104 protein-coding genes (2 of these 104 cut by a window edge) are annotated in these 115,343 nt (G+C 41.0%); 61 read left to right on the top strand and 43 right to left on the bottom strand.

What is annotated here, in order from left to right; all coding sequences use genetic code 11:
• On the bottom strand, nucleotides 1-420 hold the 5' end (the start) of the coding sequence (locus tag I595_RS01730) for a retropepsin-like aspartic protease (protein ID WP_083467459.1). 663 nt of this gene lie to the left of the window's left edge; only the first 420 of its 1,083 coding nucleotides appear in the window; it begins with the start codon at nucleotides 418-420; its stop codon lies off the left edge, out of view.
• A 167-nt stretch (nucleotides 421-587) separates the two neighbouring features.
• Between I595_RS01730 and I595_RS01725 the strand changes: the two genes are divergently transcribed.
• Nucleotides 588-1,430: a 1,4-dihydroxy-2-naphthoyl-CoA synthase gene (locus I595_RS01725; protein WP_054557659.1), complete on the top strand. Its 843-nt coding sequence runs from the start codon at nucleotides 588-590 to the stop codon at nucleotides 1,428-1,430.
• Between the two features lie 612 nt (nucleotides 1,431-2,042).
• Here the strand turns inward: I595_RS01725 and I595_RS01720 are convergent.
• On the bottom strand, nucleotides 2,043-3,377 hold the full coding sequence (locus I595_RS01720) for a serine hydrolase domain-containing protein (protein WP_054557658.1): 1,335 nt from the start codon (nucleotides 3,375-3,377) through the stop codon (nucleotides 2,043-2,045).
• Nucleotides 3,378-3,431: 54 nt separating this feature from the next.
• Between I595_RS01720 and I595_RS01715 the strand changes: the two genes are divergently transcribed.
• Genes I595_RS01715 through I595_RS01700 form a run of 4 tightly spaced genes read left to right on the top strand, consistent with a single transcriptional unit; the run spans nucleotide 3,432 to nucleotide 6,879 of the window.
• The gene (locus I595_RS01715) at nucleotides 3,432-4,301 is read left to right on the top strand and encodes a pirin family protein (RefSeq protein ID WP_054558009.1); all 870 of its coding nucleotides are present in this window, start codon (nucleotides 3,432-3,434) and stop codon (nucleotides 4,299-4,301) included.
• Nucleotides 4,285-4,731, top strand: coding sequence for a 3D domain-containing protein (locus tag I595_RS01710; RefSeq protein WP_245628205.1), 447 nt, complete (start codon nucleotides 4,285-4,287; stop codon nucleotides 4,729-4,731). The genes I595_RS01715 and I595_RS01710 overlap by 17 nt, the downstream gene beginning before the upstream one ends.
• Before the next feature lie 10 nt (nucleotides 4,732-4,741).
• Entirely contained in the window at nucleotides 4,742-5,410 is a 669-nt protein-coding gene (locus tag I595_RS01705; protein ID WP_054557657.1) for a peptidoglycan recognition protein family protein, read from the top strand.
• Nucleotides 5,407-6,879 (top strand): M14 family metallopeptidase, encoded by a 1,473-nt coding sequence (locus I595_RS01700; RefSeq protein WP_054557656.1) that lies wholly within the window; start codon nucleotides 5,407-5,409, stop codon nucleotides 6,877-6,879. The genes I595_RS01705 and I595_RS01700 overlap by 4 nt, the downstream gene beginning before the upstream one ends.
• Here I595_RS01700 and I595_RS17285 read toward each other — a convergent pair.
• The 3 genes from I595_RS17285 to I595_RS01690 form a co-directional block, all read right to left on the bottom strand.
• Nucleotides 6,876-7,043, bottom strand: a complete 168-nt coding sequence (locus I595_RS17285) for a hypothetical protein (RefSeq protein ID WP_157449622.1) — start codon at nucleotides 7,041-7,043, stop codon at nucleotides 6,876-6,878. The two genes, I595_RS01700 and I595_RS17285, sit on opposite strands and share 4 nt — an antisense overlap.
• A gap of 587 nt (nucleotides 7,044-7,630) precedes the next feature.
• Nucleotides 7,631-8,563, bottom strand: coding sequence for a 3-keto-disaccharide hydrolase (locus tag I595_RS01695; RefSeq protein WP_054557655.1), 933 nt, complete (start codon nucleotides 8,561-8,563; stop codon nucleotides 7,631-7,633).
• Nucleotides 8,564-8,815: 252 nt separating this feature from the next.
• Nucleotides 8,816-9,904, bottom strand: a complete 1,089-nt coding sequence (locus I595_RS01690) for a vWA domain-containing protein (RefSeq protein ID WP_054557654.1) — start codon at nucleotides 9,902-9,904, stop codon at nucleotides 8,816-8,818.
• Between the two features lie 165 nt (nucleotides 9,905-10,069).
• Between I595_RS01690 and I595_RS01685 the strand changes: the two genes are divergently transcribed.
• The 11 genes from I595_RS01685 to I595_RS01635 are packed head-to-tail and all read left to right on the top strand — an operon-like array spanning nucleotide 10,070 to nucleotide 19,868.
• Nucleotides 10,070-10,528, top strand: coding sequence for a (2Fe-2S)-binding protein (locus I595_RS01685; protein ID WP_054557653.1), 459 nt, complete (start codon nucleotides 10,070-10,072; stop codon nucleotides 10,526-10,528).
• Between the two features lie 14 nt (nucleotides 10,529-10,542).
• Nucleotides 10,543-12,768 carry a xanthine dehydrogenase family protein molybdopterin-binding subunit gene (locus I595_RS01680; RefSeq protein ID WP_054557652.1) on the top strand — a complete coding sequence of 742 codons (2,226 nt, stop codon included), beginning with the start codon at nucleotides 10,543-10,545 and terminating at the stop codon, nucleotides 12,766-12,768.
• 5 nt (nucleotides 12,769-12,773) lie between these two features.
• The gene (locus I595_RS01675; protein WP_054557651.1) at nucleotides 12,774-13,028 is read left to right on the top strand and encodes a MoaD/ThiS family protein; all 255 of its coding nucleotides are present in this window, start codon (nucleotides 12,774-12,776) and stop codon (nucleotides 13,026-13,028) included.
• A gap of 14 nt (nucleotides 13,029-13,042) precedes the next feature.
• Nucleotides 13,043-14,026, top strand: a complete 984-nt coding sequence (gene moaA, locus I595_RS01670) for a GTP 3',8-cyclase MoaA (protein WP_083467458.1) — start codon at nucleotides 13,043-13,045, stop codon at nucleotides 14,024-14,026.
• 41 nt (nucleotides 14,027-14,067) lie between these two features.
• Nucleotides 14,068-14,649, top strand: a complete 582-nt coding sequence (gene mobA, locus I595_RS01665) for a molybdenum cofactor guanylyltransferase (RefSeq protein ID WP_083467457.1) — start codon at nucleotides 14,068-14,070, stop codon at nucleotides 14,647-14,649.
• Nucleotides 14,650-14,654: 5 nt separating this feature from the next.
• On the top strand, nucleotides 14,655-15,713 hold the full coding sequence (locus I595_RS01660) for a HesA/MoeB/ThiF family protein (protein ID WP_054557648.1): 1,059 nt from the start codon (nucleotides 14,655-14,657) through the stop codon (nucleotides 15,711-15,713).
• A gap of 2 nt (nucleotides 15,714-15,715) precedes the next feature.
• On the top strand, nucleotides 15,716-16,465 hold the full coding sequence (locus tag I595_RS01655; protein WP_245628204.1) for a sulfite exporter TauE/SafE family protein: 750 nt from the start codon (nucleotides 15,716-15,718) through the stop codon (nucleotides 16,463-16,465).
• A 10-nt stretch (nucleotides 16,466-16,475) separates the two neighbouring features.
• Nucleotides 16,476-17,678 (top strand): molybdopterin molybdotransferase MoeA, encoded by a 1,203-nt coding sequence (locus tag I595_RS01650; RefSeq protein ID WP_054557646.1) that lies wholly within the window; start codon nucleotides 16,476-16,478, stop codon nucleotides 17,676-17,678.
• Complete coding sequence (locus I595_RS01645; protein ID WP_054557645.1) at nucleotides 17,675-18,679, top strand: XdhC family protein; 1,005 nt, start codon at nucleotides 17,675-17,677, stop codon at nucleotides 18,677-18,679. The genes I595_RS01650 and I595_RS01645 overlap by 4 nt, the downstream gene beginning before the upstream one ends.
• Nucleotides 18,679-19,263 carry a nucleotidyltransferase family protein gene (locus tag I595_RS01640; RefSeq protein WP_157449621.1) on the top strand — a complete coding sequence of 195 codons (585 nt, stop codon included), beginning with the start codon at nucleotides 18,679-18,681 and terminating at the stop codon, nucleotides 19,261-19,263. The genes I595_RS01645 and I595_RS01640 overlap by 1 nt, the downstream gene beginning before the upstream one ends.
• An 8-nt stretch (nucleotides 19,264-19,271) precedes the next feature.
• Entirely contained in the window at nucleotides 19,272-19,868 is a 597-nt protein-coding gene (locus tag I595_RS01635; protein ID WP_054557643.1) for an LURP-one-related family protein, read from the top strand.
• Here I595_RS01635 and I595_RS17280 read toward each other — a convergent pair.
• Both I595_RS17280 and I595_RS01630 read right to left on the bottom strand, forming a co-directional pair.
• Entirely contained in the window at nucleotides 19,865-20,035 is a 171-nt protein-coding gene (locus I595_RS17280) for a hypothetical protein (RefSeq protein WP_157449620.1), read from the bottom strand. The two genes, I595_RS01635 and I595_RS17280, sit on opposite strands and share 4 nt — an antisense overlap.
• On the bottom strand, nucleotides 20,022-20,696 hold the full coding sequence (locus I595_RS01630) for a GntR family transcriptional regulator (RefSeq protein WP_054557642.1): 675 nt from the start codon (nucleotides 20,694-20,696) through the stop codon (nucleotides 20,022-20,024). The genes I595_RS17280 and I595_RS01630 overlap by 14 nt, the downstream gene beginning before the upstream one ends.
• Before the next feature lie 78 nt (nucleotides 20,697-20,774).
• Between I595_RS01630 and I595_RS01625 the strand changes: the two genes are divergently transcribed.
• From I595_RS01625 to I595_RS01615, 3 genes are all read left to right on the top strand, one after another.
• Nucleotides 20,775-22,364, top strand: a complete 1,590-nt coding sequence (locus I595_RS01625; RefSeq protein ID WP_245628203.1) for a trehalase family glycosidase — start codon at nucleotides 20,775-20,777, stop codon at nucleotides 22,362-22,364.
• Between the two features lie 88 nt (nucleotides 22,365-22,452).
• Nucleotides 22,453-23,226, top strand: a complete 774-nt coding sequence (locus I595_RS01620) for a hypothetical protein (RefSeq protein ID WP_054557640.1) — start codon at nucleotides 22,453-22,455, stop codon at nucleotides 23,224-23,226.
• A gap of 115 nt (nucleotides 23,227-23,341) precedes the next feature.
• Nucleotides 23,342-26,596, top strand: coding sequence for a WD40/YVTN/BNR-like repeat-containing protein (locus I595_RS01615; protein ID WP_054557639.1), 3,255 nt, complete (start codon nucleotides 23,342-23,344; stop codon nucleotides 26,594-26,596).
• On the opposite strand, the gene I595_RS01610 is transcribed toward I595_RS01615, so the two are convergent.
• On the bottom strand, nucleotides 26,593-27,837 hold the full coding sequence (locus tag I595_RS01610; RefSeq protein WP_054557638.1) for a mechanosensitive ion channel family protein: 1,245 nt from the start codon (nucleotides 27,835-27,837) through the stop codon (nucleotides 26,593-26,595). The genes I595_RS01615 and I595_RS01610 overlap by 4 nt on opposite strands.
• 76 nt (nucleotides 27,838-27,913) lie before the next feature.
• On the opposite strand from I595_RS01610, the gene I595_RS01605 reads away from it, so the two are divergent.
• The 16 genes from I595_RS01605 (at nucleotide 27,914) to I595_RS01530 (ending at nucleotide 47,306) form a co-directional block, all read left to right on the top strand.
• Nucleotides 27,914-28,834 carry an EamA family transporter gene (locus I595_RS01605; protein ID WP_054557637.1) on the top strand — a complete coding sequence of 307 codons (921 nt, stop codon included), beginning with the start codon at nucleotides 27,914-27,916 and terminating at the stop codon, nucleotides 28,832-28,834.
• A gap of 271 nt (nucleotides 28,835-29,105) precedes the next feature.
• A complete protein-coding gene (locus I595_RS01600) occupies nucleotides 29,106-29,654 on the top strand; it encodes a DUF4251 domain-containing protein (RefSeq protein WP_054557636.1) in 549 nt (182 codons plus the stop codon).
• Nucleotides 29,655-29,783: 129 nt separating this feature from the next.
• On the top strand, nucleotides 29,784-30,977 hold the full coding sequence (locus I595_RS01595) for a PQQ-dependent sugar dehydrogenase (protein ID WP_054557635.1): 1,194 nt from the start codon (nucleotides 29,784-29,786) through the stop codon (nucleotides 30,975-30,977).
• A gap of 150 nt (nucleotides 30,978-31,127) precedes the next feature.
• On the top strand, nucleotides 31,128-31,586 hold the full coding sequence (locus I595_RS01590; RefSeq protein WP_054557634.1) for a cold-shock protein: 459 nt from the start codon (nucleotides 31,128-31,130) through the stop codon (nucleotides 31,584-31,586).
• Nucleotides 31,587-31,787: 201 nt separating this feature from the next.
• Nucleotides 31,788-34,145 carry a TonB-dependent receptor gene (locus tag I595_RS01585; protein ID WP_054558007.1) on the top strand — a complete coding sequence of 786 codons (2,358 nt, stop codon included), beginning with the start codon at nucleotides 31,788-31,790 and terminating at the stop codon, nucleotides 34,143-34,145.
• Nucleotides 34,146-34,267: 122 nt separating this feature from the next.
• Nucleotides 34,268-36,142, top strand: a complete 1,875-nt coding sequence (locus I595_RS01580; RefSeq protein WP_054557633.1) for a hypothetical protein — start codon at nucleotides 34,268-34,270, stop codon at nucleotides 36,140-36,142.
• Nucleotides 36,132-36,974 (top strand): DUF2490 domain-containing protein, encoded by an 843-nt coding sequence (locus tag I595_RS01575; protein ID WP_083467456.1) that lies wholly within the window; start codon nucleotides 36,132-36,134, stop codon nucleotides 36,972-36,974. Before I595_RS01580 ends, I595_RS01575 begins: the two co-directional genes overlap by 11 nt.
• Before the next feature lie 33 nt (nucleotides 36,975-37,007).
• On the top strand, nucleotides 37,008-37,874 hold the full coding sequence (locus tag I595_RS01570) for an MORN repeat-containing protein (RefSeq protein ID WP_054557632.1): 867 nt from the start codon (nucleotides 37,008-37,010) through the stop codon (nucleotides 37,872-37,874).
• 372 nt (nucleotides 37,875-38,246) lie between these two features.
• Complete coding sequence (locus I595_RS01565; protein WP_054557631.1) at nucleotides 38,247-38,486, top strand: ribbon-helix-helix domain-containing protein; 240 nt, start codon at nucleotides 38,247-38,249, stop codon at nucleotides 38,484-38,486.
• Entirely contained in the window at nucleotides 38,479-38,766 is a 288-nt protein-coding gene (locus I595_RS01560) for a type II toxin-antitoxin system RelE/ParE family toxin (RefSeq protein WP_054557630.1), read from the top strand. Before I595_RS01565 ends, I595_RS01560 begins: the two co-directional genes overlap by 8 nt.
• A 744-nt stretch (nucleotides 38,767-39,510) precedes the next feature.
• Entirely contained in the window at nucleotides 39,511-40,020 is a 510-nt protein-coding gene (locus I595_RS01555; protein WP_054557629.1) for a hypothetical protein, read from the top strand.
• 73 nt (nucleotides 40,021-40,093) lie between these two features.
• Entirely contained in the window at nucleotides 40,094-43,117 is a 3,024-nt protein-coding gene (locus tag I595_RS01550; RefSeq protein ID WP_245628202.1) for a WD40/YVTN/BNR-like repeat-containing protein, read from the top strand.
• 10 nt (nucleotides 43,118-43,127) lie between these two features.
• The gene (locus I595_RS01545; RefSeq protein ID WP_054557628.1) at nucleotides 43,128-45,008 is read left to right on the top strand and encodes a CocE/NonD family hydrolase; all 1,881 of its coding nucleotides are present in this window, start codon (nucleotides 43,128-43,130) and stop codon (nucleotides 45,006-45,008) included.
• Between the two features lie 18 nt (nucleotides 45,009-45,026).
• Nucleotides 45,027-45,767 (top strand): class I SAM-dependent methyltransferase, encoded by a 741-nt coding sequence (locus I595_RS01540; RefSeq protein WP_054557627.1) that lies wholly within the window; start codon nucleotides 45,027-45,029, stop codon nucleotides 45,765-45,767.
• A 108-nt stretch (nucleotides 45,768-45,875) separates the two neighbouring features.
• Nucleotides 45,876-46,463 (top strand): fasciclin domain-containing protein, encoded by a 588-nt coding sequence (locus tag I595_RS01535; RefSeq protein ID WP_054557626.1) that lies wholly within the window; start codon nucleotides 45,876-45,878, stop codon nucleotides 46,461-46,463.
• Nucleotides 46,464-46,706: 243 nt separating this feature from the next.
• Entirely contained in the window at nucleotides 46,707-47,306 is a 600-nt protein-coding gene (locus tag I595_RS01530; RefSeq protein WP_054557625.1) for a DUF6642 family protein, read from the top strand.
• A gap of 172 nt (nucleotides 47,307-47,478) precedes the next feature.
• Here I595_RS01530 and I595_RS01525 read toward each other — a convergent pair whose 3' ends face one another.
• Nucleotides 47,479-47,838, bottom strand: a complete 360-nt coding sequence (locus tag I595_RS01525; protein WP_054557624.1) for a DUF779 domain-containing protein — start codon at nucleotides 47,836-47,838, stop codon at nucleotides 47,479-47,481.
• 1 nt (nucleotide 47,839) lies between these two features.
• Complete coding sequence (locus I595_RS01520) at nucleotides 47,840-49,363, bottom strand: aldehyde dehydrogenase family protein (RefSeq protein WP_054557623.1); 1,524 nt, start codon at nucleotides 49,361-49,363, stop codon at nucleotides 47,840-47,842.
• Between the two features lie 198 nt (nucleotides 49,364-49,561).
• Between I595_RS01520 and I595_RS01515 the strand changes: the two genes are divergently transcribed.
• The 6 genes from I595_RS01515 (at nucleotide 49,562) to I595_RS01490 (ending at nucleotide 57,782) form a co-directional block, all read left to right on the top strand.
• Nucleotides 49,562-50,467, top strand: a complete 906-nt coding sequence (locus tag I595_RS01515) for an AraC family transcriptional regulator (protein ID WP_054557622.1) — start codon at nucleotides 49,562-49,564, stop codon at nucleotides 50,465-50,467.
• 1,005 nt (nucleotides 50,468-51,472) lie between these two features.
• A complete protein-coding gene (locus I595_RS01510) occupies nucleotides 51,473-52,069 on the top strand; it encodes a hypothetical protein (protein ID WP_157449619.1) in 597 nt (198 codons plus the stop codon).
• Between the two features lie 449 nt (nucleotides 52,070-52,518).
• Complete coding sequence (locus tag I595_RS01505; RefSeq protein WP_054557620.1) at nucleotides 52,519-53,691, top strand: hypothetical protein; 1,173 nt, start codon at nucleotides 52,519-52,521, stop codon at nucleotides 53,689-53,691.
• Nucleotides 53,691-55,961, top strand: coding sequence for a hypothetical protein (locus tag I595_RS01500; RefSeq protein WP_054557619.1), 2,271 nt, complete (start codon nucleotides 53,691-53,693; stop codon nucleotides 55,959-55,961). The genes I595_RS01505 and I595_RS01500 overlap by 1 nt, the downstream gene beginning before the upstream one ends.
• 108 nt (nucleotides 55,962-56,069) lie before the next feature.
• Nucleotides 56,070-57,266, top strand: coding sequence for an ImmA/IrrE family metallo-endopeptidase (locus tag I595_RS01495; RefSeq protein ID WP_054557618.1), 1,197 nt, complete (start codon nucleotides 56,070-56,072; stop codon nucleotides 57,264-57,266).
• 12 nt (nucleotides 57,267-57,278) lie between these two features.
• Complete coding sequence (locus tag I595_RS01490; RefSeq protein ID WP_054557617.1) at nucleotides 57,279-57,782, top strand: hypothetical protein; 504 nt, start codon at nucleotides 57,279-57,281, stop codon at nucleotides 57,780-57,782.
• Between the two features lie 1,079 nt (nucleotides 57,783-58,861).
• On the opposite strand, the gene I595_RS01485 is transcribed toward I595_RS01490, so the two are convergent.
• The 8 genes from I595_RS01485 to I595_RS17275 form a co-directional block, all read right to left on the bottom strand.
• Nucleotides 58,862-60,184: a methyltransferase domain-containing protein gene (locus tag I595_RS01485; protein ID WP_054557616.1), complete on the bottom strand. Its 1,323-nt coding sequence runs from the start codon at nucleotides 60,182-60,184 to the stop codon at nucleotides 58,862-58,864.
• A gap of 8 nt (nucleotides 60,185-60,192) precedes the next feature.
• Entirely contained in the window at nucleotides 60,193-60,900 is a 708-nt protein-coding gene (locus I595_RS01480) for a methyltransferase domain-containing protein (RefSeq protein WP_054557615.1), read from the bottom strand.
• A complete protein-coding gene (locus I595_RS17810) occupies nucleotides 60,887-61,681 on the bottom strand; it encodes a CPBP family intramembrane glutamic endopeptidase (RefSeq protein ID WP_054557614.1) in 795 nt (264 codons plus the stop codon). The genes I595_RS01480 and I595_RS17810 overlap by 14 nt, the downstream gene beginning before the upstream one ends.
• A 75-nt stretch (nucleotides 61,682-61,756) precedes the next feature.
• Nucleotides 61,757-61,948, bottom strand: a complete 192-nt coding sequence (locus tag I595_RS01470) for a hypothetical protein (protein WP_054557613.1) — start codon at nucleotides 61,946-61,948, stop codon at nucleotides 61,757-61,759.
• A gap of 47 nt (nucleotides 61,949-61,995) precedes the next feature.
• Entirely contained in the window at nucleotides 61,996-63,141 is a 1,146-nt protein-coding gene (locus I595_RS01465; RefSeq protein ID WP_054557612.1) for a hypothetical protein, read from the bottom strand.
• A gap of 3 nt (nucleotides 63,142-63,144) precedes the next feature.
• Nucleotides 63,145-64,434: an HlyD family secretion protein gene (locus I595_RS01460; protein WP_054557611.1), complete on the bottom strand. Its 1,290-nt coding sequence runs from the start codon at nucleotides 64,432-64,434 to the stop codon at nucleotides 63,145-63,147.
• Entirely contained in the window at nucleotides 64,435-66,636 is a 2,202-nt protein-coding gene (locus I595_RS01455) for a peptidase domain-containing ABC transporter (protein ID WP_054558004.1), read from the bottom strand.
• Between the two features lie 79 nt (nucleotides 66,637-66,715).
• Complete coding sequence (locus I595_RS17275) at nucleotides 66,716-66,889, bottom strand: hypothetical protein (protein ID WP_157449618.1); 174 nt, start codon at nucleotides 66,887-66,889, stop codon at nucleotides 66,716-66,718.
• A gap of 56 nt (nucleotides 66,890-66,945) precedes the next feature.
• Between I595_RS17275 and I595_RS01450 the strand changes: the two genes are divergently transcribed.
• From I595_RS01450 to I595_RS01435, 4 genes are all read left to right on the top strand, one after another.
• Entirely contained in the window at nucleotides 66,946-68,172 is a 1,227-nt protein-coding gene (locus I595_RS01450) for an aldo/keto reductase (protein WP_083467454.1), read from the top strand.
• Nucleotides 68,173-68,246: 74 nt separating this feature from the next.
• On the top strand, nucleotides 68,247-68,678 hold the full coding sequence (locus tag I595_RS01445) for a hypothetical protein (RefSeq protein WP_157449617.1): 432 nt from the start codon (nucleotides 68,247-68,249) through the stop codon (nucleotides 68,676-68,678).
• Nucleotide 68,679: 1 nt separating this feature from the next.
• Nucleotides 68,680-69,492: a tetratricopeptide repeat protein gene (locus I595_RS01440; RefSeq protein WP_054557608.1), complete on the top strand. Its 813-nt coding sequence runs from the start codon at nucleotides 68,680-68,682 to the stop codon at nucleotides 69,490-69,492.
• The gene (locus tag I595_RS01435; protein ID WP_054557607.1) at nucleotides 69,485-70,201 is read left to right on the top strand and encodes a tetratricopeptide repeat protein; all 717 of its coding nucleotides are present in this window, start codon (nucleotides 69,485-69,487) and stop codon (nucleotides 70,199-70,201) included. The genes I595_RS01440 and I595_RS01435 overlap by 8 nt, the downstream gene beginning before the upstream one ends.
• A 1,167-nt stretch (nucleotides 70,202-71,368) precedes the next feature.
• Here the strand turns inward: I595_RS01435 and I595_RS01430 are convergent.
• Complete coding sequence (locus I595_RS01430; protein ID WP_054557606.1) at nucleotides 71,369-71,674, bottom strand: hypothetical protein; 306 nt, start codon at nucleotides 71,672-71,674, stop codon at nucleotides 71,369-71,371.
• A 354-nt stretch (nucleotides 71,675-72,028) separates the two neighbouring features.
• Here I595_RS01430 and hpf point away from each other — a divergent pair, with 354 nt between their 5' ends.
• Nucleotides 72,029-72,331: a ribosome hibernation-promoting factor, HPF/YfiA family gene (gene hpf / locus I595_RS01425; protein ID WP_054557605.1), complete on the top strand. Its 303-nt coding sequence runs from the start codon at nucleotides 72,029-72,031 to the stop codon at nucleotides 72,329-72,331.
• 118 nt (nucleotides 72,332-72,449) lie between these two features.
• Nucleotides 72,450-72,974, top strand: coding sequence for a YceI family protein (locus I595_RS01415; RefSeq protein ID WP_083467453.1), 525 nt, complete (start codon nucleotides 72,450-72,452; stop codon nucleotides 72,972-72,974).
• On the opposite strand, the gene I595_RS01410 is transcribed toward I595_RS01415, so the two are convergent.
• The 11 genes from I595_RS01410 to I595_RS01360 form a co-directional block, all read right to left on the bottom strand.
• Nucleotides 72,949-73,314, bottom strand: coding sequence for a hypothetical protein (locus tag I595_RS01410; RefSeq protein ID WP_054557602.1), 366 nt, complete (start codon nucleotides 73,312-73,314; stop codon nucleotides 72,949-72,951). The two genes, I595_RS01415 and I595_RS01410, sit on opposite strands and share 26 nt — an antisense overlap.
• Nucleotides 73,315-73,489: 175 nt before the next feature.
• Nucleotides 73,490-73,903 (bottom strand): hypothetical protein, encoded by a 414-nt coding sequence (locus I595_RS01405; RefSeq protein ID WP_245628201.1) that lies wholly within the window; start codon nucleotides 73,901-73,903, stop codon nucleotides 73,490-73,492.
• A gap of 87 nt (nucleotides 73,904-73,990) precedes the next feature.
• Entirely contained in the window at nucleotides 73,991-74,221 is a 231-nt protein-coding gene (locus tag I595_RS01400) for a hypothetical protein (protein WP_054557600.1), read from the bottom strand.
• A 4-nt stretch (nucleotides 74,222-74,225) separates the two neighbouring features.
• Nucleotides 74,226-74,477 carry an acyl carrier protein gene (locus I595_RS01395; protein ID WP_054557599.1) on the bottom strand — a complete coding sequence of 84 codons (252 nt, stop codon included), beginning with the start codon at nucleotides 74,475-74,477 and terminating at the stop codon, nucleotides 74,226-74,228.
• Nucleotides 74,478-74,479: 2 nt separating this feature from the next.
• Nucleotides 74,480-75,751 carry a beta-ketoacyl-[acyl-carrier-protein] synthase family protein gene (locus tag I595_RS01390; RefSeq protein WP_054557598.1) on the bottom strand — a complete coding sequence of 424 codons (1,272 nt, stop codon included), beginning with the start codon at nucleotides 75,749-75,751 and terminating at the stop codon, nucleotides 74,480-74,482.
• The gene (locus I595_RS01385) at nucleotides 75,744-76,187 is read right to left on the bottom strand and encodes a 3-hydroxyacyl-ACP dehydratase FabZ family protein (protein WP_054557597.1); all 444 of its coding nucleotides are present in this window, start codon (nucleotides 76,185-76,187) and stop codon (nucleotides 75,744-75,746) included. The genes I595_RS01390 and I595_RS01385 overlap by 8 nt, the downstream gene beginning before the upstream one ends.
• Nucleotides 76,187-76,981: an SDR family oxidoreductase gene (locus I595_RS01380; protein ID WP_157449616.1), complete on the bottom strand. Its 795-nt coding sequence runs from the start codon at nucleotides 76,979-76,981 to the stop codon at nucleotides 76,187-76,189. Before I595_RS01380 ends, I595_RS01385 begins: the two co-directional genes overlap by 1 nt.
• The gene (locus tag I595_RS01375) at nucleotides 76,981-78,036 is read right to left on the bottom strand and encodes a type III polyketide synthase (protein WP_054557595.1); all 1,056 of its coding nucleotides are present in this window, start codon (nucleotides 78,034-78,036) and stop codon (nucleotides 76,981-76,983) included. Before I595_RS01375 ends, I595_RS01380 begins: the two co-directional genes overlap by 1 nt.
• The gene (locus tag I595_RS01370) at nucleotides 78,033-78,749 is read right to left on the bottom strand and encodes a methyltransferase domain-containing protein (RefSeq protein ID WP_054557594.1); all 717 of its coding nucleotides are present in this window, start codon (nucleotides 78,747-78,749) and stop codon (nucleotides 78,033-78,035) included. The genes I595_RS01375 and I595_RS01370 overlap by 4 nt, the downstream gene beginning before the upstream one ends.
• Nucleotides 78,749-79,879, bottom strand: a complete 1,131-nt coding sequence (locus tag I595_RS01365; protein WP_054557593.1) for an NAD(P)/FAD-dependent oxidoreductase — start codon at nucleotides 79,877-79,879, stop codon at nucleotides 78,749-78,751. Before I595_RS01365 ends, I595_RS01370 begins: the two co-directional genes overlap by 1 nt.
• A gap of 36 nt (nucleotides 79,880-79,915) precedes the next feature.
• The gene (locus tag I595_RS01360; RefSeq protein ID WP_054557592.1) at nucleotides 79,916-81,892 is read right to left on the bottom strand and encodes an alpha-ketoacid dehydrogenase subunit alpha/beta; all 1,977 of its coding nucleotides are present in this window, start codon (nucleotides 81,890-81,892) and stop codon (nucleotides 79,916-79,918) included.
• Nucleotides 81,893-82,004: 112 nt separating this feature from the next.
• Between I595_RS01360 and I595_RS01355 the strand changes: the two genes are divergently transcribed.
• The 5 genes from I595_RS01355 to I595_RS01335 all read left to right on the top strand — a co-directional run bounded on the left by I595_RS01355 (nucleotide 82,005) and on the right by I595_RS01335 (nucleotide 86,092).
• Nucleotides 82,005-82,955, top strand: a complete 951-nt coding sequence (locus I595_RS01355; RefSeq protein ID WP_054558003.1) for an isopenicillin N synthase family dioxygenase — start codon at nucleotides 82,005-82,007, stop codon at nucleotides 82,953-82,955.
• Between the two features lie 2 nt (nucleotides 82,956-82,957).
• Complete coding sequence (locus tag I595_RS01350) at nucleotides 82,958-83,287, top strand: translation initiation factor (protein ID WP_054557591.1); 330 nt, start codon at nucleotides 82,958-82,960, stop codon at nucleotides 83,285-83,287.
• Nucleotides 83,288-83,428: 141 nt separating this feature from the next.
• Nucleotides 83,429-84,361 (top strand): DUF1835 domain-containing protein, encoded by a 933-nt coding sequence (locus I595_RS01345; protein ID WP_054557590.1) that lies wholly within the window; start codon nucleotides 83,429-83,431, stop codon nucleotides 84,359-84,361.
• Nucleotide 84,362: 1 nt separating this feature from the next.
• Nucleotides 84,363-85,232 carry a nucleoside phosphorylase gene (locus I595_RS01340; protein ID WP_054557589.1) on the top strand — a complete coding sequence of 290 codons (870 nt, stop codon included), beginning with the start codon at nucleotides 84,363-84,365 and terminating at the stop codon, nucleotides 85,230-85,232.
• 14 nt (nucleotides 85,233-85,246) lie between these two features.
• Nucleotides 85,247-86,092, top strand: coding sequence for a substrate-binding domain-containing protein (locus tag I595_RS01335; protein WP_054557588.1), 846 nt, complete (start codon nucleotides 85,247-85,249; stop codon nucleotides 86,090-86,092).
• Between the two features lie 35 nt (nucleotides 86,093-86,127).
• On the opposite strand, the gene I595_RS01330 is transcribed toward I595_RS01335, so the two are convergent.
• Together I595_RS01330 and I595_RS01325 are read right to left on the bottom strand one after the other, a co-directional pair.
• On the bottom strand, nucleotides 86,128-86,529 hold the full coding sequence (locus I595_RS01330; protein ID WP_172675897.1) for a response regulator: 402 nt from the start codon (nucleotides 86,527-86,529) through the stop codon (nucleotides 86,128-86,130).
• Nucleotides 86,530-86,600: 71 nt separating this feature from the next.
• A complete protein-coding gene (locus tag I595_RS01325; RefSeq protein WP_054557586.1) occupies nucleotides 86,601-87,266 on the bottom strand; it encodes a uracil-DNA glycosylase in 666 nt (221 codons plus the stop codon).
• Nucleotides 87,267-87,356: 90 nt separating this feature from the next.
• Here I595_RS01325 and I595_RS17695 point away from each other — a divergent pair, with 90 nt between their 5' ends.
• The 5 genes from I595_RS17695 to I595_RS01300 all read left to right on the top strand — a co-directional run bounded on the left by I595_RS17695 (nucleotide 87,357) and on the right by I595_RS01300 (nucleotide 96,392).
• The gene (locus tag I595_RS17695) at nucleotides 87,357-88,394 is read left to right on the top strand and encodes a dipeptide epimerase (RefSeq protein ID WP_054557585.1); all 1,038 of its coding nucleotides are present in this window, start codon (nucleotides 87,357-87,359) and stop codon (nucleotides 88,392-88,394) included.
• Nucleotides 88,395-88,666: 272 nt separating this feature from the next.
• Nucleotides 88,667-89,707 (top strand): N-acetyltransferase DgcN family protein, encoded by a 1,041-nt coding sequence (locus I595_RS01315; RefSeq protein ID WP_054557584.1) that lies wholly within the window; start codon nucleotides 88,667-88,669, stop codon nucleotides 89,705-89,707.
• Nucleotides 89,708-89,710: 3 nt separating this feature from the next.
• The gene (locus I595_RS01310; protein WP_054557583.1) at nucleotides 89,711-91,987 is read left to right on the top strand and encodes an aminotransferase class III-fold pyridoxal phosphate-dependent enzyme; all 2,277 of its coding nucleotides are present in this window, start codon (nucleotides 89,711-89,713) and stop codon (nucleotides 91,985-91,987) included.
• 93 nt (nucleotides 91,988-92,080) lie between these two features.
• Nucleotides 92,081-94,183, top strand: coding sequence for a T9SS type B sorting domain-containing protein (locus tag I595_RS01305; RefSeq protein WP_172675896.1), 2,103 nt, complete (start codon nucleotides 92,081-92,083; stop codon nucleotides 94,181-94,183).
• Nucleotides 94,184-94,220: 37 nt separating this feature from the next.
• Complete coding sequence (locus I595_RS01300; RefSeq protein WP_054557581.1) at nucleotides 94,221-96,392, top strand: endonuclease MutS2; 2,172 nt, start codon at nucleotides 94,221-94,223, stop codon at nucleotides 96,390-96,392.
• A gap of 238 nt (nucleotides 96,393-96,630) precedes the next feature.
• On the opposite strand, the gene I595_RS01295 is transcribed toward I595_RS01300, so the two are convergent.
• The 5 genes from I595_RS01295 to I595_RS01275 form a co-directional block, all read right to left on the bottom strand.
• Complete coding sequence (locus tag I595_RS01295) at nucleotides 96,631-97,008, bottom strand: hypothetical protein (RefSeq protein WP_054557580.1); 378 nt, start codon at nucleotides 97,006-97,008, stop codon at nucleotides 96,631-96,633.
• An 11-nt stretch (nucleotides 97,009-97,019) separates the two neighbouring features.
• The gene (locus I595_RS01290; RefSeq protein ID WP_054557579.1) at nucleotides 97,020-98,948 is read right to left on the bottom strand and encodes a hypothetical protein; all 1,929 of its coding nucleotides are present in this window, start codon (nucleotides 98,946-98,948) and stop codon (nucleotides 97,020-97,022) included.
• A gap of 1 nt (nucleotide 98,949) precedes the next feature.
• Nucleotides 98,950-99,603: a hypothetical protein gene (locus I595_RS01285; protein ID WP_054557578.1), complete on the bottom strand. Its 654-nt coding sequence runs from the start codon at nucleotides 99,601-99,603 to the stop codon at nucleotides 98,950-98,952.
• Nucleotides 99,600-100,088: a T9SS type A sorting domain-containing protein gene (locus I595_RS01280; protein ID WP_172675895.1), complete on the bottom strand. Its 489-nt coding sequence runs from the start codon at nucleotides 100,086-100,088 to the stop codon at nucleotides 99,600-99,602. Before I595_RS01280 ends, I595_RS01285 begins: the two co-directional genes overlap by 4 nt.
• A 130-nt stretch (nucleotides 100,089-100,218) precedes the next feature.
• Nucleotides 100,219-100,758, bottom strand: coding sequence for a hypothetical protein (locus tag I595_RS01275; RefSeq protein WP_054557576.1), 540 nt, complete (start codon nucleotides 100,756-100,758; stop codon nucleotides 100,219-100,221).
• 308 nt (nucleotides 100,759-101,066) lie between these two features.
• Here I595_RS01275 and I595_RS01270 point away from each other — a divergent pair, with 308 nt between their 5' ends.
• From I595_RS01270 to I595_RS01260, 3 genes are all read left to right on the top strand, one after another.
• Nucleotides 101,067-102,962, top strand: coding sequence for a tetratricopeptide repeat protein (locus tag I595_RS01270; protein WP_054557575.1), 1,896 nt, complete (start codon nucleotides 101,067-101,069; stop codon nucleotides 102,960-102,962).
• A gap of 39 nt (nucleotides 102,963-103,001) precedes the next feature.
• A complete protein-coding gene (locus tag I595_RS01265; protein ID WP_054557574.1) occupies nucleotides 103,002-103,409 on the top strand; it encodes a thiol-disulfide oxidoreductase DCC family protein in 408 nt (135 codons plus the stop codon).
• 107 nt (nucleotides 103,410-103,516) lie between these two features.
• Entirely contained in the window at nucleotides 103,517-105,616 is a 2,100-nt protein-coding gene (locus I595_RS01260; protein ID WP_054557573.1) for a mucoidy inhibitor MuiA family protein, read from the top strand.
• A gap of 836 nt (nucleotides 105,617-106,452) precedes the next feature.
• On the opposite strand, the gene I595_RS01255 is transcribed toward I595_RS01260, so the two are convergent.
• The 5 genes from I595_RS01255 to aroC form a co-directional block, all read right to left on the bottom strand.
• A complete protein-coding gene (locus I595_RS01255) occupies nucleotides 106,453-107,625 on the bottom strand; it encodes a flavohemoglobin expression-modulating QEGLA motif protein (RefSeq protein ID WP_054557572.1) in 1,173 nt (390 codons plus the stop codon).
• Nucleotides 107,622-108,446, bottom strand: a complete 825-nt coding sequence (locus I595_RS01250; RefSeq protein WP_054557571.1) for an N-formylglutamate amidohydrolase — start codon at nucleotides 108,444-108,446, stop codon at nucleotides 107,622-107,624. The genes I595_RS01255 and I595_RS01250 overlap by 4 nt, the downstream gene beginning before the upstream one ends.
• Complete coding sequence (gene gshB, locus I595_RS01245) at nucleotides 108,439-109,470, bottom strand: glutathione synthase (protein ID WP_083467452.1); 1,032 nt, start codon at nucleotides 109,468-109,470, stop codon at nucleotides 108,439-108,441. The genes I595_RS01250 and gshB overlap by 8 nt, the downstream gene beginning before the upstream one ends.
• A gap of 202 nt (nucleotides 109,471-109,672) precedes the next feature.
• On the bottom strand, nucleotides 109,673-110,998 hold the full coding sequence (locus I595_RS01240; RefSeq protein ID WP_054557569.1) for a dicarboxylate/amino acid:cation symporter: 1,326 nt from the start codon (nucleotides 110,996-110,998) through the stop codon (nucleotides 109,673-109,675).
• Nucleotides 110,999-111,206: 208 nt separating this feature from the next.
• Nucleotides 111,207-112,271, bottom strand: coding sequence for a chorismate synthase (aroC, locus tag I595_RS01235; protein WP_054557568.1), 1,065 nt, complete (start codon nucleotides 112,269-112,271; stop codon nucleotides 111,207-111,209).
• Between the two features lie 262 nt (nucleotides 112,272-112,533).
• On the opposite strand from aroC, the gene I595_RS01230 reads away from it, so the two are divergent.
• The gene (locus I595_RS01230) at nucleotides 112,534-113,430 is read left to right on the top strand and encodes a UDP-2,3-diacylglucosamine diphosphatase (protein ID WP_054557567.1); all 897 of its coding nucleotides are present in this window, start codon (nucleotides 112,534-112,536) and stop codon (nucleotides 113,428-113,430) included.
• Here I595_RS01230 and I595_RS01225 read toward each other — a convergent pair.
• Nucleotides 113,404-115,343, bottom strand: partial view of an FAD-binding and (Fe-S)-binding domain-containing protein gene (locus I595_RS01225; RefSeq protein ID WP_054558002.1) — the 3' portion only. 970 nt of this gene lie beyond the right edge of the window; only the last 1,940 of its 2,910 coding nucleotides appear in the window; its start codon lies off the right edge, out of view — the gene reads right to left on this strand; the stop codon is at nucleotides 113,404-113,406. The genes I595_RS01230 and I595_RS01225 overlap by 27 nt on opposite strands.

Genomic DNA, 115,343 nt, shown 5'->3' with positions numbered 1-115,343 from the left:
AGAAATTCCGTGTCCTCCTGTATCCAGCACAACCCGAAGAGAGTCTTTTCCGATTGTAGCTAAAAATAGGTTTCTCTCCAAGGGCAGAATTACTTTGTCTCCATTTGTAAAATGAATTTTGCTTTTTGGAAATTGATTGTAAAAACTATCGCCCCAAATTTCAAGTGTAGAATCAATAATTGTAGTTTCTCGATTTGCGTACTGGAATGCATTCGTTAGAAACTGATTTTTGGGTAGACTTATATCTTTTTTGGTCATAAGTTGATAAGCCTTGGCATAATCTCCATTGGAATAAGCAAAAAACCAATCTGACTTTTTTTCTTTTTGATTTGACAAAAAAAGGTTCTGTACAGTTCTTTGAGCTAAAACAGTTATCCCGATAAGGCATAATATCATACTCATTAATAATCGCTTAGTCATTTTCTATAATTTTTACCAGCCAACAGCTAAGGAGAGTTTTAATTCCTTTTAGCGGTCGATACCGAAGTTTAGTGAAAAAACAATCATTTTCAATAATAAAGTAGCGGTACTTATAAACAGTTTTTAACATCCCCACTTCTCAGTATCTTTGTTAAAACTGTAAACGAATGTCAGCACCCACTTGGAAAACCGCCCTAGAGTTTGAAGATATTACCTATAAAAAAAGCAATGGCGTGGCACGTATTGCCTTTAACCGCCCCAATGTCCGCAATGCCTTTAGGCCACATACTACCAGCGAACTTATCAAAGCCTTTTACGATGCCCAAGAAGATACTTCCATTGGTGTGGTTTTGCTTTCCGCAGAAGGTCCATCCACAAAAGACGGTGTTTGGTCGTTCTGTAGCGGGGGAGACCAAAAGGCTAGGGGTCACCAAGGCTATGTAGGCCAAGATGGACAGCACCGGTTAAATATTTTGGAGGTGCAACGGATGATCCGTTTTATGCCCAAAGTGGTCATTGCCGTAGTTCCGGGCTGGGCCGTTGGAGGTGGCCATAGCTTGCATGTGGTCTGTGATATGACCCTGGCAAGCAAAGAGCACGCCATTTTTAAACAGACTGATGCAGATGTGACCAGTTTTGATGGTGGCTATGGCTCTGCCTATTTGGCCAAAATGGTAGGACAGAAAAAAGCACGTGAAATCTTTTTCTTGGGCAGGAATTATACGGCACAAGAGGCTTTTGAGATGGGCATGGTGAATGCCGTGGTACCGCATGAACAACTGGAGGCTACAGCCTACCAATGGGCGCAGGAGGTATTGCAAAAATCACCAACCTCCATTAAAATGCTCAAATTTGCCATGAACCTTACGGATGATGGTATGGTTGGGCAACAGGTTTTTGCAGGTGAGGCAACACGTTTGGCCTATATGACGGATGAGGCCAAAGAAGGGCGTAATGCCTTTTTGGAAAAACGAAAGCCCGATTTTGGGAAGGATAAGTGGTTGCCCTAGTGTACTATAGAGGGATTGCGGAATACAACTTATGTACGTAGGCGAAATTGACGTAAAGGTGGAATCTAGTTTTGGAAACCAAACAAGGCCAAACTAAAAAGAGCCTTGTCTTTTGGACTAAGGCTCTTTTACGAGAACACTATATGAAAATGAAAATTTGTTGTTGAATTATTACATGGTAAATGTACCACCTTGCCAAGAGCACCACCAATCATTGTTGTAAAGGACTGTAATATTGTGGTAAAGCTGCCTTAGGTTGTTGTTTGCTTTTTTCTATTCGTTTAGTTTCAGGGAAATTTAAGGTGCCGAAGGACGGGACATATAGCTTATAAACCATAAAGCCTCCGATTGTACAGGGCTGTAAACTAGAGCAGTATGAAAATGAAAAAATCACTTTCTTTTTTACTAGCTTTTAAAACTATGGTGGTGCTATAGGGAGATAGAAATAATAGTTTTGAACGTAGCCATAGTTATGGTCAGTTTTGATATTTCTGCACGCTCACACTGGAAAAAGGCTTTTTTGGGATATCCGTTCACAGGGTGCCCTAAAGAAACGTTGTTTTCTAAGGCTTTGGAAAATAACGTTTTGTGTTAGCATTGGTGAACATATTGCTAGTTAATTGCTCTTACCAAAGTGGAAAGAAAACCATTGATGTCAAAATCAGGATATTCCGCTAGACCTGTTCTAACTACCACCAAGTCTTTTGATGGGACAATAAACACATACTGCCCTTGGAATCCATTCATGGAGAACAAGTCCTTGGGAACATCTGGGTATTTCCCCTGGGCGTTTAACCAAAAGTGCGCGCCATAGGTACCGTTGGACAATGCTGTTGGTCTGGTAATGTAATCTACCCACTCTGGTTTAAACAATTCCTCTCCGTTCCATTGTCCACGGTCTAGATATAACTGTCCAATACGCCCCCAGTCCCTTGTACTTGCCCATCCATAGGAGGAACCCACATAGTTTCCTTCCAAATCGGCCTCAATCAGCATACTGTGCGCGCCTATCTTGTCAATAAAACGTGCATACAGAAAATCCAGGTAGGCCTGCGGGGAACGGAACTGCTGCCGTAATATTCCAGACAAAAGGTTGGTGGTGCCAGAAGAATAGTTCCATTTTTCTCCTGGCTTGGCCACCGCTTTTTTAACCCGTTGCGCTTGGGTCATATCAGGGTCTAGAAACAACATTTTGGTCACATCAGAAATACGGGTGTAGTCTTCACTCCATTCCAAACCGCTTTGCATGCGTAAAAGATGGTTTAAGGTAATGGCACTCCGTTCATCATCTTGCCATTCTGGTATGGGTGCAGGCCAATGGCTTTGGATTTTCCCGTTTTTTTCCAGTATCCCAAAGCAGGTAGCAAGAACGCTCTTGGTCATGGACCAGCCTAAAATAGGGGTATCCTTATCAAAACCATCCACATATTCTTCATGGATTAGATGGCCCTTGTACAATATGGCAAGGGTTCTTGTCTTTTGTAGTTTTGGTTTGGAAAATGGCAAGGCCACTGCTTTTTGTAGCAGGTCATAATCAATTTCCTTAAAAACCGTATCCTTTGGTGGCAAATGGCCGTATGGATAGGGTTTGTCCACTTTTTTAAAATTTCGATTGGGTTGTAAATAGCTAGCGTCTGTAGGATACTTCTCGTTGGTCAAAACAGTTCCCAAACCTTGGCGGTCTATCGTGGTTCTTTCCATCAGGCCATATACAGAAGCCTTGGCCACCTTGTTTTTTTCATCGAATTCCGTACTTGCCAAATCTATCAATGGCATATCCAAATCTGTTGTGGCAACATATTTAGTGGCATGTCCACCAATAAGTACGCTAGATGCCATATACTTGGCCGCATACCCAGATATCATGTTTAGTTTTGGATAATTAAGGTACACCAAAACCCCTATGCCAAGAAGGAGGAAAAGAAGAATTCGTTTAAAGGTTTTCATAAAATAGCGCTAGTTTTATTGTAACTTTCTGTGGAAAATATAAAGATAGGTACCATGTCAAATATAGGGTTGATAATCGAGGAAAGAAGTAGGGATATTGGAGATTTTTTAGTGGGCCGTTTAATTCCATTTCGTAAAAAGCGGATGATTGGCCCATTTATTTTTATTGACCATATGGGACCAACAAATCTGGGACCAGAAAAATACATGGATGTGGACCAACATCCGCACATTGGTCTGTCTACCTTGACCTTTATGTTGGAGGGTGAAATTTTGCACCAAGATAGTTTAGGCACCAAACAACGCATACAACCAGGTTCCGTGAACTGGATGACCGCCGGAAAAGGGGTTTCACATACTGAAAGGACACCAAAAGAATTAAGAAACGGAAATGAGTTCACAGCTCACGGTTATCAAATTTGGGTGGCCCTCCCCAAAGAATTGGAAGATATGGAACCTAGTTTTCATCACATTAAGCACACTGAATTGCCCAAATGGAAAGATGGTTCTGCCGAGATTTGTTTGGTAGCAGGAGAAGGATATGGTCGTAAATCCCCCGTGCCCGTATATTCTCCCATGTTCATGCTTGAAGTGAAGACAACCGATTCTTATGCACTGAACGTTAACGGCCACCTTAAAGGTGAGATAGGGATTTGCATTGTTGAAGGTGCTATAAACGCCTGTGGCCAAGAAGTAGCTAAAGGAAATATCTTGGTTTCCAAGGTGGAAGATACCTGCGATATTACCTTAGCGCCACATACCCATTTGTTGTTGTTTGGAGGGGAACCGTTTCCTGAAGAACGTCATATCTATTGGAATTTTGTGTCGTCCTCCAAAGAAAAAATTGAACAGGCAAAACAGCAATGGGCAGCAAGGACATTTCCCATGATGCCAAACGACAATAGTTATGTTCCCCTACCTTAAAACCAAAGCCAAATTAGTCCATGCCGCTTTGGTGCTTTTACCCTTTTTCCTTGCCATAAGCTGCACCGGTGACAAGCATAGGGGTACCGAATATGATTGGTATGGCCATGAGGTAACGGCCTCTGCCTATAATTCCGTTCCTTGGCAAACTAATGCCAACCCAAATATAGCGGCATGGGGAGATACCTTAAAGACAGGGATGAAGGTCGTTGCTGTTTCCCGTGATTTATTGGCCAAGGGTCTAACCTACAATACCATGGTTAAAATAGACACCTTTCCAGATACCTTTTACGTAAAAGATAAGATGAACAAAAAATGGCGTAACCGAATTGATATCTTTATGGGCAAAGATGTACGAGCTGCCAAGCAATGGGGAAAGAAAAGACTCATGATTTGCTATGCTGTTCCAACAGATACCCTTAGGAATTAAAATCTAAAAGATGAAAACATATGTCATGTTATCCACAGTATTGGTCCTCTTTCTATCCTGTAGTGCTCCCATTAAACTTGTGAAAAAGCCTATTGTCTTTGACCAACAACGTGTGGAACTTACCAAGCAGTATCTTAATCAGCGCTACCAGCTTCCCAGTGATACTATTTTGATAACCCCAAAAATGATTGTCCTGCACTGGACGGCAATACCAACTTTTGAGGGTTCTTTTGATGCCTTTTATGAAAGCACCTTACCTTCTTGGCGGCCAGATATCGAAAATGTCAGTGGCTTAAATGTTTCTTCCCATTTTTTGGTAGACCAAGACGGAACAATTTACCAACTTATGCCAGAAAATTATATGGGTAGGCATGTTATTGGATTAAACCATTGCGCCATTGGTATAGAAAATGTTGGTGGTACGGAAGCGGTACCGCTCACCAAAGCGCAATTAAGGTCCAACATTAAATTGGTAAAATATCTGGCAAAAAAGTACGCCATAGATTATGTTATTGGCCATTATGAGTATACCCGGTTTCAAGAGCATCCGCTTTGGTTGGAAGTGGATGAGGGCTATAGAACCACAAAAACCGACCCTGGTGAAGATTTTATGCAAAAAGTTCGCAAAGCAACAAAAAAGTTTAAATTTAAACCCATACCTACAAAGACCACAGAATGAGAAAAAATCTTTTATTGTTAAGCTGTTTGTTTTTAAACCTAATGGCTATCCAAGCCCAAGAACTTACAGAACGTTTGTATGAAACTTACGAAAAGTACAAAGAACCTTCTCTTAAGGAAAGAAGAATCAAGCACCAAGATATCCAACCGTTGATACAACAGTTCCGTATCAATCCAAAATTTGAAGTCAATAGGGTAGGCACTTCCATTGAAGGTCGTTCCTTGGAGTTGATAAGTGTGGGAAAAGGGGATATTGATGTTTTTCTATGGTCACAAATGCATGGTGATGAACCAACGGCAACGCAAGCGATTTTTGACATACTGCATTTTCTGGAATCCCCAGATTTTAAAGACGAAAAGGAACGCATCCTAAATGAGCTAAGGCTCCATTTTTTACCCATGTTAAACCCGGATGGAGCGGAACTTTTTCAGCGCAGGAACGCCCTTGGAATAGACATCAACCGTGATGCCCTTCGTTTACAATCGCCCGAAGGGCAAACCTTAAAGAGGGTGCGAGATAGCCTTGAAGCGGATTTTGGTTTTAACCTTCATGACCAAAGCCGGTACTACAATGCCGAGCTTACGGACAAACCAGCCACTATCTCTTATCTGGCCACGGCCTACAATTACGAAAAAGAAATTAACGAGGTACGTTCCAATGCCATGAAGGTCATTGTTTTTATGAACGACATTATTCAAAAATACGCTCCAGGCCAAGTTGGGCGGTACAGTGACGATTTTGAACCAAGAGCTTTTGGGGATAATTTGGCCAAATGGGGAACTAGCCTCATTTTAATTGAGTCAGGCGGGTATCAAAATGATTTGGAAAAGCAAGAGATACGCAAGTTAAACTACGTTTCCATCCTATCCGCTATGTATAGTATCGCCAATAAGAGTTTTCAGGATATCCCCATTGAGCGATATGAGGAAATTCCGCGTAATGATAGAAAGATGGTAGATCTTAAAATCGAAAACGTTACATATAGTTTGGAAGGAAAAAAATTTATTTTGGACTTAGGTATTTTCAGAACGGAAATAGATGATGCCACACACCAAGATTTTCATATCAACGGAATTATTGGAGACCAGGGAGATTTATCCACCTATTATGGTTATGAAACCTTTGATGCCACAGGATACAACATAGTGCCACCAAAGATAGGAAACGGTATGGTAGAGGCTACTAAGGACGGATTTTTGGTGTCCAATGCAGCAACCCTCCTTAAAAATGGTGAAGCCTTTACCAGACTTGCCAAAATACCATCCAAGGTTACTTTTTCACCATCACCGATACATCTGGTTCCACAGACCTATCAATTACCAGAATTTAAGCTGCAACCGGGCAAAAACGCGACCTTTTTCCTAGCTAAGGAGGGAAAGCTTACCCATGCTGTTATCAACGGTTTTATTTTAGATCTGGGGAAGCCATGGACAGCACAACAGTTTAGAAATGCTCTTATTTACCGTTAATACCCAAATTGGATGTTGGCATACATACCATGGGTAAAAAGCAAGACCAACATGGCAAATAGCGTTACAACAATCAGGGAAAATATGGACACTATAATTCCTTGGGTCCAATAGGATAGGGAGGCCATGGGCCCATATTTCATTACATCTTTTAAAACATCCATACCAATAACGATTAGGGTTTGTACATGTTGGTGTTCGTTGCAAAGGTTGGATAGTGATACAACAACTGAAACCTAATAAACCCTACATAAGGGTAAGGATACAGGGTAACGTAATTTATTTTATTCATACAAGTATCCTATTGTTTATCGGTTGTTTTTTGGTAGTTAAAAATTAAATTGAATATCTAAATTCCGCCGATTTAAATACATGAAACTGCGCTTCTTGCTTTTGTTCCTTTCCACGTTGGCGGACGTTTACCTAAAAACACATTCCCTTGTTCAATGGTATAAACCTATACGGTTAAAGCTACGTGCCAAAGAAACATACCAGTGGATTGTACGCATCCTATGGAAGGGGACAACTTATAAGGCTGTATTGCGCATGTGAGACTGGAACAGCTCAAAAATTGAGCTAAGCGAGCAAACGGAAATCACCGTAATGAATGGCATTCAACTAGGTGATATTCAAGACGATAAAAAGCAAATGGCAAGGGGTTCATTACCCTCTAGATAAATGATGAAGAAAGGATAAAAGTGAAATGCCGCCACATTAAAATCCAACCTATTGCCCAGCTAAGCCCTAATATTTACCGTAGCGGGGTAATATCAATTTTCCTAAATTGTATAGGGGCATGATCTCCTTGAATCATGATGGGCCCAGCTTCTCCTTCCGCGCTATCAAGGGCACCGCCGGTAATGCCAGGAATGGTTTGGTCACTGATGACCACCTTCCCGTTAGCTACCACCGTAACCCGTCTACCGATCAGGGTGATTTTAAAGTGTTGCCATTCCCCAGCGTTTTTGGCCGCGTTTTCATTGGGCTCCAAAAACCCATAGATTCCACCAAAATAAATATCCAGTGGTTCCAGACCTTTATTGTCTGCAATTTGTACCTCATAACGACCACGTAGATAAATGCCACTATTCCCATCTTTTGGATATTTGAACTCCGCTTCCAACACAAAATCATCAAATGAGGCATCACTAATGAGGTTGGCCCCTGATTCCGGACTGGTCAAGATTCCATTGTTCACCACCCATTGGCTGGTTTCCCGGTCCACATGCCAACCGGAAAGGTCTTTACCGTTAAAAAGGGATATCTTACCAGTGGGTTCCGGTATGCGGGAACGGACCAACAAAGGCGCTTTGGTCCCTGTAAAAACATAGCTGTTACCATCAACATAGGTCATGGTTCCTTGTAAGACACCATCTTTGAGTCTAGCCGTAAAGCCCATATCATTACCTACGGGTTCCCATTGCCGTGGGATGTCAAAAGAGATGGCACCATCTATATAGTTAATTTCTGAAATTGGTCTTGCACTGCCAAAGGCAAAAACAAACCGACCTACCAGGGTTTCATGACCAGAATGTTTAATTTCCAACCAGGATGGAACGGTCTTACCTTCAAAATTCATTTCTAGGTCCCACCTACCTTCGTAGTCTTTTTTTTCTTGGGAAAAAAAGTTAATTGTTGCCAGTAGGGCAAACATTAGGGGAAAACGGATTGCGAACTGCTTCATAAGCTTTATTTAGAGATCGTATGCAAGCTAACCAATGACCCAAACAGCAGATAAGAGTAACAGTCACCCAACACTGGTCTGGAGGCTGAAGATAAGAAATTGGCTGCTCACCGTTTCTATTCCCAAAAAAAATATTGCAATTTTAGTATACACCCAAAAAACATTCATGGCGTCATACCCCTAAATCTATCTTGAGTTGTTTTGGTTAAGGGGTACACTACATGCTATGTTCCAAAAATGCTAGATGCACATTTATTGGCATCCACCTGTGAATCCGGTAGCGTCAAATTCTGTTTGTACAGCACCTTGCAAGGCTCCATTGGTCAATTGGATGACCAAGTTGTTCCTGCCACTGCCGTCGCGTTTTGGCGTACAATATTCAAAGAGGTAAAAACTATTGGCCTGTTCGGAAACTTGGGCGGATATTTGGTTAAAGGTAGTTTCCAATTCAGAGGCATTGGCTGCAACCACGCTGGCTGTTTTGCCAACTTCTGCTAAAATCTCACTGTCTATTTCGGCCCCTAATCCTATGGTAAAAAAAGAAATGTTGGGGTTGGCATTTTGTACGGCGTTTAAGGCGCGTTCCTCTGTAAATCTTGATGCTTGGTCCGTTCCATCCGTAAATAGGACCACAGATGCCGCTCCAATGGTTTCACTCTGTATGTTGGTGCGGATAAAGTTTTCCGCAATATCAGTGGATTTAATGATGGCACCGTATAAATCTGTAGATGGGTCATTGCTAATATCCTCATCAATAGCGGCAACTGCTGCGGTAAGTTCTGCAATGGAGGAGGTCAATGGATTCAATAAATGCAATTTGTCCTCGCCATCAAACCAATAAATGGCCATCTTTGAAGACTCGTTCTCCGGGGTGGGCATTACATTGTTAATGAAGCTGGTTGAAGCCGCTTTTAGTTCTTCCAAACTGCCCTCTAAAACCGAATTGCTCAAATCCAACACTAAAAGGGTGTTATTGCTAAATACTTGTGAGTTTGGTGATATTCTAGCAAAGGATTCCGATGAGGATATGGGGTTAAAACAGTCATCATTCCTTCCTTGTTCAAAAATTCGAAACTGGTCTGCGGTCAATCCTGAAACTGGGTTTCCGGATACATCGGTCACCTTAAATAGGATGGATACCTTGCCTGGTGGCTCCCTAAATTGCTCTTGTATGGAGAGTAAAAGGTCATTATCGCCAAAACCAAGACAGTCATCTGCAAGTTCTCCCTTGCCCAACTCTCCTTGGTTGAGCTGAAAGTTGACATCATCATCTGCATTGCCACAAGAATGCAAAACAACTGTAATCACTAGGGAAAATATGGCAAGAAAGGTATTTTTCATTATCCTCTATTTATGGGTTCTGTCTGCTTAACGTTGCTTTTGGGATTCTAGTATAAAGCTCCTACGTATTGCCATTAAAAAAAAGTTAAAGAAAAATACCTTTTGTTAAAATAACACAGTCGACCTCTTAAATTGGTTAATTTCATCAAAGCTAAATGTAAGCATATGTCAACATATCAACTAAAGGTGAACGGTGCCCAAAAATCCGTAACGGTAGATGCGGATACCCCCTTGTTGTGGGTATTACGTGATGAACTGGGGCTTGTAGGCACCAAATACGGCTGTGGTATTGGTCAGTGCGGGGCCTGTACGGTCCATGTGGACGGTATGGCCATGCGTTCCTGTTCCATGACCCCAAGCCAGGTAGAGGGAAAGGAGATTACCACTATAGAAGGTCTTTCCAAAGATGGCACCCATCCCGTTCAACAAGCTTGGAAGGAAGTGGATGTGCCACAATGCGGCTACTGCCAGGCTGGACAAATTATGACCGCATCGGCCTTTTTGGAGCAACATCCAAATCCCTCCGAAATAGAAATCAAGAACGCCATGCACGGTAATATTTGCCGTTGTGGTGCATACAACAGAATATATACGGCAGTGGAAAAAGCTGCTAAAAGCAGTTAACAAGCACAGTACCCATGTCAGATAAGCCCATAACATTCAGTAGAAGGTCGTTTATGCGTACTTCGTCTTTGGCAGGTGGCGGAATGCTCATCGGCTTTAATTTGTTCCAAGCATGTAAACCGTCGGTAAAACCACCGATTGACCTTTCCAACTTGGATTACAATGATTTTAATGCTTTCATCAAAATAGCCAACAACGGAGCGGTGACCATTTTCTCCCCAAACCCTGAAATTGGACAGGGAGTTAAAACGGCAATGCCCATGATCATTGCAGAAGAATTAGAGGTGGCTTGGAAGAATGTTTTCGTAAAACAAGGCATTCTGGACACCAAATATTATACCCGTCAGGTAGCCGGGGGTAGCCAATCCATTCGTCATGGTTGGGATGCCTTAAGGCAAACAGGTGCCACGGCAAAACAAATGTTAGTCAATGCCGCGGCGCTCCGCTGGGGAGTGGATGCCAACGATTGTAAGGTAAGTGAGGGCGTGATTACCAGTCCCACCGGAGATACACTGGGCTACGGGGAGGTGGTGAATGAGGCGGCACTGTTGGAAGTTCCAGAAGAAGTAAGCCTAAAAGAGACAAAGGACTATACCATCATAGGTACCGAAACCGTAAATGTGGATATCGATGGCATCATTACCGGAAAACCCTTGTTTGGTCTGGATTATACCAAGGAGGGAATGGTGTTTGCCGCAGTGGTGAGACCACCGGCATTCGGACAAAAATTAAAATCCTTTGACTATAGCGAGGCAAGAAAAATACCAGGGGTCATCGATGTCATCAAAATTGGAAAGAAGGTCCAGGGACTATTGGAAGCTGATCCAAGTTTTGGCAGCAAGATTTCCCCAAGCGATAAAATTGCGGTCATTGCTAAAAGTACCTGGCAGGCGATGAAAGCAAAAAATGTCATTAAAGCGGAATGGGAGGATGATACATTTATGGAAAGTACCGCGGACCATGATAAAAAGTTGACCGATTTGCTGGATGGTACCCAATGGGAAAACCGGCGAAAGGATGGTGATGTCAATAAGGCCTTTAAGGAAGCGGATACCGTAATCGAACGGACCTATGAGTCGCCTTTTCTACCCCATAACTGCATGGAACCCATGAATTTCTTTGCGGATGTCACAGCTTCCAAAGTGCATTTAGTAGGACCAATCCAAACCCCGGAATGGAAGGCCGGGTTGGTGGCTAAAATGTTGGAACGTGAACCGGAGGATATTTTATTGGAAATGACCCGGATGGGTGGCGGTTTTGGAAGGCGTTTGTACGGGGATTTTGTATTGGAGGCCGCTGAAATATCTGATGCCATTGGTAAACCGGTAAAATTGGTGTACAGTCGTGAAGATGATATGTCCGCAGGGGTGTATCGGCCCGCGATCAAATACAGGATAAAGGCTGCCATCAAGGATGGTCAACTAACCGGCTATCATCTAAAAGAAGCAGCAATCAACGACAATATGTATGGGCTTATCCCCAATTTCTTTCCTGCGGGAGCGATAGCAAATTACCAGGTGGATACTGCAAATTATCAAAGTAACATTACAACAGGAGCATGGCGTGCACCGTATACCAATTTCCTTGCCTATGCCGAACAGAGCTTTTTTGATGAATTGGCCGAAGCCATGAACGTGGATAAAGTACAATTTAGAATTGATTTGTTGAAAAAAGTACAACCAGAGAAGGATGAGCGTATACAATATGATCCGGACAGAATGATTGCCGTGATAAAAAAGGCAGTAGAAAAATCTGGTTGGGGTCAACAGCCCAAAGGGGTGTTCCAAGGTTTTGCCAATTACTATTGCCATAATACGCATGTGGCAGAGGTGGCCGATGTGGTCATTGAAAATGGCAAACCTGTGGTAAAAAAGGTAACCTGTGTTGTGGATTGCGGAATTGTGGTAAACCCTATGGGCGCATTAAACCAAATTGAGGGCGGGGTCATTGATGGGATTGGTCACAGCATGTATGGCGACCTAGCTTTTGAGGGTGGAATGCCCAAAGCCTCTAATTATGACCGATACCGTTTGATACGTATGAAAGAGGCCCCAAAAGTAGAGGTACACTTAATGCAAAATGAGCATTCGCCCACTGGCTTGGGAGAACCTACCCTTCCGCCGGCCGGCGGAGCAGTGGCCAATGCCTTAAAAGCCGCGACAGGACAGCGTATCTATAAACAGCCATTTGCAAAATACCCCGAACTGTTAAAAATAATTGAAGAACCTATAATTGGCTAAATACTATGACCATTTTATTGTTTGGGGTTACCAAGGATATTGTGGGTAGCCCGTCACTTTCCATTCCTTCTGCAAGTGTTACCAATAGGAAAATTCCAAAATCTGTTAGGGAGCTACGTGCGTTTTTAGGAAAATCATATCCAGAACTGAATCAATTGTCATCTTTGGCCATTGCCGTGAACAATACCTATGCCGGGGATGATGTTGAAATTAATTCATACGATGAAATTGCGTTAATTCCACCGGTAAGTGGGGGATAAGACCACAATGACCCATGCTAATAGACAATCATAACAGAACTATAAATTACGTGAGGCTTGCGGTCACGGACCGCTGCAATCTTCGCTGTAACTATTGCATGCCGGCAGAGGGAATCAATTTTGTGAAAAATGATCAGTTGCTGACTATTGAGGAACTTAAATCTGTTGCCTCCATTTTAGTGGGGCAAGGGGTGGACAAAATCAGGATTACCGGTGGCGAGCCTTTTGTGCGTAAAGACTTGATGGTATTGCTGCGTCATTTGGCCAGTCTAAAAGGTTTGAACGATATTTCCATAACCACTAATGCCACCTTGATTGGGCCTTATATTGATGAGTTAAAGGTATTGGGTATCAAAAATATCAATGTTAGCCTAGATGCCATTGATCGGGCCACTTTTGAGCGTGTCACTAGGCGCAACCAGTATGATACAGTTCATGAAAACCTCATACGCTTAATTGCTGAAGGATTTAATGTCCGCATTAATTTTATTGTTTTGGAAGGACAGAACGAACAGGATATCATACCCATTCTAAAAGTCATGAAACACTATCCGGTGGCCGTGCGCTTTTTGGAGGAAATGCCATTTAATGGTGGCAGTAAATCGTTCCAGACCATCAAATGGGACTATAAAGCCATCTTAAAGCACATTACAAATCATTTTCCCGACTATACCTTGCTGAAATCGCCAATAACATCGACCTCCATCAATTATAGAATTAAGGGACACCAAAGTACCTTTGGTTTGATCCCTTCGTTCAGCAGAACATTTTGCGGGAGCTGTAATAGGCTCAGAATTACGGCAACTGGGGATGTCATTACTTGTTTATATGGCAAGCCCAAAGCCAATCTACGTGATTTGGTCAGAAATAGTACGGACGGTAGGGAGGTGGAACAAGCCATTTTAGGAGCGGTGGGCTCAAGGGCTAAAAATGGTTTTGAGGCGCAAGGGGAACATAGCAAGGTTTTTGATAGTTCCATGACTTCCATTGGCGGATAGCCATGTATGTAGTATCATATTTAAACTAAAACAGATAAGATTTGAGCAGCTTATACGGACTTATTTTAGCGGGCGGAAAGAGCACCAGAATGGGGAAGGACAAGGGACTGTTGGATTATCATGGTGTTCCACAACGGGAATACCTTTACCAACTAGCGGATACACATTGCGAACGCACCTTTTACGGTATCCGGTCAGAACAACATCATGCTTTTGATGATGCTACCCAAACCATAGTTGATTTAGACGAATACCGGGGGCCGCTCAACAGTATTCTTAGTGCCCATAAAGCACACAAAGAGGTTGCATGGTTGGTATTGGCCTGTGACCTGCCATTATTGACAGGGAAAGAGGTGGCACAATTGGTCGCTGCGCGTTCTACCAATGGCACTGCTACAGCCTTTGCTACAAAAAAAAGCGGATTGCCAGAACCATTGGTCGCCATTTGGGAACCAAAAGGGCTCCGAGAGGCAATGGCCTATATGAAAACCGCCAAAAGCTCCTGTCCAAGAAAATTTTTAATCCATTCCGATACCAAATTGGTATTTCCAACACAAGATGAAGCCTTGTACAATGCCAATTCCTTAGAAGAATATGAATTTGCAAAATCTAAAACCCAATAAGTACGATGGGCCGGTATAAACGCCACGTAAACCTCAAAGGTTTTGGACAGGCTGCGCAGGAAAAACTAGCCGTGGGCAAGGTTTTAATCGTGGGCCTAGGTGGTTTGGGTGTTCCCGTCGCCCAATATCTTAACGCTATGGGCGTTGGCAGCCTGGGTCTGGTAGATGGGGACCAAATTGAATTAAATAATCTACAGCGGCAGGTATTGTATTCGGAACTGGATGTTGGGCAGCTAAAAGTTAAGGTTGCGAAAGCCAAGCTAAGCGCCCAAAACAGTGAAACGGACATCGCCGTTTACGAAATGTTTCTTTCTGTGGAAAATGCTTTGGATATTATTGCCGCATATGATGTTGTAGTTGATGCGACCGATAATTTTGCGACGCGTTATTTGATCAACGACGCTTGTATGCTTTTGGACAAACCATTTGTTTACGGAGCCCTCCACGCTTTTGAAGGCCAAGTAAGTGTTTTTAACTATTTAAATGGTCCGTCCTATCGTTGTTTGTATCCCAAAGCGCCAAGTGTCCGCGAAATTCCCAACTGCAATGATAATGGTATTTTGGGGGTCTTACCCGGTATCGTGGGAAACCTGCAGGCCTTAGAGGTGGTAAAAGTGCTTTGCGGTATTGGAGAAGTATTAACCGGGAAGCTGTTGATCTATGATGGATGGAGCCAGCGTAGCAGGCAAATCTATTTTAAAAGAAATCCCATATACGCCAAAATCTCAAAACTATCTGAGAATTATGGTTTTAATGGTTGCGAGTCGGTGTCAACCATAGCCCCGGAAATCTTTGCACAGTTACAGGGCAACGTTCAACTTATAGATGTCCGGAATGCAGATGAATTTAATACCGGGCATCGGCTGCCCAATGCCATATCCATTCCGCTTACAGAATTGAAACAAAACAGCAAGGCACTAGATGTGGCCCAAGAAGTGTATCTTATTTGCCAAACGGGTAAGCGTAGTAAAATGGCTTGCCAGCTATTAAAACAATGGTATCCTAACATTAAGGCCACCTCGGTGGAAGGTGGAATGGATGAAATGATGAGGCTATGTCCATAGCTATGGGTGAATTAGTTTTTGTAGCCCTGTTGTTTTTTGGGATTGCGCTATTGTATTCCTCTGTAGGTTTTGGTGGGGGATCCAGTTATCTTGCGCTGTTAGCCCTCTTTTTATCCAGTTTTTTTGTTATTCGTAGTACCGCCTTACTCTGTAATATCGTAGTGGTTTCCGGTAGTTGCTATTTGCTATTTAGAGAGGGATATTTTCTGTTTAAAAAGTTTTTGCCATTTGTTCTTACCAGTGTTCCAATGGCCTTTATTGGAGCCGCTTTCCGGCTAACCGAACGGACATTTTTTATCCTTCTTGGGATTGCGCTTGTTTTGGCGGCCTTCCTTTTAATTCTGCAGACCTTACTGCAAAGGCCGGCTAAGACCCCTAAAATGTATCCGAAGGTTTTGCCTTATGGCTTGGGTGCCGCCGTGGGGTTGTTGTCTGGGCTAGTGGGCATTGGTGGAGGAATTTTTTTGGCACCCATATTACATTATTTAAAATGGGACAAACCCTTGGTTATTGGCGCGCTATCTAGTTTTTTTATTTTGGTAAATTCCATTTCGGGCCTTGGCGGACTGGTTTTTGCGGACACCTTTAAGATCTTGGTTCCGGAAACCGTTTTGCTGGTATTGGCTGTTTTATTGGGTGGACAGATAGGGACAAGGCTGAGCATAAAATCCTTTTCTGCCAAAACCATACGCTTACTTACCGCTGGTTTGGTATTGTTGGTAGGTTTGCGGATATTGCTAAGTAACGGATGATAAAAAACAGATGATAACACATCAAGAAGCTTTGGAAAAGGTATTGGCCCATTCGCAAGGATTTGGAACCATTTCCATTTCTTTGGAACAAGCCAATGGATGTATCTTGGCAGAGCAGGTTATGGCAGATAGGGATTTTCCTCCTTTTGATAGGGTGACCAAAGATGGAATTGCCATAAATTTTGAAGCTTATCATTTGGGTGTTCGTGACGTTCCAATCCAAGAAATAGCCGCAGCGGGCAGTCCACAAAAAACACTTTTAAATGCAACAGCCTGTATTGAGGTAATGACAGGGGCCATGCTTCCCAAAGGAACCGATACGGTTATTATGTACGAACATCTGAATATCAAAGATGGCACGGCCAGCATCATCAAGGAGGTAAAAAAAGGACAGAATATCCACATCAAAGGAAGTGATGAACCTAAGGGGTCATTGGTTTTAGCAGCAGGAATTAAGATTGGTTCAGCAGAAATAGGGGTGCTGGCCTCCGTGGGCAAAGCAATGGTTACGGTGAAAAAAATGCCAAAAGCCTGTATCGTTAGTACGGGAGATGAGTTGGTTGGGGTAGCAGAGGTTCCGGCGCCCTATCAAATAAGAAAATCCAACTCCTACACCCTACAGTCGGCTTTAAAAGAGCAGGGGATACCAACCAATGTCGTCCATATCAATGACGATAAGGCCAATACCGTAAAACAATTAAAACAATTGTTGTTGGATTATGATGTGCTGTTGCTCAGTGGCGGTGTTTCTAAGGGAAAATATGATTATCTACCAGAAGCTTTTGACGCACTTGGCGTAAAAAAGGTGTTTCACAGGGTAAAACAGCGACCAGGTAAGCCTTTTTGGTTTGGAAGGCATGAAACGTTGGCAACTACCATATTCGCTTTTCCAGGTAACCCAGCGTCCACTTTTGCCAATTATCATATTTATTTTTTACCGTGGCTTAACCAATGTACAGGTCTTTCAACTAAACAAGAAATACAGGTCCTTCTGAACAATGACTTTGATAACCCAACAGACCTCACACGTTTTGCACGTGCAAAGGTAAGTGCAGTTTCTGGCAGGCTGCATGCCCAATTGATTGCTGGCAACGGTTCTGGGGATTTAACAAGCCTTACCAAGTCAAATGGCCTCTTGCGTTTTGAGCCTCAAAAAAATTATGGTAAAGGAAGCCAAGTTCCTTTTATCCCAACGAGAAAGCCATTTTTATGACGCACGAACTCAAACGAATTTTGGAAGCCTACTCACAAGCTCAAAAGGCGGGCACCCCATGTGTATTGGCAACCGTGGTACACCTGCAGGGTTCTTCCTACCGAAGGCCCGGGGTACGTATGCTCCTTTTGGAAAATGGTGAAATGGAAGGTGCCGTAAGTGGTGGATGTGTGGAGAAAGAGGTTATGCGGCAGGCGATGTCCGTTTTCACTAACGGTATCGCAAAAATGATGACATATGACGGTCGCTATCGCTTGGGTTGTGAAGGTATTTTACACATTTTACTTGAACCTTTTAAGCTTGATACCCTAGTAGTGGATGCTATTGCGGAAACTATAAAGCAACGGGGAGAAATCGAAATTATCAGTTATTTTGAAAAAAAAGAGACCAGCAACAGGGGTTTTGGTTCCGTCATTCGTTTAAATGATGCGCTTTATGGGTTGCAAAAAGGATTTGTACCCTTCCCCAATGCGCAATTATTCCGGCAACAGCTGAAGCCTTGCCAAAGATTGGTGGTGATAGGGGCGGAGCATGACGCGTTATCCTTGGTAAAAATAACCGCTGCAATGGGGTGGGAGGTGCTGGTCGTTGCAGATGAAAAAGAGGAAAAAACTCTGGATAATTTTCCAGGTGCCCAAGCGCTGTTTTCCCAAGATACCAAGTTGTTGGACATGCCGTTGGACACAGAAACGGCAGTAATTGTCATGACACACAGTTATGCAAAGGATTTTCTGTATTTATCGGCCTTAAAGGATGCTGAGCTAGCCTATATTGGCTTGCTGGGACCGGTAAGGCGTCGGGAAAAATTATTTCATGAACTGATTGAAAAGACAGCTGATATTTCTCCTGAGTTCTTGGACCGTATTCAAGGGCCAGCGGGATTGGATATTGGAGCGGAAACCCCAGAAGAAATTGCCATTGCGATTATTGCCGAAATATTGGCCGTTACCCGAAACAAAACCCCAGCCCCATTGAAGAACAAAAAAGGAAACATTCATTAGTGGACAATCGCATAGCCATATTGATTTTAGCAGCAGGGGAATCTAGCCGTATGGGCCGTCCTAAACAGTTGCTTCCATGGAAGGATGCTACTTTATTGGAGCAGGCTATCGGAACGGCAAAACAAGTATCAAAGGACGTTTTTGTAGTGCTTGGTGCCCATGGCGACCTGATTGCTGAAGCCATTAAAAACGAACCGGTCAGTATAATTAACAACAAAAAATGGTCCAATGGACTTGGCAGTTCCATATCTACGGGAATATCAAAAATTCCATTGGATAACTTCTCTGCTGTACTGATCATGTTGGCCGATCAGCCGTTGCTTTCCGTTTCCTTCTATAAACAAATGATTACGACCTTTACTTCTAACCCTTGCCGTATCGTGGCCACCCAATATGATATAAAGGTGGGGGTACCTGCCATATTTGCTGTTAATTTGGCAACGGAATTAATCCAATTGCAACAGGATATTGGCGCAAGGTATATCATCAATACATACAAAAAAGAATGCATCGTTTTGAATCCAGAAGGTACATCAGTGGACATAGATACACCATTGGATTATCAAACCTATCGACCAAAATAAACGTAAAAATGAAAGACCTTAATTTTCCGGTTTCCTTTGAATTTAAAATTGGTACTATTTCCAATGATTTTGTGGCTACGGATGCAAGTGGAGCCACTTTAGCCTATGTTCGGCAAAAGCTGTTTAAATTCAAGGAAGCGATTGATGTTTTCTCGGATACCACTAAAACAGAAGTGAACTACCGCATAAAAGCGGACAAATGGATAGATTTTTCCACAGCGTACCTGTTTACGGATGATAAAGGGAATAGATTGGGGAAAGTTGCCCGCAAAGGCTGGGCGTCTTTATGGAAGGCTCATTATCAAATCATTGATGACAAAGAAAAACTGCAATATACCATTCGTGAGGAAAATACCTGGGTAAAGGTAATGGACGGTATTTTTGGACAAATTCCAATCCTAAGTATTTTTACGGGATATATGTTTAACCCCAGTTATTTGGTGACGGACCTGCAGGGCAAAGCAATGTTTCGCCTTAAAAAGGAAGCTTCGTTCTTTGGTAGGCGTTTTAGGGTAAATCAACTCCACGAGACCGATTCCGATGATGACCACAGGATTATGCTCAGCCTCATGATGATGGTGCTGTTGGAGAGACAACGCGGTTAGCGGCCCCGATCGTTTGGCTTGGTTTCCCTTCTTGCAAAAGACCTTTCTGCGGTTTCTTGAAAAATACCACAGGCAATTTGCTTTCGGACCAAGGAGGGTCGTCTTTTTTTGGCCAAGGCCTCTATGTTTTGGTTTAGATATTGCATCGTATTATTAACGCTCTTCATTAGGTTCTATTGTGTAATGCTGAACGTCATAATCCAAAAGCAACCTACTTTTGATATGCTCGGCGATGCCCATCCAGTTCATTTTTAAGATCAACGCTGCCGTTGGTTTATTGTCCTCTTCTATGGCGCTAACAATGGCCTCGTTTTGCTGGTCTGCCTGTTCGTAAAACTTAGGGTCGGTAATCAATAATTGTTCATAAAACACAATGCGGGTTTCCAACTCCTTGATGATGGAAATCAATAGTTGGTTGGGGCAATTGGAAATTAAGCAGTCATGGAAACGAACCCTTGATGCTAACCTTGCCGTTGGGGTGATACTTGCTTGCCATGTTAAAAGTTCGCGTTTTAACTGTCCAACAACTTTTTGGTCAAAAGTGGTTTGTTCCAAAGCAAGGACTTCCAATTGGGCAACGGTTTCATATAGGTTAGTGGCTTCCTGAAGGCTCAGTTCCGGAATCAAAAAACCCCGGTTGGGAACGGCAACGACAATTCTAGACTGTTCCAACTGGCTCAAGGCCTCACGGATGGGGGTAACGCTAATCCCTATTTCCCTGGCAAGCTTCGCTAAATTAATGGTTTTGCCAATTCGCAGTTCCTGTCGCCTTATCTGTTCCAACAAGTGCCGCTTCACTTGGTTTCTCAATACTTTAGTACCCGCCATATAACATCGTATACGATTTAAAACTACAATAATTCCGCAATATTGCCTTATATTTCCAACTAAAACCCAATAAGATTTATGACTGCACGTATTTTAATAGTCCTAATTATGCTAGGTAGTTTCTTTTCCTGCAAGCAGGAAAAAGTGGAGCTAAAAGCGGTTGATCCTTACCGAACCCAATTATTTAAAGACGTACAATTGGCAGCCCTGTATAAAGATTCCAAAACCTTCGTGGATTTAGTGCCCAAAAAATCATATACGATTTTGGAATCGGAATATCTAAACGCTAAGGATAATGCTGATTTTGATTTAAAGGCCTTTGTAGAAGCTAATTTTGAAGATCGCTCCATGGCATCGCTCAACATTAAAACGGATACCACCAACACCATGTATGAGCATATAGAACAGATGTGGGACAAGTTGACCCGGGGGCCTGATGTGGCCTTATTGAACGCTTCCCGGATTCCGCTGCCAAAAAAATATGTGGTTCCCGGTGGACGCTTTCAAGAAATCTATTATTGGGATAGTTATTTTACCATGGAGGGTCTCCTTGCCGCAGACAGGCATGACCTTGCCAAAAGCATGGTGGACAACTTTGCTTTTTTAGTTGATTCCATAGGTTTTATACCAAATGGTACAAGAGATTATTACCTATCGCGTTCGCAACCGCCTTTTTTTTCCATGATGGTGGTCGCCCTAGCCCAAAACCAACAAGAACTTATGCTACCGTATTACCAAAGTTTGGAAAAGGAATATAACTACTTTATGAAACATGAAAGCATTGATAGGCCTTACTGGGCAGACCGGCATGTGGTACAAATGAGCGGTGGAGGCCTTATGAATAGGTACTACGACACCGCAAACACCCCTAGGCCAGAGGCTTATAAAGAAGACATCCATTTGGCCAAAGAGGTAGAAAGCCTTGCTAAAAAAGCCCAACTGTACCAAGATTTGCGATCTGCAGCGGAATCTGGTTGGGATTTTAGTTCTAGATGGTATGCTGAGGATGAGAATTTTTCCAGCACAAATACCACGGCAATCTTACCCGTTGACCTAAATTGTTTACTGTACAATTTGGAACATACGCTGGAGCAAATAGCAGTTTTAAACCAAGATATGGAGTCAGCGGTCCACTATGGTAAACGAGCCGCCCTGCGAAAGGAATTAATCAACGCCTATTTGTGGAACAAGGAAAAGGCATATTATATGGATTTTAATTTTCAACGAGGGCAAAGTACCGATGAACTTACCTTGGCGGGAGCTTATCCACTATTTTTTGGCATCGCCACCCAAGACCAGGCAGCCATGGTAAAGGATAAATTGATGCATGTTTTTTTAAAGCCAGGAGGTTTGGTCACCACCCTAAAACATTCTGGCCAACAATGGGATGCCCCCAACGGTTGGGCACCCTTACAATGGATTGCTGTAAATGGGCTCTTAAAATATGGGTACGTGGAGGAGGCTAAGGATATCATGCTGCGCTGGCTTGCCCTTAACGAAAAAGTCTATAAGGATACTGGTAAAATGATGGAAAAATACAATGTTGAAGACCTGACACTGCTGTCCGGCGGCGGGGAATATGAAACACAGGATGGTTTTGGTTGGACCAATGGGGTGGCATTGGGTTTCAGGAAACTATTGCAACAAATGAAGGAACGAGGGTACTAAGAGCTCGCATTTCGTCGATCGTTGGCAAAAAACAACACTAAAGGCAAAATATTCACGTTAGGCAGTTGAATTTTAATTGTATTCAACCATGAAACGTATTTCTTTTTATTTATCCATAGCGATAACCGCCCTCTTTATTTCCTGTAGTGATGATGCTGCGGAAGATACTATGGAGATTGTTGAGGAGCCAACGGGTTTCTCTGCAGAGCTACAAACCATTTTAACTACGGATGACGTATCAAGTGCCGTAGATGATGCACTTGCCCAATTATTTATTGGTGGAAGCACTTCCAATAAAGGGGTAAACGATTGTTATAGCGCAGACTATACGGACGCAGGATTTACTGCCACGTTCAACAACTGTGTCTTAAATGGCAGCGAGAATATCAATGGAACGCTAAATATACTGTATAGCTTTACAGGCAACGAAAATGAATATACCGTTACCTTCAGTGAATTTTTTGTGGGCACCACGAAAGTGGATGGCTCAAGAAAAGTTACGTTGAACACGACGGATTTGGAGCAAGGGCTGTCTTACAGCATAGCTAGCAATATCACGGTAGAGGAAGAAAACGGTCGTATCATCACAGAATCTGGAAATAAGCTGTTTCAGTTTATTTTTGCCGAGGGAGAAGATACTGTTTGGAACCTTTCTGGCAATTGGACGGTAACCGTGGATAATGACACCTATGTGATTGGAGGCAATGTGTCCAAACCGCTTAATTGTGAATACTGGGCTTCAGGAAGTATGGCCATTGGTAAAAACGGAATAGATTTGGATGTTGATTTTGGTGACGGAACGTGTGATGATGAAGCATTATTGACCTATCCCGATGGAACCACAGAGACAATCCAGCTATAAAGCCCTAAACAATACATTTTAAAAGCCCTGGAAACAGGGCTTTTTTTATATCCAAGAATTTAATATCCTACCTTTTTCCTTACCTTTCCTGTACAATTAACCAAAAAGTACAGGAATGAAAAAAGTAACCCACGTTCTACTGCTCACTTGTGCCATTTTAAGCACAATGAACCTAATATCCCAAGAGAAAACAAACAATGATATATACAGCGGGCTTTCCTTTAGAAATATAGGTCCCGCGCTAACTTCTGGTCGGATTGCGGACATTGCCATTCACCCGCTGAATGAAAGTATATGGTACGTGGCCGTAGGTTCTGGGGGTGTCTGGAAAACAATGAATGCCGGGACAACCTTTGAGCCAATATTTGATGGGCAAAGCAGTTATTCCATAGGCTGCGTCACCATTGACCCAAGCAACCCAAGTACAATTTGGGTGGGAACGGGAGAAAATGTTGGGGGAAGGCATATTGGTTTTGGAGACGGAATCTACGTAAGTCATGATGCTGGACAGACCTGGAAAAATAGGGGACTTAAAGCCTCCGAGCACATCTCAAAAATTTTGGTGCACCCAGAGGATTCCAACACCATTTTTGTCGCCGCCCAAGGCCCACTATGGAGTAAGGGAGGTGAACGTGGCTTTTATCGTTCGGAGGATGGTGGTAACACTTGGAGCAAAACCCTTGGCAATACGGAATGGACAGGCGTTACGGATATGCTTATGGATAGTGAAAACCCAGATGTCCTATATGCCGCGACTTGGGATAGACACCGCACCGTAGCTGCCTACATGGGTGGTGGACCGGGTTCTGGACTGCACAAATCCACTGATGGGGGTAAGACTTGGACAAAACTTACAACAGGATTGCCAACCTCAAATATGGGCAAAATTGGACTGGCCATGTCCTATTTTGACCATCGCACGCTATACGCTGCCATAGAACTGGATAGAAAAAAAGGTGGCGTTTACATGTCCACCAATGGAGGTGCCTCTTGGACCAAACAATCCGATGCTGTTTCTGGCGGGACGGGACCGCATTATTACCAGGAATTGTATACATCACCACATCAAGAGGGAAAATTGTACCTGATGAGCAATTACACCCAAGAATCTGATGACCACGGCAAAACATTTACTTTTTTAAATGAGGATAAAAAGCACGTGGATAGTCATGCCGTAGCTTTCAAAAACAGTGACCCCAACTATATCCTTTTTGGTACGGATGGTGGCCTATATGAATCCTATGACGGTACAAAAACATGGCGATATTTTGATAATTTACCAGTAATTCAATACTACAAGGTAGCCGTAGACGATACAGCTCCATTCTACAATATTTATGGAGGCACCCAAGATAATGGTTCTCACGGTGGTCCCTCAAGAACCACCCGGGCCAACGGTATTTTAAACCAAGATTGGTGGATTACATTAGGGGCAGACGGTCACCAATCTGCCGTAGAGCCTGGAAATCCAGACATTACCTATGGAGAGTTCCAACAGGGTTGGCTATGGCGCGTGGATCAGACCACGGGGGAAACCGTCTTTGTGCAGCCGCAGCCCGCCGATGGGGACCCACACGAACGCTTTAACTGGGATGCCCCTATTTTGGTAAGCCCCCACAATCCCACTCGTTTGTATTTTGCCTCTTACAGGGTCTGGAAATCGGAAAATAGGGGTGATGACTGGCAAGCCATTTCAGGGGATTTGACCCGTAATGAAGAACGTTTTAGCCTTCCCATTCTTGGCAAACAACAAAGTTGGGACAATGCTTGGGATGTTGGTGCAATGAGTGTATATAACACGATAACTTCCCTAGCGGAATCCCCTGTACAAGAAGGTTTGCTGTATGCAGGTACCGATGACGGTATATTACAGATTTCTGAAAATGGAGGTGCTAGTTGGAGAAAAGTGTCGTTGGGAAACATCAAGGGTGTTCCGGAACGGGCATTCGTTAATGATGTTAGGGCAGATTTGTTTGATGCCAACACCGTATACTTGGTGCTTGATAACCATAAGGAAGGGGATTACAGGCCATTTCTGTTAAAAAGCACGGACAAAGGGGCAAGTTGGTCCTTTATAAATGGTAACCTTCCCAAAAAACTTCTCACGTGGCGCATCGTACAAGACCATAAACAAAAGAACCTTTTGTTTGCGGCTACGGAATACGGGGTGTACTTCACTAAAAATGGCGGAACCATTTGGACGCAATTAAAAAGTGGCCTGCCCACAATTTCCTTTAGGGATATCACCATACAACGTAGGGAGGACGATTTGGTGGGTGCCTCTTTTGGGAGAGGGTTTTTTATTTTGGACAATATTGCACCCTTGCGGGAGTACGATGCGTCCAAATCCAACGAAGTACAATTTTTTGGGACCAAACCTGCTTATAGATACGTTCCAAGGTCAGCGGTCTATGGACAGGGAAATAACGAATATGCAGCTAAAAATCCTGATTTTGGGGCCGTTTTCACCTACTACCTCCCAGAAAAAATGGAATCCTTAAAAGAACAACGCATAAAGACAGAAAAAAAATTAACAGAACAAAATGCCAATATTCCTTTTCCAGGCTGGGATGCCCTTGCCAAGGAATCACAGGAAGATGCCCCCGCTATGCTACTAGTGATAAAAGATGGGAAAGGCAACCTTATCAATACGGTGAAAGGTAAAACCTCCAAAGGCTTTAATCGTGTTGCTTGGGACCTCACTTACGCAGACCGAACCGGTGTCCCGTTAAAAGCACCAAAAACCTCCGATGGGGATGAATTTGAAGGTTCTCCATTTATGGTAACACCAGGTACGTATACCGCCACATTGTACAAAGCCGAGGGGGGAATCCTTACCGCTTTGGCAGAACCAAACACCTTTGAAGTAAAAAACCTGAAAGAAGGTGCCCTGCCATCCAAACCAGATGAAGAAATAGAGGTCTTTAGGACAAGGTTCCAAGAATTTCAACAAAATCTAATGGCTACCAATACGGCCATAGAAATGGCTTCTGCTAAATTAAATGCCATGCAACGGGCATATCAACAGGCCCAAAAACCCAGTATCGCATTGTTTTCTGCCATTGGTGATGCCAGAAAAACCCTAAACGGAATACAGGAAGTGATGTCCGGTAATCCTGCCAAGAATGAGGTAGGGGAGCGCAATGCCCTATCACCACAGGACGGTTCATTTATTGGTTATGCTGCCTTAAGCAATACATATGGGCCTACGGAAAACCACAAAAAAGCATTTACAAGGGCGGAAAAACAGCTCAAAGAACTAAAGGATAAAGTAAGCATGTTGGTGAACACCGCCATACCCGGTTTGGAAACCCAGCTCAAGGAAGCGGGCGCGCCTTGGATAGAGGGGCAGGGGTTGCTTAAAAATTAAGGTTTTATACTTGTGGGCAATTCAAAAACCTCCAGTTTAAAATAAGGCACGGCTGCGAGTATATGATCAAAAATATCTGCCATGATATACTCGTAGTTTTGCCACCTTTTATCACTGCTAAACGCATAAATTTCCAGCGGTATGCCCTGCGGTGTTGGGGGCAATTGACGGGTCATCAGTATCATTTCCCCATTGATCGCACTATGGGACTCCAGGTAGCTTTCAATATACTTCCTAAACACCCCAATATTGGTTAGGTTTCTACCGTTGATCAAGAGGCTTTTATCTATATGGTTCCCATCATTAAAAGCTGTTATTTTAGACTGGCGATCGTTGAGATACTCTGTGATCAATCCTATTTTTCTGAGTTGATCTACATCAGCTTTTGTTAAAAACTTGATGTTTTGCTGCCTTAGGATCAAGGCTCTTTTAATACGGCGTCCACCAGAATTCTGCATTCCCCTCCAGTTTTTAAAACTGTCAGAAATAAGTGCGTACGTAGGGATAGTGGTTATGGTCTTGTCAAAATTCTGGACCTTTACCGTAGCCAAATTAATTTCAATGACATCCCCATCTGCACCATATTTTTCAAAAGTGATCCAGTCCCCAATCCTAACCATGTCGTTGATACTAACTTGAATGCTCGCCACAAAACCAAGAATGGTATCTTTAAAAATCAGCAACAATACGGCAGATAGCGCACCGAGCCCCGTTAGAAACTTCCAGATTTGGGTGTCTGTTACTATGGCCAAAATGGTCATCAGGCCGGCAGCCCAAGCAAAAATCATGAATACTTGGATATAACTATCTATAGGTTTGTCCCTATATCTTGGCAGCGTACGCAGATAGTCATGCACAGTGCGCAACAGGCTTCTAATAAGGCGTAAAATTAAAAGGACCGTGAGTACCTCCAAAAGTTTTACGGCTATGAGCTCCGCAAAGGCAAAGTCATATAAGGCCAAGGGCACCAATTTAAATGCCAGCGCAAGGGGTAGGATGTGCGCTAAAAAGCGCGGCAGCCTATTGGTAACGGCCAGGTTGTCAAAATTAGTTTTGGTACGTTTGGCAAAGCGCGCAGATAGGTACCGGATTACCTTCCAGGTCACGTAATCCAAAACCCCTACGACGATGAACAGCAGTAAAAGCAAAATCCCAGCATTGATGTAGGCCGCATAGTCCGTAGAAACCCCTTGTTGAACCAAAAAATTATATAGGGCATGGCCCCATTCTTTATTGTTCATATGTATCATTTTACGCTAGACGTCAACAATATTGCCAAACTATATACTGAGGCCAAATTGTCGTATTATTGTGCTGATGCGTCAACAACCAAAAAACCGGCTATACATTATACTGGCCTTTTTTGCCATTTATGTCATTTGGGGCTCAACTTATCTTTGGAACAAGTTGGCCGTTGCTGAGTTACCTCCGTTTATGCTGGCAGCCATCAGGTTTGTCACCGCTAGCCTTATCATATTCCTAATCGCCAAACTTACCGGAAAAACACTGGCCATTTCCAAAAAACAATTGCTTAATGTAATTTTTGTGGGCTTTTTGTTTTTATCCATAGGAAATGGTTTGGCCGTTTGGGCCTTAAAATATATCGATTCCGGTTTTGCCGCTTTGCAAATATCTGCCCAGCCATTGGTCATTCTTTTAATGATGTGGGCAATTCAGGGCAAACGCATCCAACCCATGTCCATGGTTGGCGTTGGATTGGGCATGGTAGGCATTTATCTTTTGGTTGGACAAAAGGAGGTGTTGTCCCAGCAAAACGCCGTTGCAGGGATGATCATGATATTTATCTGTATGCTTAGTTGGGGCTATGCTAGCATTTTTGTGGGAAAGGCAGATTTGCCCAAAAATTATTTTGTAAACACTGGGTATCAAATGTTGACCGGCGGACTCCTATTGGCAGTGATGAGCATTGCATTGGGTGAGCCTTGGAGCAGTCCTTTGGATTGGAGCCACAAAACACAGGGCGTAATGGCTTTATTGGTGATTTTTGGAAGTATTCTGGCCTTTACCGCTTTTAATTATCTGTTGAAGGCGGTCTCACCTGAAAAAGTAGCCACTTCTACCTATGTTAACCCAATTGTGGCCTTATTGCTGGGTTGGTATTTTTTGGAAGAACAAATTACCCTACAATCCGGTATTGCAGCGGTTATCTTATTGACCGGGGTATACTTTATCAACACAAAAAAGAAAATGGTCCTTTTTAGGAGATTTAAAAGATAGCCTATAAACAACATTGATGGTTTGGATATAACCTATACTGGTGTACAGCCATTTTTATACTCATTGGTTCGTAGCAATGACCACGCAAACATCACTGCTCACTAAATTGTATTTTTACAGGAATAGCCTATGGTCTAATTTGTTAAATAATAACTATTGATGATCAATAGGTACTCATTCAAAATAACAATGGTTAGCAGCAAGGACAGCTGTAGAAAAACCATTAAATAGGTTTGGGAACCAATCTGATTATCCATTAAAATACACTCTTATGAAACATGTCTTTTATTTAGGAACGGCCATTGTCTTACTGTTGGTAAGTTCCTGTGGTGCAAACAAAAAAACAACCTTATCGGACCAAGAAATTGAAGCGTTTACCTCAAAAATGGAAGGGGCAAAAATTCACTTTGTCGCCAATGTGGCCAATCCTTTGGGAACACAGGCGGTAAATTCGGTCATCAATTCCGGTCTTCTACCCCCTGGAAGCAACGTAGGCCGTATTGACCTTATTGGCATATCCAATTTCTTAAAGATACATGGGGACTCTGTTTCCGCAGATTTGCCCTATTACGGGGAAAGGCAATTTGGGGGAGGGTACAACACTACCAATATTGGAATAACTTTTGACAATGCAGAAGTAATGACCAACCTGGAATTTGACTCCAAGAAAATGGCCTACCGTCTCCAATTCCAGGCAGATGCTGCCGCAGAGAATTATACGGTCAATGGCTGGCTTTATCCCAATGGAAAGGCTACGATATTTATCAATAGCTCCCAACGCAATACCATAGGGTATATGGGAACGTATACGGTAAAATAAGTTTTAGGACGCAGTGCGGTCAACAATAATCTGGGCTTGGAAACTTATATTTTCAAAGGAGTAGCATTCGCTGTATTTTTGTAGCCACCAATCAGTTTTAGCTAAGGAGTTAGAAGATATACAAGCAATATGAAAAATAAAACCACATGGATTACATTGCCAATTATCCTTGCTTTGGGATTCTTTTGGTCCTGCAAGGAAAAGGAGAAAAATACATTGGAAACGGTCATAACATATGATGAACCCATTTCCAATTTGCCTGTAGACCGCCTTAAGCTTCCAGAAGGATTTCATATAGCGGTGTATGCAGATAGTATTGAAGGAGCGCGTTCCATGGCCATGGGAACGGACGGAACTTTATTTGTGGGCACCAGAAATGAAAACAAGGTGTATGCCATTCAAGACCGTGACAAGGATAAGCGTGCAGATCATGTCATTGTTTTGGACACTACATTGGAGGTCCCCAACGGGGTGGCCTTTAGGAATGGTTCGCTCTATGTTGCCGAAGTGGGCAGATTGCTACGTTACGATAGTATAGAGCAGCATCTAGACATGCCACCAAAGCCTGTGGTGGTTTATGATGATTATCCTACGGAATTCCATCATGGTTGGAAGTATATCGCTTTTGGACCGGATGACAAGTTGTACGTGCCTGTGGGCGCTCCTTGCAATATTTGCGATTCCACGGTAACGGATAAGCGCTACGCCAGTATTACACGTATGGATCCGGACGGGAGCAATAGGGAAATCGTGGCCCATGGGGTCAGGAATTCCGTTGGTTTTACATGGCATCCTAAAACTAAGGAACTTTGGTTTACGGATAACGGCAGGGATATGATGGGAGATGATATTCCACCGTGTGAGTTAAACCGAGTGACGGAGCTAGGACAGCATTTTGGGTATCCTTTTTGTCATGGGGGCAATATCTCGGACCCAGAATTTGGAAATCAAAAACCCTGTACCGATTTTGTGGCACCCGTTCAAAATTTAGGTGCACACGTTGCACCACTAGGAATAAAGTTTTATGAGGGTACCATGTTTCCTGAAACGTACCAAAACCACGCTTTTATTGCTGAGCATGGTTCTTGGAACCGTTCCAAAAAAGTAGGCTATAAAATATCCATGGTTACCCTAAAGGAGGATAAGGCCGTTGCCTACGAAACCTTTTTGGAAGGCTGGTTGGATGACGAGAGCCAGGAGCGATGGGGCAGGCCGGTGGACCTCCTTTTTTTGGAAGATGGTTCCATGCTCATTTCGGATGATTTTGCCGATGCAATTTATCGGGTTACCTACACACCGCCGCAAATGGTTGCCAAACGTTAAAATAGTACCGATAGGCGTGCAAGGCCATATAATCTTTGCTTATCTGCATTAAGATTGTACCTTTGTAACTCTTCGACAATGAGGTGCTGCCAAGTTCAATTGGTTACAGTACGTTATCGGATTAACATAAAGCGAACACTAAATTAGTATATGGGAAGATCACAACAGACCTACAGTAAAAGCGAGAGAGAGAAAAAACGCATTAAAAAGCGTGAGGAAAAACAAAAAAAGAAAGATGCAAGAAAGGCGGAGGCTCGCGAAGGTTCTGGTGGAATTCCAATGGCGTATGTTGATTTTAACGGAAATTTAGTGGATACCCCGCCAGATCCGTCGATGAAAGTAGAGATTGAGGCCGAGGACATCGTCTTGGGCATTCCTAAAAAAGAGGAAGGAGACGAAGAGGAGTTTGATCCCGTGCGTACCGGAAAGGTTTCTTTTTATGATAGTTCCAAAGGTTTTGGATTTATTATCGATGCGGAAAACAATGAAAAGTATTTCTGCCATGTTAGCGGTCTAATTGATGAGATAGCCGAAAACGATAAGGTAACGTTTGAGTTGGAAAGAGGGATGAAGGGAATGAATGCCGTAAAGGTTACCCTGGTCCAATAATTTGTAAACTTCGGATAAACACCATATTCCTACAAAGGTTCATCCTGGTTGCATCGATGCTTTTTCTGCGGTAATAAACTTAGATAATATAGCCGCCTATTATCTTTAGAAACAGCATGCGTCTTTTAACATCTTTTTTATAGCGCACAAAGGGCTAATAGTTTTACTTTGTTTAATTATTTTAAAAAATATTTAAACAATATGAGATTTTCCCGGTTCATCTGCCTTGCTATTTGTTTCACATTACTTTTCGGCGCCCATGGCCAAGTGAGCACCTCGCTTCTGGGAACCGTTACGGATGAACTAGGGGAACCCATCATTGGGGCATCCGTTTTTCTGGAAGGTACGGAATTGGGTGCCCAAACCGATTTTGATGGCGCCTATGAAATCACCAACGTTTCGCCCGGGTCTTACAACATCGTGGTTAGTTATTTGGGCTATGAATCACAGACAAGGTACAACGTAATCGTACGTTCCAAGGGCACCCCTTCGTATAATTTTGTTTTAAAAGAAACGGCCCAACAATTAAATGAGGTCACGGTTTCCAACGCCAACCGCATCACAAGGCCAAGGGAAACGCCACTTTCGACACAAACCCTTTCCGCAGTGGAGATTGCCACCTATCCCGGTAGTAATAATGATGTGGTACAAGTAGCACAGACCCTGCCTGGTGTTTCTCCCTCCATTGGGGGCTTTAGAAACGATCTTATCATACGGGGCGGTGCCCCCAATGAAACCGTTTACTATCTGGATGGCATGGAAATTCCAAACATCAACCATTTTGCTACCCAAGGTAGCGCAGGCGGACCCGTTGGACTCATCAATGTTTCGTTTATTGAAAATGTTACCCTATCTACATCAGCATTTAATGCAAGGTATGACAATCCCCTCTCCGGAGTGCTGCAATTTAAGCAACGCAATGGCAATGACCGTAATTTTGCCGGTAATTTTAGGGTAAGTGCCAGCGAGGCCGCATTAACATTGGAAGGACCGCTCTTTAAAAAAGAAGGGGAAGTCTCCAAAACCACCTTTTTGGCATCCGTTCGCCGTAGTTACTTACAATTTCTTTTTGAAGCTATTGGCTTGCCCATAAGGCCTGACTATTGGGATTATCAGTATAAAATCAACCATGAAATCGATGCGTTCAATACCATTACTTTTTTGGGGGTAGGATCTATAGACGATTTTTCCGTGGCCCCACCAGAGGAGTTTGATGAGGAACAACAGGCAACTTTGGACCAGGCCCCGTTTATTGAGCAACGAACCAATACCATGGGGGTAAGCTGGCGTAACCGCTTTAAGAATGGGAAAGGATTTATGCTCACTACGTTGAGCAACAACACCTTGAACAATGAGTTTACGCGCTTCTCGGACCCCGTTAATGAAACTGGCGTAATTTTTAGTAATGACGCCAGGGAATCAGAAACAAAATTACGGTACGAACTGACCCAATTTTCTGGAGATTGGAAGCTCACCTCAGGTTTTAACCTGCAACATTCAGCATATACCAACGCCACCACCGATGTGCGGAACAACCTTAGTTTCGATACCGCCATCGATTTTATCAAATACGGCATCTTTGCCAATGCCACCCGGTCGTTCCTAAATGAAAAATTAGATATATCCCTTGGTTTTAGAATGGATGACGATAGCTTTACCCAGAATGAGACTTTGCTAAGCACCTTTTCCCCAAGACTTTCCGCATCCTACGAATTTGCAAAGGATTGGCGCCTAAATGGTTCCGTAGGCAGGTATTTTAAACTGCCCCCTTACACCATTTTGGGCTTCCGGGATGCCAACAATGAATTGGTGAACCAGAATGTGGATTATACCCAAAGTGACCATTTGGTGCTAGGATTACAACACTACCTTTCCCCTTCAAGTAACCTTTCTTTTGAAGGCTTTTACAAACGATATGAGGATTATCCGGTTTCCGTCCGTGATGGGGTGTCCTTGGCCAATAAAGGCGGTGGGTTTGAAGTATTGGGAAGCGAACCTATTGAAACCGTGGGTAGGGGAAGGGCCTATGGTGCGGAATTACAATTTCAGCAAAAGTTTTACAATAATTTCTATGGCATTTTTTCCTACACCTGGTTTTATAGTGAGTTTACCGGCTTTGATCGGGAAACCTTTCTGCCCAGCGTTTGGGATAGCCGTCATCTCATTTCATTCGTTGGGGGCTATAAGTTTAAGCGCAACTGGGAATTTAGTGCCAGGTACCGCTTTGCGGGAAGCACCCCTTTTGTGCCAACGGATCAAACGGCCACCCTGGCCAACTATCCAGAAGTAATCTTGGATTATTCGCGGCTTGGGGAGGAAAAACTGGCCATATTTAGCCAGTTGGACGTACGGTTGGATAAAAAGTGGAATTTCAACAAGTTTGCCTTCGACCTCTTTTTTGAGGTACAAAACGTGTTGTCGCAAGATATTCCAAGCCCGCCTGAATTTGGCCTAAACCGAGACGCCATGGGGATGATCGTACAACCCCAAAGCTTGGTGGCCCTAGAAAACGGTGGGGGACAGCTTATACCAAGTATTGGGATTGTGGTGGACTTTTAGTTTTTTCACGTCCGTAACGTCTAAAGAACGGATTCCTACGTATTAGTAGTGAACTAACTCACTATTGACGCGTGTCTTATATTTTGTTGCGCCTTAAACGGCTTTTTCTTAGTCTATTTTTAATGGTATCCACGGCAATTTCTGGCCTAGCACAGGAATTGGAATACTATAACGGGCCGTTGTCCATTAATGACTACTCTGGGGAAGCGGAATTTGGGTATCAGGTAATCCAGTCAGATACCGTTTTACAAGGTGCGTTCCGTTTTCAAAAATCCAATATAGACTCCCTTCTTCAAAAAAAGGACAACACCTTTACTATCACCGGCAGCTTTCAAGATGGCTATCCCACGGGAAAGTGGCAATTTCAATTTGGGGAATACCAATCTGCAAACACCTCAAGAGTGGTGGATTATCAGTATCGGGTAAGCGTAAATGGCAAACAAGAAGAGGCCAATGGCAGCTTGTTTAGGGGAAGGCCAGATGGGAATTGGAGTTATGAGGTAAACCAAATTGATGGTTCTCTGGTGGCGAATACAGCCTTTAAGAGCACCATTTCCTTTGAACGCGGGGTACCACAAAAGAGCTTTAAAATAGAAAACGACAGTATATCCTTGGTAGGGCGATTTTTAAGGGACGGTCTGGCCCATGATGAATGGTCGTTGTACAGCAACACCAGTCTAGGGGCAACTGAAAACTGGGTTTTCAACGAAGGCGTCCTAAGCTATATCAATTTCGCTTCGGCTACTGAAAATAAGCGGGTGGCCGTCTTTGATCAACAGGCCTTGGACAAGACCACCGTAATCAATTTAAATAAGCAGTTTCTACAGTTGGTATGGGCATCGGTGGACCAAAGAAGCACAGAAGCTTTACAGACTGGCAACATTAGCAGTTTATTGGGAGAAAATATCGCCTATTACAAAAAAATTGATGGCATCCTTAGTTCTTTGGGAAAGGCAAGGTTTCAACCTGAATTCAAGGTAAGGGTACCCCATTTTCCCTTGGACAGCCTTGAGATCGCACATCTTGAGCGCATCAAGGAGGACTTTACGGTTTCGCAAGCCATTTGCACCGAGCTTTTAAATAGCACCCAACTGAACATTTTAAAATTGTCTGACCAAGAGGCAGGAAGTGCCTTTAGACTTGTAGAGCGGTTGCATGAAAAATATGTTCGTCCGGTAGAACGCCTGTTAGGCTATGAAAAACAAGGGATTATTGCATTTTTAGCTCGGGAAAAAGCCATAACGAACAGTTGGCCAGAGGGCATTCCAGAAATTGCTGGTTTGCCGCCGGACACCATGCCAGATACCACACCCAGTAACGAATTTGCTGCACTTGCCCAATTGTCCAAATTGGTTCGTTTGGCCTTGGAGGACACCAATGAAAGATTATCCAAACAACTTTTAAGGGAACAGCAACAGCAGGAGCTCGGGGTATTGGAGCAAGCGTTATTGGAAAAACAAAATACTATAAAGCAAGCCATAGATAGCATGTCCACTGAGCTGGCGCCAGAATACGTACAAGCCTTGGAGCAGGTGGGCCATTTTACGGACGGTCAATTAAAAAACTATGCTGATATTACTGCATTACCAGAACGGTTGACCCGTGCAAAGGAATTGAAGGTGTGTTTTGGACAGTTACAGAACATTACAATGGAAATTGGGAACCTCCCAGAAATTTGGGCAACCATCCAACAAAAATATACCGATCGTGTTTGGAATCCGTTTACGGCCACTTTAATGGATGAGGAAATCAAAAAACGAATAACCACATCCTACAAAAAAATCCTGGAACCTTATTTTTTAAATCAACTCGGGGAGCAGTTTGGCTGTGAGAAAGCGCAATCATGGTTAAGTGACCTTGGGGAAATCCAGAACACCATTTTGGCGCTCAGTGATCAAAATACCAAGAAATTGGAACGCAAGCTTAAAAAGGCCACATTGGCCCAAGAGGTAATGGCGGTTTTACAAACCCAAAATACGGCAGGTAATGGGAACTAGACCGTATTGGAACACACCGCTTTTAATATCGCTGTTTTTAGGCCTTACCGCTACCTATTTTGCATCGGCACAAGACATTGGCGACCTAAACCCTAGACCCACAGAATCCATTTATAAGGACCCAACCACAAGGGTTTGGTACAATACCTATGGGAACATTAGAATTTCCAAACGTCTATTTTGGGATGCTCAGACCCATTTTCGTTTCCAAGAAACAGAAAACACCCCTTTCATGGGACAGATTGCACAAGTGTATAACCGCCATGCTATTGGATATATTTATTCCAAAAAATTCAATGTGAGCTTAGGAGGGGTATTACGGGTAAATTTTGATACCAGTGAGCAGGAAAATGATAGAAAAGTGGTACCGGAATGGCGAATTTGGCATCAATACCAATTTGCCCAGCCTTTGTCCACGCTTATGATCTATCATCGGATACGGATTGAACATAGGTGGACCCAGGGTTTTGCAGAGGAAAGCGAATACATCTATAGAAATCGTTGGCGGTATATGTTCCGCATGAAGATACCCTTGAACAATACCCAATTTGCGCCCAACACGCTGTACGTGTCGCCCGAAGCCGAATTGATCATGCAAAGCGGTAAGGCCGTGGTGGATAGCCCTATGGAAGATTTGCGGTTAACCACCACCTTGGGGTACATTCTAACCCCAAGATTAACGGTAGCTGCTGGGGTCATGTATTCCCAGGGGCAAGATTTGGCAGACGGAGCGCTTTTTAAACAAGGATGGACCATGAGGTTTCATTTGTATTTTTCCCCCGATTTCCGAAAAGTTCGAAATAAATTGCCAGAGATACATCTAACGGACTAAGCCTATACGTAAGTTAAAAAGCGGAACACTAGTATGAAAAAGAGCATTTTAATTCCCTATACCTTGTTTACGATTGCCTTGGTAGTGGCCGCGATTGGTTTTTATGCCGCTTGGAGCAGCTCTAAATCCCTCGCATCCCTAGAGCAGGAGCAACAAGCCTTGGAGGCACGGTTAAAAGGATACCAAACCATTTCTGAAACCGACTCCCTACTATTGGCCGGGGAGTACGATCATGCCTTAACGGCCTATGAAAATCAGGAAAGCTTGGGCGATGGCACGTTGTTTAGGAATATCCAGCTAAAAATGGCCTTGGTCCAAAAATTAAAGCGCAGTTCCAAGGCCATGCAAGGCATCTCTAACACCACTGGCCTAAGGGATAGTATCCCTGAGAACCCTCCAAATATAGCCAAGGAAATACGTGCTTATGACAGTTTAAGCTTTGCCCATGAAAAGGTAAAGGTGCAATTATCGCGTTTGCGCAAACAGTTGGGACAAAAAGCGTACGGGGAGTACTTAACCTTTAAAAGCAAGAAAGGGAATACTATGCACTATGTGGGCCAAGTAACGGATGGAAAGGCCAATGGCAGCGGCATTGCACTATTAGATACGGGCAGCCGGTATGAAGGCCAATGGCAAGACAACCAACGACACGGCCAGGGCACGTTTTATTGGGTAGATGGGGAATATTATGTGGGTGCCTATAGTAAGGACCGCAGAAATGGGCTGGGGACCTATTATTGGCCCAATGGCGAAAAATATGTAGGCTATTGGAAGGATGACAAGCGCAATGGGGAAGGCGAATTTTTTGGCAAAGATGGAACCCTGCTCGCCAGTGGTGTCTGGAAAAATGACAAACTCCAAAGCGCCGAAAAGAAAACAGAACGAAAGTCTAGAAAATAGGCTAAGAAAACAGGGGTACAAATACTTTTGGCACCTCCCCATGTGCTGACTTTTTGTTTAAAGTGGAAAAGTAAGCTAGTTCAGAGGCACTATTAACTGCTGCTGGAATAAATTTTGCTGCTTACAGAAGTAAAACAGACCCTAATTCACAAAATTGATTTACATACCCAACAGGTTCATAAATGACCATGTTAAGGACAGACCTAGTTTCTCCTTGACTTTATTGAAAAATAAAGTGTTCCCCCAACGCCTATCATGCATACAGGTTCAGGGTTAATCCCAAGGTTTGTTTATTTTTAGGTTGGCAACAATATAACGAAAATTTGAATTTGGTTCGTTTTTGGTGTAAATTCGCATCAAATTATATTTTTCATGGCTAGACAGAGTATATCTTTCACGCAACCAAATGATGAATGGTTAAAAACGCAAGTTGATAATCAAGAGTACTCAAGTAAAAGCGAACTTGTTAATGACTTAATTCGTCAAGCTAGAAATCAACAAATCGAAATTGACTGGATTAGAGCTAAATTGGAAAAATCACAAAATAGCGGATTTACCAATGATAGCAAGGAACAAATCTTAGCACAATCCAAGTCTATACTTAATGGCTAAGTATAGATTAAGTAATGACGCAAAAGATGACCTGATACGAATTCATCGTTACGGAATCAAAAAATTTGGAGCGCAACAAGCGGACATATATTTCGAAACGTTTTTTGAATATTTTGACATTATAGCCAAAAGACCTTATTCATTTGAATCTGTTGAATATATTAAGAAAGGGTATCGCAGATGTGTTTGCGGTTCGGACAGTACTTACTACAAAATCAATTATGATACGGTAGACATAATGGCGATTATCGGAAAACAGGATTTGAAAAATATACGCTAAACTGTACGCAAAAATACTTTTGTCAACAAAAGTAACCGTTGCACAAGCCCCTGACCGACCATAAAGTTCAAATAAAAGATGGATAGTTTTGATATCTGGTTATGGTCAATTTTTTAATGACAGGTTTCATATATTACTGGATAAGAAAGAAAAAAATTATAGCCCCTGATGCTATTTATATCGAGCATAGACTAATAATAGGTATAATAATGGCTGCAGTAATATTAATATATTCTCTTCTGTTTGAGTAATTACTTACCATCTTTCGATAGTAAGAAAAGACTAATAATTTCAATCATATTTTGGTAATATGGATTATGATTCAAGGGAAAGAATTATTCGTTCGGTTTTTTGGCAAGTTTGCACAAGGAAATTACTAATTCGGAAAATAGATTAAGCATCCCCACGTGTTTATTCGAGTGTGTCACACCATTTGCTTACACAACCTAAACGCAATGCGGACTTTAGGGCCAAACGTAAAGCACTGTATCTATTTATAAAATCCCTAAATCTTATAAATTTAGTTTTGGACCAGAAAAATAAAACTAAACAACAAGTTTTAGCTTGGTGTTCCGTAGAAAACGAAAAGTTTTCTTGCCTTCCCTACTTGCCATAGCCGTGTACCAAACTCCCTACGAGACCCTTGTTGTACTGGCAAAACCTAACTAAAACGGAATGCTTTTTCAACCGCTACCATAAGGTTCAATTTTGCTACCTTTAAAGCAACTGATAATATCCCTTTCCATGGTACATGGTTTTTTTAACACCGCCAACGGTTTTCTCCTATTAACCCTTTCCTTCTTGGTGTTTGCCAGTGGTAATGCAACGGCACAGCACAAAAAAAACAGGGAACAGCAGAAACTAGAGCGTAAGCTCCAAAGGTTCAAGCTGCAGGAAAAGGCCATGGCGGATACCAGTTTTGCTTTTTATATCCGTCGCATTAAAGCACCCTACGTGACTTCTTCGAACAACAGCTATGGCATTTTAAAGGTGGGTAGTGACCAAGTTTTTATGGACCAAATAGATTGGGTCGCGGAAAATAGCAAAAGGGTCACCATCCATGATATAGGTAAGCCTACCAATTACCGCTTTTTAAAAGATGGCGACCATTCACATCAGGTACTTTTTGAGACCAAGGTGAAGGGGGAAACCTTTCAATTTAAAGTCCAAAATAGCTTAGAACAGGGTGGGCAGTTGGTGATTACAAACGCTAAAGGCCGTAGCGTAGTGTACGACGGTAAATTAAAACTATAAGGCAATGGTCAAAGGAAACAGAAACTTTGGGTTATTAGGTGGCCCGGTGAATCATACAATGTATCAAATAACAATGAAGAACATGAATTTAAAATGGATTTCCGCATTTCTTTTTTTGGGCTCCCTAATGGGGTTGGGTGCGCAGGATTTCTCTGCCCTGCAATACCGTACCGTAGGTCCGGTACGTGGCGGGCGTGTGACTACGGTAACGGGAATCGCATCTCAACCGGGAACATTTTATTTAGGTGCTTCCGGGGGTGGTGTCTGGAAATCGGAAGACTACGGCACTACATGGAACAATGTTTCTGATGGGTATTTTGAAACTCCATCCATCGGAGCCATTGAGGTGGCTCAAAACGACCCCAACATTGTTTATGTGGGCACAGGCTCGGATGGACTAAGAAGCAATGTCATCAGTGGAAAAGGCATGTACAGGTCTATTGATGGTGCCAAAACTTGGGAAGCTATCGGTCTACGGGAAGCGGGACAGATTGGTGCGGTGGAAATAGACCCAACCAATTCCAATATCGTTTGGGTGGCGGCCATCGGCAATGCGTTTAGGGCCAATGAGGAGCGTGGCGTGTACAAAACTACCAATGGTGGGCAAAGCTGGCAAAAAGTGTTGCACATCTCAGATAGCGTTGGGTTTGCGGATATTGAACTGCTGCCCGGAAATCCCAATGTGGCTTACGCGGCAGCTTGGAAAGCACAGCGAAAGCCATGGACCATCATTTCTGGGGGAGATGCGGATGAAGGTGGAATTTATAAGACCGTAAACGGGGGCAAGGACTGGGTAAAATTAACGATGGGGCTTCCCAAGGGAACCATTGGGAAAATAGATTTGGCGGTCTCCCCAGCAGATTCCAGTATCCTTTATGCCATCATTGAAGCGCCCAAGGGGGAACAAGGATTATATAAATCCACGGACCAAGGGAAATCCTTCCAACATATTTCTGATGATGTCCGTTTGGTAAACCGCCCATTTTACTATACCAACGTAGAAGTAGACCCCACCAATCCAGATATTGTGTATTCCAATGCCAACCCCTTGTTAAAATCCATGGATGGTGGCCATACCTGGAAACCCCTGGCCGTACCACACGGGGACAACCATGATATTTGGATAAACCCAAATAATCCAAATCTGCTCATTCAGGCCAATGACGGCGGTGCCAATGTTTCCCACAACAGCGGAAAAACCTGGTCTACCCAGTTTAACCAGCCAACGGCAGAGCTGTACCAAGTAGAGGTGGATGACCAGTATCCGTATTGGCTCTATGCTGGCCAACAGGACAATAGCAGCACCATTGCGGTTCCAAGTTTTCCGCCTAGCGCGGTTCAAAACCCAAGTAAGGCCTGGATATTAAATACTGGCGGTTGCGAAACTGGACCCGCCGTGCCAAAACCGGGCAATCCTAATATCGTCTATGCGAACTGTAAAGGTCGTTTTAGCGTCTTCAATAAGCTAACGGGCACAGAAAAGGCCTATTACGTTGGCGCATCCAATATATATGGGCACAATCCCAAGGATTTAAGGTATCGGTTTCAGCGTGTTGCACCCATACATGTTTCACCTCATAATCCGGATGTGGTCTATCATGGCTCACAATACTTGCACAAAACCGATTCTGATGGCTATGAGTGGGAGACCATTTCTCCAGATTTGACCGCTTTTGAAGCTGATAAACAAGTCATTTCCGGTAGCCCGATCACACGGGACATCACCGGGGAGGAGTACTACAGCACGCTCTATTCCATACGTGAATCGCCCATACAGGAAGGTGTGATTTGGACCGGATCTAATGACGGGGTGGTCTCTCTAACTCGGGATGGCGGCAAGACTTGGAACAAGGTGACCCCAAAAAAATTACCCAAGGGTGGCAGGGTAGAAAGTATTGCCCCCTCCCATTTTAATGCTGCTACGGCTTATATCGCCGTGGATAGGCATCTATTGGGTGATGATTCTCCTTATTTGTACAAAACCAACGATTTTGGAAAAAGCTGGACCTTGTTGAGCAAGAACGATAACGGTATTGCCAAGGACCACACCGCACGGGTATTGCGGGAGGATCCAGTAAAAAAAGGACTGTTATATGCGGGGACGGAATTTGGGATGTATGTCTCTTTTGATGATGGGGCCACTTGGCAGCCCTTTCAGCAGAACCTGCCCGTTACCCCAATTACCGACATCAAACTGGTCAGGGGAGATTTGGTTTTGAGTACCATGGGGCGCGGTTTTTGGATTCTGGACAACATCACCAGCCTGCGGCAAAAAGAAATCACCACATTGGATAAAGCGCCCGTGTTATTTAAACCGGACGATACCTATCGCTATCAGTATCCCAAAATAAGCACCCCAAGCTTTCCTGATTTTCCCAGAACGGCTGTATATATTGATTATTACTTGCCAGAAACCATGGAATCCGCAGTTCAATTAGATATTCTGGATGCCAAGGGTACCATTATCAGTCGTATTGTATCTGAACGTGACATCGCAAAAACTCCAATAGAGGAAGTAGAAAATATGGATTTGAGTACCACTTTTCGCTTAGTAAACAAAACCTTGGACGCAACCCAAGGATTTCACCGTTTTGCCTGGGACCTGCGCACACGGGGAGCTTGGCACAAAGAGCCCAAAAGACGCTACCAAGGTGGCCCCATGGCCTTACCAGGAACCTATACCGCTAGGTTAACCGTTGGGGATACGATTTTACAACAGGAATTTGACATCCTTATGGATCCCAAGGTAAAGGCACAAGGGCTTAGCTTAGAAGATTTAAAGGTACAACAGCAAATGCAACGTCAGGTTCATGAGCTCCTTTCGGAGGCCAGAAAATTGGAGGCTGCCTTGGAAGGGGAGATAAAAACCCTTAAGCGTAGCGGGGATACGATAAGCTTGGCCAAAAAAGAAGTGATTTTGGAGCGGTTACAAAATGCCGATGGAGCCTATCCACAACAAATGCTCTTGTCCCAAATTGCCTATTTGCAATATGCCGTTGGCAGTAAGGACCAATTGCCAGGCAAGGACGCCCAGCTGCGTTTGCGGGAACTGCAAGAACAACTTAAAGTCCTAAAGGAAAATACTGTACAACCTTAAATTAATGATGATGAAAACCCTTAAATTCCATGTTTTCTTGGTGTTGATTTGGATAACGTCGCTTGGTGTGGCCCAAGAACAAGAGTCCATTACCAAAAAATTAGAACAAATTGCCTTTATAGAGGAGAAGGTGATGATGCCCATGCGGGACGGTATCCGTCTAGCTACGGATATTTACCGGCCAAAGACCACGGAAAAAGTACCCATCATTTTTTCCCGTACACCTTACAATTTTAATTCATGGGGAGACGGTAAGGAACGCACCCGTACCAAAGAACGTGCTTATGAAGCGGTAAAGCGGGGTTATGCCTATGTGGTACAAAATGAACGGGGGCGTTATTTTTCAGAGGGGGAGTGGGATATTCTGGGCGTTCCCCTAACGGATGGTTATGATGCCTTTAGTTGGATGAAGGACCAAACTTGGTCCAATGGTAAAATAGGAACCTTTGGATGTTCCAGTACGGCGGAATGGCAAATGGCCGTTTCTGCATTGGACCATCCTGCCCATGCCGCCATGGTTCCCCAAGCTTTTGGAGCAGGTGTTGGCCGGGTTGGCCAAATTATGGAACAAGGAAATTGGTACCGTGGAGGGGTGGAACAGTTGCTCTTTTTTTCCTGGTTGTACGGTGTGGAGCACGATAAGTTTAAACCTCGAATTCCAGCAGGGGCCACACAAGAGGATTTGATACGTATCTCCCGTTATTACGATTTGGCACCGGAGAACCCTCCCGTGGACATGGCCAAGGCATTGCAGCACCTTCCCATTCAAGATATTCTTAAGAACATTCAGGGTAAGAAAGAGATTTTTGACAAAATGGTACGGCGTACGCCAAATCACCCAGATTGGTTCAAAGGCGGACTCTATCATGATGATATGGAAATTGGCACCCCAAGTTTCTGGTTTGCCTCTTGGTATGATGTAAGCATCACCCCAAATTTGGCCCTTTTTAATCATGTGCGGCAACATTCCAAAGATGCCATGATTCGGGACAATCAATATTTGGTCATTGCACCAACCTTACATTGCCGCTATACCCGTGCAACGGAGAATACCATTGTGGGAGAACGGAGCGTGGGGGATGCCCGTTTAAACTACGACGAACAGATTTATGCTTGGTGGGACTTATGGTTAAAGGGAAAGGAAAACAACTTTAAAAAAAATACCCCAAGGGTGCAATATTTCACCATGGGCAAGAATGTTTGGCAGGCTGCGGAACAATGGCCGCCAAAAGGGGTGAAGATGACCACCTACTACCTAAACAGTGGCGGAAAGGCCAATACCTTATATGGGGATGGAGTGTTGAGCACCAAAAAACCTAAAGGGGATACCCCGGATCATTTTGTGTATGACCCCATGAACCCAGTAACCTCCTACGGTGGAAATGTGTGTTGTACCGGAAATGCCGTAGAAGGTGGTGCTTTTGACCAACAGCTTATGGAAGAACGGGAGGATATTTTGGTGTACACCACGGAACCCTTAGAGGAAGGGACGGAGGTTACTGGATTTATCGCGGCTACCCTCTATGTTTCCTCAGACGCCAAGGATACGGATTTCACCATTAAATTGATTGATGTATATCCTGATGGAAGGGCTTACAACTTGGATGAAACCATCCAACGGGCCCGTTTCCGGGAGGGGTATGACAAGGAGGTCTTTATGGAACCAGGAAAGGTTTACAAAATAGACCTAACCCCTATGGCCACCAGCAACTATTTTAAGAAGGGCCATAGGATACGGATAGAAATATCGAGCAGTAATTTTCCACGCTTTGCACGCAACCTCAATACCGGCGGAAAAAATTATGACGAGTCCAAAGGGGTCATTGCCAACAATACCATTTATCACACTAAACAATATCCATCACAGATTCAAATTCCCATCCAGAAATAGTACTTCAAATACTACCGCATGACAGCACATCTAAAACTAGCCCCATTGTCCACTATACTGTTTGTGGTTTTGGGCATGACGCTGCATCAGTGCCAAGGGCAGGCAGCCTCCCAAGATAAAAACGAAAGGTATGCCTATAAAACAGGCGACCCCAATGGAATTGGCAAATGGTATATGGGCAGACAGATTGCCCACGTCATGGGTTATCAAGGAATGTCTTGGTTAGAACGACCAGAACGGGAAAAAGAGGAGGAAACCAGCACCCTTTTTAAGAATATGGACATTCAACCCGGCGACACCATTGCCGATATTGGGGCGGGTTCTGGTTATCATGTATTCCCCATGGCCAAAATGGTAGGAGAGGGGCATATCTATGCCGTGGACATCCAGCCTCAAATGTTGGCCGAAATAGAACGCAAAAAGAAAAGCAACGCAACTTTCAATATCAGCACCGTAAAAGGAAGTGCCAAAAGCATCCATCTAAAAGAAAATTCGGTAGATAAGGTTCTTTTGGTAGATGTGTACCACGAATTTGACCACCCGTATGAAATGATGAACTCCATTAAAAGCGCATTGCGGAAAAACGGTAAGGTCTACCTCATTGAATATCGGGGCGAGGACGCATCCGTACCCATTAAAGCAGTGCATAAAATGACGGAGGCCCAAGCGGTAAAGGAAATGCAGGCCGTAGGCTTTAAGCTCCAAGAAAATATGAGCAACCTTCCCTGGCAGCATTGTATGGTATTTGTAAAAGAATAAGCCGTTGATGCTACACTTTACGTTTTATATTGTTTAAGCTTTTGTTAATTTAATTAAACAAAAAATGTTTTGTCGTATCTTCATCCAAACAAAACAAGTAAGATAACTATGAAAACGATCAAAACATTAAGTGTATTAGCGTTAACGGCGGTATTGTTTACTGCCTGTGGCGAGAAGAAGAAAGAAAAAGCGGAAGAGGTCATGGAGGAAACTGCGGAGGCAGTAACCGAAGTTGTGGAAGAGCAGACCACCCCAAACATTGTGGGCGTAGCTGTAGGCAACGAAAACTTTAGCACCTTGGTTACCGCTGTGACCACAGCAGGCTTGGCCGAAACTCTTAGTGGGGACGGACCGTTTACCGTATTTGCACCTACTAACGATGCCTTTGCCAAATTACCAGAGGGCACCGTAGCCTCACTTTTGGAACCCGCCAGTAAGGATGCCCTAACCGGTATCCTAACCTATCATGTAGTGGCAGGAAAGTACGAAGCCGCTGCCGTGATAGAGGCCATTAATGCCAACAATGGCACATTTACAGTATCCACGGTACAAGGGGGCACCATAGATTTAAGCCTTAACGATGGTAAGGTGATGTTGACCGATGCCAAAGGTGGTACGTCTACCGTAATCATGGCCGATGTTGCCGCTTCCAATGGTGTTATCCATGCTATTGATACCGTTGTAATGCCAGAATAGCACATCACATTACTTATACTAACTCAAACTAATGTGAGAACCGCTGCCCCCGCAGCGGTTTTTTTATGGCCTATGGTTATGCTGGGTAAAGGCTATTGTATAGTGACGGTACCTTCGGAAGTTTTCCCGTCAGTCAGCTACAACACATAGCACCTACATTAATGTCATTATAATGGACAACATTTTATAAAAAGCACCATTGCTTATCTTAATTTTGCAAGAGCATAGAAAAAAATATAAAGCTTGTTAGAGAAAAAACCATCATTGGTTCCCGCACAAGGCGAAGATGAGGAGTATTTCATCTACTGTCTGGAAGGGGTTACCGATATACAGACCGATCATGTAACCCAGGCCCAAAAAAACTTGGAGCATTTGGCACTTACTTATGGGGTGACCAGCATTTACAAGACTTGCGATACTATAGAAGGTTTGGAAGATAGCTTAAACGCCTTGGTATTGGATGACCATAATTTTAAGGATTATGAAATCATCTACATGGTCATGACAGGGGAACCCAACAGCATTTGCCTTAACGATTATTACTACAGCTTACAGGAAATTGCGGAAATTTTTGAAGGTAGGTTAAAAGGAAAGATAATTCACTTTTCAAATGCCAAAGTGTTGGATTTGGCGGAAGATGAAGCCCAGTTTTTTTTAGATATCACCAATGCCAAAGCTATTTCGGGCTACGGGAACAAAAAAAACGGACTAAACAGCGCTAACTTGGATAGCGCTTTTTTTAACCTGTACAAAGAAGACGATAATATGTTTGAGGTGGTGGAGGAATTGCACCAACGACACTATGCCCTATGCAAATTGCTCGATTTTAGATTGTATTACTAGTTGGGAGCATTTTTATCCTCGATCTTAAGGCGCAATGCCTATCCCAACCACAATGTTGAACCTGTTATTCACGGTAAAAAGGCGCATGGAATAAATAACCTCACCAAAACGGAGGTAACCACGTAGCCCTGGATGAACTGGATTAATTTTTTGGTTGATTTCCTAGAAGTCTTTAGTCCCTGTGTAATTGTTTTAATTCTTCTTTGGTAAATATCCTTGATTTAATAATAAATCTAAGGCCAAGGGGAATTTCAAGGGAAAAATTTGATCCTCTGCCTTTTACTATATCAACGGTCAACTGGGTATGTTTCCAATATTGAAACTGATCGGCTGACATATAAAACCCACAGTCATGAACTGTACCCAGGTACACATCCGTGTAATTCAGCATCAGCTCCCCTTTTGGCAGACACATGGGTGACGACCCATCACAGCATCCCCCGCTTTGATGGAACATGAGCGGGCCATGCTGTTCCCTAAGGGAATCGATGACCCGCTTTGCACCATTGGTAATACGTATACGCTCTACCACCTTAGAAAAAACCTAAAGCATTTTTATCGTGGGATATTAGCATGTTCTTGGTCTGGCGATAATGGTCCAACATCATCTTATGGGTCTCACGACCTATACCAGATTTTTTATAGCCACCAAATGGAGCGTGTGCAGGGTAGAGGTGATAACAATTTACCCAAACCCTACCCGCTTGTACCTGTCTCGATATTTGATAGGCTTGGTGGGTGTCTCGGGTCCAGACCCCAGCTCCAAGACCGTACAAGGTATCGTTGGCGATTTCCAAGGCTTCGGCCTCATCTTTAAAAGTGGTCACACAGGCCACTGGACCAAAAATTTCTTCCTGAAAAACACGCATCTTATTGTTGCCTTCCAATAAGGTGGGCTGGATGTAATAACCACCCTCCAGGCCTTCATTGTACGCAGCTGTGCCGCCAGTTAGCACCTTACAACCTTCATCCTTACCAATGTCTATATAATTCAGGATTTTTTCATATTGATCATTGGAGGCCTGTGCCCCCATCATGGTAGCGGGATCTAAAGGATGCCCTAATTTTATGGCCTCTACGCGTTCAATCACCCGTGCAATGAATTTATCGTATATACTTTCTTGAACCAAAATCCGTGAAGGACAAGTACAGACTTCTCCCTGGTTTAAGGCAAACATGGCGGCGCCTTCCAGGCATTTGTCAAAGAAGGCATCATCAGCATCCATAATACTTTCAAAGAAAATATTGGGACTTTTTCCACCTAGCTCCAAGGTAACGGGTATAATATTTTTTGAAGCATATTGCATGATCAATTGCCCCGTTGTTGTTTCCCCTGTAAAGGCAATCTTATTTATCTTTGGACTGGACGCCAAAGGTTTACCAGCTTCAACGCCAAAACCGTTCACTACGTTCAAAACACCTTCCGGCAAAATCCCATCAATCAATTCCATCAAAATCATAATGCCAACCGGGGTTTGCTCTGCAGGCTTTAACACCACACAGTTGCCGGCCGCTAGGGCAGGGGCTACCTTCCAAGTGGCCATCAGCAAAGGAAAGTTCCAAGGAATGATTTGCCCAACCACGCCTAAGGGTTCCTTAACATTCATTGAAATCGTAGTGGAATCCAATTCACTCACAGTACCCTCCTCGGCTCTTATGACCCCTGCGAAATAGCGAAAATGATCTACCGCCAAGGGTAGGTCGGCAGCCATGGTCTCGCGCAGGGCTTTTCCATTGTCCCAGGTTTCTGCCCGAGCCAAAACCTCCAGGTTTTGCTCCATTACATCTGCAATCTTTAATAAGAGGTTACTCCGTTCTGCAGCAGAACTATTGTTCCAGGTTGGTGCGGCCGCCCAAGCAGCGTCAATGGCCAATTCTATATCTTGGGCGGTAGAACGTGCCACTTTGGTAAAAGCGTTACCATCCACTGGAGAAATATTGTCAAAATATTGCCCTTGTATCGGCGCCGTCCATTTACCCCCAATGTAGTTGTCATATTGGTTTTTGAATTGTGGCTTTACCAAGGCCTTTTTTTTGGTGGTAGTTGCATTGCTCATACTGTACTTATTTATCGGTTATTTTTATAATTTACTGATTGCCAAATTACTAAGACAAGAGCCTATCTATCATGAACAATGCTATCAATCCTATGAACAATTCTATCAAAAAATATGATTTTTATAAAATAATTGTATCTTTTATCAATTAATGATATAATTCGTTTTAATTTTTTAAAAATTCATTAAACATTATTTATGAAGTTGCCTAAATCATTTCATCAATCCAGGAAGTTGGTGGACATGGTGGAGAACCAAACCTCCTATGAGCTAGAAGACTCGGCCATGCATATTTTTGAGACCCATTTACGTGCAGATCGGGTGCAGTTACAGTTTGGAGCACCAGTACTGGCCAGCATGTTCCAAGGGAAAAAAGTGATGCATTTGCGAGACAAAGCTGCCTTTGAGTTTTTGCCGGGAGAATCCTTGATACTGCCCGCCAATGAACTTATGGGTATTGATTTTCCCGAGGCACGGGAAGACAACCCTACGCGCTGCTTGGCACTGGAAATAGGTGAAGACCGCCTAAAACATGTCATCCAACTTATGAACGAGACCATGACCCGGACCGATGGGCAAGAGTGGAACCTTCTGGATTACAACTTTCACTTTACCAATGATTACAGCATCTATCAAATTTTACAACGCTTGGTCTATCTGTACACCGAAAACCACCCTTCCAAGGATTTTTTTGTCTCGAACATGGTTCAAGAGCTAATTATTAGAATTCTTCAGGCCAACGTTAGGAAAACCTACCAAACCCAAACCGTGGACCTCTCTGGAGGAAAGCGCTTGGCCTATATCATACAGTATATTCGTGATAACCTACGGGATGTATTGACCATTAAAGCATTGAGCGAAAAAGCGTGTATGAGTGAAAGTCATTTTCATAAAGTTTTTAAACAGGAAATGGGTGTTTCACCCATTGACTTTATCAACGAGGAGCGCATCAATTTTGCGACCAAACTTTTATCGAACGATTCTTGTAACCTTACCGAGGTTTTTATGGCCTGTGGATTTTCCAATCGTTCTTATTTCAATCGCCTGTTTAAGCGTTTTAAGGGAATAAGCCCAAGCAGCTACAGAAAACGCTTTGTTAGTTAATGTATACATTACAATGGTATTAACGGCAAGCTATGGTCACTTTAACCCGGCGAACGTGGAATACTTCGCCCGTTGTTTCCAGGTGTCAACCAAAAACTAAAATCTGAACTTTTCTGACTGCTGGCGGGCAGATTTTGGGGCTGGCCAAGCGATGGCCTCCGAAGCGTCGCAGGTGTTTAGTAATGAACGCCGTAAAGCGTTTATTTTTAAAAAACAATCGAGCGATTGGTTGTGCGCCTATTTTATACTTCGACTGCGCTCAGCACAGGCATAACGACTAATTATAGATACAGACACGTGGTAAAATAGATTAGCCCGTGGCTGATTTATTTTAACGGCGAGATGAAGCGCCGGCTTTTTAAAGAACAAAGCGATTTACCAGCCGCATCAGCTCGCTAAATTTTAAAAGATTCTCAATCTTTTAAAATATTCCGTACATCATAGACCCGCGAAGCGCCGATGAACTCCTTTGAAAAAATAAGCAAGCATCGTGAATAATTATAGCTTACACGTATTTAATTTGGATAACTGCAAGATAAGGCAGCCGCACAAGTCTCGCCGCCAAACCGAAAAGTCTACTAGACTTTCCAGTTCGTCACGTGTACTATAATGTTCTGCGTTATGTAACTTGAGCTTTGGTTACGGCATAAAAAGAAAAGGTCTGGGAGACCTTTTCTTTTTTGAGCGGGTGGGCGCGCTGGCGTATACGCCACTACACTTTCTTTAAATTTTTCTTCTAAAAAGCTTCTTCTGAAAAGGTAATGAAACCGAGGCACGAGGTTCATGAATACTTTTAAACAACAATCGACAAGGAATGAATAAACACTTATTATGCGAACCGACGATAGGAGGGGAGTTTAATGCCTGCCTGCCGGAAGGCAGGTGTGTGGAATGGGTGATAGTAGATTTATTTAATAAAAACACAATTTCATTTTAACATTCTTGCATATTTCTTTATGTTAGTAAATATTTTAGTTTTAAATCAAACCTAATGGACTAATGTTTATGAAAAAAAACAAATTTCTTTCTCTTTTTACCACGGCACTATTCTTCTTTGCTTCTTGCTCTTCTGAAAATAACGAAGAACAAATGCAAAATGAAGAACAAAATGAGAGCGTATTATCTTTCACTTTAAATGGGGAAATGCGGACAACAACGATCGGAAAACCATTCGCTTCTTTTTTTGAAATTAGGTCGGGAGATGAAATTGTCTATGGCTTTGGTGTTTCAGGAGCTTTTTCAAATGATGATTTAGAAAGATGGGGGTTCAGCACTAGTTTTTCTTCATCAGATTCAGATTTTGTTGTTGACGGATTAAATATAGACTCCGAAGAATCAGACATCCAAGATTTAAATATTTCTGGAGAATATGAGGATAGCCTAGTTAGGATACCAGAGAACGAAATCATTTTGACAGCCAAGTACAATAAAAATCAATTGTATTCTTTTAGCATAACTGAAATTGATGAAAATAATCAAACAGTATCTGGGACATTTAGTATGGACTTGTTGGCTACTGAATCTGATGAAATTTTCAGGATACGCGACGGCGTATTTATCAATGCCGAGTTTACAAGTGAGTTAATTGATTTAGACAACTAGTATAAGGCGGTGCTAGCTCTAATTCCATTATTAGTGATTTGGTTGAATTAAACTACTCTTTAAAATTACTAGAAAATAGCATTTACTATCAGTTTTTTCTAGAAATTTTTACTGTTAGTTAGATGACCCAAGAATATGAACTTTAAAAAATTCTCAATAACTTATCACTACTTAATAATGACGTATTATGGTTCTTTTTGATCTATAATGTTCCGCGTTATGTAACTTGAGCTTTGGTTAAAAGCGAAAGTTTCTACTAATTTTCTTGGATTTTTTTTCTTTCTAAAAACTTTCTTCTAAAAGGTAATGGAACACTTATTATGCAAGCCGACGATAGGAGGGGAGTGTAATGTGTGTGGAATGGAATTATTACAATAAAATCTAACTCTGATTTATGCCAAATTAAATTTTTAACATCATATATTTACGTAAGAATTTTATTAAAAGGTTTGGAACTAAATATAAAAAGAAATATTTCATTAGCTTATATCAATGAACTAAACACTCGTGTAGATGAAAGTGACACTAAGATTAAGATTCGACTACCTAAAAATATAAAAAATGCTTCTTTTGGAGTCATTCCCTCCTTTATTCAATTTTTTGCGACTGCTATAAGAAAAGAAAAATGCTCTCACTTAATTCTTCCTTTTTCCACCAAGGAAGAACTTGCCAAATATATAGAAGTTGAATATGTCTATCCATTTACTGTTTTAGCATGGAACCTAAAAATCATAGATGATTCAGAATATAACTTAAAGGACAGACTAACCAGTATTAGTCAAAATTACTTCTCAAGACTTGAGTTTTTAAAGGTAAAAACTTTAAGATCTCTCCCTCTGTATAGTTTTGATCACGACATTTCCAAAAGAGGACTATCTAGATATTTTTACGATAATAATTATAAATTAATCTACTTAGATCAACTAGAATTTAATTTATACCCAATATTTAAGAAGCTTTCGTTAGCACATAATGTTCAAGATAGTAGGAATACATTAGCTCCTATTTTAGAAAGCCTTACTGAAATAATTTATGAACTCTTTAAGAATACTCATGAGCATGGAAGATCTAAAGTAAAAGGTGGTTTCTATTTTCCGAACGTTAGAAATGTTACTCTAAGAACTATTAGAAGAAAACGATCTGCTTATTTGGAGGATACTGAACTACCAGAATCAGTTAAGGAATATTTTAAAAATAACCTGCCCTTAACTGAGAAAAGTGATTTCATAATGTTGGAAATTTCCGTTCTTGATAGTGGTCCCGGACTTGTTTGTAGAGTTTCGAATACTGAAAATTTATCAAATTACTCTTTGGATGAAGAACTGTCATTAACAAAAGAGTGCTTATTGAAACATAAAACATCTTCAAATGCTTATTTAGCTAAAATAAAGGGAGAAGGTTTAGATAAGGTGATGCAATTATTGGATAAAAAGGGTTTTCTGAGAATCCGAACTGGACGGTTGGATTTGTTTAGAAACTTTATTTCTGACCCTTATTTAGCTACAAAAGATTTTTCTAGGATAGTATTGAAAGACTATTTCAATAATGACAATAATTTTATTGAACATCCTCAAGTTTCTGGAACACTACATACTTTTTATTACCCAATAGGAAGTCCATAATGAAGGATTATTTCATTTTTACATATCGCGATAAGGGTAGTTTTAAAGGAGGAATTAAAACAATAACGGTTTTATTCATACCTGAATCATCTATAAAAAAAAGTGCTCTTATACAAGGCCTTGAAACATACAATCAAGAGAATGTATTGTCTGATAAGTTTGTTGTTGTCCTACCAGAATATGCCAGTGAAGCACTCGTCAACCTTTTTGAAAAAGATGTTTTAATTAGCTTTGGACGGGTTGTGGGTTTTGACAAAAACTATTCAGAAACTAACTACAGCGTTTATAAGTTTGATCTAAATGGTAAACTCAACAAAAAATTTGGGGTGCTTAAAGATTTAAAAAATAGAACTCTATTTTTAGCAAAACTCTTTAAGAATGGAAATTTTCACATTTTTGACAGCAAAAGTGGACTTATTGAGTCTAACCCAGATCATCACTTCGTTTTCCCATCGGGAAAACATAGCGAAAAATTTATTCGAACAGCCAATGTTTTAAGGGACAGTAATGAGATTTTTTTCATTGCAATTCAATTGTTGGAAAAGTTTAGCGCAGTTGAAATTGTATATTGTGATACAGCTTCAATAAATGTTTTACCATTCGCAGTATTTGAAATTCAAAATAGGTTTGAAAGAAAATTCGAAACCAGAGTAAAAAGTTTTGAAAGCTATAAAGTTTTTGAAGACTATAATCAAAGTTTTAATCCAAATTCGCTGGTACTTATTTCCTCTTCAACATCAGGTAATATTATAGATAGACTCAATGACAAACAAATAGCAGATAGTAGCAATATTTTAGTTCTTTTTTTTCTTGGGAACGATGAGAGTTATAAAAAGCATAAGACAAACATTTTTTGTAATTTGACTAAATCCTCAGAATTTGAACAAGGCTACAATCCGTTTAAAACCTTCAAAAATAGTTTAAAGTGCAAATTATGCATTAATCATTCTCAACCGGTTGTAATTCAGTCTGATGTATTCTTAAATATTGAACCTAAGTATAATGTTGTTACCTTCAAGAAGAGTGATGCTCCAAGTTTTTTGAGTAAATTTATTGAGAATCATAGAGCTCTAGACCAAAAGTCTAACATTTTTAAAGTTCATTTTCGAGACATAGAAGAAGAAGATAGTAGTTATGAGATTTACATAGATTTTACTCAATTACTCGACAACTTTGAAAACAAAAACTACCCCCAATATTATCATGAAAAACTTGAGAAAACTATTAATGCCCACATCCCAATAAACACAAGGTATTTATTGCCATTGAGGGATCCTGGTTCAAAAGCATTAACTGAAAAGATACTAAATGAAAATTCATGGGTCATTGAACCAACGATAATTGATATAAATAATCCAAAAATCTCGACAACAGTTACAGGTACCATTGTGGTGGTTGGAGCAACATATGTTACTGGTAGGCATTATTTTTTTATAAATAGATTGCTTAGAGATTTCCCTAAACTAACGGTTGTTTACTTCATTGGATTGGCAAGGTCAATATCTAAACAATTCTCTGAAAACATTAAAAGTAATTTAGGTATAGGTGAATACGGTGGGAGAACTTATCCCGTCATTAATGTAGATGAAATTTTCATTCCGCAAGCTAAGGTTGATAATAGTTGGTCAAAAGAGTGGGGTTTTATACGGGAGTTACTTGGAAAAGTGAACTCAAAGTCCGCTCTTTATAAGTTTTTTGAAAATAGAAGGAATGTTCTATTTAATGCTAGAGAAGAGAAGGGGCTTTGTGACAATGTGTTTTTACCAACTCTATCGGGAGAAAAATTAAGTTTGAGAAAAGGTTTTGTTTATTGGAATTTTGAGGTTAAAACTGATATCGCATATCAATCTCAAGTTTATTTTACTATTACTTCGGTAATAAATCGATTAAGAAATGAGCCCTTGAATTCTGAGAGGAGTTTGAAACAAAGTACCTACGTAAGAAACCTAATAAGTTCAGAAACTTTTAATAGATTTAATGATGGTGTTATTCAAGCAAGTATTCTGAGAGCGGCTGACTATAGAATGCTATCTTATGATTTGGACGAAAACCAGAGCCTCGCTATGTCTGTCTTTATGAAAAGCTTGGTAGATAAATTTGAACAAGATCATGGGGAGGCTTTACCTGAATTTATGATGGCTTTAGGATTGAAAAAATTACGATTGAAAAGAATAGACTTAAATGACTTTTTAGATTATTCTTCAAAAAATTTACCTGAAAAAAGTATAGGTCATGACTTTGTTAATTATTTAAAGGGGAAACTGCTCTAACGCACTAAATATTATATTTATTTTTTTTAAAAAGTTAGGTAAATTTACCTAACTTTTCTATTTTAGCTTATTATTAGGGATTTTTTAATAAGTAATTTTACCTAAAATATGAATGAAGATTCAGATTTCATTAAAGCTTTTAATAGGTTAATCGAACCTTTGCATATCACAGATGATATTAGTGAAGATCCTTTTAGTGTTCTATTTGAAAGAAGAATTGAAGAACTTGGAATAACACAAAGTAGGGCAGAAGCAATGCTTGGTATCGAAAAGAAGAGTTTGAACAGTATTCTAAATAAAGAAGCAAAACGGGTTGACATTATCACTATTATCAAACTGGCACAATTTTTAAATTTGCCTGTTGATGGCTTTGTCAAAGTGTATTTGCAAGAATTACCAAGTGAACAAATCGGCGATATAGAAAAAGCTAAAAAGAACAATTTTATTGTTCAAAATTTTGATTTACCTCAATTACATAAAAAGAAATTCATTTCTTCCAAAACAGATTATGAAGCTATAGAAAAAAGGATAGTAACGTTCTTTGGACTAAACTCCATTTATGATTTTGCACAAGAAACCGTAACTCCGGCTTTTAGTAGGACAAAAAGAAGTTCTAGTGATTTAATGAGAGAATTTTGGGTGCAATCTGCACTTTCTCAGTTTAAACTTATAGAAAATCCAAATCCATACAATAGGGAACAGTTAATAGATTTAATTCCAAAAATCCGACCCTATACAAAAAATATAGAAAAAGGATTATTGACTGTAGTAAAAGCGTTGTTTTCAATTGGCATTACGGTTATCTATCAAGAATCCTTACCTAACATATCTGTTCGTGGTGCGACTTTTGTCGTGGATGGCAAACCATGTATTGTCATAAATGATTTACATAAACGTTACCCAACACTTTGGTTTTCGTTAATGCACGAATTACATCATGTTTTGTATGACTTCGATGAAATTCAACAGGTAAAATATCATTTAACAGGAGAGCCAGATTTATGGTTAAAGGAAGAGAAAGCAAATGATTTTGCTCGCGAGTATTTATTTAATAAAAAAAGATCTAAATACATAAAACCTTTTATTAACGAGTCAGTTCTCGTTCGTGAATATGCAGATAAATCTCAAGTTCATCCTAGCATAATCTACAATTTTCATATGTACGATAGTGATAAATGGGTGAAATTCAATAAATATATCCCGGATAGCGGTCTAGCTATTAATAATCTTAACGTGAGCATTTGGGAAAGTGAATCCGTTAAGGAAACAACAGAAAGGTTAAAAAAAGAAATATTCAATATTTAATAGTAAAGCTTTATGAGCGATAAGAAGAAAAAAAACAAAAAGGAAGAATCCAAAAAGCTTTCGGAGAAGGATGAATTGGAAAGAATGATGCTTATTTCTAAAGCAGATGAAGTAGTAGGAGAGCAGTTAACAATAGATACTGAAGGTGTTTTACAAACAGAAGATGAATTAAAACAATTTGCTTTAGGCGATATTGACGACCCAGAAAGAAAATACGATATCTACTACAAAGGTATTAGCAAGTTACTTTTAAAGCATCTGCCAGAAGGTAAAGACTATAAAAAGGCGAGAGATTATATCTACGAGGAAAAAAACACTTATTTGACGAGAGGTCATAGAATCGATGAAAAAGGGATTCGAGGTGCAGACAGTAGAATGGGGCATATTGAAGATGCCGAGAAAATTCTAGAACTAATCACTACTTGGATTATTAAAAAGGGTTCTATGGTAGATTTATACTCCACGATTCGAGATTTGAATATCCAATTAGGATACGGTAAACCAAGTCATGAATAGTTACTAATTATTGCTTAAAGTAGAGTCTTTAGTTTCAACCCAGATGATGTGATGGCAAGTCGGCCTAAGAGAATTTTAGCCAAACAATAGGCGAAGGGAGCGGCCATATTCTAGAGGGCTGGTAATACCGCTTGTTTACCAGTACAATGTTTCAAAGAGTTCAAATCGGTCTTAATAGTCAGAATGCTTTCTAGAATATAGCGACTGAGCCGTACATTGTTTCTAAAATTATCTGTAAGCCTTGATTTTTTTGTTTCTTTTTTTATCAAGAAAAAAAGATAAATAAAAACCTTATCGGTTGCGATGCTGAAATCCTATTTGACATAATGTTAGAAGTAAATAAAGAAAAACTTCAAACAAGACGGGAGGTTAGCAAGGGCTAAGAAGTTATCTCGATTTGTCCGCGCATCATCTCGCTCATATTTTGGAAGGACTACTAGACCTTCCAAAATACTGCCGTTAGCTGTTTCGGCAAGCTGACGAGAAGGTGTAGAAAAAAATCTTGCACACATTTCCTCGAATACGAGAATTTTACACGAATCTAAAAGGCTAGCTTTTAAATTCGTGACAACTACAATTATCCAGTGGATGATTTTAGTTGGCGGCGAGACGTTGCGGCTGCCTAATTGAATTTATGCTGATGCTAGTCCGCAAATTGGCTTTTACATAATTTCTAACGTTATAGTCCTAAGGGTCGACGAACTCCTTTGAGAAAAATAAGCAAGCATCGTGAATAATTATGACTTACGGCCGTTAAGTGACATTCCAGTAAAACGGCTTTTACATAATGGCTGACGATATGATTCGCTGACGCGAAGGTCATATCTGCAATTATGTAAAATGCAAGCATCCGTCGTTTTACAAAACAGACCAAACTGTATCATAATGTCTTGCGTTATGACACTTTGCTTTGGTAAAGCAAAGTATTTGGTACTAAATTTTCTTTGAATTTTTCTTCTAAAAAGTATTTTCTAAAAAGGTAATGGAACACTTATTATACGAGCCGACGATAGGAGGGGAGTATAATGTGTGTGGAATGTTGTTAAAACGATAGTTTTAATCCTACTGGACTTTTAATACTAGCAAATTTTTAAAACATTTTGTTTTAGAAGATCTAAAAGCAAATCATGTATACCCTTTGTATCATTAACATCAAATCCATTGCTTTGTAGCTTAGATAGAACTTCAATATAAGGTGTTTTTCCATCTAATAACTTCAATATTTGAATAACAGCATCAGCCCCGGTAAAAGTGCCATTGGGAAGATTTAAGGTAGCCTCTAATTCCTTTTCACCATCATCTAAAATTCCCTCTCTCTTGTATGAAACCGGAGTTCTAAGCTTTAGAATAGTCTCATCAAAAATCTCGAATGTAGTTGAGTTTGAACTAATATTCTTTTGAGCAACAAAAAACCAATTTCTGTATACTTTGTAGGATATTGAATTACTATCTTCCAAATGAGTAGTTTCAATAGTTTTATCTATTAAAGTCTTGTACCCGTTATTTTCAAAGAATTGTTTAAATTCTTCAGCGGTATACATTTCTTGTTCGTTAGAAAAAAAGTAGTCGAGCGGACCAAAATGAACAAACAAGCCTTTGTTTTTAAGTTTTTGATTAATTTGATTAAACCAAAGTTTTAATGCAATAACATCTGTAAAGTAAATCGAAAAAACAGAATTGAGTGAATTATCCTTGAAAGGAAGATCAAGTACATCTGAAACAAATACTTCAAACTTATCAAGTATATTATTTAGCTTATCCTTTGGAATTTTAGCCGAATATCGGGGTGCTACATTTTGTAATGTTTTTACGTTTTTTTCGTGCGGGCTATAAAAATCAATAGTCTTACCGTTCAAGAGTTTTTGAAGGTGCCAAATCATTGAAAAAGACTTGTCAGTGGCATAAACTTTACTATAAATATCAGTAAATTCAAAAGCTATTCTTCCAACTCCGCATCCAATAAATAAGGCATTCCCTGTTTCAAATTCTATCTTTGATAATTCTATTTTTAGTGAATCAATGGTTGTTTTTAATTGTTGCTCAGGTTCACTTTTGAAACACCAATCTCTTCTCAGGTAAATAAAATCTTTAAGTGTTGTTTGCGTATTGTCAGTAGTATTTATTTGAAGATTTTCATAAGCTTCTAAGGTAACTTTAGGTTCAAGAACTGATACAATATTATTAACGTTATGGATGTTTCGAATATAAGAATCAGTAAGAAGTTGAAAATATTTTTCTCTCTTACCTTGAGCGAGACCTAATTTAAAAGTATTAAGTTTTCTAATTAAGTACTTTAAGTGGCTTTTGTACAAGAAATATGACTCTGCATAATAAGATTCTAATTCACTCTCATCAATTAAAATTTGAACCTCATTATGGATGATAGGTTTTTTCGTAAACATTTTTGACTTTATTTAATCGCTAAAAAACCTTCAAAAGACACGTACTTCATAACGGATGTTATATCAACAAAACCTGCTCTTTTTAGTAAGTCTAAATTACCTTGTGTTGAAAAAGGTTCTAGTACTCCTTTAAGACTTCTAGTTTTAGATAGAATTTCTTTTTCGTTATACCCTTGTTCTAATTTATAATCAGTGTATAAAGCAGTCATAATATCTTGGAAACGTGCATCACATGCTCTTACTTTTTCAAATAAAATAAATGCACCACCCCAATTGAGAGATTCATAGATTTTATTAAAAACCAATTGTCTAACCCTTGGTTTAATGAACTGTATTGTATAATAAGACACGATTAAATCTGATTTTTCCAATTCTACATTAAGAATATCCTCCGTTAAAAACGAAATATTAGAATTTTCTTTACACTTTTGACTTGCAACCTCAACCATCTCATGTATTGGCTCAATACCTGTAACTTTTATTTCTTTATGATTATTGTGAAGAGCTATTTTTTTTGTCAATTCACCAGTACTACTTCCTATCTCATAGCATTTAGATTTGTCTGAAATAAAAAAATCACTTAATCTACAGATTAAGTCATGCCCTTCAACATACAAAGGAACTGACTTTGAAACATGGTTATCAAAATTTTTTGGAACATCTCCTGAAAAAGACCAATTAGCATTTAGTGTTGAAATCTTATCACCTGTTTTCATGACTTATATTTTTTGTTTTATACAAGCTGTTATGAACAAATATAACCCCTAAAATCATAATCAATAATAAAACAAAAAACACGACATTGGAGTTTTCACCATAAATCAAAGAAATACTCAAAACTTTGTCTATTTGTTGTTTATCATAGTAAAATTTTAAAAATAATGGACCAAGGCCATATACTATGTGTATTATGAAACATAAAAGAAGGCTTTTTGTTTTGTAAAAAACAAAAGAAATGAATATTCCCAAAATGAATAAATTAATGAAATTATCAAAATTTAAATGTGATAACGAAAAAAGAAAACTTGATAGTATAGCCGAAAACCAAAATGATTTGGTTGAAAGAAGTCTGCGAAATAAAAAATCTCTATAAACAAGTTCTTCAAAAATTGAAGCTGTGAAAAAAATTGAAATTAGCACAGACCAGTCATAGTGAAAACTTAAAATTTGAATAGAATAATTCTCGGGACCTGCTAGCAGGAAATATGTCGGTATTGCTTGTAGCAAGTAAATGCTTATTGTCAATAATATAATTGGTATAACAAGTCTCGGGAATAGCTTTGTTTCTCCGAAGACATCACCAACTTGGTAACCCAAAAAATACCATGAAAAAAACAAAACAATTGGAAATCCAATCAATTCTGAGAATAGTATTACATAATTTTGATTCAAAAAAAACTGTCCAAGAACCAAAATTAATACAGTTATAACTAAAAAGCATAATACTGTATAGAAAAGAGCCTGAATTATATTGTTGGGGAAAATATTTTGCTTCATTAACTTTTTAGTAAAAAATCATAAAAAAAGGATGCTTCAAAAGTGGAACATCCTTTAATCCTTAATATAAACGTCTTATTGCATATCATGTTCATCGCACATTGCATAATGAATGTAATCTGAAATAGAAGAAGCCAAACCAGGACGAGTCGCAGCTGTTGGTGTCCATGTACAATGACAAGCTCCTAAAATACCCCCCGTTAATGATTCTAATTCTTGGTTTACGTTTGCTTTTTCTTTGAAAGCTTCTAAATTTAATCTACTCATAGTAAAAATTTTAATTATTATGATTTATCCTAAAAATAAGAATTTTTTTATAACGAATTAGTTTTTTTAAAAATTTTATAATCAAACACGTAGGGTTGATTAGATACATCATATAAATTTAACACTTCAAAATTACTTTTATAAATTTTCGTGTAAACAGATTTAAAAAAATTGAAAAAAATCAAACCTTGTTTTTTGTATTTATTTGGCCTATCAAACTTAATTATTGCAGACTTAAAGCGATTCATATTACTTGTAAAGCGACCTAATAATTCATAATTTTTATCTTTCCAAAAAATCTCTTTTTGGATACATCTTTCAAGGCAAATGTTAATATTCGTTTGTGTAAACAAACCGTGAAAACGATCATAAAGCACGAACCCTTTATCATTTTCTTCATCTGTAAATAAAGATAAGTCTGAGTTATAAGGTAATGTGAATAAGTCTTTTTTATCTAATGTTAAAGCATTAAAAAATACATGAGCACATTGATGCACTATGTTATCTAAAAAGAAAATTTCGTTATAATCATCTTTAACGTTGAAGAAAGCAATACCATGTGCTTGTATCGTTGCAAATGAATTAGCTTCTCCTTGATAGAAAACAACTTTTTTAATATATAGTTTAACAAGGTCATAATATTCAGGATATACTTGGCTGATAATTTCTAATGCATTATTAAAATGCTCAATATGTTTAAGATATAGTTTTTCATTTATTATAACTTCTGTAATTTTTCCTTGTTCATTAACAAACAAAGGTTCTAAAAGAGGGTGATTACATTGTAAAAATTCAATACCATCTTTATTTTTAATCAATGGCTGTAATTCATATTCAAGAAGCTCATTATCATCACCCATTAATTGAATGCTATTATTAGCATACATAATTTGTATTATTTTTGAGTATTCCCTCTTAAGCTTAAGATACCCTATGGTTGGTAAATAAATGAGTTTATTATTAATATTCTGAGTATAAGTTTCAGACTTATTTTTAGTGAGGCTAAAAATTAAGATATCAATCCATTCCTCGTATTTATTGTTTATACAAGCAAATAGCAAAGGTTCGGAAAAAATCACATCATCATAAAAGTCTAGTTTATCAAAAATAGAATTATCTTTTTGATACAAAACCGTTTTTAATGTATCGATAAGTTTTAAGTGGTGGTCGTGGTATTGAGTAAAAAAATCCATTTTTTAATTAAAGGCTTTTGTTAACGTATATACAAAACGTTCAATTAAACGTAAATCTTCTGTAATGATTTCTGCATTACCTTTTATATTTTGCTTAAATGTTAGTTCTTTATTAAATGTTGTATTTAGACCTTTATTAAGATTTATTTTAACTAAATAAAAGTCTTCATTGGGTACATCAGAAATATTAGTTATTTCACCTAATAACATACCATATTCATTTTCAGGGAATCCTAATAATTTAATGTTAGCTGTTTGCCCTAGTTTAACTTTACCTGAGTTTATAATTGGCATTTTGGCGATTCCAAAATAATCTTGCTCGTTGTATTTTGGAATAATTGAAATTAATTTCTCTGAAGGTCCAACATACTGGTTATTTGTGAAATAATTTAAAAAGTTAACTTCTCCAGATACTGTGCTAACTAGTGCATGTTTTTTAATCCATTCTGCGTAAGATAATTCAGTTAGTTTTATAGCTTCTAAAATATCAAGTTCTGAATTTAAATGACTTTCACCTTCACTATGTTTCATATTGCTTCCTTGGCTCAAAAGAGAAGCTTTTTGAGCGCGTATTTGAATTATCCTAGATGTATTACTTTCAACTGTTTTTATAGCTTGTAAATACCTTAGTTCTTTGGACTCATATTCTAATTGCGCAATTACACCTTTATCAAGCAATCTTTTATTTCTATTCAAATCTGTTTTAGCAACCTCTAATTCTTTTTCTGATATTTGTTTGTCTCTTATAGCTCCATTAATAAGACTGTTGTATTGACTAATCCTTAACTCGTTTAATTGTGATTGTGTATTAAAATTTCCGTCATTTTCATGGTGCTTAAATTTCAAGACCGCTTTTACTAAGCTATTGTAGTTTGATTGCATTTCTCCTACATCTAAAATAGGCAAATCAATATCATGCATTTCTTCTAAATCATAATTAATTGCCTTAATCTCTTTTATAATACTATCCAACGTTTTAATATGCTTAATATTTGCATTGCTTCCTATTACAGCTAGCCATTCATTTTTTTTTGCATACTCTTTGTTGGATTTGAATATAGAGTCAATCTTGCCTTCCGTCTTTGTTGCTAAATAAATAGGTGGGTTGTCTGTTGTAATAACAACTTCAGATATAACAATATCTGGATACTTGATAAACCAACTGAGCAAAAGAATTAGTAAAATAAAAATTAAAAAAAAAGTGTTTCCCCAGCTTATTATCGTATTTGGGGGACTTTCCAAAACTTCTTTTACGAAATCGCTTCGCTCATCTAAAAAATCTATTTTTTTCATCTACTTACCGAGTTCTAACTGATTTTTTACTAATCGAAAATAAAAGCCCTGTTTCTCAATTAAATCATTGTGTTTTCCAATCTCTACAATTTCTCCATTATCTATTACAACAATTTGATCAGCATTTTTAACAGTACTAAGCCTATGTGCAATTACTATTGCAGTTCTCTCTTTCATATAATCATCCAGATTACCCATTATTTTTTTTTCATTATTCGAATCTAAGGCACTGGTGGCTTCATCGAAAAACAGAAATTCTGGGGATTTGTATACCGCTCTTGCTATTAAAACTCGCTGCCGTTGACCCCCACTTAAGTTAGCCCCGCTGGATCCTGGTGGCCCAATTCTTGTATTGTAACCCGCTGGTAATCTTTCAATCATATCCTCAATATTCGCTATCTGAACGGACTTAATAAGTTTGGTCTTATCTATAATTCCTTCCGATGTAGATTCTGTTATGTTTCGAGCTATAGTATCAGTAAAAATATATCCATCTTGCATTACTACTCCACATAAATCTCGCCATTTTGAAGATGAAATATTATTCAAATTAGAATTACCTAACATTATTTTACCTTCAGTTGGATTATAAAGCTTAAGTAATAATCGTAACAGAGTGGTTTTACCACTTCCACTTTCTCCAACTATAGCTGTAACGCCATTATGAGGTATGGTTAAATTTATTTTCTTTAAAACCAATGGCGATTTTTGGCCTCCATATCGAAATGAAACATCTTTAAAAATAATATTCTGTTTGGCATTGAATTCTTCTTGATAGAAATCCTCTTCATCTTCATTTTTTTCTAAGTGAACCTCATTCATTCTCTCAAGACTTATTTTGGCGTCTTGTGCTTGTGCGAAAAAACTAACTAAGCTTACGAGCGGAGCATTTAGTTGACCAATGATATATTGTACGGCCAACATCATTCCTAACGTCATTTCGCCATTAATCACAGATAATGCTGCTACATATGAAATGAATATATTTTTAAGCTCATTAATTGAACTAGCACCTATACCCTGTAATTGAGAAAGCTTTAGGCCTTCTAATGAAATTTTATATAATCGAATTCTTATTTCTTCCCAATCCCATCTTCTTCTTTTTTCAGAATTATTTATTTTAATTTCCTGAATGCCATTAACTATTTGAATCAAACTACTTGAGTTGCCGGATGCCTGGTCAAATCGTTTATATTCTAATTGTTCTCTTTTTTTCATGAAAACTAATATCCATAAGATATATAACGTAGCCCCCGCTAAAAAAATTAAGAATATAATGTAGTTATAGTATAATAATATTCCGAGAAATATTATCATATTGAAAACTGAGAAAAGTGTGTTAGGTGATGAAGTAAGAAATGTCTCAATTCGACTAGAATCTTGCATTCTTTGAAGTACATCGCCGGTAATTTTCGAATCGAAAAAATGAATTGGCAGCTTCATCATTTTTATTAAAAAATCTGAAGCAAGTGAAATATTTATTCTTGCCCCTACGATTAACAATAGCCAACTTCTTATAATGCTGACTCCAGCTTGAGATAAGAAAAGAGTTAGTTGAGCGATTAATATAATGTGTATGAAATTAAGGTCTCTATAATTGATGCCTTTATCTACAACGGATTGGGTCAAAAAAGGCAAAATCAATTGGATTATACTTCCCACCAATAATCCTATGAAAAGCTGAACAATGTATTTTCGATATGGTCTTAGGTAGGGGACTAAAGTTTTGAACCCTTTGTTCTTTTGGGTTATAGGCTCAGCGTCATGAAATTTAGGGGTAGGTTCAAGTAAAACCAATAACCCTTCATTAGAATTATTGAGGTATTTTGTATTTTGCCATCCTTCTAAAAAATCCTCTTTAGAATACGTTATTAGACCATAATCTGGATCAGCGACGTAAACCTTTTCATTTCCTACTTTATAAACAATTAGAAAATGACGTTGTCTCCAGTGAGCAATACATGGTAATGGAACTTGTTCTTCAAGAGCTTCCCAAGTAACATTAACAGGTAAGGTTTTAAGACCTATGACCTCAGCCCCTTCTGTTATTCCAGCTACTGAAACCCCTTCATGGGTTAAATGGCAAACAGTTCTTAAATATTCAGCAGAGTAAGTTTTGCCGTAATATTTAGCAATCATTCTTAAACAAGTTGGACCGCAATCTGTACGATCGTATTGTTTGTAGAAAGGGAATTTTTCGATTTTTTTAAACAAACAGTAAAGGCATTAAAAAAAGCATTAATTATAATGCTTTTATTTAAAATTAAAGTTTTAACTATACCTACGACCTAACGGCTTCTTTACCGCTTGTATTCGCATCACAATTACCTGGTCTGTGATGACCGTCAACACAGCAGTGACAAGCGCCCATAATACCACCTGTTAGACCTTCTAGCTCATTTGTCTGATTTTTGCTTAATTGTGCTTTAAAAGCATCTAAATTTAATCTCTTCATCTTTCGTATATTTATTAGTTAATATTAAATTACCACACCAATATATAAAAACTTATATGATTGATGTAAGAAATTTATCGAAACTTGGTATCGGAACTTATAGAATGTCAGAAAATGACCCAAGTCATTTTAGTTCATTGAATTATGCCATTGAGAAGGGAGTCAATTTAATTGATACAGCATCTAACTATCAATTTGGAGATTCTGAAAGGCTCATTGGAAAAGTTTTAGATAGTAACACTAGACAAAATGTATTCATTATTACCAAAGCGGGTTATATAAATGGGGCTGATATTACTGAGTTTTCAAAAATACTAAATACTCCATGGACAATTAAAGTCCGGGACAATTTTCTATACAGTATTGAGCCAAAGTTTTTGAGGGCTCAATTGACAGCTTCACTTAAAAGATTAAATACTAGCTATATTGATGGCTTTCTTATTCATAATCCCGAACATTATTTTGATGTTGAAAATCAAAATCAGAAATTTATATATGACCATTTATTGGAAGCCTGCTCCTTTTTAGAAAAAATGGTTGATGATGGTTTGATAGGTTATTACGGCATCAGTTCAAATGAAATACCTAAAGGTAATATTGATATAGAAAAAATAGTAAACAAAAGTAATTATTTGCCAAATTTCAGATTACTACAATTCCCTTACAATTTAGTTGAAACTAGTGCCTCAAGAAAAAAAGATATGGGTACTTCTTTAATTGATTTTTGCAAAAAAAATAATCTAATAACATTTAGCAATAGACCTTTAAATACAACTTATCAAGGGAAGGTTTTACGTTTAGCAGATTATATGGATGAATATTCAAAAATTGACTTTAGGAAAGAAGAAGTTTTATTTGATGATTTTCTTAGTAGAATAGACGAACAACTTCTTAAATATGGCGAGAGTTCCAAAGCTAAAGATTTTGCTCCAATAAAATTTTTTGTTGAAAATAGAAAAGGCATAGCAAACCCAGAAGCTGTGAATAAGGCTTTTAACACTTATCTAAGACCATTCGTTAATCAACTTCAATTTAATAGTAATGACGTTCAAAAAATAATGAGTGAGTTATTAAATTATTGGCAGCTATATTCTAAAAAATCAATTTCTGAAAGAAGTAAAGGTTTGATGGATTCATTAAAGCTAAAGGGAGAAATTGATCAAAATGATAAAAGGAATATTTCATTAATTTCCTGCGAGAATTATTTAAATCAAGGCATTAATCATGTGCTAGTGGGAATGCGAAAGAAAATTTATATCGATAATTTATCTCCTCTATTGTGAAGAAAACCTCAAACATAATTTTTATAGGAATATTTGTTATATTGATAGTTTTAATTTTATGGGTAAATCATCAAATGAAAAACAATGTCGGAGATATTAATTTTGATTCACAAATCGATGACCCTACTTTTGAAGTATGTGACGAAAATAGGGTTTTTCAATATTATTCGGTAGGCACAAGTTACATCGGAGAGCGCAAAGCTATGCGAGAAGAAATTTTTAACAACATAAAGGATATTAATCTTTCATTTGAAGGAAAAGGAGGGTATTTGACATTTCGATTCCTAGTAAACTGCAAGGGCAAAACAGATAGATTTAGATTTAAATCTGTGAACGCCGATTTACAAAAAAATGAATTTCCATTATCGGATATTAAAATGTTAGAGAAAGTAGTAAGAGGGTTAAAAAAATGGATGCCAGGAGTTTTAAATGACGGTACACCTGTCGATAGTTACTATCAAATTAACTTTAAGATTGAAAATGGCCATATAACCGATATTTTTTAAAATGAAAAAAATTTTTTTAGTTGTCAAAATAGTAATGACTTCCACTATTGTTTTAGCAATTGTGATTTTTGTGTATTTATTTTTTTTTACCTCTAAAGAGCTGCGTTTTTCATTCGCCGAAAAAAAACAGGGGTTATTTCTTTCCCAACAACTCTTTAAAACTCTCATTTTTCAATACCCCGCATATTCAGATGCATATTTTGAAAAGTCTGTTGCATTCAATAAGCGAGGAGAATATGCAGAAGGTTTTTATTTACTAAACAAGGCTGTTGAAATTAATCCAGAAGCTCATTTGGGCTATCGAGGATGGCTTAAGCTTTATAAATTAAAAGATTTTAGAGGAGCTCTATTAGACTTTAAAAGGTTAGATGCTTTGACCCCAAATGTTATTGATGCCCCGTGGGGGGAGAATATTTATTACTTAAAGGGTCTTTCGTATAATGGTCTAGGACAATACAAAGAAGCTATTATTGAGTTTAATAAAAATATTATAACAGAATCAGATTCCTCATGGATTGACCCAAAACTGTTTTTACATAAAGGAATTGCCCTAAAAGAACTCGGTGACAATGAGTATGCACTAGATAATTTAAATGTTTGTTTGAATCACACTTCCAATAGTTCTGCCGAGGCTTTTTACCAAAAAGGTATAGTGCTCAAGAACCTTAAGCAATTTGACAGTTCATTAATTTCTTTTAGAAAATCAAAGCAACTATTTGAAAAAGGAAGGAAGATAAAGGATTTTTATAACGAGATTCCTAATGAACTTTATCTGGCAGATATCCTAAAGGAAATTAGTTCACTAGATGAATAGAAAAGATGCTCTTAAATTTTATAAATTAGGGAGATCTTTACGTCAAGGTTCTCAGGAGTCTCAATATTGTTTTGATTTATCTATTCAATCTGATAATACCTTTTCTTATTCCTATTTTGAAAAGTCGGTGCCATATAATAAACGAGGAGATTACTCCAAAGGGTTTGCGTTACTAAATAAAGCCGTTGAGCTCAATCCTAAAATGCACTTAGGTTATAGAGGTTGGTTAAGATTAATGAAATTTAAGGACTATTTAGGTTGTATTAGAGATTTGGAAGAATTACAAAACATTTCTCCAAAAAAAATGTTCGCTTGGGGTCAAAATATTAATTGTCTATTGGCTATTTCATATTATTCGATAGGAAAGTCGCAACTTGCTTCGTCAAAAATCAATATTGCAATTCAACAAAATTCCGAACTGGCGACTTATTATTTATATAGAGCAATTATAGGTTTGAATTTAAAAAATGAATCTGTCATCGATGATTTGTTGAAATGTATTGATATTAATAATCAGTTTGCTGAAGCTTATTTCTATTTGGGCAAATTCTATATAAAAACTGGGCATAGGATAGAAGCAATATTTAGTTTAAAGAAGGCACTAGAATTAATTGATAAGGGGGAGAAAATGAAAAATCCTTATAATGAAGTCTTCAAAGAAATATATAAGTCAGATTGCAGAACTTTACTAAGACAACTATCTAAATGACGGGAATATTATTGATGATTGAATCTCAATTTTTAAATTATTTCAAATGGTCCGGATATTAAAGACCAAATTATTGAGTTGAAAATTGAAAAAAGAGAATTTTGGCAAAACAATAGGGGAGAGGAACGTTAAGAATTTTAGGCGCGAGAAAATAGATGCGACCCAAGGAGCATTTATTTTTCGGCGAGTTGATGCGGCTGCCTAGCTTGCAATAAAGTTTCTAACAGACCAAGGCTAACGCGCCAGCTGGCTCCTTCGCTAAAAATGTACTTTGGGTATATTTTCTATACGCTCGGCACTGTTCCAAAATTATCTACGTGACAAAAGAAATTAGCCAGTGGCTGATTACTTTTGGTGGCGGGTTGGGGCGTTGGCATTTTTTTGTTTAGCTCACACCATTTTTATTTGTTTTAAAAGGAGTTCGTGAATCTCCTACGATGATTTCGCAGCTGCATCATCTCGCTCAAAGTATACTTTGCCGTATCACTAAAAAAAAAAGAGACTTCAAACAACACCGTGCTAGTAAATGCCAACGCTACAGCTCGCTCAAAATTCTAAAGATTCTTAATCTTCAGAATTTATGCCGTATTTAACATAATGTTAGAAGTACCTAAAGAAAAGCTTCAAACAAGAGGAGAGGTTAGCAAGTGCTTAGAAATTTGCTCGCAGAGAAATTTTAAGCTGTTGCGGCAAGCTGAATAGAAGTTTGTGAAAAATTTACGGGCATATAGTTTCTTGTAGTTTGTGTATTTCAAAAAAATCTAAAAGTTTTGCTTTTTTTGGCGCTGGCCAAGCGGCTGGGAATTGCGTATAAAATAAAATGCCATTTCGCATTTTGATTTTATGAAAGCAATAAGCTGTTGGCCGAGCGGCAATTTGACATAATGACAAATTATGAGTACAGACGAAAGGCTTGTTGACTGGGTTGCAGAATTTCGAAGATTAGAATATATTTTATTCTGTGTGGAAAATTTTCTCGTAGCGTAAATTAAAAAGGCTGATGACCCAGTTCGTAATTCTCATAAAAGCTACAAATGCAAGGGATATTTTACATAATAGAATTATGACTTACAGTTAAGATGTTGAACCTGAAATACGTATAGACCAATCTGTATCATAATTTATATTATGTAAAATAGAAAATATAAAAAGTACTATGGTATCTTTCTACTTATACCCCTTTTCGTTTAAAATATAGTCCGTTACCTCCTTTTCTAACACTAGGTGTTGTGCTAATAGTTCTTTGACCTTCTTCAAGTTTATATCTCCAGATTGGTCCAATAGCATTTCTTGTTGCTGCTGTAGTTCCCTTAATTGGCTCCTCAGTGTTCTTATTTTTATAAAATCCTCATAGCTGTTGGGTTCATATCTATAGGAACAAATTCGCTTGCCAAGACGCATTACCCCTTGGTAACTGCGTTCCAAACGCAGTCTTAACTCTTCTAGCTGATATGTTCGTTCTTGGGTGTCCACGCTATTTATTTACCGCTGTTCCTCCTTGAAATTACAAAAATAACCGCTTCATTTAACTGACATTTATCAGTTGGTATGAATTTAACAATTCGTACCTTTCCTATTGAAATAAAAACAAACAACCCGTTGTACATTTTGAATACTTTTTAGATTTAAAACCGTCAGTTCCAGTTTTTTCTGGAAGACAAAGTATCGAGAACAAGGTTTCATTGCTAAAATTCTGATTCTCTATACTATTTTCCGATACTTCGTATCAAAAAATCACTCGAATTGACGAATTTTCATCAAAATGCAAAATGGGTACATACAGGTAATGATAATAACACATAACATCCATTAAAATAAGAATAGTCCATGCAAATTGTATTTGAATATGATGGCGTAACCGCCAGTGAAGCGCTTGAGGCGCATATCAGCCAAAAACTGAACAAATTAGAAGGGAAATATGACTTTATCATAGATGCCAAGGTGTTTTTAAAGACCACTAAGACCCATTCCCCCACTTCCGGAAAGTCATGCAATGTAAGGCTTAGTGTACCTGGACCTGATATCTTTGCAGAAACGGACGATAAGGACTTTACATCGGCCTTTAACCATACCTTCAAGGAGTTGGAGTCGCAATTAAGCACCAAAAAAGGGAAAATGAAGTCGCATTAGTCAACATGCTTTTATTCTGGCCTTGGGTGTTGCAATAAGACGGACTCGCGAAATTCGGGTGGTCCAGATTTGGCCAAAGGCACTAAGGTGATTATTGATTTTTAAGGTATCTTTAACCATGGATAGACTCCTACACTTCACCGCTAAGGTGGTATGCATTTGGTTTTTGCTTTTGGGCTGCACGGCCATCGCACAGCAAACAAAAATAAAAAATGCCGAAATCAATTTTAGGTTTGTCAGTAAAGACGTTGCGGGTACCATTGGGGGTTTCGTCTCCAATTCGAGCATCAACCTAAATCAGATTGAAGCGTCCACCATAAAAGGTTCCGTTGCCGTGGCCACCCTGGATACCGATAATAGTTTTAGGGATTGGCATTTAAAGCGTGGCAAATACTTTAATGAAGATGAGCATCCGCGTATTTCTTTTGAAAGCACCAATGTGACCGCACAAGGAAATACGGTTGTAGTGAACGGGCAACTAAGCCTCAAAGGTAAAACGGCACCGTTGACCATTACCTTTACAAGTTCCGGTTTCGTTTGGACCGGTAAAGCAAGTCTTTACAGCTCCGACTATGGCATTTCCATCAAAAAACAGCGGGAGGACAATTTGGTGGAGATTACTTTTCGTTTTGAGCTACAGTGAGGGGTTCTTTGGGCTTTTCATACAGCTGTAGAAATTTGGTGAGTCGCTCTGAATAGGGCTTGTGCACCACATCCTGTCGCAATCGCATTTTGCGTTTTTGACTTATCACGGTAGAGGTATCAATCATCATCAATAAGGCCTCCTGTTTTAAGTATTTGGATTTCCGCATCGCCATACGTTCCTCGGCGGTGGGAATATGTGCTTCAACAAAATGCTGCCCAAGGGTCCTATCACTAAACTGTTTTTGATTTTCATGGCTAACGGTCCCTTTGATTTCTTGCGATGAAAGACAACCCATGCCACAAAACAAAAACAGCCCAATAAGGCTTAACTGCTTCATGGAATTTTAATATAGTGTTCTCTTTTTAAAGGTAATGGCTCTTGGTGCATCAACCATAAGTTGAACCTAAATTCAACCAAACATCCTAAAAAACCTACGGTTGGTCGGTATTATTCCACTTTGGTCTTTTTGGGCAGTCTACAAACCACCTATTTTACCGATGAACGGTCAGCGTTTAGGAAAAGAGCTTGTGGTAAATTTTCCCTACCGCCCAGTTGCCCAAAGGAAAATAAAAGGCAAAGAACAGGGCCATGGCCAAGCTAAAGTTTCGTTCCTGTAAAATTTGGTCCAATACATTATTGGGATAGGCGTAGGATGTTTTTAGGGCGTAACCAGCAAGTTCCAAAAGTCCCATCGCAATAAGCCCGTAAGCATATTGGGCATGCCAGCGCAAGCCCCTTAATAAGAGGGAAATAGGCACCATGTAAAGAATATAACAGGTAAAAACCTGCCACCAATAGGTAAACTTGGCCAATTGCAACTGTATCCCCAGCCAGTTCATGGCCAATCCCCAGCCAAAATACAGCACGCAGTAAACCGCAATTAGTTTTTTGTCAACGGCTAGTTGTTGTTTTATATCATGGAGCATCATGTTTTAAATCTCTCGTTTGTCTTTGCTATTCGCTATCCCTTGCTGTTGTTCCTAGCCTTGCCCTGCCCGCTTTACCGCTTATCTTCATGTGTCCTTATGATGTTCATCCGGTTCCAACCGCCCTGCTTTGATCAACAAGACCAACCCAAAGAGGGTAACCACAAGGGATAGGGTTCCCCAACCGGCCCATTGGTACCACAAGACATCAGGTTGGTGCTTTAGGAAACCACTTTCAATACATCCACAAAGGCCGGCCCCAAAAAGGGAAGCTCCTACTCCACCCTGTATTAACCATTTCTTCTTTCTTGGCCCCATTTCTTTATTCCACTAATTTGGCATTGATGATCCGGAGGGCATCACCCACGGTTTTCATCCTGTCCATGTCCTCATTTTCCAACCGAATGTCAAACGCATCCTCCAAATCAAGCACAATGTCCACCAAATTGGCGGAATTAATATTGAGTTCCCCCGTAAAATCGCTGTTTTCCGTAATGCTGTCCACTTTAATATCTTCCGGTAAATAAGCCGCTACAATATTTTTAAGTTGGCTATATTTTTCATTTTCTTTCATAGTTATGCAATATATTGGCTAAAAATAACACAGGCGTTGACATCTCCAAAACCAAAACTTGCCTTTGCGATGGTTTGGAGTGGGGTTTCCCTACTTTTTGTGGGGATACATTCGGCATCAATAAGCGACAGGATTTCTGGATGTATGTCCCCACAGTTCACATTCCCAAAAACCATTTGCCTGTAAAGTTGCATCACGGTAGCCACACATTCAATGCTGCCCGCTGCGGCAAGGCAATGCCCCACATGTCCTTTAAAGGAGTTTATCAGCGGGAAATCACTGCCAGCAATACCTAAAGCTTTGGTCCAATTCAACACCTCTAAACTATCTTTGGTTGTGGCAGTTAGATGCCCGTTAATAGCATCCAATTCCGTCCCGGACACCCCCGCATCCTTTAAAGCCATGCGGATACAGTGTTGCACGGCCTCGCTATTGGGAGCGGTCATACTGCCATCGCCACGTTGGCCGCCACTATTGATGGCGCCCCCTTTTACCTCTCCATAAATAGGGGCGCCACGCTCCAATGCGCTTTCCAAGGATTCCAAAACCAGTGCCCCTGCCCCACTTCCGGGCACAAATCCGGCAGCACTGGCACTCATGGGCCTGCTTGCCTCGGTAGGTCTTTCATTATAGGTGCTTGGCAGGATGCGCATGGCATCAAAACCGCCCCAAACATAGGGTCCGCTATCACTACAGCTGCCCACTAGCATTCGTTTTGCCCTTCCAGAGCGAATACGTTCAAAACCCATGATAAGGGATTCCGTGCCAGTGGTACAGGCAGAGGAATTGGTGGTGACCTGATTGCCAAGCCCTAAGGTTCCGCCCAGATATGCACTGATGCCGCTTGCCATGGTCTGTATGACCGAACTGCTCCCTAACCGTCTAGTTTCACCTTCATCTATCCTATGGATGGCCTCCCTGAATTTGTCCACACCCAAAATGCCCGTTCCAAACACCACCCCACTGTCCCAATCGGGCTTCTCCGCAGAAGCAGGCAACATGCCCGCATGCCGCCAAGCATCCTGTCCTGCGATCATACCGTACACGAGGCCGCTGGAGTTTAATCCACGTTGCTGTACTTTAGTAAAGTATGTATTTAAGTTAATATTTTCAATATGTGGATTACCAGCTATTTGGCATGAAAATTTTAGTTTGCGTAGTTGCGGTTGAAAACGGATACCGCTTGTACCAGAAATTAAGGCCTGTTCAAAAGACTCCAAATTGGTCCCGTTTGGGGAGCAAACACCTAAACCTGTGATGACCACCCTAGTCATGACCTGTTGTTTTTATCATTCCAGCCAAGGTGCCGTGGCAGACCATATCCCCCGAAGCATCATACATCTTCACAGTACATTTGAGCTTTTGAAACCTAAAATAGCGTTTTTCTGCCTGGACTTTTATCGTTTCCCCAGGAAACACGGGCTTTAAAAATTCCATTTCGCTGCTGGTCATAGCGACTTCCATTTTTTCCGTAAGGTGTTGCGATAACAGGTGAATTCCCAGACAGACCAAACCAATTTGGGCGCAACACTCCGTCAATAAAACCCCTGGGGTCACGGGGTAATCCTTAAAATGTCCTTGGTAAAAAGCGGACTCTTTTTTAAAGGTGTAGTGCCCTTCCACATCGTCGTCCGATACCCGTGAAATCCCATCCACGAACAAAAAAGGCTCTTGGTAAGGCAATTTGCTTAAAATCCGTTGTACATCCATTAGCGTAAACTTTCCCCTCCATCCACTTTGATCACCGTGCCTGTAATCCATTTGGCTTCGGGCCTGGTGAGTAAATAGGTTGCATTGGCCACATCTTGGGGCTCGGTTAAACGTTGGTTGGGATTGCGTTGTAGCGCAGCGGACTTTAGTTGCTGATGTCCTGGAATCATGGCAAAGGATTTGGTTTCCGTAACCCCAGCCTGTATGCAATTGGCCGTTATGCCCACCGAGGCGAACTCTAGAGCAATATTCCTCATAATGGCCTCCAATGCAGCCTTAGCGGCAGAAACGGCCCCATAATTGGGCCATGCTTTTTGGTTGCCCTCACTGGTATACGCAATAATTCTGGTATCGGCCGCGAACAGTTTGTTTTGGTGCAACAATTGCACCCAGTGGTACAGGGAAGTTGCCATGGCATTTATGGTGATTGCAAAATCATCTGGTTTTAAAACCGCATCGGCCTCGTTTCCCGCCAGCATCGGCTTTAAATTTCCTTTGGCGATACTGTGCACCAGCGCGTGAATTTTTCCACCATTTAAAGAGGCTATCATCTTAGGTAAAAGGGCTTCGGTTTTTGATGGATTAGTCGCATCCATATTAAAGGAGACCAAAGTATTTCCATTTAAAGCAATACTTCTAAAATTAGATTCAATTTGCTCCAAATCAGACCTTCTATCCCTATGAATGACCATTAATCGATATCCATGGGCACTTAGCTTTTTAGCCGTTGCAAGCCCGAGCCCGCTACTACCACCGAGAATTACTGCCCACTTATTTTCTTTACTACCTTCCATTACCATTCAATAAGCACCCGTTGCGCGGAAAATCCAGGGCCAAAACTTAACACAAGCCCTTGTTCCCCTTGCTGCAATCCTTTGTTCATAAATCTTTCCAGCACATAGAGCACGGTGCAACTGCTCATATTGCCATATGCTTTGAGGACGTTACGCGTTTCATCAATATTCTTTCCCAATGCACCAAAAAGCTCCTCCACGGTCTGCACAATTTTTCGGCCTCCGGGATGAAATACCAAATGGTCTACTTTTTCAATATTGGAACCGTATTTTTCAAGAAAGGGATGTACGATGCTAGGGAAATGCGTTGCGATTACCTCTGGAACACTAGGGTCCAAAATCATTTTTAACCCCATATTGGTAAGGTCAAACCCCATCATGTGGGTAGCGTCCTTAAAATGGTACATTTCCCCACCCAAGATTTGTGGGCCATGGGCAACTTCCTCAGAACTTAAGAGCACACAAGAGGCCCCATCGCCAAAAATGGCCGCGCTTACCATGTTTGCCATGGAATAATCATCTAGCTGAAAGGTGGCAGTAGGACTCTCTACCGCAATGATCGCGGCACGTTTATTTGGGTTGCTTTTTAAAAAATTGGCTGCATAGATAAGTCCGGACACCCCGGCGGCACATCCCATTTCGGTCACGGGAAGCCTAACCACATCTTGTCGCAATCCCAAGGCGTTTATCAGGTAGGCATCCAAGGAGGGAATCATGATGCCCGTGCAGCTAACGGTAATGATAAAATCCAAGGAATCTGCCTTCCAATCTGCGCCTTTAAGGGCTTTGGAAAGAACATCTTGCCCTAGTTGTTTGACCTCACGGACGTAAATATTGTTCTTATCCTCAAAGGAGGTAGCTGTAAATACCTCCATAGGTTCCATGATACTGTACCGTTTGTCCACGCCAGCACCCTCAAAAATCTTTACCACCTTGCGCTGAAAGCGCTCTTCTTGGCCACCCAACCACGACTTGACCAAAGGAATGATGTCCGCAGTTTCCCTACTGTATTTGGGCAGCGCTTTCGCTACCTGTGAAATTCTGACTGTTGTCATAGCTGTTTTTGTCGTTCCCGCTGCATCAGCCATAGATACCTAAAGGCCCATTCCCAGGAAATGGTGTGTTTGGCATGCGGCAATGCTTGGGCATAGCGTTCTAAATCATTTTTTTTAAAGCCTTTGGTGATGGAAGTCAACCCGTCCAACCTTGCTACTTTTGTTTGGATAAACACGAAACTAAAAAGGTTAAACAACCAATAGGCCCATGGGCTGCGTTCCAAATCGTTCACAATCACGGCCAGGTTGGAGATTTCAATAAATTTTTTGGCAAAGGTATTGATTTCCTCATCGGTAAAGTGGTGCATCGTCAAGGTACAAAGGACCACATCACAACTAAAACCTTTTTCCAAGGCTAAAATATCCTGTTTGATGAAGGAAATATTGGAATAGTGCCCCGATTTCTGTCTGGCCAACTCAATTACTTCATCACGCAAATCCACCCCCGTTAAGGCAAGGGTAAAGTCCTCATTTTTAAATTCCTCTGCAATTTTTCTAAGCATTTCGCCATCTCCCGAGCCCATGTCCAAAATCGTATACGATTTCTGGGGGTTGTTCTGGAATACGTTTCGCAAGGCATTTAGGGTGATACCGTAACCTCCAAGTAGCTTATTGCAACGATTGATGTCCTGGTATGCCCTTTCGTAAACCTGGGCCTCCACATTGGGATGGTCCATGATTTCCAGTGCCGTGTTTCGCAGGGAAAAATCCATTACACTAAGATAGGTTTTCCATGGGTGGTTTGGATCATACTTTGTAGTATTTTTTCAGATTTGGCCACACTGCCAATCAACAAATCCGAGGCGCCCCCGTGCATTAAAAGCCGTTGTAGGTTCCTGCCCATCCACAGTCGTCCAGAAAATGCATCCCGCCAACGTTCTTGGTAGGTTGCTTCCAACCGCCTTCTTTCCGCTGCGTGGGTTTGCAGGTGCTCCAAAATGCATTCTGATGCTATTTTTGCGGAATGTATGGCCATGGCCATCCCATTACCGCACAATGGATGTATGAGACCAGCACTGTCACCGCACATTAACATATGGTTTTCAACAGCATTTTTCTTCTGGAAAGATATCTGGGAGATGGTCAAGGGGGCATCAAACACTGGCTTGGCCTCCGATAGAAATTCACCCAAAAACGGGTTTTTCCCCACTACATGGGCATTATAGTCGGCAATGGACCTATATTTTTTAAAACTTTTGAATGTGGCCAAGTAACAAAAATTAACCGTGCCCATTTCCGTTTTTGATAAGCCACCATAGCCCCCGTCAAAATGATGTAAAGCCACCAAATCCTCTGGGAATCCGGGATATTGATAATGGCATTTAACGCCTAACCAAGGGGATTTTTGCTGAATGAAACTACGCCCTAGCCACTTGTCCAAATTGGAACGTTTTCCGTAGGCCCCTATGGTGTGCTTTGCCTGTATGGAGCCTTTTTGGCCCATTAGAATGCCAAACTGATCTTGGTTGAAATCCACTCGGGTTACCACAGCCCTTATAAAATGGACACCCTGTTCTTTTGCTTTTTGATATAGCATTAGATCAAACGCATACCGGCTTATGCCAAAACCTCCTAAGGGCAACTTGGTCTCCAAATATTTCCCCGTTTTGGTCGATAATTTTAGGTTATGGATTTTGGCGATGGGCAGCTCATCCAAGTCCACGCCCAACCACTGGAGATAAGGTAAAATCTCATTGCTTACATATTCCCCGCAGACCTTATGATTGGGATAGCTGTTCTTTTCTACCACTACAACGGAAAAACCTAGTTTATTAAGGTGTAAACTTGCGGAAAGTCCCGCCAATCCCCCTCCGATAATACAAACATCGAATTCAACTTTCATAGCAGCTCCCAAGGTATCGAAAATAAGTGTGACGCACTAATATTTCATCAATTCCAATAATTGGGTTTCGAATCTTTTTATGGGCAGATAGTTCTTTTCCAAATTTTTAGCAAAGGGTATTGGGGTATCCAAACTGCCTACCCGGCGAACGGGCGCATCTAAATGCTCAAAACAATGTTCCATGACCATGGCAGCAATATCATTGGCGATTCCCCCAAATAGCGAATCCTCTTGGAGGACAATGAGTTTTCCCGTTTTTCGGACCGATTGGTATATCTTATCCATATCCAGAGGTTGCAATGTCCGCAAATCCAAGAGGTCTGCTTGAATATTGGGATGTTTTTCCAATACCTCCAAAGCCCAGTGCACCCCCGCACCATAGCTTACGATGGTTACGTCCTCACCATGTTTTAGCAGTGCTGCTTGGCCAAATGGCAGCGTGTAATAGCCTTCCGGCACATCCCCGTAGACACTTCTGTACAAGGCTTTGTGCTCAAAAAAGAGCACGGGGTTTGGGTCATTTATTGCTGTGGCCAAAAGTCCTTTGGCGTCATGGGGAAAAGCAGGATACACCACTTTTAAACCGGGGGTTTTAGTGAACCATGCCTCATTGGTTTGGGAATGAAACGGTCCTGCACCTACCCCGCCACCACATGGCATACGTATGACCACGTCTGCCTTTTCACCCCAACGATAATGTATCTTGGCCAGATAGTTGACTATGGGATTAAAGCCAGAACTTACAAAATCTGCAAACTGCATTTCTACCACAGCTTTCATTCCGTTTATGGAAAGTCCCATGGCCGCGGAGATGATGGCGGACTCACAAATAGGGGTATTTCGTACCCTGCGTTTTCCAAAGGCTTGTACAAAACCTTCGGTAATTTTAAAGACCCCGCCATATTCCGCAATATCCTGTCCCATGATCACCAGTTCATTATGCCGTTCCATGGATTGGTAAAGCCCTTCTGAAATGGCATCTACCAAACGGATATTTTTTGTTTCAACTTTAGGTTTAACGTCTTCGTAATCATAAGTTTGAAATACATCATTTAATTCTTTAGTTTCGGTACTTTCTACCATAGGCTCAGCAAAAGCAGCATTTAAATTCTCCGTAATCTCGGCTTCAATTTTGGCCTTGATGTCGGTAATCATTCGCTGATCCAAATATCCTTGATCCAAAAGAAATGACCCATAGTTAGCAATAGGGTCTTTTTTAGCCCAAGTCTGTAAAAGTTTCTCTGGCACGTATTTGGTGCCGCTAGCCTCCTCATGCCCGCGCATCCTAAATGTCTTGAACTCTAAGAGCACTGGTCTAGGCCTTTTTCTAATGGCCTTGCAAAGTTCTTTTACCTTGGTATAGACCTCTAATATATTGTTACCGTCCAAGATGCGGCTTTCCATGCCATATCCCCTGGCCCTATCGGCCAAATCCTCACAGCGGTACTGTTCCTTTGTTGGCGTGGAAAGCCCATAGCCATTGTTTTCAATACAAAAAATCACGGGAAGGTTCCATACCGATGCCACGTTTAATGCTTCGTGAAAATCCCCTTCACTGGTGGCGCCTTCTCCCGTGAATACTGCGGTTACCCGTTTGTTTCTTTTTAATTTGTCTGCCAGGGCAATACCGTCTGCCACACCTAATTGTGGTCCCAAATGCGATATCATGCCGATAATCTTATGCTCCTGTGCACCAAAATGAAAACTCCTGTCCCGTCCTTTGGTGAATCCAGTTGCCTTTCCCTGCCATTGGGCAAACAGTTTGTCCAAGGGTACTTTTCTTGTGGTAAATACGCCTAAATTCCTGTGCATGGGCAAGATGTACTCCTCAGGTTTCAAAGCGGCCGAAACGCCAACAGAAATAGCCTCCTGCCCCATCCCGCTGAACCATTTGGATATTTTGCCCTGCCGCAGCAGCACCAGCATCTTCTCTTCTATAAGACGTGGTCTCAGCATCAGCTCATAGAGCTCGATCAATTCTTTTTTCTCCAAATCACCTTTATGGAAGCGCATACCCTTTGGTTGATGCGTTTAAAAGTACTAAAAAAACCTAGTGGCCAAATAGCATCGGAATTCAATATATGGACAGAATCTTTACCTTTGGTACAGTCAAAATAAAATGGACATGACAAGTATACCCAGTGTTGACCTTACCGACTTTTTGAGCAACGACCCAAGTAAGAAAACAAAATTCATTGAAGATATTGGAAATGCCTTTGAAAATATAGGCTTTGTGGCCCTGAGCGGTCATTTTCTATCGGACACTTTGGTGAGTCAGCTCTATGAGGAAATCAAAAAATTCTTTGACCTTCCCCAGGAAACAAAGAACAAGTACGAAATTGAAGGCCTTGGAGGGCAACGCGGCTACACCTCCTTTGGAAAAGAACATGCCAAAGGCAGAAAAGAAGGGGATTTAAAGGAGTTTTGGCACTTTGGGCAATACGTCACGGATAATCCGGCACTCAAAGAAGAGTACCCAGAAAACGTTACGGTAACAGAATTGCCCAGATTTAATGCCGTTGGCAAGGAAACCTACCAGATGTTGGAAAAAACTGCACAGTACGTGCTGCGGGCGTTGGCCTTACATTTAGATTTGGAAGAAACCTACTTTGATGTTTGGATAAAGAACGGGAATTCCATTTTACGGCCTATACATTATCCGCCCATCACCACCGAACCTAAAAATGCGGTCCGGGCCGCTGCCCATGGCGACATTAATCTGATTACCTTGTTAATGGGGGCACATGGAAAGGGGCTACAAGTAAAGAACCACCAAGGGGAATGGGTAGATGCCATAGCTAAACCAGACCAGTTGATGATCAATGTGGGCGATATGCTTTCCCGCCTCACCAACAACCGACTAAAATCTACCATTCACCAAGTGGTGAACCCACCGAGGGAACTTTGGAACACTTCTAGATATTCGATCCCCTTTTTCATGCATCCCATCAGTGAAATGCCTTTAAACTGCTTGCCGCATTGTGTGGCGCAGGGGCAAACCAAAGCTTATGAGGATATTACCGCTGGGGAATTCCTGCACCAACGTTTGATAGAACTTGGACTTATCAAAAGCTAAATATGGATTTACGGGACCAATTAAAAAATTTATTTCCTGATCACGAGGAAAAGGAAGACACCAAAAAGGACCAAACCAAATCGAAGTTTTGGGTACAGGATGCCCCAATTCTTTGTAAATATGAAAAGCGAAAAGGAAAACCCATCACTATCTTGGAAGGCTACACCGGGGCGGATGCAGATTTTAAACAATTGGCCAAGGAACTAAAGTCCCTATTAAGCGTAGGAGGAAGTTTTAAAAACGAAAAAATCATTATCCAGGGGGACTATAGGCATAAAATCATGGCGTTTTTAAAGGAAAAAGGGTTTACGGTAAAGCGCGTCGGTGGTTAATTCTGAACAATTGTTTTTGTCAATTTTAATCGACCAAAAGTTAAAATCTTCGTTTTGGCCTTCAGCTTTGGGAAAATTTATTTTTGTTTTTTTTGTTTAAAGCTTACTTTAGCTTACCAACCTAACTAAACAAGCGCTAAAATGAAAGGACTACTTCATATTACCAATGGGGACAGTTTTACGGAAAGGCTAAAGCAATTGCCCATACAAGGGGACATTATCACCTGGCGTGAAATGCTGTGTGAGGGCAAAACCATAAGCACCGTAGGCAGCGAATCTTTTTGGAAAACCCGCTTTGAATTTTTGAACAAAAACTATAAGGTTTCCAAATCTTGGTTTATTGAAAAAACCTTAAAGGAGTACCGCTCCCTCTGTAATTACAAACAACACGATAAGATTGTGCTTTGGTTTGAATATGATCTATTCTGCCAAATCAACATGCTTGCAGTTATCAGCTGGTTAAAAACGCACAGGCGCCATGCCGAGATTTCTCTGGTCTGCAGCGGTAAAGAGGATAATACCGACCATCTTTACGCACTCAATGAACTTACCGAAGCTCAATTAATGCACTTGTATGACGAAAAGCAGGTGTTAAGCCAGGATGATATTGAATATGCGGACTATGTATGGCAATTGTATTGCAGCGATAATCCCATTCGTTTGGAAAACCTTACGGAGACGGATAATTCCCGTTTTCAATACCTTTCCGCTGCCATTGAGGCCCATCTAAAACGCTTTCCTAAAATAAGTAATGGGCTTGATCAAATAGAATCGGATATTCTTCAGCTTGGCATGGAAACCCAAGCTAAAAACAAAAGAGAACTTATCAGCACCATATTAAGCACTCCAAACGCCTATGGTTATGGTGATACGCAGTATGATAGGATAATCACCTCATTAAAACCGCTATTCTCCTCTTTAAACCCGGTTAGGATTTCCAAAAAAGGCAAAGAAGTATTGGAGGAGCGCACCAATTATTACGCTTTGTTACGAAATAATGAAACGTACTTGGGCGGAGCTTTAAAATATAATTTTCTTTACAATAGCCAGACAGACCGTATTTTAAAATTGTAGTATGGCACTGGCTGCTTCTGAGCTCATTTTAAATGCTGATGGCAGTATTTACCATTTAAATTTACTTCCAGAGGATATTGCCTCCACCATTATTTTAGTGGGAGACCCCGATAGGGTTGCTAAGGTTTCCGCATATTTTGACCGCATCGAACTTAAAAAAGGAAAAAGGGAATTCTTAACCCATACCGGATGGTATAACCATAAAAGGATATCTGTGGTTTCCACCGGAATTGGCACGGATAATATTGACATTGTGCTTAATGAGCTCGATGCCCTTGTCAATATAGATTTAGGTACCCGCAATGTAAAACCTAGTTTAACCGCATTGGAATTCGTACGTATTGGCACCTCCGGTGCGATACAAACAGATATTGCAATAGATTCATTTCTGATGAGCGAATACGGGATTGGACTGGACGGCCTGCTGCATTTTTATGATGTTGCCGCAACCCCAGAAACTACTTTTCAAGAGGCATTGACGGCCCATTTAGGATGGCAAGAAAAAAACATTGCCCCTTACGTCTTTAAGTGTGATGATTCCTTGAAGGAAAAGTTGGTTTCAAATCGTATACGATTGGGTGTAACCGTTACCAATGCTGGGTTTTATGGACCTCAGGGCAGAACATTACGGCTCCAAAATGGGGTAACCGATTTTCATGAAAAACTGGGCAGTTTCAGGTTTGAACATATGCGTTTGACCAATTTGGAAATGGAAACTGCGGCCATTTACGGCCTGTCCGCACTCCTAGGGCATAAAGCCATCTCCATGAACGTCATTCTTGCCAATAGAACTACGGGGATGTTTTCGAAAAATCCTGCGGCATCCATGAATTCCTTAATTCAATACTGTTTACATGCCATTACGGCTTAAACCTATCCATCTACATGAAAAAAGTGAATATTATAGGCGTACCAGAACATTTTAACCTGCCATGGCATATGGCCATTGAAGAGGGGGCTTTTGCCAACCGTGGTATTGATTTGGTTTGGAAGGATATACCGGAAGGTACAGGACGTATGGCGCAAATGCTTAAGGATGGGGACACGGATTTGGCCATCATACTTACTGAAGGTATCGTAAAAAGTATTCATGATGGCAATGCAGCGAAAATTGTACAGGAATATATTAAAACCCCATTATTATGGGGCATTCACGTTGGTTTCCATAGCCCCTACCAATCGCTGGAGCAATTAAAGGACACTAAAGCCGCTATTAGTCGTTTTGGCAGTGGCAGCCACCTCATGGCCTACGTCAACGCCCAAAATCAACAATGGGATACGGAGAAGTTAAAATTTGAAGTTGTACATCACTTGGATGGTGCGGTCGCGGCACTTACCCAAGGGAAGGCCGATTATTTTATGTGGGAACGGTTTACCACCAAACCCTTGGTGGACAACCGCACCTTTAGAAGGTTGGCAGACTGCCCTACCCCATGGCCTTGTTTTGTGATTGCTGCGACCCAAAGGTTTTTAAAACATCACCAAAATGTATTGCACCATATTTTGGAAGTTATTCATACCTACACCTCGGAATTTAAAAAAATACCCAGTATTGATCGCACCATTGCCAATAGGTATGGACAAAGGCTGGCAGATGTAAAAGAGTGGTTGTCCATAACGGAGTGGGGCCAAGCGCAATTAACGGAACAGGCATTGGACCAAGTGCAACAACGGCTGTATTCCCTTGGGCTCATCAAACAAATACTACCCCACAGTGATGTAATCGCATAGCCCTGCTTCCGGCAGGTACCACTTCTTTAGCTCAATCACCTGAAATGCTTATCTATCAGCTTCTTAAATGTAATATCGGATAATGGTTTTTGGGCCGTATCGTCAACATAGGGATTTTTCATGGCATTGGCCACAACCACATCCGTATCCACGGCAGTTATCATGACGATTTTAATTTTTTTCCTAACCGATGCGTCAATGTCCATTGGATACCTATCCAAAAAACCCCAACCGTCCAGTACCGGCATATTGGTGTCCAATATAATGAGACAGGGCAAAATATCGGGGCCATGTTGTTTTAAAAAGGAAAGGGCCTCCTGTCCGTTACTTACAAGGTTAACCTCTAAAGAAGAGTCCACCTGGTTCAGGAACAAGGAATTTAAAAAGTTGGTTGTTTCATCATCATCTACCAATAAAACTGACTTTAATAACCCCACCCCTACCACTAATTATTTTTACCGCTGCAAAAGTAGTATATTTCTTGTTAATATATTATCTATTTCGGCGATTACCACGCTATTTGTGGGGTTTTACGCTTTCTGAGAATGTTATTTGTTTGGCTAAAATGTTTATTTCCAAACCAGTACCCCCGGTTTGCACTTAAGGGTGATGGATGTCCCGATGTTAGGATAACATGTTTTGACTCGTCTATAAGTCTCTTCTTTTTTTTGGCAAATCCGCCCCATAGCAGAAACACGACTTTCTCCGATTCTTGGGAGAGGGTTTGTATCACGGTATCGGTAAACTGCTCCCATCCTTGGTTTTGATGGCTTCCTGGCCTGTGGGCCCTCACCGTCAACGTGGCATTGAGCAACAATACACCTTGCTTTGCCCAACGTTCCAAGTTTCCACTTTTTGGATAAGGCAGACCCAAATCCGATTCAATTTCCTTAAAAATATTGATTAAGGATGGTGGGTGCGGAACCCCGTCTTTCACGGAAAAGCACAATCCATTGGCTTGGTTAGGTCCATGATAGGGGTCTTGGCCTATGATTACGACTCTGGTTTTCTCAAATGGGCAGTGGTCAAAAGCGGCAAAAATTTCCTTCCCGCCAGGATAACACTGATGGTTCCGGTATTCCTGACGGATAAAATCAGTCAAGTTTTTAAAGTATGGCTTCTCAAATTCTCCCGCCAATTTCTCCTTCCAACTTGGTGCTATGTTTACCATCATCTTGACCATTTTTGGTAAAAATAACGGAATGGTATTTATTTTTTGAATTCCCCATGAATTTCCAATACTTTAGGGTAAGCAAATAAACTTATGGAAGTTTCCTTTAAGCAGGTGTATTTAAAAAAATTATTTCCCCTTAGAATCAGCCGAGGGGTACGTGATGGCCAGACCAACTTATTTGTGCAGGTTACCGATGGTGAGCATGCTGGGATTGGGGAAGTGTCGCCCGGGACATCTGAAGGAGCTGCCACACCAGACGAGGCACAACAACAACTAGCGTTATTTCTTACAAACCATAAAGACTTAAGTTCCGTTCAAAACACCTACGACAAGGCGCTGGCGCATGGGGTTGCGCCCTGTGCCATGGCCGCTTTGGATATGGCTTTATGGGACCTAAAGGCAAAAAAGGCCCAAATGCCCCTATACCATCTTTTGGGTTTTGCCAAACCAACACACCCCACCTCCATTACCCTTGGCATTATGTCTCCAGAGGAGGCCAAAGAGCGTCTTCCGCTTATTTTGAAAGACATGAACATCCGTACCCTAAAGGTAAAGCTGGGCAGTAATGAGGGCATTGAAGCAGACAAGGCCATGTATCAAGAAGTGTTGAACTACCATAAAAAACAGCCCATCGCCATTAGAATCGATGCCAACGGGGGATGGTCCCTAGATGAAGCCAAGCATATGATGCAATGGCTTTCTGAACGCCACTGTGATTATGTGGAGCAACCCCTTAAAGAAGGACAGGAATACGACCTCCCACAGTTATATAAAAACAGGCCCTTACCCATTTTTGTGGACGAATCTTGTCGTTTTGCGACCGACATCCCCAAGTGGGCAAATGCGGTGGACGGGGTGAACATGAAATTGATGAAATGTGGGGGAATCACAGGTGCCTTGCGCATCATTGCCACAGCAAAAGCCTTTGGGTTGCAAACCATGATAGGATGTATGGGGGAATCATCCATCTCAATTGCTGCTGGCGCCGCCGTTTCTGGAGCCTTGGACCATATTGACCTAGATTCCCATTTAAATCTAAATCCCGATCCTTGTGAAGGGGCCCCATTGATCAATGAAATTACCATGCCTTTAGATGTGCCCGGACACGGAGGACGATTTAAGGATTAAAGACGTAAGAAAATAGTGCTGATTTTGGAAAACAAAGTAGCTGGACGGGAGAAAGCACAAGGAAAAAAAGATGAGAAAAGGAAAAAGGATTGAAGATGGCAGTGTAGAAAGTACAGAAACAGTTAGTGGAAAACGTAAGACTTCATAAAATAGTTATGTTTTGCCATTTGTAAAAAGCCACTGTTAAGCAAAATGAAGCAACAAAATCCATTGAATACTTCTTTTTTACGTTTCTTGACCATGGCTTTACATTATTAAAAAAAGGGAACCTCATGATTACAACCGATAAAAAACTTTGCATTTACATGGAAGGTGCTCTGGATAACGATTCCGGTAAAATGGGATATGGTCTGATGCGCTTTTCCAAACATCCCATTGTGTGTGTGGTGGATTCCCATTATGCCGGTATGTCCGTAAAGGACGCCGTAGGGCTACCCTATTCCATTCCAGTGGTCTCATCGGTTGAAGAGGCGGTAGCCATGGGTGGCGAGATTTTAGTCTTGGGCATAGCACCTTCGGGCGGTCGGTTTCCGTCAGCATGGGATGCGCCAATTTCCCTGGCCCTACAAAAGGGACTATCGTTGATCAATGGCCTACACGACGATTTAAATGCGCGCTTTGGCCATCTTATCCAACATAAACATCAGCAGATTTGGGACGTTCGTAAACCAGCGCCCTCCTACCCTATTGCATCTGCAAAGGCAGCTGCCCTCACCAATAAAAGGTTGTTGATGGTAGGAACGGATATGGCGGCAGGTAAAATGACGGCAGGCCTTGAACTATACGCAGCATTAAAAACCAAGGGAATCAAGGTAGGTTTTGTTCCTACAGGCCAAATTGGCATCACTTTAATGGGTAATGGCATTCCTTTGGATGCTATAAAGGTAGACCAGGCTGCTGGCGCTGTGGAACAAGCCGTACTGGAACAAGCAGACAAGGATATCATTATCATTGAAGGACAGGGTTCTCTGGCCCATCCGGGCAGCACGGCCAGTTTGCCCTTAATGCGCGGTTCCCAGCCCACACATTTAATTTTATGCCATAAAGCAGCATTTACCCATTTACGTGCGCCAGTTTCCCATATTAAAATACCCCCTTTGCCAGAGTTTATTGCATTGAATGAGGCGGTTGCAGGCGTATGCGGAACCCAACATCCCGCAAAGACCATAGGTATTGCTTTAAATACGGTAGGACTCCATGAGGAAACTGCAAAAGAAAAAATAAGCACTATTGCAGCGGTTACGGGCCTGCCTACCGCCGATGTTGTTAGGTTTGGTACGGAGCCTCTGGTAAACGCAATTTTGAACAATTAATCCATGGAACTCAAAACTATTTTGACAAAGGAATTCGGGTTCAATAATCCACAAATGCAGCCGTTGGAGGGTTATGACAACAAGAATTATAAGGTGACTGACGGTGCCAAGAAGTATGTTTTTAAGACCTATCCCTTTTCTGAATCAGTCTACGATACCCTGTTGTCGGAGAATGAGGTATTATTGGCCCTTGAACCCATTAAAACCCTTAGCATCCCCAAACCCATACCATTTAAGGATGGTACCTATGTAAAAAAAATAACCATTGAGCATGAAATCTTTATTTGTAGATTACTCACTTTTATTGAGGGAACTTTTTTGGGCGATACCACCTATGGTAAAGAAACGGCAAGGAAATTGGGTGGGGCTATGGCAGCACTCAATACCACCATTGCTCCTTTAAAAAGTTACGCCCTCCAAGCCAGGGCCTGGCCTTGGGATTTACAACATTTTGAACTGAACCAAGCCTATTTGCGGTATGTTCCAAATGTTCATGACCGCAGTAAGTTAAGTTACTTTTTTCAACGTTTTAAAAGGCATGTCCGGCCAAACATCCCAAAGTTGAGGAAACAAATCATTCATAATGATGCCAACGAATGGAATGTTTTGGCGAAGGACGGGGAAGTTTCTGGATTAATAGATTTTGGGGACCTTACCCATGCACCCTTGATTAACGAGGTGGCCATAGCCATGACCTATATGGCCTATGATAAAAAAGAACCGTTACCTTGGGCCATTGAAGTGCTCAAGGGGTACCATGACATTAGCCCAATATTGGAACACGAAGCAGCGTTGCTATATGATCTCATTGCAGCGCGCCTATGTACCAGTATCTGCAATTCTGCCTTTGCAAAACACCAACAACCTAAAAATACATATACCTATGTAAGTGAGAAATATGCGTGGGATATGTTAAATCATTGGTTAACCTTAAATCCCATTAAGGTCACCGCTGGGTTCAAAGCCGCTATTGGCATTCCAAGTATGGAATTAGCAGACGTAACATCAGACTTACAGCGCCGAAACCGGCATATCAGTCCCATCCTTTCCGTGAGTTATCAACGTCCGATAGCCATGCACGCTGCGGCCTTTCAGTACATGTACGATAAAGTGGGAAATACCTTTCTGGACGCCTACAATAACATTCCCCACGTAGGGCATTGTCACCCCCTAGTGGTAGAAGCGGCCCAAAAACAAATGGAAACACTAAATACCAATACCCGATACCTGTACGACCAATTGGCCGAATACGCAGAAAAACTGCTGGAAAAGTGCCCCAAACCACTCAATAAGGTGTTCTTTGTAAATTCTGGCAGCGCTGCCAGTGATTTGGCGGTTCGGATGGCAAAAGCTCATACCCAAAAAGACAAGATGGTGGTATTGGAACATGGTTACCACGGAAACACCGAACAAAGCATAGCCGTTAGTGACTATAAATTCAACCATCCAAAAGGAAACGGACAGCCTTCCAATGTCATTAAGGTGCCGCTCCCCGATACCTATCGAGGTGATTTTCAAGACAAAAAAGCAGGAAAGAAATATGCCTTAGCCCTGCAGGAAGCATTGCGCAACCAGAGTAATATAGCGGCCTTTATTGCAGAGTCTATCGTAGGCTGTGGCGGACAGGTACCACTTGCGGAGGGGTATCTAAAGGAAGTATACCCCATTATTCGGTCTAAGGGAGGTTTATGCATTGCGGATGAGGTGCAAACGGGTTTTGGACGTTTGGGAACCCATTTTTGGGGCTTTCAAACCCATGGGGTGGTTCCCGATATTTTGATTTTAGGCAAACCTATGGGCAATGGTCACCCCATTGGGGCTGTTGTCTGCACAGATGCGGTTGCCGAATCCTTTGAAAAGGGGGTAGAGTTTTTTAGTTCTTTTGGGGGCAACCCCGTTTCTTGCGCGGTTGGCTTAGCGGTCTTGGAGGTCATCGCAAAAGAAGGATTACAAGAAAACGCACAAGCTGTTGGAACGTACTACTTGGAGCAACTAAGGCACTTACAACAAAAACATCCCGTCATTGGGGACGTTAGGGGTTCCGGGCTCTTCTTGGGTATTGATATTGTTCATCCCAATACCAAAAACACCTATAACCACCTTGCCCAGTATATCAAAAATGAATTTCGAAAGCGACATATCCTAATCAGCACGGATGGCCCTGATGACAGCGTCATTAAAACCAAACCGCCGCTTTGTTTTACCAAGGGGAATGTGGACCATGTTATAACGTCGCTAGACAACCTTTTAAAAACATTTATGGCTAATGCAACTCTCTAGCCACAATAGTTTCCCTAAAAGCAAACATCAATCCAAAATATTTTAATAAAAACTATTTATTTTGTACCATTCCAAATGAACAAAGAGCTAAAGATGAGGATTGACAATGTGATGGGTACCAAGAACACCATAGCCTTTCACCTTGTTGTGCCCAACCTGTTCTTTTTCCTCTTTATTTCTTTGAAAATACATGGTCAATCTACGGATATTATAATGCCTAGATACAACAATAGTCCTGGATTTGAACTGACCGTTACTACATGTGAAGCGAACTTTTATGATAGCGGTGGTAGTTCTGAAAACTACCGCTATGGAAATAATGCCATCATAACCATTTGTCCAGAGAACCCAAATGAGCGAATCAATATAGACTTTACCAATTACGATTTACAGGCCTCGCATGTGCTGCAAATTTATGATGGTCTGGACACAACGGCCAGCACACTGGGTTCCATCTCAAATGCGCTTAGCGGTACCGCATTTTTCAGGGCATCTTATGGAAATGCCACAGGCTGTTTAACCCTTACCTTTATAACATCTTCCACCTTTGCAGAACCCAATGACGACACTTCTTATAGTGGTTGGAGGGCATTGGTATTTTGTACCCCTCCAATCATAGACATTGGAAATCCGGAAGATCTGGTTCTTAACGATGATATCAGCGGTGACGGCACAGAACTTTTTAATCTCCAAAGAAATACGAATACCATCTTAAACACCCAAAATCCCGAAGATTTTACGGTAACCTATCATTTGTCCTTAATACAGGCAGAAAGTGGCATAAATCCATTAGACTTGCTGTTTGGTAACACCTCCAATCCACAAACTATTTATGCCCGTCTAGAAAACAGACATACCGGGGAGTTTGCCACCACCAGTTTTAGGCTTGTTTTAAATGAAATTCCATCCCTGCCCCCAATCCAAACCATTTATGTTTGTGATACCGATTTAGACGGCACAATCGTGGCTAATTTAGATGAAACCGAACCATTGATTTTGGAGGACAATGCCAACTTGGCCGTTACTTTTTTTGCCGACATGGACAATGTGCTTGAAAATGAAAACCCCTTAACGGACAACCAAATACAATTTGCACAAACTGAAAACACCATTTACTATAGACTAACCGATGTACAAACTGGTGCATTTGCCGTTGGTTCCCAACAATTTAACCTGATTTCACCCCCGTTGAACCGAGGGTTTAATGATATTGAAGTTTGTAGGGACTTAAATGCTGAAGCTGTTATTGATTTGGCTGCTTTGTCCCAAAATGAAATTACGGATATAGATTCCTTTGCAATAAGCTACCATGAATCCTTAATTGATGCTGAAAATGAAGATAACAAGTTGCCTCCGATATTTATTTTTGATAAAGAAATCACTGTTTACGTGAGAATAAATGGTTTTGAATCCTGCGTATTCATCAAAAGTTTTCAATTAAAACCAACCAGTATTATTAAGAGTGGGATGGTAGAAAGTTACACCATCTGCCAATTCAAAGATGGTTCCAATACCGGTCCCGTAGTCATAAATTCTGGGTTAAACGCCAATGATTTTGATTTTCAATGGTTCCTTGAAGACACACCACTAGACGGGGAAACATCTCCCATGTTGTCCGTTTTGGAACCGGGTACCTATAAACTAGCCATAACCAATTCCCTTTCTGGCTGCGGTTATACTTTGGAAACCAGTGTTAGGCTGGCCGAAGTACCAGATAATGTGGAGTTAAAAATAGAGGCCAAACCATTTTCCAACAGTAATAAAATTACTGCAACAGTTAATGGGGATGGGCCATACACCTATGAGCTCTCCGGTTTGGAATCCAATACTACGGGGGTGTTTTTTAATGTGCCTGCAGGGCCACATAGTATTACCGCAATTAATAGCAATGGTTGCTCCAGTGTAACAGAGAGACTATTTATCATTGGTTATCCTAAATTTTTCACCCCTAACCAAGACTTTCACAACGACAACTGGAACATTCAAATCAACCCTGGGATAAACATTCAAAGTCTTCGAATTTTTAATCGTTATGGCCGCCTGATGGCAGAACTTAAAGGTGATTCCGTAGCTGTAGGTTGGGACGGTTTAACCAATGGCACACCAATGCCCGCGGATACCTACTGGTTTCAGGTAGATTTCACCTACAACCAAGAAAACTATACCAACAGTGGTTACTTTGCCTTAATGCGCTAGTGAATTATTATCTTTGCCCTGCTATAAAAAGAGGCCGTTGCAGATACCATCCAAAACCTTGCAAGATCTAGAGTTTCCTACCGTATTGGAACAGCTTAATGCGCGTTGTAACACAGCATTGGGCAAGGAGGCCGCGCTGGCCATTGCGCCCTACGAAGACCAGAACACATTGACCACGGTCTTAGGGCAAACCTCGGAGTACTTAGCCTCATTTGCCAACGAAAACAGGATTCCCAACCATGGTTTTGACGATATCAACAAGGAGCTAAAACTCCTTAAAATTGAGAATACAACACTGGAGCTCCCCGGGTTTAGACGTATTGCGGCCTTATGTAAACAGTTGACCCAGCATAAAACTTTTTTTAAAAAATTCAAAGAATACTATCCGCTTCTGTTCTCATTTACGGAGAGGTTTGAAGAAAACACCTATATCCCACAATCCATAGACAATATCATTGATAAATTTGGGGAAATACGGGATGATGCTTCCGTGGAATTAAAGAATTTACGCTACGGTATCCATCAGGTTAGGGGAAAGATCAACCAAAGTTTTGGGGTGGCCATGACCAAATACCAAGCCTCAGAATTTTTGGATGAGATACGGGAATCCGTAGTAGATAACCGTCGTGTTTTGGCCGTTAAGGCCATGTATCGCAAAAAAGTACGTGGTACCGTTATGGGCGCCTCAAAAACAGGCAGTATTGTCTACATCGTTCCCGAAACTACCCTGCAATTTTCCCAAGAGCTCAGCAATTTGGAATTTGAGGAAAAAGAGGAGATACAACGCATCCTTAATGGATTGACCAATGAGATACGGCCCTACAGAGAGGATTTGTCCAACTATCAGCACTATTTTACGCATATAGACATTACCGCCGCCAAGGCCAAATATGCAAAGGAGCTCAATGCCATCCTACCAGAACTGAGCGGGGAGCGCAAATTATTTTTTAAGGATGCCTATCATCCCTTGCTATATCTAAACAACAAGCAAAAAAAGGAAAAGACCTGGCCACAGACCATCTCCTTGCATGGGGAAAACCGAATCATTGTAATCTCTGGACCCAATGCAGGAGGGAAGAGCATCACCCTTAAGACCATTGGCCTCTTACAAGTGATGTTGCAGAGTGGTCTGCTGATTCCTGTTCACGAACGTAGCACCGTATGCCTGTTCGACAAGATTCTGACGGACATTGGGGACAACCAATCCATAGAAAACCATTTGAGCACCTATAGTTATCGCTTGAAGAACATGAACCAGTTCTTAAAAAAGTGCAATGCTAAAACCCTATTTTTAATTGATGAGTTTGGAACAGGTTCCGATCCGGAACTAGGTGGAGCCTTAGCGGAAACTTTTTTAGAGGTATTTTATGAAAGAGGTGCCTACGGGATCATCACCACCCATTATGCCAACCTAAAATTATTGGCCAACGAACTACCCCATGCCACAAATGCCAATATGCGGTTTGACAATAAGACCCTGCAACCCACATTCCAACTGATATTGGGTGAAGCTGGAAGTTCCTTTACTTTTGAAGTAGCGCAAAAGAACGGCATCCCCTACTCCCTTATAAATAAAGCCAAAAAGAAAATTGATCGGGGCAAGGTGCGTTTTGATGCCACTATCTCCAAATTACAACAGGAGCGCAGTAAAATGGCCAAGACAGGCTCCAGGTTACAGGACGAGGAAACCAAAGCTAGGGAGGAAGCCAAAAAATTGGAGGCATTAAATGCCAAGGTCAAGAGCAAATTGGAAAATTACCAAGAACAGTATGACCATAACCAACGTATGATTTATTTGGGCAACAAACTTAATGATGCCGCAGAGCGTTATTTCTTGGACAACAAAAAACGTCCTTTGGTTTCGGAGCTGCTACGTATCGTGGAGACCGAAAACAGCAAGCGAAAAAAAACCTCGGCGAAGGAGGCCAAGGCCAAAAAAGTGCAGAAAAAACAAATTGCCAATGAACTGGAGCAAAAAATCGTGAAAGTTCGAAAGGAAAAAATAGTCAGAAAGAAAAAAGCTATCCAGGCAGAAAAGATAAAGCCTAGACCCGTGTTCAAAATTGGTGATCGGGTACGCCTTTTTGATGGCAAGGCGGTTGGCACCATCGATAAACTGGAAAAAAATAAAGCCGTAGTGAACTACGGCCTATTTACCACAAATGTCGGTGTGGAGTTGTTAGATTTGGTAGAAGCTAAAACAAAATAGTTGATGGAACCTATTTTCTGTCCTAAGAGATTTTTTCAGTGCAAGTACCGCACACTTAAGCAAAAAGTGAAATTTATGCCTTTGGTTCACATAAGACAGGTCTGGAACTAACATTTTAGTCTTTAAAACGCCTCTCAATCCTATTTTCGTACCTCAAAATTGCTCTAGTTCATATGTTGTAGTTCACAAAGGTTAAAGTACAAAAGGGGTAATCCAAACGTAATGGAAGAAAGCGTGTTTAGTCCTTTGTTCCCGTCCAAGTACCATTTTGGTCCCTTTGTGTATCTATCCAAGTACCGCTAGCCTCATTATTTTCACCTAATTGGCCAAAAAACTCATGATCATCGGTAATTCCAATGGTAGCGGACAAGTTCCCCGTATCGCTTACCTTACCCGTGATGTCAGCAGAATCTTGGGTGAACGAAGAGGTTGCCGTTCCAGAAACATTACCAGTACTGCTTACATTCACCGTCCAATTTCCACGATCATCACCAGAATAAGTGCCGCTCCAGCTTCCCGTCAAACTAGGTCTTATTTCTTCTGCTTCATCATCTTCGGAGCAAGAGGTATTTAAAAAAAGTAATAGTAACACTGGTAAATAGATGATTTTTTTCATTGTTTTTATTTTTAATGGTTTGTTGTTCTAGATGCAATCAATGATTTTAATTTTTCCAAAGCTTTTGAGTAATAAGCATTGTATTTCGCTAGGTTTTCTTCCGATGGATTCTCTAGTACTTCTTTTAAATAAGGCATATCGGAAAATTTAAAGTGTTGGTTTTCAGAATCTTCTTGGTTCATCAGGGAATTTATTTGAGCCATTTTTTGTTGATTATCAGCTATCGCATCAATTCCGTACTGCTCTAATACCAATTGCTGTTGGGTTTTTGATTTAGTTGTCTTCGCATTTTCTGTAACACTAATAGTTTCAACGTCAAAATAAGTTGGCTTGTAATTTGGGTTGGCCTGTGTTAATGCGGTTTGTATTTCATTCAACAGCAATTGCATTTTTGTAATTTCTTGGGTTAAATCATTGACGTTGATACCTACGGCCGTATTGATAAAGGAAAACAAATCATTACCCTGATATGCTTCCCATGCCACCCCAACAATCCGCCTGTAATCATTTAGCCGCATTTTGCTAGGGTGCACTGCAATGGCCATTCCATCTCCATTTCCGGACGGGAGGATATAGTCTCCTTTATTCACTTCTCCTAGAACTTTCACTGGAACTTGGCCAATAAAAGCAACTCTTTTGTGCAAGTGTTCCTCATCCGACAACGGCATGGCACCAGTAACAATAGGGTTATGCGAAATGACCATAAACTTATCTGCATCCAAAAATCTTGAAGATATCTCACCGGAACGTAACCCGACAACGTCACCATAGGTTAAAGTTTCATTGGAGTCATATTTTTTTAGCCATTCCGCATAATCCGCACCACCAGATTCAAATGCAGTTCCCCTATTGGCCTCATTGTAAACAATAGTTAAAGATATTTGGACTCCCTGAACAAAAATGGAAAAGGCTGACCATGCCGCATCATCACAATCACCTGCAATTCCAACACCCGCTAGGCAGGCTCCCAAATTAACACCGAAAGTAGCAGAAGCTTCCAGTAAATCCATATATTCCAGAAGCAAATTCAGCGTATAATCGTTATTTAAATAAATATCAAATGCACCGGGGGCTTCAGCAGGTGGTGCCGTATCATCATCATCACGGTCTTTAGCGTCATCTTCACTTGGTTCGTTATCCAACAAAACCTCAAGAATAAAGTTCTGGCTTACATCACTGATTGCCTGAAATCCTTCTATTCTGCCAATAGGCTCATTGTTAGCATTCCAAAAAGACATAAAATTATGTTCTCTGGTAGGTGTGAATTGGTTTAATTGAATGGCCATACCATGGGAGCTACCTTGTAATCTCAATGGATACGCATCAATATCGGATTGATTCGTTTCAGTCAATGTAGCATTAATAACCACCCTGTCTTGAAACTCTGCATCTGCCTGAACACGAAGTCTTTGTAGCCTCGTATTTTGATCTACGTTAACGTCACCCGTAAACCAAGCTGTTCTCTGGTTATTTACATTTAGATCATTGTTTAGATTCGTAATACCATCAGCAATTAAATTCCGGTGCCGCACATAGGGCACATAGGTTAACGACTGACTACTAAAAGGACTAAAATTAGTGCCCGCGTCCAAATCAATGTCTACATTAAGCGTCTTTGGACCATCCCAATCGATAAGATTAAAATTTCCCAAGCCTTGTCCTGTGGGTACTCCCTCACCGATCAAAAGGTTAATGACACCGTAAGCATCGGTTTGGGTATTTTGGGTTTCTTGATATTCCGTGTCACCAAAACTATTGACAATGGTAAAGCGCACATTGAGTGGTTGATTGGGAATATTACTGGATGGAACATCAATGCCGGGAATTTCATCTGGATTGTTATCCACCAATACCGCTTGGTACGTAATGCCCTCAGTCTGTGCTATGGACTTTGAGCACGTAATTAGCAATACGATAAGTAAAAAGTATGTTTTTTTCATGTTAAAAATTATTAAAGGCACAATTACAGCCCGGTAATTGAATGATTAGGCCGATACCGATATTGTGCATGTTAATGCTTAATTTCTCATTGTCCTCTGGGTTAGCATTTACCAAAGAATAACTACGCCCAAAATGGTAGCTCAAAAAGAGTGCAGCTTTATTGGATATGGGGTACTGTATTCCCACCCCAATGCGGGGCACCAACAACATATTATCAAATTCATTTTCCCCAGTAAGGTCAAAAACTTGATTGTTAAGCGTTTGCGTTCCTCTCACTAGGTATTCCAAAGAAACCGTTGGTTGCAAGAAAAATTCAAAGGCCCTAGAACGGGCAAAAGCATACGACAATCCTGTTTGAATACCAGCATAGGTAACATCCCAAGCAAAGTAATTATCCAATAGCGCATCACTCGCCACTGCTCCATAGTTGGCCAAAACGCCACCCAAAGCAATGGACAATTTATCACCAGGTAATTGAAACTGATATCCTGCCTTGAGATAGGAATTACTTTTTGATTGCAGGTTTTCCAGTGTTCCGCCAGCTGAGTTCTGGTAGTCAAAACTAGATATGGTTTGCCCAATTTCAGTATACAAAAACTGTGCTTGTAACAGGTTAAATGCCAAACAAAAAGGCACGATTATGAACCATTTCATAACTTTAACAATTGGGTGACTCGCTGTTGACCCCCGGCACTCAACCTCATAAAATAAGAACCCTGTGAAAGATTGGTCAAGGGTATAGAAAGTTGAGACGTTTGCCCGAATGAGTCGGCCACGACCAGTCTTCCAGAAATATCAAAAAGTTGCATTTGTATTTCACCCTCCAACCCATTCTCCAGATTTACGATTACCCCGTCTACAAAAGGGTTTGGGTATACCAAAATCTCCAAATCATTGGGGTCTCCACCCAAAACAATGGCAGGTAATGGCTGCACAAAACCCTGTCTTAGTTCATTTTCATTTGCCTCAAATGTGTTAATAACACCTAACTGTCCTATACTTTGGAGTAAGAAATAAGAACCGGTACTAGTTTGCACTGGTTGACTATTACCAGCTGAGGCTAAAGTTTGGCGTTTTAAAGACTGCGAATTAACCAACTGAATTGTGGCAAACACCAGTAACCATTGTAGTGTTTTCATGGACTTATCATTTGATAGATTATGGAACATGGCGTTTTGCTATGCCTAATTCCCATAATTAAAGTCAATAAGCGACCAATGCCAAGTTGTTGAATCTACAACTTTAGGCACCAGCCGCTTTTGAACTTAATTAAAGTCTAGTTACTACAAAGGTGACCACAACGGTTTGTCCCGCTGGTTCAGAAAAAGTAAGATCAATATCCTGGGTATCCGTGATATTAGCCAATGAAAAAGTGCTAGATTCCTGACCTTGGTTTTGTATGTTACCTCCACCGTCATTTTCGTCCAAATCTCCGGAGCAGGTAATACTGCTTGTACTCAGCTCATCTTCCGTAACCGTAAATGTAGTTGTGCCTGTTAGCTGGGTGTCATTTTGACCTACAGAAATAAGGTTTTCTAAATCAGCGGACCAAAGGATTCTAGTATCAACGGTAGTTCCAATTGTTAACGAGGAAGATAGTTCGCCAAAGATTTCTAGCTCCACATTATCAGCATTACCCTCCCCTGAGGTATCCGTAGCCTTAATTTTGGTAACCTGTACTCGGTAAGAGATATCTACCTGGGGCTCGGGTTGTTCCACCTCATCTTCATCACTGCTACAAGAGATTGCGGTGGCCATTAAAATTCCTGCCAAAAATGTTCTTGCTAAATTGCTTTTGATTGTTTTCATAATGATTTGATTTTTAAGATTCAACAACCCAAACCTAGACCAGAAAACATCCCAACCCTAATTTTGTCCATGGACAAAGTATGGACAACTGTAACTAGATGTGTGCAAATAGGGCATGGACAAGAGAGATTCTTTTAAATCCTGAAAAGCTACTTAATGTCAATAAATAAAGGCATTTACATGGATTATTTTTTGGATCGTAAAAGGTTTTGGGATGGACTGTTTGCAGATAGCACTAAACTAAGCTTTGTTTAAAGGTTATAATTGCACCTAATATTTGTTTACCTTGATAACAAATCCAATACGTAATGAACACTTTAACAATCATAGGCTGCATTCTTTTATTTGGCATTCAAATTACATTTGGCCAAAATCAAAAGCATATTGATAGCCTAAAAACCGAATTAAAGAAAGAATCGATAAATGATTCTATCAAAGTGGTGTTATTGACCATGCTTCACGAGAAATTGATGTTTTCCAATCCAGAAGAGGCTAAGGGGTACGCCGATCGGGAAATGGACATTTATCACCGTACTGGTTCTGAATTCGCATTTGGGTTGGGCAATTTGCATATAGGCGATTACTTTTATAACAAGAGTATGAACGACACGGCTTTATATCATTATATTCTTGCTAAGAACTCATTTACAAAGAACAAAAAAATCAGAGGGTTGATTTTTGCCAACTTTACCATTGGTGATATCTACAAATCACAGGGCGACTATGACAATGCCCTTAAGATTTTCATCAATAGCTTGGAAGAGATTGAATCAAATATCACGGATGAGCCCTATAAAAGTCAATTTTTAGCATCATCGCACCTATCCATAGGTTCCTGTTATTTTGAAAAAGGGAACTTGAACCTGGCCTTAAAAGAATCCCTTCTTGCCCTAGACAATTTTATAAAGATCAATGATGAATTACGAACAGCGGATACCTTTAAACAACTTGGGGATATCGAAAGCAAGCTTAACCACCTATCCTTGGCAGTTGAATATTATAACAAGGCAAGGGCTATATACAATGCAAACAATGACAACATTTATGAAGCCAATACGATTATCGCATTGGGTCAGGTTTATTTGCTTAAAAACGAGTTGACCGATGCAGAAGCATTCTATTCGGAAGGTATCGAGCTTTCCAGAAAGTTCAATCTAAAAGGTTCTTTGTCGAATGCGCTCCTAAATTATGGTGTGGTGCTTACCCGAAAAAGGGATTTTTCAGGAGCAAGAATCGTACTTAATGAATCTAAACAACTTGCGGAAGCCGAGCAATTGACCCTTCCATCCATCTACGCGTTGAAGGCCTTGAGCCAATTGGACCTTGAATTGGGAAATTATCAATCTGCCCTAGCTACGGTGGATGACGCGTTAGAACTTGGCACAGCACGTGGTGCGACAATAACGCTCAAAGAGCTTTTTGCCCTAAAATCGCAGATTCTTGACAAAATAGGCAACCATAAAGAAGCCCTCACCTATTTAAAAGATTCATATGCAATTGGCGATAGCATTGGCTCAGTTGAAAAAATAAGACAAGTAGAAGAACTTAAAACCATTTACGAAACCGAAAAGAAAGAAACCGAAATCGCCCTACAACTAGAGGTAATCAAAACACTGAATGAAAAAGCAAAAGTCGATAAACTAACCAAGGGACTTTATGCAGGAGGTATGTTCTCTGCACTAGCATTGTTAGGACTCTCCATATTCGGATATCGCCAACGCATCAAAAAGAACCGTATCGAACGGGAAAAACAAGAGGAACTCTATAAAAAGGAAATCGAGCACAAACAAAAGGAACTGACCACCCAGACCCTGCACCTCGTGCAAAAGAACACCTTTATCCAAGAGTTGATGGAGAACCTGGAGAACATTAAAAAATCCCCTGAAAAGTTCAAGACCGAGTTTCGCCGTATTGTCATGTTGCTCAAAAAAGAGAATGCCTCCGACAAGGATTGGGAGGTGTTCAAAACCTATTTTGCAGAAGTCCATAACGATTTTGACCAAAAACTTAAAACCCTATCTGCAGATATTTCAGAGAAGGAAATCCGCTTGGCCGCCTTCTTGCGGATGAACCTGACCACCAAAGAGATCGCGGCCACCTTAAATGTCTTGCCAGACAGTATCTTAAAATCCAAATATCGACTCAAAAAGAAATTAGGATTGGATAAGGAAATGGACCTAAGCAGTTTCTTAAATACCTTATAAATTTTAGGCGGGCAGGTTAACCGTTGGTATCTTTACCATGTGAACGCGAGTAAAAAAATCATATTGTTTGATGGGGTGTGCAATCTTTGCGACCGCTCTGTTCAGTTCATTATAAAGCATGATACGGCCGACCTATTTAGATATGCCGCGCTCCAAAGTGAGATTGGACAAAAACTAACTTCTGAACGAGGTATTGATACGGCCAATGTAGATTCCATAATTCTAATAGAACCCGGATTGGCTTACTATATCAAGTCCGATGCGGCATTGCAGATAGGAGCCCATTTAAAAGGATATAGAACGCTATCCAAATTTTTTAAACTCTTTCCTTTGGGGTTTAGAAATCTTATATATGATTTTGTAGCGCGTAACCGATACCATTGGTACGGTAAAAAAGAGGCTTGTATGGTTCCTACAAAGGAACTTCGAGCAAAATTTTTAACCTAACTCACCCAGACGTAGCTTTTACCTGCCTCGTATTCCTGTTCAATAATTGTTGGTTTTACCGGAGTCATCATCTACTTAGGTTTGATGAAATTTAAAAACCAATCCTAATGAAACTTTGTTATCTTTTTATCTTTTGCCTCCCCTACTTTGTATTCTCCGCTCAAAAACCAATAGCTTCAAACATCCAATCGGTCACGGTCTACCTCAGTGGTGCACAAGTCACCCGCACAGCCAATTGCAGTCTTACAAAAGGAAGTAATGAAATCATCTTTACAGGCCTATCACACAAAATTGATGAAAGTAGCATTCAAGTTTCCGGCTTAAATGGTGTTTCCATCTTAACCATGGGGTACCAAATCAATTATTTGGACAAACGGGAAAGCCATCCAAAGGTAACCGCGTGGGAAAACGCAATTGCTTCTGCGCAACAAGACATTACTTTTTTAAAAAACAAAATAGCAGGGCTAAGTGAGGAAGAAAAGGTAATCACCACCAACCGCATGGTCGGTACGGACAATCAAGCGCTGGACCTGGAAAAGGTAAAGGAAATAAGTACCTATTACCGGGAACGGATTACGGCGATCAAAAACCAAATTTTCAGGACCAACCTAGAGATAAACAAGCATCAAACAACTATAAAAGACTTGCAACAACAGCTGGCCGAGGCTAATAACACCCCGGATACCCAGCAAGGGGAAATCGCCATTACCTTTGATGCCCCTATCGCCACAACCTTAAAGGTTACCCTTAAATATATGGTTAACGATGCGGGATGGGTACCCAATTACGATATCAAGTCCACGGGGCTAAACGCACCATTGAACTTGGCCTATAAGGCCAATGTGTACCAAAATACGGGGAAAGATTGGGAAGGTGTACGGGTTGTATTATCAACGGGAAAACCAGACTTTAATATCAGTAAACCCAAATTGGAAACTCATTATTTAGATTTTACATCTGCCTATTCCAAACGCTATTCCCATATCCAAAAGAAAAAAGGTTATTCCTACAACCCCAGTGTTAAAAAGGTGGCAGGAACGGTAACAGATGCCTCCGGACAACCTTTACCAGGTGTAAATATTTTAGTAAAAGGAACCCAAACAGGTACACAAACCGATTTTGATGGCCATTACGAATTAGAGGTGCCCTACGGACAAGAACTGAGTTTCTCCTATCTAGGGATGCACAATCAAGATATCCCCTTGTATTCGTCCATTATCAATTTAAGCTTAGAGGAAGACGCCAGTGCTTTGGACGAGGTGGTGGTTATGGGATATGGAACTTCTAGTTCCACTGGTATTACCGGAGCGGTTGGCAGTGTTACCACTGAAAGATTGCTTCAAGGCCGGGCAGCTGGGATACAAATTAGGGGGAGTTCTAGCCTAAGGGGAACTAATGCCAGAGCGAATTATCAGGAACTGCAACCCCTTTATATTATTGATGGCGTTCCCCTTGATGGCTATACTGAGGGTGATTTGGATGCCAGTGAAATTCAAAGTATTGATATCCTCAAAGGGGAGGACGCCACATCACTTTACGGCAGCCGAGGCACCTCTGGAGTGGTCATTATCACGACTAAAAAAAGTGATTCTGTAGAGGGGGCGACCAAAACGGAGTTTGTCATAAAAAAGACATATGACATTCCCTCGGATAATGATATCACTGCCATTGAAATCAACTCCTTTGCCCTACCTGCCTCCTACGAATATTTTGCCGCCCCCATAGTCAATGAAAATGTTTTCCTGACCACGAGCTTTACAGATTGGGAAAAACTACAATTGTTGCCAGGAGAGGCCAATATTTATTTTGAGGGTACTTATGCAGGCAAAACAGTGTTGGACCCTTACACTACCAAAAAAGAAATGGTACTCTCTCTAGGTATTGACCCCAATATCACTGTTAGCCGAAAGCAAGAACGGAATTTTAAGAGCAGGTCCTTTAGCGGCAACAATCGTATTCTAAACCGTAGGTATGTCATTGAGGTGAAGAACAATAAAGGTGTGGCCATTTCATTAAGGTTGTTGGACAGAATACCAAAATCCCAGAACAAAGACATTAAAATTGATGATATTTTGATAGATACGGCAGATTTTGATAGTAAAAAAGGACTTCTCACCTGGAAGTTGAACCTAATGCCTCAAGAAATTAAAACAGAAACCTTTGGTTTTCAGGTAAAATACCCGCGTGGGCGTTATATTTCATTATAGGTGGTGCTTCTCCGTGGGCAATTTTTATATCCTGCAGTCTTTTTATGAAGCATTGACGATGGGCGTTTTTAATAACAATCACATAGGATAAGGTTGTTTGCTTACATAAAAGTCTTTGTAGTTGTTTGTTATTCTGACTGTAGTGAATCCGGCTGCGAACAGGCAGGAAGCCCAATCATAAATGGACTGGACTACGCTTGCTTACCCAACCTAGGGATGCTTCGTGCCTCAGCATGACAACTGATGCGTTTATAAAAATCTTTGTAGTTGTTTGTTATTCTGATTGTAAGTAATCAACTGGCAAAGGGCGAAGAATCCCTTATAGACAGACTATAGTACGCTTGCTTACTCAACATAGGGATGCTTCGTGCCTCAGCATGACAAAAAGCAAGTACATAAAAGTCTTTGTAGTTGTTTGTTATTCTGATTGTAAGTAATCAACTGGCAAAGGGCGAAGAATCCCTTTTAAACGCACTACAGTGCTCCTGCTTACCCAACCTAGGGATGCTTCGTACCTCAGCATGACACATGTTGCGTACATAAAAATCTTTGTAGTTGTTTGTTATTCTAGTCGTAGTAATCTGTCTGGCAAAGGGCGAGCAATCCCTATCCTAAACGGACTACACTACACTTACTTACTTAACATAGGGATGCTTCGTGCCTAAGCATGACACATGGTGCGAACGTAAAAATCTTTGTAGTTGTTTGTTATTCTTGTCGTAGTAATCTATCTGGCAAAGGGCGAAGAATCCCTTATAGACGGACTACATTGCTCCTGCTTACCCAACCTAGGGATGCTTTGTGCTTTGCATGACAATTAGAACATGCCTACCAAGTTATTTTAAATTATTAAGAATGAAATCCAAAGTGGTATTGGTGTTCAATTTCTCTTGAAAGGAAAGACTTTTGTAGGTAATGGGTTCAACAAGCCCTAACTGCTTCATATAGCTCATGGACGGCTCACTGTCCAGAGCCACTTTACCAGTCAGAAGCATATCCATGGGCTTACCACTTTGGTAGCGTTTGTAAATTTTTCGCAGGCCACTTAAGTATAGTCTATCTTTAGTAAAACCTCCACCCCTATGTGCCCTTAGGGTAATGGCAAACGCATCGTCCCTATTCAGTTTATAATGCCCGTGAATAAGGTCAAACGTATCGGCAAAAGAGTACCCTTTTATCAGGCTGTCTGCCGCCATGACACGGTAGGCCAACTCTTTCAGCCGTTTTAAGGTCAATGCCCCACCCATATATTCACTCAAAACGGCCAAGCCTTCTTGGGTTTCCACATTTTTGGGTAATCCGTTGGAAAATATGGTCAATGGCTGCTTTAGACCGTTAAAGGTCGTGACCAGATGTACCCCAATTTCATGATGCGCCAAGGTCAAAAGCTGATTTTTACTGAACTTATTGTTCTTTTTGATAAAAAGGGTCTGCGTAGCATTGCTAACCATGGCAGCAGCAGAAATATGTACGGAGAACTTGATGTTCAAAGGAAAGTCATATTGCTTGGCAAATTGTTCAAAAAACGCTTTTGCCTCTTCTGCGGAAAAGACTTTGTCCATGTCCTCTCCCTGAGGCTCATCTGCATAATGCAAGATAAAACGGGCATTATCCACATCCCGCTCCGTTGGGGTTCCGTAGACCCGTAAAGAATTATAGTAGAATTTTTTGCCCCTTCCTATGGTCTCAATACACTGTATCATATTGGCATAGTAATAGACCACGTCTTGGTAAGATTTGCGTATGGTATCGTCCTGAATACGTTCCAAACGTTGCGAAAAAAACAACCGTTGCAATTTATAGGGGTCAAATTTTAACTTGGGATACTTAAACTCCGGTTCGTAGGTATACTTTGAGGCAAAAAAACGATGTTTTTCTTTTTCCGTATTCAAGGGATTTACGTAGCTCAACAATTCTATACGCTTCACCAATCGGTTTAAATTGGAATCGATATCAAACAAGAATGGATATTGCTGTTGTAAATCTGCTATAGGTGCTACAGGAATCATACGTGACTCATAAATTCTTTGGTCTGTAAAGGTATCAATTGTTTTAATTGGTCTTCCACCGTTTTTACAACTTCGGGAAAAATGATGCCCGTAAGTTCATCACAATAGATTTTTGAGATTTCCGTGGCCAGAACCAGGGTATTTGCAAAGTTTTGGGTAATGTATTTTAAGAAATGGCCATTGCCTTGAAAAGTATCATTGATAAGGGAGGTCTGTGGAAGCTTGTACGGCAGTTGGATGCTCCCCAATCTTTTACTCCAAGCCTCCACCATGTTTCCAAACCTGCCATTATCAATATTCGCAGTGCCAAGGTTCCATGTGGGTACTGCCCTGTCCCATCGCTTCCAATTGTAACTGTGCATGTCAAACACAATGGCTTTACCATATAGGTATTCCACTTTGTTGATTAAAGCGTAAACCACCTTATAAAAATTAGCGTGTTTCCTTAGACTTTCCCGCTTTTCAACCTCTGCAAGGGGGCTTTTCCATAATTGTTTCCCCCAGGCGGTATCAAAAATTGCAGTTTCCGCTGGGCGGTTTAGGTCATATTCAAAACGGCTATCCAACCCCGCAATCACTATGGGTTGGGTTTGCACCAACTGTTTGGTACAGGGATCTTCCTCATACCAGCGCTCATATTCCGTATGCAAACAAGTATCCCAAAGTGATTTTCTAAACTGATGCCCGTCATGCACCGCAGCGCAGACATAAGGTACGTATTCTTCAATCTTAAGGGTAAAGGAATAGTCATCCGCAACCGCCTCAAAGGGTTCTTGGCTCTCTATTTTGGAAACCATCTCCGCAACCGATAACCTAAGCATTTTCAACTTCGTTGCGTAGTCTAGACCTTCTGTTAAAAGCCTCCAATTTGTCCAACACCTTACTCTCTACAAAATCAATGACCTTGGCCTGGATTTTTGTTTTGTACACTTTGTTCATATAGGTAATACCGCCGGGAGACATCACATTGACTTCAACAAGTTTACCCCCTATGACATCAATACCAACAAAGTACAAGCCATCCTTTACCAATTTAGGCCCAATCTGTTTACAAAGTGCCTTTTCTTGTTTGGTCATGGAATGCTTGGCCACGGAACCGCCGGCAGAAACGTTGGAACGGTGATCGTCAGAACCCGGCACCCTTTTCATGGCGCCAATAGGCTCTCCGTTAAGTAACAAAATCCGAACGTCTCCTTGATCGGCACCTTCAATGTATTCTTGAAGTATCACATAGTTGGATGTTCCGTCAGAATTGGTCACATAAAAATCCAATAATGACTTAATATTGTTCATAGCGGATTTTTCTATCAAAATCACACCAGAGCCCCCAAAACCGTTCAATGGCTTTAATATCATTTTATCCGCTGGGGACTCTTTGATTTGGCGTACCAAGTAGTTCTTGTTTTTAGATACGTGGGTAACTGGGATTATATTGCTATGGCTATCTCCAAAAGCGGCCGTGTACAATTTGTTATTGGCTTCCCGAAGCCCTTGTAGGGAATTCATGATAAACACATCATCCTTGACCGAATCCAAAAAATTAAGCATTAAGGGATCTAGTGGCGGATTGGCACGCATAAAAATAACATCAAAACCTGCCAATGGAAGCATTTCTTCGCGAAGCTGTGCCTGTTTGTAAAAGGTTTTTAAATTGCTGGATACCTTTGCCATTCGGCCAATGACATTGCAGAAGGCATTGGTAACGCTATTTCTAATGGTCAAATTTGCAGGACTACAGGTTGCTACTCCATGCCCTCTTTTTACACATTCGTGTATGAGCGCGAGACTGGTGTCATTCTCTGGGTCTATTTCTTCCCATGGGTACATTAAAAAACAAATGTTCATACGGTGTTTTTAGAGGTGAATCACTAACCGTTGGCTTCGGTTTTTATGGCCACTATTAGCTTAGCCCAAAAGATATTGGTTATTTCCGATAACTCAAAATATTGGAGCTATCTGGCCGCCGTTTGTTTGAATTCTTTGGGCGGATATTCTTAAATCCGATTAGCAGACAACCTTTAGCTGTACATACTGGTATGGCGCAGGCTTATTTTACCTCCTCATAATGATCATCCCATTCCTTAACTTTTGGTTTCCCCAGTTTACCAACAGATTTGGCAACCACCATGGAAACGGTGGCATCCCCGGTGACGTTCACAACGGTGCGGCACATGTCCAACGGTCTGTCCACGGCAAAGATAAGGGCCAGGCCAATGGCCAATTTATCAGAAGGAAAACCTATAGCTTCCAAAACAATGACGAGCATCACCATACCCGCTCCCGGAACCGCTGCGGAACCAATGGACGCCAAAAGCGCAGTTAAGACAATGGTTAATTGGTCTCCCAAGGTAAGGTCAAAACCTAGGGCCTGTGCTATAAAAACGGCCGCAACGCCCTGATACAAGCTGGTCCCATCCATATTAATGGTGGCCCCAACGGGCAAGACAAAGCTTGATACTTCCTTGTCCACCCCAATGTGTTCCTCTACCCGTTCCATGGTCACGGGTAAGGTAGCGGCACTGGAACTCGTTGAAAACGCCAAGAGTTGTGCAGGGCTCATTTCTTTTAAAAACCAAAAAGGGTTCTTTTTGGTGACCAATGCGACCACAAAACCGTAAAACACGATCATCAGGAAAAGTCCTAGGACCACGGTACCCGCATATTTTAGCAAGGCCAGCAACAAATCAGGATCACTGGAAGATACCACGACCCCCGCCAGCAAGGCAAAAACCGCATAAGGTGCGGAAAGCATTATCAAATCCACCATTTTCAGTACTACATCATTTAAGGCATCAAAAAAGTCTTTAAGGGGTTTGGCACGTTCTTCCCCTATTAACAGCATGGAAATACCCAAGAATATGGTAAAAAAGATGACTTGGAGCATTAGACTATTGTCACTCATGGCTTTTAGCGCATTGTCCGGTACCATATCCACCAAGAACTGTAAGGGGCCACTGTCTTTCTGTTTCATGGCTTCATCCATCTTTTTGGCAACCCCGTCAGAACTGGCATAGGTTTCTGTCAATTTCTGCACTGTTTCCGCAGATATTCCGTCCCCCGGCTTGGCTATATTTACCAAAACCAGGCCAATGGTGATGGCGACCACCGTGGTAAGGACGTAGATTCCTATGGTCCTAAGACCTATGTTTCTGAATTTTGAAATATCCTTTAAATCGGAAATCCCTTTGACCAAGGAAGCGATGATCAGCGGAATGGCAATCAATTTCAGTAATTTCACAAAAATTGTTCCCAAAGGCTGAATCCAATCGTTTACAAAGTCCGGTCCTTGAGCCCAAAGGGTCATCAAAAATCCAAAAACGATTCCCAAAAGCATCCCAATGAGGATTTTCCAGTGGAGTTCAAGTTTGCGCATAGTTAAAATTTGTGGTGGAAGATACTATTAAATGCACTAAGTATAAAACCTAATGGCAATCCGCTGCCGAAGACCCTTTAAATAGGGTTGGTGAACGCATTGACAAAAGAGGTCTATCATAAGCTAGAGCCAGCAAAACCAAGCTCTCTGCATACAAATTTTAAACGAGCTGCTGCCTTCTGTTCAAAAACTACGTCCAGTACAATTTTCATATTTTATTTGTTCTGGCCAACAAACTATAATCTGCCAAAACCAAAGCGGTCATGGCCTCCACAATAGGCACTGCCCTAGGGACGACGCAAGGATCATGACGTCCTTTTCCCTGCGTCGTAACTTTATTGCCTTCTTTATCAATGGTATCGTAAGCCTGCAAAACCGTGGCCACGGGTTTAAAGGCCACATTAAAATAAATGTCCATTCCGTTACTGATACCCCCTTGCACTCCACCGCTAAGATTGGTCTTTGTGCTTCCATCGGCATTGAACTGGTCATTGTGCGAACTCCCTTTCATAGCAACTCCAGCAAAACCGCTGCCATATTCAAATCCCTTTACCGCATTGATGGATAGCATGGCCTTGCCCAATTCCGCATGTAGCTTGTCAAAAACCGGTTCGCCCAGGCCAACGGGAACATTTTGGGCAACACAGGTGATGACTCCCCCAATGGTATCCCCTTCTTTCTTTACAGCCTTAATGTAATCCTCCATAAGCGCAGCCATCTCTGGGTCTGCACAGCGCACGGCATTTTTCTCTATTTGGTTAAAATCGAGCTCTTGGTAATTTTTCTCGAGTTTCAGTTCACCTACTTGGGATACAAAGGCATTTATCCTCACATCCTTTAGAAACTGTTTTGCAATGGCACCTGCAACTACCCTACTTGCCGTTTCACGGGCAGAACTACGCCCACCGCCCCTATAATCCCGGAACCCGTATTTTTGGTCATAGACATAGTCTGCATGGGAAGGACGGTAAGAATCTTTGATATGACCGTAATCCTTAGATTTTTGATTGGTATTGTGAATGGCAAAACCTATGGGCGTACCCGTAGTTTTACCCTCAAACGTTCCGGAATAAATTTCAACGGTATCTGCCTCTTTCCGTTGTGTAACTATGGATGATTGTCCTGGTCTTCGCCGGTTTAATTCTTGCTGTATGGCATCTTGATCCAGTACGATTCCCGCCGGGCAACCGTCGATTATGCCCCCCAGGGCCCTGCCATGGGATTCACCAAAAGTGGTCAACCTAAACAAACTTCCAAAAGAATTCCCTGCCATACCTCATTGCTTAAAGTCCAAAGTTAATTTTTAAATGGGGTTTATAAAAGAAAGTGGGCCGTAAACTAGAACTCAGGTTTAAAGTTGGGTTTACAAGTGATTCACAACAACATTCCACCATAAGCAAACGGGAAAATTAATATTTCCCTAACATTGGAAAATTAGGCATCACAATTAGTTAACGATAATCTGATAATCTATTGACTTCAATTCATTTAACAATAAAAAAATAGGTGCGAATTTTGTTTTAAACTTATCGGTATTGAAAAAGCGAAGATTAGAAATTGCCGTAATCTCAGACGTACACCTTGGTACTTACGGATGCCATGCCAATGAGCTTTTGACCTACTTAAATAGTATTGCACCTAAAAAACTCGTCCTTAACGGGGACATTATTGATATCTGGCAATTTAGAAAACACTATTTTCCAGCCTCCCATTTAAAAGTGCTACGTAAGTTAATGGATATGGCCACAAAGGATACAGAGGTCATTTATATCACGGGCAACCATGATGATATGCTTCGCAAATTTGCCCCAACGGTAATGGGGAACTTTAAAATTTTAAACAAACTCACCTTAGAACTGGATGGAAAAAAAGCGTGGTTATTTCATGGGGACATTTTTGATGCGTCTATCCAGAATGCTAGATGGCTGGCCAAGCTTGGCGGATACGGTTATGACATCCTGATATTGTTGAACAGAGGCCTTAACTGGTTTCTCCAAAAGCAGGGTAAAGAAAAATACTCTTTAAGCAAACGTATCAAAAATGGGGTTAAAAATGCAGTAAAATATATTAAGGATTTTGAAAAAACTGCAGGTGATATTGCCATTGAAAACAATTTTGATTACGTGGTCTGCGGGCACATCCACCAACCCAAAAAAGAAGTGTACAATAACGGTCTAGGGGAAACTTTATACCTAAATTCTGGTGACTGGGTAGAAAACCTTACGGCCTTGGAGTATTCCTTTAAACGCTGGAAAATTTACCGCTATAATAACGACAAATTGGCCCCATTCTTTACGGACCAAGATATTAAGGAAATGGATATGAATGACATGATATCCGATACGTTACCAAACAAAACCAATAAAAAGGAGAGCGAGATTACCACCATAGAGCAGATTCTTTCCCTATTGAACGAGCAACGCCTGCCTTAAAATGCTAGCTGGATGCATGGCTTTCCTGCGAGTACCATCAAATATTTGATGCCGACAACTTGTGCCGTTTGCAGCAATGATTACCTTACGTTCCGATTTTCTTACCGCTGGAAATAGCTTAAGTTCCCCAATTTGCATACTAACGTCATAATGCTCCTTCTCATACCCAAAGGAACCCGCCATGCCACAGCATCCAGAGGCGATAATGGAAACCTTATAATTCTTTGGTAGATTCAAAACATCAAACGTTACTTTTTGATTGGACAATGCCTTCTGGTGACAGTGATTGTGAATTTTAATTTGTTGATGTTCTTGCGTAAATTGATTTTGGGTCAAACGTCCATGTTCCATTTCTTTGGCCAAAAATTCTTCAATCAAATAGGCATTTGCCGAAATTTGCTCCGCCAAGGACCTATCTTCCAACAGTCGCTTGTATTCATCCCTAAAGGATAGGATGGCCGATGGTTCCAGCCCCAAAACCGGTACCCCTCTTTGCGCAAATGCGGCCAATGTTTTGCTGTTTTTATGGGCCAAGGCCTTGGCTTGCCGTAAAAAACCCTTGGACAAATAGGTGCGTCCACTTTCTAGATGTACCAATTCTACATCATAGCCCAGTCCGACCAATAAGGATATGGCATCACGACCCACTTCCACATCCAAATAACGGGTAAATTCATCAATATACAGGGCCACTTTTTGTCCGTTCTCCTTACCCTTTTTAGCCGTTTTTAAAAAGGAATTGAAATTAAACCGGTACACCTTTGGCAAACTTCTTTTTGGGGAAACACCGGCTAACTTTTTTAAGGATGTGCCCAAAAATGAATCATAGACCGCATTGGTCACGGCAGATACCCTGCTTCCAAAAGCGTTGAGCCTAGTGTTATGCGCAAACAATTTACTGCGCAGGGAATACCCGTTGGTCTCTTGGTACTGGTACAAAAATTCCGCCTTAAGGGTGGCAACATCCACATTGCTGGGACATTCGCTGGCGCAAGCTTTGCAACTCAAACAAAGGTCAAATACTTCTTTAAGTTCCTTATGGTCAAAATTGTTGGGGCGATCTCCCTCGGTCAAGAACTCCCGCAACGCATTGGCCCTGGCCCTAGTCGTATCTTTTTCATTTTTGGTGGCGTGATAACTTGGACACATTCCGCCTGGCATATGGTGCGTTTTCCGGCAATCCCCACTACCATTGCACTTTTCGGCCGCTTTTAGGATGCCTTCGCTATCGGAGAAATCCAATAAGGTATTCACTATAGGTTCCTCCCGGTCTATTTGGTACCGGAGCGATTGGTCCATGGGGTAGGCATCAACAATTTTGCCTGGGTTGAAGATGTTTTTGGGATCAAAAAGTGATTTTATTTGTTTTAACAGTGTGTAATTGGCTTCTCCCAACATCAATGGGATAAATTCTGCCCTTACGATTCCGTCTCCGTGTTCTCCGCTAAAACTCCCCTGGTATTTTTTGGTGAGCTCGGCAACATCTGTTGTAATGGCCCTGAACAAACGTACGTCTTCAGATTTTTTAAGGTTAAGAATGGGCCGCAGATGTAGTTCACCGGCACCGGCGTGGGCGTAGTACACCGCACTTTGCCCGTAACCCTCCATAATTTGGGTAAATTCCCCAATAAAGGACTTTAAATCGTTAAGGGCCACTGCCGTATCTTCTATACAGGCAACGGCTTTTTTGTCCCCTACCATATTCCCCAAAAGCCCAAGACCCGCCTTACGAAGCTCAAAAGCCTTTGAAATATCGCCTCCAAATAACACCGGACTGGCATAGCTCTTACCCGTTTTGGCAATGGTGTTTTGGAGCGATGCTATGGCCTGTTGCAGTCCTGTATTCGTATTGGATTTTACTTCTAACATTAGAATCGCCGCTGGATCACCTTCTACAAAAAAACGGTTTTTAA

Origin of the sequence: Croceitalea dokdonensis DOKDO 023 (assembly GCF_001306415.1) — a bacterium.
In the GTDB taxonomy this organism is placed as follows: domain Bacteria; phylum Bacteroidota; class Bacteroidia; order Flavobacteriales; family Flavobacteriaceae; genus Croceitalea; species Croceitalea dokdonensis.
This window is presented reverse-complemented; position numbering and strand designations above follow the sequence as displayed.

Excerpts from the sequence above, each read along its gene's own strand:
- I595_RS01725 (WP_054557659.1), top strand. The coding sequence starts at position 588 with ATGTCAGCACCCACTTGGAAAACCGCCCTAGAGTTTGAAGATATTACC.
- I595_RS01720 (WP_054557658.1), bottom strand. The coding sequence starts at position 3,377 with ATGAAAACCTTTAAACGAATTCTTCTTTTCCTCCTTCTTGGCATAGGG.
- I595_RS01715 (WP_054558009.1), top strand. The coding sequence starts at position 3,432 with ATGTCAAATATAGGGTTGATAATCGAGGAAAGAAGTAGGGATATTGGA.
- I595_RS01710 (WP_245628205.1), top strand. The coding sequence starts at position 4,285 with ATGTTCCCCTACCTTAAAACCAAAGCCAAATTAGTCCATGCCGCTTTG.
- I595_RS01705 (WP_054557657.1), top strand. The coding sequence starts at position 4,742 with ATGAAAACATATGTCATGTTATCCACAGTATTGGTCCTCTTTCTATCC.
- I595_RS01700 (WP_054557656.1), top strand. The coding sequence starts at position 5,407 with ATGAGAAAAAATCTTTTATTGTTAAGCTGTTTGTTTTTAAACCTAATG.
- I595_RS17285 (WP_157449622.1), bottom strand. The coding sequence starts at position 7,043 with ATGGATGTTTTAAAAGATGTAATGAAATATGGGCCCATGGCCTCCCTA.
- I595_RS01695 (WP_054557655.1), bottom strand. The coding sequence starts at position 8,563 with ATGAAGCAGTTCGCAATCCGTTTTCCCCTAATGTTTGCCCTACTGGCA.
- I595_RS01690 (WP_054557654.1), bottom strand. The coding sequence starts at position 9,904 with ATGAAAAATACCTTTCTTGCCATATTTTCCCTAGTGATTACAGTTGTT.
- I595_RS01685 (WP_054557653.1), top strand. The coding sequence starts at position 10,070 with ATGTCAACATATCAACTAAAGGTGAACGGTGCCCAAAAATCCGTAACG.
- I595_RS01680 (WP_054557652.1), top strand. The coding sequence starts at position 10,543 with ATGTCAGATAAGCCCATAACATTCAGTAGAAGGTCGTTTATGCGTACT.
- I595_RS01675 (WP_054557651.1), top strand. The coding sequence starts at position 12,774 with ATGACCATTTTATTGTTTGGGGTTACCAAGGATATTGTGGGTAGCCCG.
- moaA (WP_083467458.1), top strand. The coding sequence starts at position 13,043 with ATGCTAATAGACAATCATAACAGAACTATAAATTACGTGAGGCTTGCG.
- I595_RS01660 (WP_054557648.1), top strand. The coding sequence starts at position 14,655 with ATGGGCCGGTATAAACGCCACGTAAACCTCAAAGGTTTTGGACAGGCT.
- I595_RS01655 (WP_245628204.1), top strand. The coding sequence starts at position 15,716 with ATGGGTGAATTAGTTTTTGTAGCCCTGTTGTTTTTTGGGATTGCGCTA.
- I595_RS01650 (WP_054557646.1), top strand. The coding sequence starts at position 16,476 with ATGATAACACATCAAGAAGCTTTGGAAAAGGTATTGGCCCATTCGCAA.
- I595_RS01645 (WP_054557645.1), top strand. The coding sequence starts at position 17,675 with ATGACGCACGAACTCAAACGAATTTTGGAAGCCTACTCACAAGCTCAA.
- I595_RS01635 (WP_054557643.1), top strand. The coding sequence starts at position 19,272 with ATGAAAGACCTTAATTTTCCGGTTTCCTTTGAATTTAAAATTGGTACT.
- I595_RS17280 (WP_157449620.1), bottom strand. The coding sequence starts at position 20,035 with ATGAAGAGCGTTAATAATACGATGCAATATCTAAACCAAAACATAGAG.
- I595_RS01630 (WP_054557642.1), bottom strand. The coding sequence starts at position 20,696 with ATGGCGGGTACTAAAGTATTGAGAAACCAAGTGAAGCGGCACTTGTTG.
- I595_RS01625 (WP_245628203.1), top strand. The coding sequence starts at position 20,775 with ATGACTGCACGTATTTTAATAGTCCTAATTATGCTAGGTAGTTTCTTT.
- I595_RS01620 (WP_054557640.1), top strand. The coding sequence starts at position 22,453 with ATGAAACGTATTTCTTTTTATTTATCCATAGCGATAACCGCCCTCTTT.
- I595_RS01615 (WP_054557639.1), top strand. The coding sequence starts at position 23,342 with ATGAAAAAAGTAACCCACGTTCTACTGCTCACTTGTGCCATTTTAAGC.
- I595_RS01610 (WP_054557638.1), bottom strand. The coding sequence starts at position 27,837 with ATGAACAATAAAGAATGGGGCCATGCCCTATATAATTTTTTGGTTCAA.
- I595_RS01605 (WP_054557637.1), top strand. The coding sequence starts at position 27,914 with ATGCGTCAACAACCAAAAAACCGGCTATACATTATACTGGCCTTTTTT.
- I595_RS01600 (WP_054557636.1), top strand. The coding sequence starts at position 29,106 with ATGAAACATGTCTTTTATTTAGGAACGGCCATTGTCTTACTGTTGGTA.
- I595_RS01595 (WP_054557635.1), top strand. The coding sequence starts at position 29,784 with ATGAAAAATAAAACCACATGGATTACATTGCCAATTATCCTTGCTTTG.
- I595_RS01590 (WP_054557634.1), top strand. The coding sequence starts at position 31,128 with ATGGGAAGATCACAACAGACCTACAGTAAAAGCGAGAGAGAGAAAAAA.
- I595_RS01585 (WP_054558007.1), top strand. The coding sequence starts at position 31,788 with ATGAGATTTTCCCGGTTCATCTGCCTTGCTATTTGTTTCACATTACTT.
- I595_RS01580 (WP_054557633.1), top strand. The coding sequence starts at position 34,268 with ATGGTATCCACGGCAATTTCTGGCCTAGCACAGGAATTGGAATACTAT.
- I595_RS01575 (WP_083467456.1), top strand. The coding sequence starts at position 36,132 with ATGGGAACTAGACCGTATTGGAACACACCGCTTTTAATATCGCTGTTT.
- I595_RS01570 (WP_054557632.1), top strand. The coding sequence starts at position 37,008 with ATGAAAAAGAGCATTTTAATTCCCTATACCTTGTTTACGATTGCCTTG.
- I595_RS01565 (WP_054557631.1), top strand. The coding sequence starts at position 38,247 with ATGGCTAGACAGAGTATATCTTTCACGCAACCAAATGATGAATGGTTA.
- I595_RS01560 (WP_054557630.1), top strand. The coding sequence starts at position 38,479 with ATGGCTAAGTATAGATTAAGTAATGACGCAAAAGATGACCTGATACGA.
- I595_RS01555 (WP_054557629.1), top strand. The coding sequence starts at position 39,511 with ATGGTACATGGTTTTTTTAACACCGCCAACGGTTTTCTCCTATTAACC.
- I595_RS01550 (WP_245628202.1), top strand. The coding sequence starts at position 40,094 with ATGAAGAACATGAATTTAAAATGGATTTCCGCATTTCTTTTTTTGGGC.
- I595_RS01545 (WP_054557628.1), top strand. The coding sequence starts at position 43,128 with ATGAAAACCCTTAAATTCCATGTTTTCTTGGTGTTGATTTGGATAACG.
- I595_RS01540 (WP_054557627.1), top strand. The coding sequence starts at position 45,027 with ATGACAGCACATCTAAAACTAGCCCCATTGTCCACTATACTGTTTGTG.
- I595_RS01535 (WP_054557626.1), top strand. The coding sequence starts at position 45,876 with ATGAAAACGATCAAAACATTAAGTGTATTAGCGTTAACGGCGGTATTG.
- I595_RS01520 (WP_054557623.1), bottom strand. The coding sequence starts at position 49,363 with ATGAGCAATGCAACTACCACCAAAAAAAAGGCCTTGGTAAAGCCACAA.
- I595_RS01515 (WP_054557622.1), top strand. The coding sequence starts at position 49,562 with ATGAAGTTGCCTAAATCATTTCATCAATCCAGGAAGTTGGTGGACATG.
- I595_RS01510 (WP_157449619.1), top strand. The coding sequence starts at position 51,473 with ATGAAAAAAAACAAATTTCTTTCTCTTTTTACCACGGCACTATTCTTC.
- I595_RS01500 (WP_054557619.1), top strand. The coding sequence starts at position 53,691 with ATGAAGGATTATTTCATTTTTACATATCGCGATAAGGGTAGTTTTAAA.
- I595_RS01495 (WP_054557618.1), top strand. The coding sequence starts at position 56,070 with ATGAATGAAGATTCAGATTTCATTAAAGCTTTTAATAGGTTAATCGAA.
- I595_RS01490 (WP_054557617.1), top strand. The coding sequence starts at position 57,279 with ATGAGCGATAAGAAGAAAAAAAACAAAAAGGAAGAATCCAAAAAGCTT.
- I595_RS01485 (WP_054557616.1), bottom strand. The coding sequence starts at position 60,184 with ATGTTTACGAAAAAACCTATCATCCATAATGAGGTTCAAATTTTAATT.
- I595_RS01480 (WP_054557615.1), bottom strand. The coding sequence starts at position 60,900 with ATGAAAACAGGTGATAAGATTTCAACACTAAATGCTAATTGGTCTTTT.
- I595_RS17810 (WP_054557614.1), bottom strand. The coding sequence starts at position 61,681 with ATGAAGCAAAATATTTTCCCCAACAATATAATTCAGGCTCTTTTCTAT.
- I595_RS01470 (WP_054557613.1), bottom strand. The coding sequence starts at position 61,948 with ATGAGTAGATTAAATTTAGAAGCTTTCAAAGAAAAAGCAAACGTAAAC.
- I595_RS01465 (WP_054557612.1), bottom strand. The coding sequence starts at position 63,141 with ATGGATTTTTTTACTCAATACCACGACCACCACTTAAAACTTATCGAT.
- I595_RS01460 (WP_054557611.1), bottom strand. The coding sequence starts at position 64,434 with ATGAAAAAAATAGATTTTTTAGATGAGCGAAGCGATTTCGTAAAAGAA.
- I595_RS17275 (WP_157449618.1), bottom strand. The coding sequence starts at position 66,889 with ATGAAGAGATTAAATTTAGATGCTTTTAAAGCACAATTAAGCAAAAAT.
- I595_RS01450 (WP_083467454.1), top strand. The coding sequence starts at position 66,946 with ATGATTGATGTAAGAAATTTATCGAAACTTGGTATCGGAACTTATAGA.
- I595_RS01445 (WP_157449617.1), top strand. The coding sequence starts at position 68,247 with ATGAAAAACAATGTCGGAGATATTAATTTTGATTCACAAATCGATGAC.
- I595_RS01440 (WP_054557608.1), top strand. The coding sequence starts at position 68,680 with ATGAAAAAAATTTTTTTAGTTGTCAAAATAGTAATGACTTCCACTATT.
- I595_RS01435 (WP_054557607.1), top strand. The coding sequence starts at position 69,485 with ATGAATAGAAAAGATGCTCTTAAATTTTATAAATTAGGGAGATCTTTA.
- hpf (WP_054557605.1), top strand. The coding sequence starts at position 72,029 with ATGCAAATTGTATTTGAATATGATGGCGTAACCGCCAGTGAAGCGCTT.
- I595_RS01415 (WP_083467453.1), top strand. The coding sequence starts at position 72,450 with ATGGATAGACTCCTACACTTCACCGCTAAGGTGGTATGCATTTGGTTT.
- I595_RS01410 (WP_054557602.1), bottom strand. The coding sequence starts at position 73,314 with ATGAAGCAGTTAAGCCTTATTGGGCTGTTTTTGTTTTGTGGCATGGGT.
- I595_RS01405 (WP_245628201.1), bottom strand. The coding sequence starts at position 73,903 with ATGCTCCATGATATAAAACAACAACTAGCCGTTGACAAAAAACTAATT.
- I595_RS01400 (WP_054557600.1), bottom strand. The coding sequence starts at position 74,221 with ATGGGGCCAAGAAAGAAGAAATGGTTAATACAGGGTGGAGTAGGAGCT.
- I595_RS01395 (WP_054557599.1), bottom strand. The coding sequence starts at position 74,477 with ATGAAAGAAAATGAAAAATATAGCCAACTTAAAAATATTGTAGCGGCT.
- I595_RS01390 (WP_054557598.1), bottom strand. The coding sequence starts at position 75,751 with ATGACTAGGGTGGTCATCACAGGTTTAGGTGTTTGCTCCCCAAACGGG.
- I595_RS01385 (WP_054557597.1), bottom strand. The coding sequence starts at position 76,187 with ATGGATGTACAACGGATTTTAAGCAAATTGCCTTACCAAGAGCCTTTT.
- I595_RS01380 (WP_157449616.1), bottom strand. The coding sequence starts at position 76,981 with ATGGAAGGTAGTAAAGAAAATAAGTGGGCAGTAATTCTCGGTGGTAGT.
- I595_RS01375 (WP_054557595.1), bottom strand. The coding sequence starts at position 78,036 with ATGACAACAGTCAGAATTTCACAGGTAGCGAAAGCGCTGCCCAAATAC.
- I595_RS01370 (WP_054557594.1), bottom strand. The coding sequence starts at position 78,749 with ATGGATTTTTCCCTGCGAAACACGGCACTGGAAATCATGGACCATCCC.
- I595_RS01365 (WP_054557593.1), bottom strand. The coding sequence starts at position 79,879 with ATGAAAGTTGAATTCGATGTTTGTATTATCGGAGGGGGATTGGCGGGA.
- I595_RS01360 (WP_054557592.1), bottom strand. The coding sequence starts at position 81,892 with ATGCGCTTCCATAAAGGTGATTTGGAGAAAAAAGAATTGATCGAGCTC.
- I595_RS01355 (WP_054558003.1), top strand. The coding sequence starts at position 82,005 with ATGACAAGTATACCCAGTGTTGACCTTACCGACTTTTTGAGCAACGAC.
- I595_RS01350 (WP_054557591.1), top strand. The coding sequence starts at position 82,958 with ATGGATTTACGGGACCAATTAAAAAATTTATTTCCTGATCACGAGGAA.
- I595_RS01345 (WP_054557590.1), top strand. The coding sequence starts at position 83,429 with ATGAAAGGACTACTTCATATTACCAATGGGGACAGTTTTACGGAAAGG.
- I595_RS01340 (WP_054557589.1), top strand. The coding sequence starts at position 84,363 with ATGGCACTGGCTGCTTCTGAGCTCATTTTAAATGCTGATGGCAGTATT.
- I595_RS01335 (WP_054557588.1), top strand. The coding sequence starts at position 85,247 with ATGAAAAAAGTGAATATTATAGGCGTACCAGAACATTTTAACCTGCCA.
- I595_RS01325 (WP_054557586.1), bottom strand. The coding sequence starts at position 87,266 with ATGATGGTAAACATAGCACCAAGTTGGAAGGAGAAATTGGCGGGAGAA.
- I595_RS17695 (WP_054557585.1), top strand. The coding sequence starts at position 87,357 with ATGGAAGTTTCCTTTAAGCAGGTGTATTTAAAAAAATTATTTCCCCTT.
- I595_RS01315 (WP_054557584.1), top strand. The coding sequence starts at position 88,667 with ATGATTACAACCGATAAAAAACTTTGCATTTACATGGAAGGTGCTCTG.
- I595_RS01310 (WP_054557583.1), top strand. The coding sequence starts at position 89,711 with ATGGAACTCAAAACTATTTTGACAAAGGAATTCGGGTTCAATAATCCA.
- I595_RS01305 (WP_172675896.1), top strand. The coding sequence starts at position 92,081 with ATGAGGATTGACAATGTGATGGGTACCAAGAACACCATAGCCTTTCAC.
- I595_RS01295 (WP_054557580.1), bottom strand. The coding sequence starts at position 97,008 with ATGAAAAAAATCATCTATTTACCAGTGTTACTATTACTTTTTTTAAAT.
- I595_RS01290 (WP_054557579.1), bottom strand. The coding sequence starts at position 98,948 with ATGAAAAAAACATACTTTTTACTTATCGTATTGCTAATTACGTGCTCA.
- I595_RS01285 (WP_054557578.1), bottom strand. The coding sequence starts at position 99,603 with ATGAAATGGTTCATAATCGTGCCTTTTTGTTTGGCATTTAACCTGTTA.
- I595_RS01280 (WP_172675895.1), bottom strand. The coding sequence starts at position 100,088 with ATGAAAACACTACAATGGTTACTGGTGTTTGCCACAATTCAGTTGGTT.
- I595_RS01275 (WP_054557576.1), bottom strand. The coding sequence starts at position 100,758 with ATGAAAACAATCAAAAGCAATTTAGCAAGAACATTTTTGGCAGGAATT.
- I595_RS01270 (WP_054557575.1), top strand. The coding sequence starts at position 101,067 with ATGAACACTTTAACAATCATAGGCTGCATTCTTTTATTTGGCATTCAA.
- I595_RS01260 (WP_054557573.1), top strand. The coding sequence starts at position 103,517 with ATGAAACTTTGTTATCTTTTTATCTTTTGCCTCCCCTACTTTGTATTC.
- I595_RS01255 (WP_054557572.1), bottom strand. The coding sequence starts at position 107,625 with ATGATTCCTGTAGCACCTATAGCAGATTTACAACAGCAATATCCATTC.
- I595_RS01250 (WP_054557571.1), bottom strand. The coding sequence starts at position 108,446 with ATGCTTAGGTTATCGGTTGCGGAGATGGTTTCCAAAATAGAGAGCCAA.
- gshB (WP_083467452.1), bottom strand. The coding sequence starts at position 109,470 with ATGAACATTTGTTTTTTAATGTACCCATGGGAAGAAATAGACCCAGAG.
- I595_RS01240 (WP_054557569.1), bottom strand. The coding sequence starts at position 110,998 with ATGCGCAAACTTGAACTCCACTGGAAAATCCTCATTGGGATGCTTTTG.
- aroC (WP_054557568.1), bottom strand. The coding sequence starts at position 112,271 with ATGGCAGGGAATTCTTTTGGAAGTTTGTTTAGGTTGACCACTTTTGGT.